This window comes from Variovorax sp., from assembly GCF_035634955.1.
In the GTDB taxonomy this organism is placed as follows: domain Bacteria; phylum Pseudomonadota; class Gammaproteobacteria; order Burkholderiales; family Burkholderiaceae_C; genus Variovorax.
This window is the reverse complement of the sequence record NZ_DASQBZ010000032.1, coordinates 225975-339036: the sequence shown is the minus strand read 5'-3', so window position 1 is coordinate 339036 and position 113062 is coordinate 225975. Positions and strand designations below refer to the sequence as shown.

Below are 113062 nucleotides of genomic sequence, written 5' to 3'. Positions count from 1 at the left end.
CACCATGTGGCGGAACGGCGCCTGCGCCTCGATGCCGGCAATCGCTGCCAGCAGCACGTCTGCGCAGGGCAGGGCGAAGCCGCGCAGAAGGAATGCGCCGGGCCCCAGGCGCTCTGGCGCGTCCGGCGAGGCAGGCGCAAACAGGTCGAGCGTCGTCATGCGGAGCCATCCATGCGCAGCATCATGGCGATGTTGCCGGCGACAGCAATGCCCCCAGGTGATCGACGAACGCGCGCACGCCTTCGGGCAGCGTCCGGCCGGCGAGGGTCTGGACCTCCAGGGTGCGCCCGCTCACGGCGCGCTCGCGCAAGGTTGCCGCATGCAGTTCGCCGCGGCGGATGCGCTCGCGCACCGTGACTTCGCCGCCGATCGACAGGCCGCCGCCGTGGCGCACGAAGTTCAACAGCGCCTCGAACTGGCTGCTGACCATGACCGGCTCGAACACCAGCCGGCGATGGCTGCAGGCGATATCGAACAACTGCCGGGCCGTGTTGTCGGCCTCGGGCAGGGCAATCGGATGCGGGTGCATCTGCGCGAGCGTGACGCTGTGCAGGTGCGCCAGCGGGTGGTCCGGCCGCATCACGGCGATCACCGGTGACACCTGCCGGTGCTGCACCTCGATGTCGCGCTCAGCCGTGCGGCTGTAGGTCAGGCCGATGTCGGTATCGCCGTCGAGCACGGCCTGCGTCACCGCGGCCGGCGCGGCGGCGCGCAGATGGATCTGCATGCCCGGATGCTGCGCGGTGAACAAGGCGATCGCGCGGGGCAGGAATTCGACGGCGAAGCCGCCGGAACTGCACACCCGCACGCGTCCCCGGCGCAGTCCCTGCAGCGCCTGGATGTCGGCTACCACGCGATCGGCTTCCAGGGCTCCGCGCCGGGCGTGCGCGGCGAGCAACTCGCCCGCCGGGCTCGGCACCATGCCGCGGGGGCGCCGCTCGAACAGCGGCAGGCCCAGCATGTCCTCCAGCGCCGCCACCTGGCGGCTGACCGCCGAGGGCGAAACGTTCAGGCGCGTCGCGGCCTCGGTGACCGAGCCGCCTCGCACGACTTCGAGGAAGTAGCGCAGCGCAGTGTCCTGCAGGCGGTAGGAGAGCATGGCGTGTCGCGGCGAGGTTTGCGAAAAACGCAACGATAGATCAACAACTCGGCGATAGTCAAAACGCATTCACTTTCCTATCCTTGCCTTTCTGTCACACATCTCAAGGAAAGTCATGGACCTGCGCGTCGTCGCCGTCGCGCCCGCCGCAGTCGCACGCCCACAGGCGGAAACTGCCGACGACATCGTCGAGTTGACCGCGACGCGCCTGTCGCAGGCGATCCAGGCGCGGGAGCTGTCGTGCGTGGAAGTGCTCGAAGCCTTCCAGGCGCAGATCGACCGGCTCAACCCGATCGTCAACGCCCTGGTCGCACCGGCCGACCCCGACGCCCTGCGCGCTCGGGCGCGGGCGCTCGACAAGCAGATGCAACGCGGGGAACGGCTCGGCCCGTTGCACGGATTTCCTCAGGCCCCCAAGGACATCATGCCGGCGGCAGGCATGGTGACCACCCGCGGTTCGCCGATCTTCGCCGGCCAGGTCACGCGCACCGACGCGGTGATCTTCGAGCGCATGCGCGCGGCCGGCGCATTGTTCGTCGCGCGCAGCAACTCGCCCGAGTTCGGGCTCGGCGGCCATACCTACAACCCCGTCTACGGTCCGACCCGCAATGCCTTCGACCCGACGCGCTCTGCCGGGGGCAGCAGCGGTGGCGCGGGCGTGGCCGTGGCCTTGCGCATGCTGCCCGTGGCCGACGGCACGGACATGATGGGTTCGCTGCGCACACCGGCCGCCTTCAACAACGTCTATGGCTTTCGCACCTCGCCGGGTTGCGTGCCGCACGGCCCGGCCGACGAGGTGTTCTTCCAGCAGTTCAGCGTGGCTGGCCCGATGGCGCGCAACATTCCAGATCTGGCACTGCTGCTGTCGGTGCAGGCAGGCTTCGATGCCCGATTGCCGCTCACGCGCCGCAGCGAAGGTGCGCAGGACTGGGCCGGGGCGCTGTCACGCGACCCGCGCGGCCTGCGCATCGGCTGGCTCGGCGACCTGGGCGGACACCTGCCGGTGGAGCCGGGCCTGCTCGACACGTGTCGCGCGGCACTGGGCGCGTTCCGGGACATCGGCTGCACGGTGGACGAGGTTGTTCCTTCCTTCGACCTCGAGCGCCTGTGGCGCGCCTGGATCGACCTGCGCAGCTACGGCGTGGCCGGCGCCAACGGCGCCCTTTGCGATGACCCCAGCACGCGCGCGCAGCTCAAGCCCGAGGCGGTCTGGGAGATCGAGCGCGGCCGCGCGCTGACCGCGATGCAGGTGTATGACGCAACCCGCGTGCGCTCGGCCTGGTACCAATGTCTGCGCGAACTGTTCGAGCGCTTCGACTTCCTCGTGCTGCCCGCTGCCCAGGTGTTCCCGTTCGATGCCCGGCTGGCCTGGCCCCGGTCGGTGGGCGGAACGGCCATGGACACCTATCACCGCTGGATGCAGGCCGTCGTGCCCGCGACGATGGCGGGGCTGCCGGCGCTGGCCGTGCCGGCCGGCTTCGGGCCGCAGGGATTGCCCGCAGGCTTGCAGATCCTGGGGCCGGCGCAAGGCGATCTTGCCGTGCTGCAACTCGGCCACGCCTATGACCTGGCCAGCGGACACGCACGCGCGCGCAGTCCGCTCCTGGACCGCCCTGCGGGCCAGACGCCCACCTGACTTCCCACCACCGAGCTTTCGAGGAGATTTCCGTTCATGGCCTTGTCCCGTTCCCGCTTCCTGTCGAGCCTGCTGGCCGGCGTCCTGGCAATTGCCGCGCCCGGCGCCTTCGCGCAGCACTATCCGGATCGCCCGATCAAGCTGATCGTGCCGTACGCGCCGGGCGGCGCCACGGACATTCTGGGGCGCCACCTTGCCGTCGCCTTCAGTGAAAAGCTGGGCCAGCCGATGATCGTCGAGAACCGCCCCGGCGCCAGCACCGTGGTGGGCGCCGCGCTGGTGGCCAAGGCGCCGGCCGACGGTTACACGCTCCTGCTCGCCAGCAGTACCACGCTCGCGCTGAACCCGGTCATTCGCGAAGCGCTGCCATACGATCCGATGGCGTTCACGCCGCTGGGCCTCGTGGCCGACATGGGGTTGCTGCTGGTGGCCAACAACCAGGTGCCCAGCCGTACGCTCGCGGAACTGGTGGCACAGGTCAAGTCGGCGCCGGACAGGTATTCCTACGGTTCGGTCGGGGTCGGGTCGTCGGTGCACTTCGGGGGCGAGATGCTCAAGAACACCACGGGCATGCGGCTGCTGCATGTTCCGTTCAACGGCAGCTCGCCCAGTCTGAATGCGCTCATGGGCGGACAGGTGCAGGTTGCCGTGGACACGGTGGTCGCCGCCACGCCGTTGATCAGATCCGGCAAGATCAAGCCGATCGCGGCGCTGGGCGCACACCGGCTCAAGCTGCTGCCGCAGGTGCCCACCGTGGCCGAGAGCGGCTATCCGGGCTTTGACATGAGCACCTGGTTCGCCCTCGTCGGCCCCGCCGGAATGCCCGCGCCCGTGCGGCAAAGGCTCGAAAAGGCCCTGGCGCAGGTGATGGCCGACCCGGCCATGCGCCGCAAGCTCGTCGACGTCGGGCTCACGCCGAACTGGGGCGACGGCGCGGCGCTGCAGGCGCGTGTCGAGCGCGAGTTGCCGCAGATGCGCGTCGTGGCGGCGCGTGCCGACATCCGCGCAGAGTAGCGGGTCGACCGCAAGGCGGGCGCGGGTCCGGGCCTATCGCGCCGAGCGTCGCCGTTGCCAGGCAATGAGCAGGCCGAACACCAGCCCGGCGCTCGCGCTGGTGTGGCCGCTGTAGCTGACCAGGCCCAGGCCCCAGCCCTGCGTCTCGACCGCCACCGCAAGGGCGGCCAGCAGCGCGGCCCAGCCGAGGTTGCGCAGGACGCGCGTCAGGGAAGCGGGCAGGGCGCGATCGAACACGCTCTCCTGGTGCCGCTCCATGGCCAGCGCCAGGGCCGAGAAGCCCAGCAGCGACGGCAGGAAGATCGCGAGGTGACTCATCGCAAGGCGTCCTGCGAAGGCGTGGCGCCATGCGTGGCGTCGAACGTCGTCCGGGGCACGGACGGCACAGTCCGCTCACCTGCGGGGGCCGGCGCCTTCGTGCGTGGCGACTGGGCGCCGCGCGGCACCGGGGCCTTGTGGCGCGCCGTGCGCAGCGCCAGCTTCACGTGCAGCGCGGCCAGCGCCCAGAGCACCAGGTCCATGCCGGCGAACACCCAGTCGCCTTCGGCGATGCTGCGCCACAGCGGCCGGTCGGTGGTCAGCATGTTCAGCACCGGCAGCAGCGCCAGCATGGCGGCGCCGACCCACAGCAACTCGATCCAGGCGCGGCGCGGCGGCCGCAGCACGGCGTGCGCCAGTGCCAGCGCCCAGGCGATGAAGAATGCGTGGATCTCCCATTCGCCGCGCTGCGCCAGCGTGCCCGGCAGCAGGCGGTTGCTCCACAGGAACGTCGCCATGGCGATCGACAGCCCCGCAATGGTCGCGATGTTCAGGCGCTCGACCAGGCGAAAGCCCAGGTGCGGTCGCGCCGGGTCGGGCAGCTTCCTGCGGCGCTTGACCGTCCACATCACCAGTCCGGTGCCCACCATCGCGGTACCGGCCAGGCTGACCAGGAAGTAGAGCCAGCGCGTGACCGTGTCGCCGAAGCGGCCCAGGTGCAGCGCATACATCACGCCGCGGGTCTCGGCCGCGGGGCCGACGCTGTCATGCGTCTCGAGGAGCCTGCCGCTGCTGCCCTCGAACAGGAGGTACTGCGGACTCATCGAGGCGCGGCCTTCTTCGCCGCGGGCCACCGCCACCCGCGAGGCGGCGTCGCCCGGCAGCGTGATGGTCACGCGCGCGATGTTGTCGCGGCCCCAGAGCGCCTGTGCTTGGCGGACCATGTCGGCCACCGGCGCCAATTCGGCCGCGCGGCCGCTTGGCTTGCCCGGCTGGATGAACGCATTGAGCTCTCGCGTGAGTTGCTGGCGTTCCTGCGGCGTCTTGAAGGCCAGCCGCTCGCCGTACGGCATGTACAGCGCCATCAGCGTCACCAGGCCGGTGTAGGTGATCATCAGATGGAACGGCAGCCCGAAGACCGACAGCGCGTTGTGCGCGTCCAGCCACGAGCGCTGGCCCTTGGCCCAGCGGAAGGTGAAGAAGTCCGTGAAGATCTTCTTGTGCGTGATCACCCCGCTGACGATGGCCACCAGCATGAACATGGCTGCCAGTCCTGCAAGCCAGCGCCCCCACAGCACGGGCATGTAGTGGAACTGGAAGTGGAAGCGATAGAAGAACTCGCCGCCCGTGGTGTCGCGCGCCGTCACCTTGTGGCCGGTGGCCGGGTCGAAGGTGGCCTGCCCGAAGCGGCGCTGTCCCGGTTGCGCGGAGGCCAGCCGCCAGAAGGCCTCTGCCGTGTTCTCGCGCGCGCTGGGCAATCCGATGCTCCACTGGCTGCTGCCCGCGGCGAGCCGCCCGAGCTCGCCGGCCACGCGCTGCGCGACATCGGCCGGATCGGGCACCGACGCCTGATGCGCCAGCTCGGGCCGTGCCCATTGCGAGATCTCGTTCTTGAAGTAGCTCACCGTGCCGGTGAGGAACATGGCGTAGAGCATCCAGCCGAGCAGCAGCCCGGCCCAGATGTGCAGGTCGGACATGGTCTGGCGGATGCCGCGCGGCTTCGGCGCTGCGCTCTCCGCGCGCTTTTCGCTCATGCCGAGCCTCCGGCGTGCCACGCCACCCAGGCGGCCGGCATCAGCACGGCGGCGGCCATCAGCAAGCCGACCCAGGCACGGGTCGCGCTGCGAACGGCGAACACCCAGATCACGGCGCCCGCGTAGAGGGCGAAGCTCGCCAGCATGCCGGTCAGCACGGCCTGCGGCCGGGCGATCGGCAAGGCCAGCGCCGCCACGCTGGCGAGAGCCGCCAGCGCGTAACCACCAAGGATTGCGGCGACGATGCGGGAAACGAGGGGCACCACGCGCCGGGCCCGGACCGGCAGCGCGATCACCGGCCTGACGAGGCGGTGGGGTCGGGCGGGAGGTGGATTGTCATGGCGAGAGTCCTATTCAGAAGTCCATGGTGGCGCTCAGCACGAACGTGCGCGGCGCGCTCACCGTCAGGTAGTTGTTGCCGCTCACGAGCCAGACGTTCTCGTCGGTCAGGTTCTCGATGCCGGCGCGCAGCACCAGGCCCTTGCCGCCGACGTTCGTGCGGTAGCGCGCGCCGATGTCGTAGCGCGTCCAGCTGGGCAGGGAAATGGTATTGGCGTTGCTCGCATAGGACGAGCCGGTATAGATGATGCGGCCGTTGAGCGCCAGGCCCTGCACGCCCGGCACGTCCCAGTCGGCGCCAAGGCTGACATTGGCGTCCGGTACGCCATAGGCGTCGTTGCCTTGGTACTGGGCTGCGCGGGTGACCTTGGCGTCGTTGAATGTGAGGCCGCCCATCAGGCGCAGGCCACGGACCGGCTCCCCGTAGCCCGCAAGTTCCAGACCGCGGTTTCGCTGCTCGCCGTCGAAGCTGTAGAGGTTTGTCGCCGGGTCGGTCATGCTGTTGGGGCGCGAGATCTGGAACAGGCTCGCGGTGGTCATGAACGAACCCCAGTCGAACTTGACGCCGGCTTCGTACTGCTGCGACTTGAACGGCGCGAACACTTCGCCGGCATTGGCGGCGGTCGCTGGCGCGGTGGCGCCACGGGTCAGGCCTTCGGTGTAGTTGCCGTACACGGAGATGTTGCCCGTGGCCTTGAACACCACGCCGGCCAGAGGCGAGACGGCGCTTTCCTTGTACGTGGAGGTCTGCGCGCCGGTGGTGGTGCTGAAGTTGTTCAGCTCGACGGTCTGGTCGCGCAGGCCCACGGTGAGCAGCAGGCGGTCTTGCGCGAACGACAGCGTATCGGCCACGGCAATGCTGTAGTTCTGCGCTTCCGACGCCTTGCGCGGGTCATTGCGGGCGGCTGTCACCAATGGCAGTGCCGCGGGGTTGTAGATGCTCGAGCGCGCAACCCCGGACGAGGTGACGTAGGCGTTGCCCTGTTCCTGGTCCAGGTTGGATGCACTCAACGACAGGTTGTGCCCGACGCTGCCGGTGGCGAATCTCGCGCGCAGCCCGATATCCGCGCTGGTCGACTTGCTGTAGGAGTCGTAGAAGCTGTTGCGCACCGTGAAGTTGCCAAGCGCATCCATCGAGACGCTGGTGGTGGGGAACATCTGGTCGGCGGAGCCGTCCCGATAGCCGATGCCAGCCCACGCGGTCAGGTGGTCGCTGATGTCGACTTCCAGGCGCGAGGCCACTACGTTGTCTTCCATCTTCAGCGTCGTGTCCGGGAACCAACTCATGCGCGAGTCGGGCGGCTCGGGCAGCGCCGTCAGGGTCGGCTGGAATCCGATCTGCGGACGGAAGTTGTCGGTGTCCTCCCGTTGCGTGAACGCGTCGAGCGACCAGCGCACGCGACTGCCGCGGTAGTCCAGCGCGACCGCGCCGAGCCCGACCTGCTGGTTGCCGTTGTCGATGCTGGCTTCGCCGTCCCGAAAGGCGCCATTGACGCGGATGCCCCAGGCGTTGTCCTGGCCGAAGCGGCGGCCGATGTCCACGGTGGTGCCGAACTGCGAATCGCTCAGGTAGCCCAGCCCGACGCGTGTGAGCGGTTCGTCGCCGGCGCGCTTTGTGAGCACGTTGATGCTGCCGCCGATGCTGCCGCCGGGCGGAATGCCGTTGATCAGCGTGCCGGGTCCCTTGAGCACGTCGACGCGTTCCACGATCTCGGCGGGCACGCGGTTGGACGTGGAGGACGTGAGGCCGTACAGGCCGTTCAGGCCGATGTCGCCGTTGGCAAGTGTGAAACCGCGGACCTGAATGTCCTCGCTGAATCCGCCAGCCGCCGTCGTCGAGCGCACCGACGCGTCGTTGATCAGCACGTCGCCGATGGTGCGGGCCTGCTCGTCCTGGATCAACTGCTCGGTGAAGCTCGTGCTGCTGAACGGCGAACTCATCGTGTCGGTCGTGCCCAGTATGCCCAGGCTGCTGCCACGCGCCATCTGGCCGCCGGCATACGGCGCCGGGAGGCCTTCGGCCTCGCCGGAGACCACCACCTCGCGCAATGTTCCGGCGGTCTCGATGCCTTGCGCGGCGGCGCCGGCCGCGCCCAGCACGAGGCCGGCGTGCACCAGGTGGCGCGCAAGCGCAGCGATCGGGGTGAGGACGGAACGGGACGCGTCAGGGCGACGAAGGAAGGTCTGCGGCATTGGGAGGTTGTCTGGGGAATGTAAATGCAACTGCGAACGACTCGCATTGGCAAAGTGTAAACGAGCCGATACATAAGTCGGCGCTTTGACACACTGTTTTCAGGCCCATAGTCCTTGCCGCGCGCCGATCGCGTCGCCGGGCAACTCTCGCACCGCGGCGTGACGGGGCATCCACCGACGCGCTCGCTGTTATCTTCAGCGCCGGTAACAAGGGCAACCGTCCTGCAACGACAGGCCCGCCCTCCCACCACGATCACGAAACCACACAGGCCGTTGACCGCATGCCCAGAGGATTTCACCGCCGCCCCGAGCAGGAACGCGAATCGCTCGGTTTCGAAGCCCGCGTCACGGAGGAGGCGCACCAGTCGCTGCGCCTGTGGCTGCGGATGATGTCCTGCAACATGGAGATCCAGTCGGTGCTGCGGCGCCGGCTGCGCGCGGAGTTCGGCATGTCGCTGGCGCGCTTCGACTACATGGCGCAGGCCTATCGCCATCCCGAAGGGGTCAGCATGCGTGCGCTGTCGAACTACCTGATGGTGACCGGCGGCAACGTGACCGGGCTGACGCGCGAGTTGCAGAAGGAAGGCTGGGTCTCGCGCGCACTCGACCCGCAGGACCGCCGGTCCTACCTGGTGCGCCTGACGCCCGAAGGCCGGGCCATGTTCGAAAGCGTCGCCACGGTTCACGAATCCTGGGTGGTCTCATTGTTCGCCGACATGCTGCCGGCCGACAGGGCCCGCCTGACCGACCTGCTGGGGCAGGTCCGTACGTTGCTTGCGCAAGCCGATCTGGCACAGGACCGCTCCGCCGAACCCGTTGCCGACTGATCGCCGGCCATAGCGCAAACGATGTAGGCGCATCGAAAGCACCGACCTCCTGTCATTCGACGCGGGTAAGCTCGCGCGTTCCGGTGGCCTTGCAGTTCCTTGCATGTGCCGCCTGGTTCGAAGAACGGAAAAGGAGAAGATCAATGAGGATCCGTTGGAGAGGATTGCTGACTGCGTCGGCATTTTTGGCGGCCACGCTCAGCGCGGTGGCCCAGGTTCAAGGCCAGGTCAAACCGGCGACACCTGCCCCGGCACCCGCGCCGGCGGCATCGCCCGCGCAGCCTGCGCCGGCCGGTGGCAAGAAGCCGAACATCCTGGTCATCTGGGGTGACGACATCGGCACCTGGAACATCAGCCACAACAACCGCGGGATGATGGGCTACACCACGCCCAACATCGACCGCATCGCCGACGAGGGCCTGTCCTTCACCGACTACTACGGCCAGCAGTCCTGCACGGCGGGCCGTGCCGCCTTCATCGGCGGCAACGTGCCGGTGCGTACGGGCATGACCAAGGTGGGCCTGCCCGGCGCCAAGGAAGGCTGGCAGAAGACCGACGTGACCATGGCCACCGTGCTCAAGAGCCTGGGCTATGCCACCGGGCAGTTCGGCAAGAACCACCAGGGCGACCGCGACGAGCATCTGCCCACGCAGCATGGCTTCGACGAGTTCGTGGGCAACCTGTACCACCTCAATGCAGAGGAGGAGCCCGAGAACGAGGACTATCCGGCCGGCAAGGTCATGGCCAACGGCAAGAAGTTCGAGGACGTCTTCGGTCCGCGCGGCGTGCTCAAGTGCAAGGCCGATGGCAAGTGCGAGGACACCGGCCCGCTGACCAAGAAGCGCATGGAGACGATCGACGAGGAGACGCTCGCGGCCGCCAAGGACTTCATCGACCGGCAGGTCAAGGCCGGCAAGCCGTTCTTCACGTGGTGGAACGCCACGCGCATGCACTTCCGCACGCACGTCAAGCAGGCCAACCGGCACAAGGGCAATGACGAATACACCGACGGCATGATCGAGCACGACGCCATGGTCGGGCAGCTGCTCAAGCTGCTGGACGACCTGGGCGTCGCCAAGGACACCGTCGTGATGTACTCGACCGACAACGGCCCGCACTACAACACCTGGCCTGACGCCGGCACCACGCCGTTCCGCAGCGAGAAGAACTCCAACTGGGAAGGCGCCTACCGCGTGCCCGCGTTCGTGCGCTGGCCCGACCACTTCCCGGCCGGCAAGACGCTCAACGGCATCGTGGCGCACGAGGACTGGCTGCCGACCTTCGCCGCCATCGGCGGCGATCCGCAGATCAAGGACAAGTTGGCCAAGGGCGTGGACCTGAACGGACGCAGCTACAAGAACTACATTGACGGCTACAACCAGCTCGACTACCTGACGGGCAAGGCCACGGAGTCGCCGCGCCACGAGTTCATGTACGTCAATGACGACGGGCAGGTGGTTGCCATCCGCTACGACGACTGGAAGACCGTGTTCCTGGAGAACCGGGGCGAGGGCTTCGGCGTGTGGCGCGAGCCGTTCGTCGAACTGCGGGTGCCTTTGCTGTTCAATCTCCGGCGCGACCCGTTCGAGAAATCGCAGCATAGCTCCAACACCTACAACGACTGGTTCCTGTCGCGCGTCTACCTGATCGCCCCGATGCAGGCGTATGCCGCGCGCTTCCTGCAGACCATGAAGGACTACCCGCCAAGCCAGACGCCGGGTTCGTTCAACCTGGAGAAGGTGCAGAAGACGATCGAAGCCTCGATGGGCGGCAGGTAGGCCGGCGAGGCATCGGTTTGGGGGAGGCTGCGCATGAGCATCCTGGTCGGCACGGCCTCCTGGACCGACAAGACGCTGATCGACTGCGGCCGGTTCTACCCGAAGCAGGCGCGCACCCCCGAGGCGCGCCTGCGCTACTACGCGTCGATCTTTCCCATGGTGGAGGTCGATGCCAGCTACTACGCCATCCCGGCGCCGGCCACGGCGCAGGCCTGGGTCGAGCGCACGCCGGACACTTTCGTCTTCAACGTCAAGGCGTTCCGGCTTTTCACCGGTCACCAGACACAGCCGCAGGTCCTGCACAAGGACCTGCAACAGGCGCTGGGCGCGCGCTTGGGCGCGCCGCCGCGGCAGCTCTACTACCGCGACATGCCCGGGGACATCGTCGATGCGTTGTGGCAGCGATTCCATGAAGCGCTCGCGCCGCTCGTTGCCGGCGGCAAGCTCGGGTTGGTGCACTTCCAGTTCCCGCCGTGGCTGCAGCGCAACCGCGAAGGCATGGCGCACGTGGCGCACTGCATGGAGCGCATGGCGGGCCGCACCTGCAGCATCGAATTCCGGCACGCATCGTGGTTCGACGGCGCCGGTGCGGCCGACACGCTGGCTTTCGTGCGCAGCCTGAACGCGGTGCACACGGTCGTCGACGGACCGCAGGGCTTCGCCAACAGTGTGCCGATGCTGGCCGAGGCGACGCACCCGGACTTCGCGCTGGTGCGCCTGCACGGGCGCAACGCGGGCACCTACAACGTGCGCGGGGCCAGTTCGGCGGCCGAGCGCTTCGACTACGACTACGGCGACGCCGAGCTCCACGACCTGGCGGCCGAGGTGGTGCGGCTCGCCTACAAGGTGCGCAACACGCACGTGGTCTTCAACAATTGCGACGAAGACAAGGGCCAGCGCAACGGCATTTCGATGATGCGCCTGCTGGCGCCGCCTCAGTCCGTGCCGCTCGAGCAACGTTGATGTAATCCATACGGATTACTCGCGTGGCATAGACGGCCGGTTCGCGAAAAAAAGCACGAACGCCTGGTATCGGCTGCGTTACATTTGGTCGCAGTTGTCAATGGTCCGCCCAGGCAACGCCGTTGATCGCACGCCGCTGGCCTGAAGCCCGTCCCGGGCGCGGGCTGCGTGGTGTCCCTCTCACACTGCTCGATTGAAGACGGAAGACCGAACGCCATGTCAGCACGCGCCTCGAACCCACCACGTCAGCCTGTCAGCAGCCGCCGCCAGGTGCTGACCCAGATCGGTGGCGCTGCCCTGGCAAGCATGCTGGGCGCGCCCGTGTTCGCGCAGAGCAAGCCGATCCGCATCGGCGCCAGCTTCGACAACAGCGGCGTGGAGAAGGCCAATGGCCAGGGGCTGTTCGCCGGCTCCAGCGCGTGCATCAACGCCATCAACAAGGCGGGCGGCATCAACGGCCAGAAGATCGAGCTCGTCATGGCCGACGACAAGTTCAAGCCGGAGACGGCCAAGGCCAACGCGCTGGAGTTCGCCGCCGACGCTTCCGTGCTGGCCATGCTCCATCCGCTGGGCACGCGCCAGACGGCCGAGATCATGGACGCCGTGCCCGGCATGGCCGTGGTCGGTCCCAACACCGGCACCGTGGCCCTGCGCAAGAAGAACGCGCCCAACACCTTCTGGGTGCGGGCCAACTACGACCAGGAAGTCGAGAAGCTGATCGCCACCGCGGCGGTGCTGGGCATCAACCGCATCGGCATCGTCCATTCCAAGGACCCGCTGGGCAATTCGGTGCTCGAGGCCTGCAAGGCATCGCTGTCGGCGCACAAGCTCGAGCCGGTGGTGATCGCCACCACGCCGAGCACGATCAGCATGGAAGTCGGTCCCGCCGCCGCCGCCATCGCCAAGGCCGAGCCGCAGGTGGTCATCACCGGCCTGGCCGGTACCGCGCCTGCCTTCATCCAGGCGCTGCGCAAGGCCGGTGGCAACAGCACGGTCTATGGCCTGTCGATCATGGCCAGTTCGCTGACGCCGCTGGGCGATGCGGCGCGCGGTATCGGCTTTGCCATCGTGGTGCCGTCGCCCAACGCGACGCGCTTCGAGGTGGTCCGCCGCTACCAGGCCGACATGCAGGCCAGCGGCAGCAAGGACTACTCGCTGCCCAGCCTCGAAGGCTACATGAACGCGCAGGTGCTGGTCGAGGGCCTGCGCCGGGCCGGTCCGGGGGCCTCGCGCGCCGCGTTGATCGCTGCGCTGGCCGGCATCGAAGGCTATGACCTGGGCGGCGTCAAGATCGGCTTCGGCCGCGTCAACCGCGAAGGCAATCAGTTCGTTGATGTGGCGGTGATCGGCTCGAGCGGCCGTATCCTCAGCTAGTCCCCAGCCGGCGCTGGCCCGCGGCGCGTTGCGCCGCAGCTTCATCCCAAGTCCCATGTCGCTGTCTCTTCTGCAGAAGCTCTCGACGGTGGAGTTGCCCGTGGCGCTGACCGAGGGGTCGGATGTCGACGGGCTTCGCATTCTCAAGATGGCCGGCCACGTGCGGGCCGAGATCCCGCCGCCCGTGCGCACGCTCACGGGCTACCAGCAGCCGCCGGCGCTGGTGATGGCGATCACGTCGCTGGGTCGGCAGATGCTCGAGCGGTTCCCGCAGATGCTGTCGATGCGGCGCGGCGCCTGACGCGCCGCCCGCCTCGCACCGGCTTCAGCGGCCGCCGATGGCCGCGTCCACCACCGCGCCGAGTTGGCGGCAGGCCGCCTCCGGGTCTTGCGCCGCGACGATCGCCCGCACCACGGCCACCGAGCCGACGCCCGTGGCCAGTACGGCCGGCAGGCGCTCGGCATCGATGCCGCCGATGGCGACCTGCGGATAGGCCCGCGTGAGCCGGGCATAGGCATCCAGGCGCGCAAGTCCCTGCGGGGCGGTCGGCATTCGCTTGAGCGTGGTCGGAAAGACGGCGCCCATCGCCAGGTAGCTCGGGCCGACGGCATCGGCACGCACCATCTCGGCATAGCCGTGCGTGCTGATGCCCAGGCGCAGGCCGGCGGCGCGAAGCTGCGACAGTTCCGCCGGCGTGAGGGCGTCGAGGTCTTCCTGGCCCAGGTGCACGCCATAGGCGCCGGCATCGATGGCTGCGCGCCAGTGGTCGTTGATGAAGAGCAGGGCGCCGGTGCCGCGAACCGCGTCCACCGCCGCGCGCACCTCGCGCGCGATGGCCGCCGCGTCGTCGGACTTGAAGCGCAACTGCACGGTCGGCACGCCGGCGCGGGCGCATCGCCCGGTCCATTGCGCGTCGGGCAGCACGGCGTACAGGCGCAACTGGCGCGGGCACGGCGGGAACGCGTCCGGCCGTTCGGCCGGCGCCATCGCCTGCATGCCGAAATCCGCCGGCACGGACGGCCACAGGGTGGCGTCGAAGCGGCCGAGCCGGTCGCTCTGCGCCTGCCAGGCGTCGGCCAGGCATTGCGCATCGATCTCGATGAAGCCCAGTTGCAGGCAGGCCGCCCGGGCCGCGCGGCACACTGCGCCGCCGTCGGCCGAGACCGGCGCCGCGGTCGTGTCGGCCAGGCCGAAGCGCGCGCCGTGCGCGGCGACGATGGTCTGCGCCATGCGTTCGATGTCGTGTAGGGGTTCAGTCATTGCCGTGATGCCAGAAAGGGGTGCCCAGCACCGGTGTGCTGGGCTGTGCGGATTCCTGCGGGGCCATGGCGCCGGCACGCCACGCGGCACGGCCGGCAGCCACCGCGTCGGCGAAAGCGCCGGCCATGGCGACCGGGTCCTGCGCCAGGGCCACGGCAGTGTTGAGCAGCACGCCGTCGTAGCCCCATTCCATCACCTGGCAGGCGTGCGATGGCAGGCCCAGCCCGGCATCGACCAGCAGCGGCACGCTCAGGCGCTCGCGCAGCAGCCGCATGGCGTAGGGGTTGACGGGGCCGCGGCCGGTGCCGATGGGCGCCGCCCACGGCATGACGGCCTGGCAGCCGACGTCGACCAGGCGCTGGCACAGGACCAGGTCCTCGGTGCAATAGGGCAGCACCTGGAAGCCGTCGCGAATCAGGCGCTCGGCGGCCTGCACCAGTTGCAGCGTGTCCGGCTGCAGGGTGTAGTCGTCGCCGATCAGCTCGAGCTTGATCCACGGCGTGTCGAACAGCTCGCGCGCCATCTGCGCGGTGGCGACCACTTCGTCGATGCTGTGGCAGCCGGCGGTGTTGGGCAACACCGGCACCTTGAGCTGGCCCAGCATGTCCCAGAAGCCGTTGTCGGTGCCCGGCGTACCGGGGCCGGCCGTCTGGCGGCGCAGCGACGCGGTCAGCATCGCCGGCCGTGCGCGCCGCACGGCGGCTTCCATGACGTCCGGCGACGGATAGCGGGCGGTGCCCAGCAGCAGCCGGCTGTCGAAATGCTGGCCGTACAGGACGAGGGCGTCGTCCTGCGGGTTGGAGGCTGTGGAGTTCATGGGATTCCTAGCCGCCCGTCACCGGACGGATCACTTCGATGCGGTCGTCGGCCTGCAGCATGCGCCCGGCGTACTGCGAACGTGGCACGAACTCGCGGTTGATCGCCACCGCGAACGGTGGGGTGGCCTCGACTGCGGCCAGCGCATCGGTCAGGCATGCCGGCTCGGCCAGGTCGTGTTCGATGTCGTTGATCAGGACTTTCATGGGGTGATGCCGTGTTCTGCGGCCTCCGGGGCGGTGCCCTTGCTCAGCCGTGCCAGCGCGGGCAGGCCGAAGCGTTCGGCCAGCGGGGAATGTCCGTCCTGCAGCAGTTGCAGCGCGACGTCGAGCATGGCCGGCGCGATCATGAAGCCGTGCCGGTACAGGCCATTGACCTGCAGCACGCCGGGCCGTGGCTGGCGTATGCCGGGCAGGTTGTCGGCCAGCGTCGGCCGGCACTGCGTGGCGATCTCCAGGATGCGCGCCTCGGCGAAGCCGCTGTGCACCGCGTAGGCGGCACTGAGCAGCTCCAGCGTGGAGCGCACGCTGGCCGGCGAGCGGTCTTCCGACTCGATCTCGGTCGCGCCGATGACGAACACGTTGTCCGGCTTCGGGGCGATGTACAGCGGGTAGCGCGGATGCACCAGGCGTGTCGGCCGGCGCAGTCCGACTTCCGGGGCGTGCACGCGGATCACCTCGCCGCGCACGCCGCGCAAGGACCGCCACTGCGGCTTGGCGCCGAGTCCGCGGCAGTCCAGCACCCGGTCGGGCTGGCCGGCGCTTCCGGGCGAGAAGTCGTCCGGGTCGCGCGGCGACTGCCAGTGCAGCCGCACGCGCGGGTGGGCCCGCAAGGTTGCATGGAGCGCGGCCAGCAGGGCGCGGTTGTCGAGCTGGCCTTCGCCCGGCAGGAAAAGGCCGCGCGCGAAACGCTGGCCGAGCGAGGGCTCCAGCGCGGCGATGCCGGCGCTGTCCACCGCCCGCATGGCCGGCAGTTCGGGCACGGCGCGCACGGTCGATTCCAACACGCGGGCCAGGCGCTGTGCTTCGGCGGCGTCCTGCCGGTGCCACAGGACCAGCGTGCCTTCGCGCTGGAAGAAGACCGGCTCGGCCAGCTCCGCCAGCAACTGCGGCCAGCGGTCCAGCGCATGCTGGCCCATGCGCACCAACGGCGCCGGTGCCACCGCGGATTCGGCCAGCGGCGCCAGCATGGCGGCGGCCACGCGCGCGGCGGCGCCCTCGGCATCGGCGCTGCCGGCTTCGTACAGGTCGACCCGGCAGCCGGACTGCGCCAGCGCCAGCGCCAGCAGGCGGCCCATGAGGCCGCCGCCGAGGATGGCGGCCGAGTCGAAGGGCAAGGAGAGGGAAGTCATGGATTCAACGATGGCGGCCATCGACGCGGGGCCTGTCCGGCCGTGACCGATAATTTTGCGCATGAGCAGCACACACACCGACGCGCCGCAGAGCGCTCGCTACGCCCGGGTCCTGACCATTGCAGGGTCCGACAGCGGCGGCGGCGCCGGCATCCAGGCCGACCTGAAGACCTTTGCCGCGCTGGGCTGCTACGGCATGAGCGCGATCACCGCCCTGACGGCGCAGAACACGCTGGGCGTGACCGACATCCACGGCGTGCCGCCGCAGTTCCTCAAGGCGCAGATCCAGGCGGTGGTGGAAGACATCGGCGTCGACGCCGTCAAGCTGGGCATGCTGCACGCGCCCGAAGTGGTCGAAGTGGTGGCCTGGGCCATCGACCACTACCGGCTGCCCAACGTCGTGCTCGACCCGGTGATGGTTGCCACCAGCGGCGACCGCCTGATTGCCGAGCAGACCGTCGGCGTGCTGGTGCGCGAACTGTTCGGCCGGGCAGTCGTGATCACGCCCAACCTGGACGAGGCGGCCTTGCTGATCGGGCACCCGATCGAGAACGCCGAGGCCCTGGAAGGCGCGGCCCAGCAGCTGCTCGCCATGGGCGCGGGCGGCGTGCTGCTCAAAGGGGGGCATCTCCCCGGCCAGGAGGTGGTGGACCTGCTGGCCACCCGCGACGGTACGCGGCTGCGCCTGGCATCGGCGCGTATCCGCAGCCGCAACCTGCACGGCACGGGTTGCACGCTGTCGTCCGCCATCGCCGCGCACCTGGCGCTGGGCGCGCCGCTGGCCGAGGCCGTGACCCGGGCCCGCGCCTACGTCGTCGCGGCCATGGAGGCCGGTGCGCAGGTGAAGGTCGGACAGGGCCATGGCCCGCTCAACCACGGGTTTGCGCCAGTGCCGATGCACCGCCTTGCGCTGGCGACCGGCGGCTGAGCCAGGCGAGCACGAAGGTCAGCGCCAGGGCCGGCAGTGCCGAGCCCCATTGCGGCGCCCACGCCCCGCAGGCGTGGTAGGCGGCAATGCCGGCGATCCAGATGAGGGCGGCGCTCCAGTCGACGCGCCGCTGCGCACCGCGCAGCCCGTCCGGGCCGGTGCCCAGGCGCCCAAGGATGACGCCGTACAGGGGCACGAATACCGAGCTGAGCATCAGCAGGAACGGCTCGAGGCTGTGCATCGGCAGCACCAGCGCCAGCGCGATGCAGATCGCCGCGATGACGAAGCCCCAGCGCCGCACGCTCCAGCGCGGGCGCAGGCTGTGCGCGCTGACCGAGCCGGAGTAGACGTCGCCGTAGGCGTTGTCCAGTTCATCGATGAGGATAAGGCCCAGGGCCACCAGCCCGCCCTGGGCCAGCAGAAGCGCGGTGACCAGCGAGGTGCCCGGTTCGGCCACGCTCACCACCAGCACGCCCAGGCCGTAGCACCAGATGTTGGCGATGGCATAGCCCAACCACGTGCCGCCGAAGGCACCGCCGCCGGGGCCGCGCTTGCCGTGGCGTGCATAGTCCGCCACAAGGGGCAGCCAGGACACCGGCATGGCGATGACCAGGTCGAGTGCGCCGAACAGGCCCATCGAGCCGTCGCCCGGGCGCGACCAGAAGGCGTCCAGGCCCTTGGCATGCGCCTGCGCCGCGAATTGCCAGGTGAGCCACAGCAGCGACACCACCACCAGCGGCAGGCCGAAGCGGCTCACGAAGCGACGCACCAGCCCGACCATCGTGCCGGACAGCAGGGCCAGCAGCACCGCGCCCCAGATGGCGGTGGTCAGCAGCAGGCCCAGCGGACCGTCTGCGGCGATGCCGAAGGCCTGCTGGCCGATCGCCTGCGTGCCTTCGCGCATCACCACGAGTTCGAAGGTGGTCCAGCCGACCAATTGAACGATGTTGAGAATGACCGGCAGGCGCGCGAATGCGCTGCCGTACGTGCGGTGCATCAGCCCCGCGCTCGACAAGCCGCTCCGGCAGCCGATGTGCGCGGTCCAGGCGAGCAGGCCGGCGCCGACGCATGAGCCCAGCACGATGGCGATGGCCGCATCCCGCGTGCCCACGGCCGGCACCAGGTAGGCGCCGATCTGCATCACCAGCAGGCCGACGCCCAGGCTGAACCACAGCGAAAGATGGTCGTTCCAGCGGAACACGCGGGCGTCGTCGGCCAGCGGCGTGAGCGCCTCGTTGGCGGGGGAGGGATTCGTCAGTGCCATTCAGTTGCCTCGATGCAATTGTTTGGCAGGTGGGCAAGGCGCCCACGCGAATTGGCGGGATGCCGGCTTCCCTGCGCGAGGATGACCTCAATCAGGTTCAAAGGGTTTTTTCTCAGCCAGCCCGGCAAGACCGGACCGGCACCCCTAGCGAAGGGCCGATTTTACGCCCGCCGGCCGAGCGGCTGCGCGATGCGTGTTCCGGTTCACCCGGTGCCGGCGGGGGCTCGGCCCGCGGCGCCCGGCGCGTTTCAGGCAGCGCGCCCGAACCACAGGACCGACAGCGCGGCCGCGGCGAGCGCAACGACGAAGGCGCCCAGGGCCAGCAGGGCGGACAACTCGGTCTCGCGCGTCACGACTTCCATGCGTGAGCCGAGGTTGCTGTACACGCTGCGCAGCTTGTCGGCCGTGCCCGCGTGGTGGTATTGGCCGCCGGTCATGCGCGCGACTTCGCGCAAGGTGGGTTCGTCGAGCTGCAGGTAGATGGCCATGCCTTCGGGCGCCGATGACACGCCGTCCACCGTGCCGAGCCCCACGACGTGGATGCGCACGCCGCGGTCGGCCGCCAACTTGGCGGCGGCGAGGGTATCGACCCCCGTGGTGCGCCTGCCGTCGCTGAGCAGGATGATGGCGGCGCTGTTGTTCGACCCCGGCGCCACGGGCTTGAATTCCCTCGGCGGCGTCTTTCCCTTGTTCTCGAGGCCGCCGCCCGACGGCGGCTTGCCGCCGGCCAGGCCCATGTCGCCAAGGTCGATCGCCTGGTCCGGGAAAAGCGTCGCGAGGCTCAGCACGATGGCATCGCCCACCGCCGTGCCCATCTGCATGCGGAATCCGTCGATGGTCTGCTGCAGTTGATCGCGGTCGAGCGTGGGCTGCCGCGCCACGTGGCTGCTGCCGGCGAAGGTGACGAGGCCGACCTCGATGTCGCGCGGCAGCTCGCGCAGGAACTGCCTGGCGGCATCCTGCGAAGCGATCATGCGCGTGGGCTGGATGTCGTTCACGGCCATGCTCAACGACACGTCCATGGCCAGGATGATGGACGTGCGCGCCCAGGGCAGCGACACCCGCGCGACCGGACCGGCGGCCGCCACCAGCAGGCCCGCGAGCGCGACCAGGAGGAGCGCGGGCGGCAGGTGCCGGCGCCATTGGCGGCCCGACTGCGCGGCGCGCGCCGTCGCCAGGTTGCTGTAGGCCAGGGCGCGCCTGTTCCTGCGCCGCAGCAGCCACGCGTACAGCAGCGGCAGCAGCACCAGGATGGGCAACAGCCAGAGATACTGAGTCCGGAGGAAGTGCATCGCGAGCCTTTTCGTGGAGTCGCGCGCTTGTGCCTGGGCTGCGGCTTCAGGTGTGGGTCACGCCCAGCAGCTCGTGAAGGCGCGTGCTGGTCGTCGTGTACTGCAGCGCAATCGCCTTGTCCGGGAACACGACGGCGGTGGCCGCCCAGGCGGCCAGCGTGGCCTCGTGGAAGCCGCAGACGATCAGTTTCTTCTTGCCCGGATAGGTGTTGATGTCGCCGACGGCGAACACGCCCGGCTCCGAGGTCTGGAATTTCTCGGTGTCCACCGGCACCTGTTTCTTCGCCAGCTGCAGGCCCCAGTCGGCAATGAATCCCAGGCGCGGGGAAATGCCGGGGTAGGCAAGCCAGGCCTGCGTGTCGATCGTGCGTGGCGAGCCGTCGGGCGTCGTCACGGTGACCTGGCGGCCGTCGAACGCCTGCGGCTGGCCGACGACGAGTCGGATCTGTCCCTGCGCGATGCATTCGCGCACCCGCGCCTGCACTTCTTCATCGGCCTGGAATACGTCGCGCCGGTGCAGCAGCGTGACGTCGCCTGCCTGGCCGACCAGGGCCAGCGCGGCCTGCAGCGCATCGTCGTCGCCGCCTTGCACCACGACCGACTGGCCGGCGAACCGGTCCAGCGATTCCGGGTGGTAGAAAAGCCGGCTGCCCTCGAAAGCCTCCAGCCCCGGCACGGCGAGGCGCTTGGGTACGAAGGCACCCACGCCAGCGGCGATGAAGACGGTCCGGGCGAGGAATTGCGCGCCGCGCGAAGTGCCGAGCAGAAACCGGCCATCGGAATGGCGGGCCAAGGTTGCCACCTGCTGGTCGAAATGGAATCGGGGCGAGAAAGGCTCGACCTGCCGCAGCAGCGACTCCACCAGGCCGATGCCGGTGGTCACCGGCGTGCCGGGAATGTCGTAGATGGGCTTGCTGCCGTACAGCTGGACGCATTGGCCGCCTGCGAAAGGCAGTGCGTCGACGACGTGGCAGCCGATTTCCAGCAGGCCGAGCTGGAACACCTGGAACAGGCCGACCGGGCCCGCGCCGATCACCAGCGCGTCGCACTCGATCGGCGGGGTGTTCATGGGGCTCAGCGGATCAGTTCGGAGACCTTGCCGGTCTTGTCTTTCCACTCTTCTGCGTCGGGCAGGGCGGGCTTGCGCTTGGTGATGCTCTTCCAGCCGTCGGCCTGGGCCAGCTCGGCATTGAGCTTGATGAAGGCGAGCTGGTCGGCCGGCAGGTCTTCTTCCGCGTAGATCGCGTTGACGGGGCACTCGGGGATGCAGACCGCGCAGTCGATGCACTCGTCGGGGTCGATGACGAGCATGTTCGGGCCTTCACGGAAGCAGTCCACCGGGCAGACGTCGACGCAGTCGGTGTACTTGCAGCGGATGCACGATTCGGAGACGACGTGTGTCATTGGACTTCGACAGTGGGGTTCGTTCGGGAAACCCTCAATTGTACGTTCATGGGGATCAGCCTGCCCGCGCCAGGACGGCGCCGGCGGTGCGGTGGGTTGCGGTATCGACCAGTACCAGGGCGCCGAGGCTGCGCGATTGCGCGAACGGCAGCACGGCCAGGGGCTGCTGCAGCGCCAGCACGACCTCGCCGATGGCGTTGGCCTCGAGGCGCTCAGCCGGCTCTGCCGCCAGGGTGCCGATGTCCAGCCGGCTCGTCACGCGCTGGACCTTGGCCTTGACCCAGCGGTGGCCCTGCAGCGCCCAGTAGACGCGGCCGGCGACCAGCGGCTCGTCGTCCAGCCAGGCAATGGTGGCGTGCAACTCGCTGGCCGGCTGCACGGCGCCGGGCGCCAGCAGCCAGTCGCCGCGCGAGACGTCCACCTCGCGGTCGAGCACGATGCCGGCGCTGCGGCCGGCACCGACGTTGCGCGGGGTGCGGGCATGGTCGAGCACCTGCGCCACGGTGGCGGTCTGGCCGCCCGGCAGGATCTCGACGGCCTGGCCGGGCAAGACCTGGCCGCTGGCCACGCGGCCCCAGAACACGCGGCGGCCGCGCGAGGTGTCGGCGGACGACGAGAACTTCTCGACCCACTGCACCGGGAAAGCGAAGGGCACGGCGTCGTCGGGGGCGGTGACCGGCAGCGACTCGAGCAGCTCCAGCAGCGTCGGGCCCTGGTAGCCGCACCAGCCGTCGCGGCGCTCGGCCACGTTCCAGCCTTCGAGCGCCGAAACCGGCACGATGGCGGCAACCTGCACGCCGGCGGCACCGGCAAAGGCTTGCAGCGCCGCGCCGATGCGTTCGAACGCGCCGGCAGGGTCCTGCACGGCATCGAGCTTGTTGACCGCGAAGACGATCGATTGAACGCGCAGCAGATGCGCCAGCAGGGCGTGGCGGCGGGTCTGAGGCAGCAGCGCGCCCGGCCGTGCGTCGGCGGGCGGCTCGCTGGCCCAGGGCAGCTTGGTGGCGTCGACCAGCACCACGGCGGCGTCGGCGCTCGAGGCGGCGGTCACCATGTTGCGGGTGTACTGCTCGTGGCCGGGTGCGTCGCCGATGATGAACTTGCGCCTGGCGGTCGAGAAGTAGCGGTAGGCGACATCGATGGTGATGCCTTGTTCGCGCTCGGCCGACAGGCCGTCGGTCAGTAGCGCCAGGTCGGCCGAGCCGCCACGCTGCACGCCGGCCAATTGGTCTTGCAGCACCGCCTTGCTGTCCACCAGCAGGCGGCCGATCAGCGTGCTCTTGCCATCGTCGACGCTGCCGCAGGTGATGAAGCGCAGGGCAGTGCCGGTGTCGCCGTCGGTGGCTTGTTGCGCGGGGGCAGCGAGGGTGTTCATGGTCTGTTCGTTCAAGTAAGTCTGCGTCGTCGTGGTCGAGGAGTCCGGCTGGGGAGCGAAGCCCCGTCGGGAACACCCACGGAACCGGCTTCGCCGGGCCGTCGGGTGTGCCCCCTTGACTGGGGGTGGGCTAGAAGTACCCGTCCTTCTTGCGCTTTTCCATCGAGGCCTCGGACGTCTTGTCGTCCATGCGTGTGGCGCCGCGCTCGCTGACCTCGGCCGCCAGGGTCTCGATCACCACCTCGCCGGCATTGCCGGCCAGGCTCTCGACCGGGCAGGTGCAGGTGATGTCGCCGACGGTGCGGAATCGCACGTCGCGCTGTTCGATCTGCTCGCCGTCACGCGGCGGCGTCAGGTCGGTCACGGGGACCAGCAGCCCGCGCCGCTCGACCACGGCGCGCTTGTGGCTGTAGTAGAGCGAAGGCAGCGCGACATGTTCGCGCGCGATGTATTGCCACACGTCGAGCTCGGTCCAGTTGGAGATGGGGAACACACGGAAATGCTCGCCCGGCGCATGGCGCGTGTTGAACAGGGTCCACAACTCGGGCCGCTGGTCCTTGGGCTGCCATTGGCCGAAGCTGTCGCGGTGCGAGAAGATGCGCTCCTTGGCGCGTGCCTTCTCCTCGTCGCGTCGGGCCCCGCCGATCAGCGCGTCGAAGCGGAATTCCTCGATCGCCTCGAGCAGCGTCACCGACTGGTGCGTATTGCGCGACTCGCCCGGATGCGCCAGGCGCACGGTGCCGCGCTTCATGGAGTCTTCGACGCTGCGCACGATCAGCTCCGCGCCCAGCTCGCGCGCACGCTGGTCGCGGAACGCGGTCACCTCCGGGAAGTTGTGGCCGGTGTCGATCATCAGCAGCGGGTAGGGCAGGCGGCCGGCGCCGAAGGCTTTCTCGGCGCACTTGAGCAGCACCAGCGAATCCTTGCCGCCGGAGAAGAGCAGTGCCGGGCGCTCGAAGGCGGCGGCGACTTCGCGCAGCACGAAGATGGCTTCTTCCTCCAGCGCGTCCAGGTGGGCATTGGACAGGCGGGTCAGGCCGGCGTGGGCGGCGGGCTCGCGAAGATACAGGTCGTCGGTGCGGGCGTTCATGGGCGCTTGGTTGAGGGTGTCGTTCGGGTTGGCTTCGGCAAAGGATGCGAGCATGGGTCGGCCTTGCAATTGAGAGTTCGGCAAGCGGATCAGGCCGCGGCGATGGGAACGACGCGCCGCTGCGGCAGGACGGACACCGCCGCACCGTCGCCGTGGTCGACGTGCAGGCCGCATTCCTTGGCGCTCTCCTGCTCCCACCACCAGCGGCCGGAGCGGAAGTCCTCGCCCAGCGTCACGGCGCGCGTGCAGGGCTCGCAGCCGATGCTGGGATAGAACTGGTCGTGCAGCGGGTTGTAGGGCACGTCGCGCGTGGCGATGTAGTGCCACACGTCGCCCCAGGTCCAGCGGGCCAGCGGATTGATCTTGGCGCGCTCGCCAGGCTCGATGAAGGGCACGTCGGCGCGCGCGCCGGATTGCTCGCGGCGCAAGCCGGTGATCCAGGCACGTTTGCCGGCAAGCGCCTTTTCCAGCGGCACCATCTTGCGGATGTGGCAGCAGGCCTTGCGAAGCGCCAGGCTCCGGTACATGGCATCTTCGCCGTTGGTGGCGACGAATTCGTCAGCGGCGTCCGCATCGGGCTTGTAGACCTCGACCTGGCGGCCATAGTGCAGGCGGATGCGCTCGAGCAATGCCAGCGTCTGCGCATGCAGCTTGCCGGTGTCGAGCACGAAGATGGCCGACGGAACGGCGTGCTGCTGGATCAGGTCGGTGACCACCATGTCTTCGGCGCCCAGGCTCGACGCCTGGGTCATCGGCTGGAACTCGCGCGCGGCCTGCTGGAGCAGGGCGACGCTTTCGGCGAGCTTGTCCGCGAAGTCGGGGGATGCATGGGCATGCAGCGTGATGGCGTTCATGAGCAGTCGTGGGTGCGGTGAGTGCGAGGCGCCGTACGTTGCGGCGCCCCTTGCAAGCCATGCACTTTAGGGGGCGTGCTTATGAATCCAAACTATCTTTTTCTTCGCGACATATGCGCATATGCACATGCGGTCCGCGCATATGCGCATGCTGGAACACGGGCGCGAAAAAAAGCCGGCGACGCCCGATGAAGGCGACGCCGGCGTGTGTGCGCGACGAGGGGTTGCGGTGGGTCGCGATGCGCGCTCAGGCGGCGCGCGCGAACAGTGGCGCGGTGGTGACCGCGTCGCCCTGGTAGTAGCTGCCGAAGCGGTCGAACTGGCGCTGCGCGTCGCTCACGTCGACGCCTTCGCGGAGCACCGCGCTGGAAAAGCCGGTGCGCTGCATCTGCACCAGCTGGTCGATCAGTACGTCGCCCGTGGCACGGATGTCGCCGGCAAAACCCAGTCGGCGCCGCAACAGGAAGGCCTGGCTGTAGGCACGGCCGTCGCTGAACTTCGGAAAGACAAGGTCGATGCGATCGACGTCCGCCAGGCATACCTCGATGGCCAGCGGATCGGCGTCGTTGGCCAGCTGCAGGACGTTCGGTTCGCCATCGTCCACATGCTCTTCGGTCGACAGGATGCGCAGGGTTCGGTTCATGCCAGGGCCTCCTCTTCCTCGGCCTTGATGCGCGCTGCATTGGCGGCCGTCTTGAACGGCTCGTGGCCGACGCGGCGCAGGGTGTCGATGAAATTCTCGCGCCGGCCCTCGGCCGAGGTGCGCGTGTCGCGGTAGGTGGCCAGCAGCGCCTCGATGACGCCCGGCACCTCGACCGCCGAGAAGGACGGGCCGACGACCTTGCCGGCACCCGCAGGGCCCGACAGGTCGGAACCGTCCGAGCCGCCGAGCGTGACCTGGTACCACTCCTTGCCGTCCTTGTCGACGCCGAGGATGCCGATGTGGCCGCTGTGGTGGTGACCGCACGAGTTGATGCAGCCGCTGATGTGCAGGTCGATCTCGCCGATGTCGTCGAGCTCGTCGAGGTCCTGGTAGCGCTCGGTGATCGCCTCGGCAATCGGGATCGAGCGCGCGTTGGCCAGCGAGCAGAAGTCGCCGCCCGGGCAGGCGATCATGTCGGTCAGCAGCTGGACGTTGCTGCTGGCGAAGCCGGCTTCGCGCGCTGCCAGCCACAAGGCGTGCAGGTCTTCGGCATGCACCCACGGCAGCAGCAGGTTCTGGTCGTGCGTCACGCGGGCCTCGCCGGCCGAGAAGCGGTCGGCCAGTTGTGCCGCGATGTCGAGCTGGTCGGCGGTGGCATCGCCCGGCGCCTGCAGGCGGCGCTTGAACGACAGCGTCACGGCGCGCAGCAGCGGGTTCTTGTGGCCTGCCACGTTGCGCTGCAGCCAGCGGGCGAAGAAGCGGTCTTCCTCGGCCTGGGCGCGCAGTTCGGCCTCGGTCCGCTGCGCGTCCTGGTAGACGCGTTCGGCAAGGGCCGGTGGCACGAAGGACGCGCACACGCGGTCGAACTCGGCCTGGGTGATGGTGTGCGGGCCGGCGTCGTGTTCCAGGATCTGCTTGTATTCGGCCTCGACGTCGTCGATATAGACCTGGCCTTCGGCCTTCACCAATATCTTGATGCGGGCCTTGTAGATGTTGTCGCGCCGGCCGTAGCGGTTGTATACGCGAACGACTGCCTCGAGGTAGTTGAGGATCTGGTTCCACGGCAGGAACTCGCGCAGCACGGTGCCGATGATCGGGGTGCGGCCCATGCCGCCGCCCACGCGCACCTGGAAGCCCAGCTCGCCGGCGTCGTTCTTGCGCAGCCGCAGGCCGACGTCGTGCCAGCCGGTGGCGGCGCGGTCCTCGGCGGCACCGGTGATGGCGATCTTGAACTTGCGCGGCAGGAAGGCGAACTCGGGGTGCAGCGTGCTCCACTGGCGCATGATCTCGGCGAACGGGCGCGGGTCGGCCACCTCGTCCTCGGCCACCCCGGCGCGCTCGTCGCTGGTGATGTTGCGGATGCAGTTGCCGCTGGTCTGGATGCCGTGCATGTCGACCGAGGCGAGCAGGTCCATCACGTCCGCGGACCGCGCCAGCGGAATCCAGTTGTACTGGACGTTCTGGCGCGTGGTGAAGTGGGCGTAGTGCGTGGGCAGCTTGGCCGACCCCAGGGCGCCCTGCGTTTCCAGGGCTTGCCGGTAGACGGCGGCCTCGGGCTCGTCGTACTCGCGCGCGATCCTGGCCAGCACGCGCAACTGGGCGCTGGAGATCTCGCCGTAGGGCACCGCCACCCGCAGCATGGGCGCATAGCGCTGCACGTACCAGCCGTTCTGCAGGCGCAGCGGCTTGAACTCGTCCTCGGAGATCTTGCCCTGCTGCCAGCGGCCGAGCTGGTCGCGATACTGCGCGGCGCGCTGCCGCACGAACTGGCGATCGAAGTCTGTGTACTGATACATCGTGTGTGTTTCGGCGTGGCAATGCATGCCGCCGCCTCTTGAGCGACCTGCGACTTTAGTCGCCAGCCTCATGCTGCCCAACTACATTTTGGTTCGCGCCTTATGCGCATTAGCTAATTCGGCTCCGGCATAAGAGGCCTGCAAGGCGTACCGCCGCGAACTTGACCGCGGGCAAGGCGCCCCATCCTGGTGCGCTGCGACAATGGCGCCCCTTTGCCCTTGCCGCAGTTGCCATGGCCTCATCGATCTCCGCTTCCTCGACCGGTTCACGCTGGCTGACCTGGCTGCGCGCGTTTCGCCCCGCCCAGCTGGCCGTGGACGGAAAGGAGCGTCTGCGCGCAGCGCTCGGCGCGCTGCTCGGCATCGGCATCACGGCGGCGGTCTGCCACAACGCCGGCCTGGGCACGCTGACCACATGGATCGTCGCGCCGATGGGCGCGAGCGCCGTGCTGGTGTTCGGGGTACCCGCCAGTCCGCTGGCGCAACCCTGGTCGGTCATCGGCGGCAACACCCTGTCGGCGCTGGTCGGTGTCGCGTGCGCCAACTGGATCGCGCCGGTCGACCTGGCGGCCGGCGTCGCCGTGGGCCTTGCCATCGCCGTCATGTTCTCCCTGCGGTGCCTGCACCCGCCCGGCGGCGCCAGCGCGCTGATGATGGTGCTCGGCGGTGTCACCGATCCACATGTGGCGCTGTCGCCGGTGCTGCTCAACACTGCGTTGCTGGTGGCCGTCGGCATTGCCTGGAACAGCGCCACCGGCCGCCGCTACCCACATGCGCAGGGAGCGGCGCCGTCGGCCGCCCGCACGGCCACCGAAGCCGACCTGGACGCCGTGCTGGCGCACTACAACCAGGTGCTGGACGTGCCGCGCGACGACCTGCTGGCGCTGCTGGGCGAGACGCGTCTGGCGGGCTATCACCGCATGCTGGCCGAAACGCGCTGCCAGGACGTGATGTCTCGCAACCTGGTGACGGTGGGCTTCGGCACGTCGCTGCAGGATGCCTGGTCGCTGCTCAGGCGCCATCGCGTCAAGGCCCTGCCGGTCATCGACCGCGCCGGGCGGATCGTCGGCATCGTGACGCTGGCCGACTTCCTCAAGGCCGCCGACCTGGATGTGCATGACGGCTTCGAATCGCGCCTGAAGGAACTGATCCGCTGGAGCCGCACGGTGCACTCGAACAAGCCGGACGTGGTCGGCCAGATCATGACGCGCCGCGTGCGCGTGGCGCGGGCCGACCGGCCGCTGTTCGAACTGGTTCCGCTGTTCGGCAGCACCGGTCACCATCACCTTCCGATCGTCGATGAGGATCAGCGCCTTGTCGGCGTGCTGACGCAATCGGACCTGGTGGCGGCGGTGTTCAAGGCCGAACGCGACGCCATGGCCGCGCAGGGCTCATCCGCCTGATCGCCCGCCGGGCGCGGCGCCGTTGCCGCCCGTGTCGCAGGCGCGCAGCACGGTCGCTCCCGCGCGAATGGGTATCCAGCGGTCCAGGCTCTCGCAGCGGCCGGCAAGGCACAACTGGTAGTCGGGCACGAATTCCGAGCGGGCGAGCACCACCTCGCGGCGCCACGGGTCGGGCAGGGTGTAGTGCCAGACGCCGTGGTCGAGCCGCGCGTCGGGTGGCGGCTCCATGCCGGCGCCCGAGCCGCGGATGCGTGCGCCGCTGATCATCAGCCAGCGGCCTGCCACGACATAGTCCTCGTCCCATTCGATCTTTTCGATCGAGTGCGTCCAGCGCAGCGTGAAGTGCTGCACCGGGATGCGTGCGCTGAATGCCCCTGCGGCCAGGCACAGGGCGGCGACGGTGGCCATCGCCATGGGCCCGCGATCAGGCGGCGGCGGCCGAATGCCGCCGCTGGCGCAACAGGTGCCACACGGCCAGCAGGGCGGCGGCGGCGAGGCCGATCTCGTCCGTGGCCGGCAGCGCGGCGACCAGGAAGCAGGCGGCCGCAAGCGCCCAGATGCGCTCCCACCAGCGCAGCGGCCCGATCCAGTGGCCGATCGCCGCGCCGCCCCACAGCAGGATCGCGATGACGGCCTTGATCACCACATAGACGGTAGCCGTCCAGCCGCCGTCGCCCTGCAGCATGAGCGACGGTGCGTAGACGGCCATGTACGGCACGATGAAGCCGGCGATCGCCACGCGCATGGCCTGCAGCCCGATCTTCAGGCCCGACTCGCGCGCGATCGGCGCGGCGGCGAACGCTGCCAGCGCCACCGGTGGCGTCAGGTCGGCCATGATGCCGAAGTAGAAGACGAACATGTGCGAGACGATCAGCGGAACGCCCAGTTCGAGCAGGGCGGGCGCCGCGAGCGAGCTGGTGATGATGTAGTTGGGGATGGTCGGGATGCCCATTCCCAGCACCAGGCACACCAGCATCGTCAGCACCAGGCTCAGCAGCAGGCTGTTCTTGCCGATGTCGATGATGTAGCCTGCGAACAGCGTGGCGGCGCCGGTCAATGTGAGGATGCCGATGATCACCCCCACCAGCGCGCAAGCGATGCCCACCGGCAGCGCGTGGCGGGCGCCGTCGGCCAGCGAATCGAGCGCGGTGCGCAGCGTGGCGCGCCCGCCCTTGACGAGTGCCAGCGCCACAGCCATGGCCAGCGCCAGGGCGATGATCGCGCCGATGCCCCACTTGAAGAATGCCGAGGCGGCCAGCCCGATCAGCACCCAGAACAGCACCCGCAACGGGTAGTTGCCAAAGCGCGCCGACAGCGCGGCGCCGAAGATCAGCACCACCGTCAGCGCCAGCCCGACCATGCCCGAGAAAAGGGGTGTATAGCCCGAGAACAGCAGCCATACGAGCACTGCGAGCGGCAGGATGAGGTACCAGCGCAGGCGCAGCGCCTGCCACGGGTTGGGACATTCCTCCTTGGGCATACCCAGCAGGCCCCGACGTCCGGCCTCCAGGTGCACCATCATGAAGGCGGTGAAGAAGTACAACAGCGCGGGAATGGCAGCGGCCTTGCAGATCTCCACGTAGGGCACGTCGATGGTCTCGGCCATGATGAAGGCCACCGCGCCCATCACCGGCGGCATGATCTGCCCGCCCATGCTCGACGTGGCTTCCACGCCGCCGGCGAAGTCGGCGCGGTAGCCGAAGCGTTTCATCAGGGGAATCGTGAATTGCCCGGTGGTCACCACGTTGGCCACGCCCGAGCCGCTGATGGTGCCCATCAGGCCCGACGACACCACTGCCACCTTGGCCGGTCCGCCCTTGGCATGCCCGAACAGGCCGAGCGCGAAATCGGTGAACAGCGCGATCATCCCGGCCTGTTCGAGGAAGGCGCCGAACAGGATGAACAGGTAGATGTAGGAGGACGAGACGTATGTCGGGGTGCCGTAGATGCCCTCGGTCCCGAAGCCCAGCTGTCCGACCACCTGGTCGATGCCGTAGCCGCGGTGCGCCAGATCGCCGGGCAGGTACTGGCCGAACAGGCCATAGGCCAGAAACACGGCGCAGATCAGCGGCAGCGCGAAGCCCATGATGCGGCGCGCACCCTCGAACACGAGCGCGATCACCCACACGCCGATCGCCATGTCCCAGGTCGTCAGGTCGCCGGCGCGCTGGATGAGGTCGGCCTCGAACACCCAGTGATAGAGGCCCGCGGCGAAGGCCAGAATGCCGACCGTCCACCCGAGCCAGGCCTGCCGCAGCGGCGGATAGAGCACGAACGTCAGCAGCAGCAGGAACCCGACGTGCACGGCGCGCACCACCGTGCTCGACAGCGGACTGAAGGCAGCGGTGACCACCTGGAAGACCGAGAAGGCCACCGCGATCCAGAACAGCGCCCCGGTAAAGGGGCCGTGGCCGCCTTCGCCCGGCGCCTGCAGCGCCGCGTCGGGCGCCGGGGCAGATGCGGTCATTTGATCAGGCCGACTTCGCGGTAGTACTTCTGCGCGCCGGGATGGAAGGGCACCGTGGTGCCCGTCGTGGCAGCTTCTCTCTTGATACCCTTGGCGGCGTTGTGCGCGGCCACGAGCTGATCGAGGTGCTCGAACATGCTCTTGGTCATCGCGTAGACCACTTCGTCGGCCACGCCCTGGTGCGTGACCAGGAAGTTCTTGATGGCGCAGGTGGGCATGTCGGCGTCCTGGCCTTCGTAGGTCTTGGCCGGGATCGTGGCAGGCTGGTAGGCTGCATCGCCAACCTTGGCAATGACGTCCGGCGAGATCGGCACCACCACGATCTTGACGCTGGTGGCGAGGTCCCGGATGGACGAGACGCCCAGGCCTGCGGACTGGAGCGTCACGTCGAGCTGGCGGTTCTTCATCAGCTCGACCGATTCGCCGAACGGCAGGTACTCGACCTTGCTGAAGTCGGCATACGCCAGGCCCGCGGCCTTGAGGATGGCGCGCGCATTGAGCTCGGTGCCCGACTTGGGCGCGCCCACCGAAATGCGCTTGCCCTTGAGGTCGGCCAGGGTCTTGATGCCCGAGTCGGCGCTGGCCACGATCTGGATGTAGTTCGAGTAGATGCCGGCGACCGCGCGCAGTTTGCTCAGGGGTGCGTTGAAGCCGGCCTCCTTGTTGCCTTTCCAGGCGTCCGACAGCGCATCGGCCAGGGTGAAGGCCAGTTCACCACGGCCGGCCTGCAGCAGGTTGAGGTTCTCTGCCGACGCCTTGGTCGCCTGGACCGTCACCTTGGACCCCGGAATGGCCTTGTCGAACACCTGCGACAGCGCCACGCCCATCGGGTAGTACACGCCGCTCTGGCCGCCAGTGAGGATGTTGATGAACTTCTGCTGGGCCAGGGCCGGCGTCGTGACGCCAACGGTAGCGAGGCCGCCGAGAGCGCCCAGGAGGACTTGTCGGCGCGAAAAGGGAATCGGTGCGGAATGCATGCGGTCTCCGTCGTCGTTGTGTGGTGGCTGGAAACGGGCCGCATCGAGATGGCGGCCAGCGAGCCTTTGACTCTAGTCGCTGCGGCTTTGTCTCGAATCCGTGACAACCCCGGCAAAGCCAACTGCTGTTGCAGCCGGCGCCGCACGTCCGATCAGTCGCAGCGCCGCACGTCCACCGTGACGTCCATACCCAGGTACACATCGCCCTCGCCGTACCAGCTGCCCGTGAGCGGCGCCGCCGAGGCCGGGTCGCGCGCGACGCCCACGCGGATCAGCTGCGCGCCGCCCATGAGGTTGTTGGTGGGGTCGAAGGCCACCCAGCCCGCGCCTGGCAGATACGCGTGCAGCCATGCATGGGTGGAGCCAGCGCCGCTGACTGGCGCGGCGCCCTCGGGCGCGTTGCCGGGATCGAGCGCCGCGTCGTACAGGTAGCCCGAGACGAAACGGGTCGCAATGCCCAGGCGGCGCGCGGCCTCCATCATGAGCAGCGCGAAGTCGCGGCAACTGCCGCCGCCGCGCTCGAGTGTCTGCAGCGGCGGCTGCGTGCCTTCCTCGTTGCGCACCTCGTACTTGAAGTTCTCGCGCACGAACGCATTCATGCGGGCGAGCACGTCGCGCGTGCGAAAGGCGCTGTCGCCGTCGCCGGTCATGAACTGGCGTGCCCAGGCCATCAGCTTGCCGTCGGGGTCGTCATGATGCGGCCGCAGGTAGGGCTCGAGATCGAGATGCTCGTGAACCGAATAGGAGAACGGCAGGAACTCGGCGACCGGGTCCAGCGCAAGGTCATCCGGCGCGTTGGGCACCTGCTCGATACGAAACGAACAGACGATGCGCAGCTCGGCCGCTTCCTGCAGCGGCTGGACCAGCGCGACCGAATTGGAGTGCGGGTCCTGGATCAGCCGGATGCTGGCCTCCGGGCTGACCTGCAGGTCGGTGGCCAGCACGCGCAAGTCGTGGCTATCGCGCGGCCTGAACATGACCCGGTGCAGTCCGAAGCGCACCGGTTCACGATAGCGGTAGGTGGTGGTGTGCGTGATGTCGTAGGAGGGCATGGCGGTGGCGTCGGTTGGGCGCTGGCTCATGCCAGTCGGCGCGTGTCGAGCGCCTGCGCCAGCGCCGACTGTAAGGGCAGCGGCTCGCCGCTCCAGCGCGCCGCCAGCAATTCGGCACACAACGCGGCAAAACTCAGGCCACGCGAGCCGAGTGCGCTGCAGATCCAGGGGCCTTGCGCATCCGAAGGGTCCACCGGGCCGACCAGCGGTCGGCGGTCGCGGCTCGTGCAGCGCACCCCGGCCCAGCTGCTCAGGTCGCCGCGCGCGAAGGCCGCGGCAGCGACGGCGCCGGCACCGGCATGCAAGCCCGCGATGCGCGCGAGGTTGGCCTGCGTGTCGGTGTCCCGGATGTCGCGCGCGTCCTCGCCGCGGCCGTAGGTCGAGCCGGCCAGCCAGAAGCGGCCTTCGCCTTCGGGCACGCCGGTGATGAGGTGGCCGTCGCCGTTCACCGGATGCGGCGGCAACGGGTCGGCGGTCGGCGCGCCGATCGGATGCGGGCCCATCAGCACCTGGCCGCGCACCGCGTTCAGCGGCAGCGCGGGCGCCAGCATCCGGCTGTCGATGCCTGCGGCGATGACGACGCGATCGGCGCGCACGAGCACATTGCCAGTCGGGTCGAGTGCCTGCCAATGGGTGCCATCGCGCACCAGGCGGGCGACACGAGCGCCGGTGCGCAGCTGCACGCCCGGCTGCGCCAGCCAGGCATCGATCAATCGGGCCGGCCGCGCCCATGCGGCACGCGCGTGCCACAGGGCCGGCGTGTCCTCCGGCAGGCCGGCGGCACGCAGCCGCGGACCCGTGGCGGCCCAGGATTCGTTCGGGCCGGCGGCCTGCCAGCCCGTGGGCATGCGCGTCGGCGTATCGCGGCGTTCCAGCGCCCCGGTGGGGGCCCAGTCGCGCCCGGCCTGCAGCCAGGTCTCGAGTTGCCGCCAGGTGGCACGGATGCCCGCGCGGGTCAGGCGCGACATGAGCGCGTCGTCCGGCGACAGGTGCGGTGCCATCAGGCCTACGGGCAGGCCCGAGGCGCCGGCGGCGACATGCGGCGCCGCTTCCAGCACGCTGACCTGCCAGCCGCGCCGCGCCAGGCTGGCCGCCACTGCGGCGCCGGCCAGGCCGGCGCCGACGACGGCGCAGTGGCCCGGCCCGGCCGCCTGTTCAGGCAGCGGAGGGGCGCGCCGGGGCGTCCACGGCGGGTCGAACCGCGCTTGCAGGCAGTCACGCTTGGGCGGCAGGCCCGGCACCTTGCGCGCGGCGAATCCGAGCGGCAGCAGCGCGTCGCGCAACGGGCGGGCGACGGACCAGGTGGCCAGCGCCGTGCCTCGCCGCGCGAACCGCGCCACTGCCTTGAGCAGTGCGGGCGACCACATGTCCGGATTGACGGCCGGGTTGAAGCCGTCCAGGAAGATGCTGTCGGCCTCGAAATGGTCCAGGCCGCGCAGCACGGCATGCGCATCGCCGATGCCCAGGGTGAGCAGCACGCGTCCTTGCTCGAAGACGAGGCGATGCACACCGGGCAGCAGGCCATGCCATTGCGCGGCCAACGCCTCGCCCAGCGGCGCCAGTTCCGGGTAGCGGCTGGCCGCGCGCCGCAGGTCGGCGGCCGCCACCGGGTGTGCCTCGGCGGAGACGAAATGGAGCACGCGTGGGCGCCCCGGCGCGTCCTGCCAGGCGCGCCACGCGGCCAGGAAGTTCAGGCCCAGCCCGAAGCCGGTTTCCAGGATGCACCAGCGTGCCTGGCCGGCCCAGGCGCCGGGCAGGCCGCAGCCGTCCAGGAACACATGGCGTGCCTGTGCGAGCGCGCCGCTGGCGCTGTGATAGATGTCGCCGAAGCGTGCGCTGCGGGGCGCGCCGTCGGCGTCCCACTCGACCGGTTCGGCCACCGGCACCGCGTCCAATCTCGCTGGCGCCGGCGATGCTCAGGCGCTGGGCGGCACGTAGCCCTGGGCCACGTCGGCGCCTTCGCCGAAGAAGTGCCGTTCCATCTGCCGCGCCAGGTATTGGCGGGCGCGCTGGTCGGCCAGGTTGAGGCGGTTCTCGTTGACCAGCATGGTCTGCTGCTTGAGCCAGGCGGCCCAGGCCTCCTTGCTCACGTTTTCCCAGATGCGCTTGCCCAGCTCGCCGGGATAGGGCGGAAAGTCCAGACCTTCGGCCTCGCGGCCGAGCTTGATGCATTGAACCATGCGTGCCATGGAATGCCTGCCTTCTTGAAACTGATTGGGGTGGGTGTTCTGGCCGGCGCTGGCTTAGTCGATCCGGCCATGAACTTGTGCGAACTTCGTCGTTCCGTTTTTCATCTGCCGAATCAAGAATGTGCGGCGTCAACCATGCACAGGCACGCCATGCGCCATCCACGCGACTTTATCAAGCTTTTCCCTGCCGCCGAGCCGCGCGGCCCCATGGCCCTGCAATGGGCGCGTGTGCTGGCGGTGACGTCGCGCGACTGGGGGCTGGCCGGCGAGCAGCGACAGGCGTCTGCAGGCCGATGGCGGAACTTGCCTGCAGCCTGGCCCCGCATGGGCTGACGCGCGCGCCTTTTCAAACCGGCCTACCATCCCCCTTCAGGCGCCATCCGGCGCCAGGAGGTATGGATGTCGCAATTCGAAGTGGGCGAAATCGTGGCTGCGCTGCGTGCCGTGCGCAACGACTGGCGCGATTCGCAGGGCCGCCCGCGCGAGCCGGTCGGCCGAGAGCTGCCGTCGCGCGAGGCCATGGCCGCGGTCGTGGAGCAACTCAAGGGCGCCTTGTTCCCGATGCGCCTGGGGCCGCCTGAGCTGCGCCATGAAAGCGAGGATTTCTACGTGGGCTACACGCTGCACGCGGCGCTGCGGGCACTTTCCGCGCAGGTCGCGCTGGAGCTCGCGCATGACGCACGGCACGCGCCGGAAGCCGGCGCCGGGCGTGTCGACCTGGAAGCCCGGGCTCTGGCGCTGACCCGTGAATTCGCCGCCGAGCTGCCGGCCATGCGCCGCATTCTCGACGTCGACGTGCTGGCCGCGTTCCAGGGCGACCCGGCCGCGCGCAGCGTCGACGAGGTGCTGCTGTGCTATCCGGGCGTGGTGGCGCTCATTCATCACCGCATCGCGCACAAGCTCTACCGCCAGGGCCTGTCGCTGCTGGCACGCATGGTGGCCGAGCAGGCGCACGCGCAGACCGGCATCGACCTGCACCCCGGCGCCCGGATCGACGAAGGATTCTTCATGGATCACGGCACCGGCGTCGTCGTCGGCGAGACGGCCGTGATCGGCAAGCGCGTGCGGCTGTACCAGGCCGTTACGCTGGGCGCCAAGCGCTTTCCCACGGACGAACATGGCAACCTGCAGAAAGGCCTGCCGCGCCACCCGGTGGTCGAGGACGACGTGGTGATCTATGCCGGCGCCACCATCCTCGGGCGCGTGACGATCGGCCGCGGCGCCACCATCGGCGGCAATGTGTGGATCACTGCCGACGTGCCGCCCGGTGCCAGCGTGACCCAGGCCAGCCTGCAGAGCGGCCGCCCCGTGACCTGAGCGCCGCCTGTTCCTTTTCGTTTTTTCCTTCAACCCGTTCCGGAGCCATTACTCATGAGCCAGATCAAGATCGCCGTCGTCGTCGGCAGCCTGCGCAAGGATTCGTTCAATCGCAAGCTGGCGCTGGCGCTGGCCCACCTCGCGCCGTCGGGCGTCACCTTCGAGCACGTGCGCATCGACGACCTGCCGCTGTACAACCAGGACGACGATGGAAACCAGGCGCAGCCGGTGCGCCGCCTGAAGGCCGAGATCGCCGCCGCGCAAGGGGTGCTGTTCGTCACGCCGGAATACAACCGCTCGTTCCCGGGCGTGCTCAAGAACGCTATCGACAACGCGTCGCGGCCGTATGGGCAGAGTGCGTGGGCCGGCAAGCCGGCCGGCGTGATCGGGGTGTCGGTCGGCGCCATCGGCACCGCGCTGGCGCAGCAGCACCTGCGCAACGTGCTGGCCTACCTTGACATGCCGGTCATGGGCCAGCCGGAGGCGTTCATCCAGAACAAGGAGGGCCTGTTCGACGACAAGGGCCACGTGGCCGAGGCCAGCCGCGAGTTCCTCAAGGGGTGGGTCGAGAAATACGTCGCCTGGGTCCGGCAGCACAGCGCCTGACGTCCCGGCGGCCGGCCCGCCCGCCGAGGGCGTGGCCGGCAGTCGGCAGGGTCAGGCCACGGCCTTGGCCGAACCCTGGTTGGCCGCTTCGGCGCTGGCGAGGTTGATGTCCTGCGTCGCCGCTTCCAGGGCCTTGGCTTTCTGCTGCTCGCCCATGGCCAGGCCTTCCGCGCGCACGAAGCGCACGTCGGTGATGCCGAAGAAGCCGAACACCACTTTCAGGTAGCTCTCCTGGTGCTCAGCCGCCTGGCCCGCGTCGGTGGTCGAATAGATGCCGCCGCGCGTGGAAACGACGATCACCGTCTTGCCGGTGGCCAGGCCTTGCGGGCCCTTCTCGGTGTACTTGAACGTGCGTCCGGGCTGCGCGAGGCGATCGATCCATGCCTTCAGCTGGCTGGGAATCGAGAAGTTGTAGAGCGGCGCGCCCACCACGATCACGTCCGCGGCCAGGAACTGGCTCACCAGTTTTTCGGAGACCGCGTTCTCACGCTGCTGGGCCTCGGTCGGCTGTGCGCCGGCCGGAAGGCGAAAACCCATGGCGTCGGCGGCGAAGTGCGCCGGCGCTTGCGCGGCCAGGTCCAGGTATTCCACCTGCGTGCCCGGGTGCTTGGCGCTCCATTCGGCCACGGCGGCGGCGGTCAGCTGGCGCGAGGTGGATTGGCTGCCCAGGATGCTGGAATCGACATGCAGAAGCTTCATGGAGTGCTCTCTTTCGGTTGAGGCGCCGGCGCAACGAGCCGGCATGTGAGAATTCTATTTTTGTTGTGATTCTTTGATAAGTCGGCCAATCTGACTTAGATTGTCCTGAATTCAGGACGACGGAGCGGCAATGCAAGACCTCAACGACATGGTTTACTTCGCAGAGGTTGCCGAGCGCGGCGGCTTTGCAGCGGCCGGGCGCGCCTTGGGCATCCCGAAGTCGCGCCTGTCGCGCCGCGTGGCCGAGCTGGAAGCCCAACTGGGGGTGCAGCTGCTCCAGCGCAGTACGCGCAGCCTGTCATTGACGCCGGCCGGCGAGCTCTACCTGCGCCACTGCATCGCCATGCGTGACGCGGCGCAGGCCGCGGCCGATGCGGTGGCGCAGGTGCAGACCGCGCCGCGCGGAACCATCCGCATCAGTTGCCCGGTGACCATGGCGCAAGGCAGCGTCGGGCCGTTGATGCCGCTGTTTCTCGAGCGCTACCCGGCGGTGCGGGTGGAGATGATGGTCGTCAACCGGCCGGTGGACGTGATCGAGGAGGGCATCGACGTCGCACTGCGCGTGCGCCAGCAGATCGAGGACAGTGCGACGCTTGCCGCGCGCAGCTTCGGCAACAGCGGCGGCATCCTGGTGGCCAGCCCCGACCTGCTGGCGCGGCAAGGCCCGGTGCGCATGCCGCAGGACCTCGACCGGCTCGATACGGTGGCCATGTCGGCGACCGGCGACGGCCGGGCGCAGGTTCGGCTGGTCGGCCCGCAGGGCGAGGAGCACGTGCTGCACCACACGCCGCGCTACGTGGCCGACGACTTGCTGACGTTGAAGTTCGCGGTGGTGCAGGGCACGGGCGCGGCGGTGCTGCCGGACTACATGTGCCGGTCGGAATTGCGTGAAGGATGCCTGGTGAAGCTGCTGCCCCAGTGGGCGCCGGTGGCCGGCATCGTCCATGCGGTCTTCCAGCCGCGCCGGGCCATGGTGCCCGCGGTGCGAAAATTCATCGACTTCCTGGCCGAGAACCTGGACGCCGACGAGCCGCACGATCCTGGCCCGAAGCCCCGATGACGGCATCCCATATGCGTCCAAAGCGATATTCAAACAAATAGATATTCGTTTGAGTTTGTTGGCGCCGGCAGCACAATCGCCGGCTTTCCCCAAGAAATAGCGGCTTTCCATGACCACCAGAACCCGAAAAATCCTGGCCGTGCTGGCCCTGGCTTCCTCTGCCATCGCGCTTCCGGCAATGGCGCAGAACACCTTGCTCAATGTCTCGTACGACGTCGCGCGGGAGTTCTACAAGGACTACAACGCCGCCTTCGTGGCGCACTACAAGCAGGCCACCGGCAAGGACGTCAAGATCGACCAGTCGCATGCCGGCTCGAGCGCCCAGGCGCGCGCCGTGGCCGACGGCCTGGACGCGGACGTGGTGACCATGAACACCACGACCGACATCGAGTTCCTGGCCGACAAGGGCGTCGTGGCCAAGGACTGGGCCAAGCGCTTCCCCGACAACGCCGCGCCCACCACGTCGACCATGCTGTTCATGGTGCGAAAGGGCAACCCCAAGGCAATCAAGGACTGGGACGACCTGACCAAGCCGGGCGTGCAGGTCGTGGTGGTCAATCCCAAGACCGGCGGCAACGGCCGCTATGCCTACCTGGCCGCATGGGGCTACGTCAAGAAGAAGGGCGGCACCGACGCCCAGGCCGCCGAATTCGTCGGCAAGCTGTTCAAGAACGTGCCTGTGCTCGCTCGCGGTGGCCGCGACGCCACCACCGCCTTCCTGCAGCGCAACATCGGCGACGTGCTGGTGACTTTCGAGTCCGAGGTGCTGTCGATCAACCGTGAATACGGCGAAGGCAAGGTGGACGTGGTCTACCCGTCGATCAGCGTGCTGGCCGAGAACCCCGTGGCGGTGGTCGAGCGCACGGTGAACAAGAAGGGCACCGCCGAACTGGCCAAGGCCTACCTGGACTACCTGTACTCGGACGAGGCGCAGGAAATCGCCGCCAAGCATGCGCTGCGCCCCCGCTCGGCTGCCGTGCTCAAGAAGCACGCCGACCTGTTCAAGCCGGTGCAGCTGTTCACCGTGCAGGAACTGTTCGGCAGCCTGAGCGAGGCGCAGAAGGTGCACTTCAACGACGGTGGGCAGTTCGACAAGCTCTACACGCCCGGCGGTAAATAATCCCCCCATGCCGCCTTCGACTTCATCGGCGCTGCCTGCGGCAGCGCCGATTTCTCGCGTGTCCAGCGCACGCCGGCCCAGCCGCGCCACCCGGGTGCTGCCCGGCTTCGGCCTGACGCTGGGCTACACCGTCTTCTGGCTCAGCCTGATCGTGCTGCTGCCGCTGTCGGCCCTGTTCATCAAGACCTTCTCGCTGAGCTGGGAGCAGTTCTGGACAGCGGTGAGTGCGCCGCGCGTGCTGGCGTCGTACCGCCTTACGTTCGGGGCTTCGTTCCTGGCGGCGCTGGTCAACCTGTTCGCCGGCCTGCTGGTGGCCTGGGTGCTGGTGCGCTACGACTTCCCCGGCAAGCGCATCGTCGATGCGCTGGTCGACTTGCCGTTCGCGCTGCCCACCGCCGTGGCGGGTATCTCGCTGACCGCGATCCTGGCCGGCAACGGCTGGATCGGCCAGTACCTGGAGCCGCACGGCATCAAGCTGGCCTTTACCCCGGCCGGCGTGGTGATCGCGCTGATCTTCATCGGCCTGCCGTTCGTCGTGCGCACGGTGCAGCCGGTGCTCGAGGACAGCGAGAAGGAACTCGAAGAAGCCGCTACCTCTCTCGGTGCGACCCGCTGGCAGACGTTCTGGCGGGTCATCCTGCCGTCGATCCTGCCGGCGTTGACGACCGGGTTCGCCATGGCTTTCGCCCGCGCCATCGGCGAATACGGCTCGGTGATCTTCATTGCGGGCAACATGCCCATGGTCTCCGAGATCACGCCCCTGGTGATCATCGGCAAGCTCGAGCAATACGACTATGCCGGCGCCACCGCGGTGGCCACGGTGATGCTGATGTTCTCGTTCGTGATGCTGCTCGTCATCAACGGCCTGCAGGGTTGGCAGCGCCGTCGGTCCGGAGGTTCGTCATGAGCGGCGGCACCACGTTGCGCGCCGGCCAGCGCCGCGCGCGCGCCGGCACCACCGAATCGCCGCTCGTGCGCTGGGTGCTGATCGGCCTGGCGCTGGCGTTCATGGCGCTGTTCCTGGTGCTGCCGCTGGCGGCAGTGGCGACCGAGGCCCTGCGCAAGGGGCTGAACGCCTACCTGGACTCGCTGCGCGAACCCGATGCCTGGGCGGCGATCCGCCTGACCCTGCTGACCGCCGCCATCTCGGTGCCGTTGAACCTGGTGTTCGGCGTCGCGGCCGCCTGGGCGATCGCCAAGTTCGAATTCCGTGGCAAGGCCATCCTGACGACGCTGGTCGACCTGCCGTTTGCCGTCTCGCCGGTCGTGGCAGGCCTGGTCTACGTGCTGGTGCTGGGCGCACAGGGCTGGTTCGGCCCGTGGCTGGCGGCGCACGACATCAAGATCATCTTCGCCGTGCCGGGCATCGTGCTGGCGACCGTGTTCGTCACGTTCCCGTTCATTGCGCGCGAACTGATCCCGCTGATGCAGGCGCAGGGCAGCGACGAGGAGCAGGCCGCCATCGTGCTCGGCGCCACCGGGTGGCAGACCTTCTGGCGCGTGACGCTGCCCAACATCAAGTGGGGCCTGTTGTACGGCGTCATCCTGTGCAACGCGCGGGCGATGGGCGAATTCGGCGCGGTGTCGGTGGTCTCGGGGCACATCCGCGGCCAGACCAACACCATGCCGCTGCACGTGGAAGTGCTCTACAACGAATACCAGGCGGTCGGCGCCTTCGCGGTGGCCTCGCTGCTGGCCCTGCTGGCGCTGGTCACGCTGGTGATCAAGACCGTCATCGAATGGCGCCACGAGCGCGAGATGAAGGCGCTGGCGGCGCTGCCGCCGGAGCGGCCGCAGGCGTCGGCCGCGGTCGCCGCGGGAAAAGGAAAGACATCATGAGCATCGAGATCCGCAACGTCAGCAAGCAGTTCGGCAACTTCCAGGCGCTGCGCGACGTCAGCCTGGACATCGATTCGGGCGAACTGGTCGCGCTGCTCGGTCCGTCCGGCTGCGGCAAGACGACGCTGCTTCGCATCATCGCCGGGCTGGAGTCGGCCGACGTCGGCAGCATCCTCTTTGCCGGCGAAGACACCACCGACGTGCACGTGCGCGAGCGCCAGGTCGGCTTCGTGTTCCAGCACTACGCGCTGTTCCGTCACATGACGGTGTTCGAGAACGTGGCCTTCGGCCTGCGCGTGCGCCCGCGCCGTACGCGTCCGAGCGATGCACAGATCAAGTCCAAGGTGATGGAGCTGCTGGGCCTGGTGCAGCTGGACTGGCTGGCCGACCGCTATCCGTCGCAGCTGTCCGGCGGCCAGCGCCAGCGCATCGCCCTGGCGCGCGCATTGGCGGTGGAGCCGAAGGTGCTGCTGCTCGACGAGCCGTTCGGCGCGCTCGATGCGAAGGTGCGCAAGGAGCTGCGTCGCTGGCTGCGCCGGCTGCATGACGAACTGCACGTCACTTCCATCTTCGTCACGCACGACCAGGAGGAGGCGCTGGAAGTGGCCGACCGCGTGGTGCTGATGAACAGCGGCCACATCGAGCAGGTGGGATCGCCGCAGGAGGTCTGGGACCACCCGGCCAGCCCGTTCGTCTACGGCTTCCTGGGCGACGTCAACCTGTTCCAGGGGCGCGCGCATGAAGGTTCAGTGGAGGTGCAGGGCGGGCTGCGCCTGGAGTCGCCGGAGCACGGCGCCGCGCGCGACGCGCACGCGCTGGCCTATGTCCGTCCGCACGACCTGGATGTGCGCCGCTGGGTGGCCGGCGGCACCGGCATCCCGGCCACGCTGGACCGTGCCATCGTCGTGGGTCCGATCGCGCGGCTGGAACTCGAACCGCTGGAATCGAATCCAGACAATCCAGGCGGCGGAACGATCATCGAGGCGCAGATCCCTGCGCAGCAGTTCCGCGACCTGGGCTTGAAGGAGGGCGACAAGGTGCTCGCCACGCCGCGCAAGGCCCGGGTATTCGTCGAAGAGGACTGGGTATCGCCTTGATTAGCAATGTCATGAACTGGTATTTCGGTGCGCCGCGCCGTGCTTTCGGCCTGATCAGCCTGGCCTGTCTGGCCATGCTGGCCTTTGGCCTTTATCTGCAGCACGTGGTGGGGCTCGAGCCGTGCCCGATGTGCGTGGTGCAGCGCTACGCGCTGGTGGCGGTGGCGCTTTTCGCCGGGCTGGCCGCCGCGACCGGCGGACGCGGGCTGCGCGCGCTGTGGGGTGTCCTGGCGCTGGTGTCGAGCGTGGGCGGTGCCTTCACGGCTGCGCGCCAGAGCTGGCTGCAGTGGTACCCGCCCGAATTCGCCAGCTGCGGACGCGACATCTACGGAATGATCGAGTCCTTCCCGCTGCAGCGCGTGGTGCCGATGATCTTCCGCGGTAGCGGCGATTGCACCAAGGTCGACTGGAACTTCCTGGGCCTGTCGATCGCCAACTGGTCCTTCCTGGCGTTCGCGCTGTTCGCGGTGTTGTCGCTGGTGCTGCTGTTCAGCGGCCGCAGCGCGCCCGCCGGCTACAGCGGCAGCGTGTCGAAGGCGGCGTAGACCGTCGCCAGCCAGCTCTTGACGCGCTGGCGCTCGAGCAGCCCCAGCGCCTGGGCGCCCTGTCGGTCGTTGACCGCTTTCCAGAAGCTGGCGTTGTGCGCGTCGATCTTGCGCATGCTGGCTTCGTTGAGGCGGGGCAGGGCGATCACGTGCGCGCGCATGAGCGCCGCCTTGGCCATCGCCTGCGACCCGAGCAGCATGCCGAAGTCGCTGCCGCGGCCGTAGTTCTGCACCAGGATGTAGTTCGGCTTGTCGCCGAAGGTGTCGACCAGCGTGCCGAGGAGGTCGGTCGAATCACGGCCGTCATCCATCACGTGCCAGAAGTTGACCTGGACGCCGAGCTCGTTGAAAACGCTGAACAGGTCCGATTCCTTGATCCAGCGCGCCAGTGGCGCCAGCGTCTGGGCCGCGAGGTCGACGATGACGTTCTGGGCCGGGTTGTCCTCGAAGCCGTTGACCACGGCGTCCAGCCCTTCGAAAGTGTCCACCACGACCGGCGAGGCAAAGCCTTCGTAGAAGCGGGTGAAGGAGCTGTGCGAGCGGTCGGTGTCGAAGCCGACGAAGGGCTTGTTGCGGTCGATGAAGTATTGCGCCAGCAGCCGTGCGGTGACCGACTTGCCGACGCCGCCTTTCTCACCGCCGATGAAGTTGAGGGACCCCATGTGGATGTTCGCCTTCGAGGATGCGCCCGGGGGTGGGCCTGGCCATTCTATGGGCGATGTGCGGGCGTCGGCGTGGGGCTTCGGTTTGGCTTGGGTGTCGAGGCGACGACGCGCCCTGCTGCGGCGGCGGGCGGCGCGTGCCGGGGGCCTTCACTGTGTCGGCCCCTTCGGGGCTGCCCTGCGGTGCTCGCGTGGCCGGCCTGCACCGTGTAACTCGCTGCGTTCACTGCGTTCACTGCGCTCAGACAGACACGGTGAGTCAGAAGTTGAAGCGCGCACACCTGTGCGCGCAGGCCGGCCACGCTGCGCTCCTCGGCGACACAGAGGCGGCCCCCGACACACGCCGCCCACCGCCGCAAGACACGTCGCGTCGCGCAACGGCTCTCCTTGCCCCAGGCTCGGTCGCCGCGGGGCACCCGCCCGCCGTCCGGCAAGACCGGTCACGTCGCCCAAACCCGATCACGCCCCAATCGCTGCAGCCCTCCCGAGCAACCGAGGGCCACACGGCTTGCACGCCACGCCGCCCGGCCTGCGCTGTCCGTTGGCGGCCGCCTCTGTGCCGCCGAGGAGCGCAGTGAAGCCGGCCTGCGCGCACAGGTGTGCGCGCTTCAACTTCTGACTCGCCGTCTGAGCGCAGTGAACGCAGTGAACGAAGCGAGTTACACGGCGCGGGCCGGCTTCGCGAGCACCGCAGGGAAGCCCCGAAGGGGCCGGCGCAGTGAAGGCCGCCGGCGGGCAGCGCAGGCCGGGCGGCCCTCACCAAAGCAAACCAGCCCCGAAGGCAAACCCGGCCCAAAGCGAACCAGCAACCAAACGAAGCCGGCCCAGAAGACTCAGTGCGGCACCAACTGGAGAAACGGCGCCACGCTCCCCATCAGGAAGTTCTGGCTGAAGTCGAGCGCCGCCCGCCGATACTTCTCGTCCGCCTGCGCCGCCATCAGATCGAGCCGGGCCACCATCTTCGACAGCTCCCGGTCCACGACCAGGTTCCTCCCTTGATCGCTGACCTCGGTCGACAAGAGCATGGGCTGCGCCTTCTCGTCGCGCCGGGCATACAGAAGCCACGCCGAGATCTCCACGTTGCGGGCCGCGCGGAATGCATTCTCGGCATCGACGCCGTCGATCATGGTCTGCGACCACGTGTCGCCATTGGCCTGCTTGAGCATCGTCGCCCAGCCGACGACGAGGGCCGCCACCCGGTCGCCCGCGAAGGCCGGATCGAAGGCTGCGCGGATCGCCCCGATGCCGACGGCGCCGCCGATCTGCGCCATCGGCACGCCTTGCATGACGTCGCTCCATACGCGGGAGATGGCTTCGTCGCGACTGGCGGCCCACTTGCGCCATTCGCGCGGGTTGCGCTTGTACAGCGACAACTGGACCCGCCGCACCGACTCGAGGTTGTCGCGCAGCGCCAGGTTGGCGATGCGGTTGGCGCCGGACTGCAGCCATTCGCCGTTGCCATAGGGCTCGGCACGCTGCGTCGAACGGGTGGCGCCGCACCCGGCCAGCCCGAGCGCGAGCATCAGGACGAGTGGCAGGTTCCAGGCAGCGGACATGGGGTCTCCCTCGGCGATTTTTATGTTGGACGCAGGTATCATCTTCGCTTCCGAGCGCAGATTCTCCTGCGACAAATTTCCTTACAAATCAATATCTTGGCCGGGATTCCTACCGCAAGGGCGGTCCCGGCCGGGCAAGGTTAAGCGCGTGCGGCTCACCTCCATCAAGCTCTCCGGCTTCAAGTCCTTCGCGGAACCGACCAATTTTCTGCTGCCCGGCCAGCTCGTCGGGGTGGTGGGGCCCAACGGCTGCGGCAAGTCCAACATCATGGATGCGGTGCGCTGGGTGCTGGGCGAATCGCGCGCCTCGGAACTGCGCGGCGAGTCCATGCAGGACGTCATCTTCAACGGCACCACCACCCGCAAGCAGGCCAGCCGCTCCAGCGTGGAACTGGTGTTCGACAACGCCGACCACCGCGCCGGCGGCCAATGGAGCCAGTTCGCCGAGATCGCGGTCAAGCGCGTGCTCACCCGCGACGGCAACAGCAGCTACTACATCAACAACCAGCCGGTGCGCCGGCGCGACGTGCAGGACGTGTTCCTGGGCACGGGCCTCGGCCCGCGCGCCTACGCCATCATCGGCCAAGGCACCATCAGCCGGATCATCGAGTCCAAGCCCGAGGAGCTGCGCCTGTTCCTGGAGGAAGCCGCCGGCGTCTCCAAGTACAAGGAGCGCCGCCGCGAGACCGAGAACCGCCTGTCCGACACGCGCGAGAACCTCACGCGGGTCGAGGACATCCTGCGCGAGCTCAACGCCAATCTCGAGAAGCTCGAGAAACAGGCCGAGGTTGCCGCCCGCTACAACACGCTGCAGGCCGATGCCACGCGCAAGCAGCACCAGCTCTGGTACCTCAAGCGCGCCGAAGCCGAGAGCGACCAGCAGCGCATCAGGAACGACTCGTCCAAGGCCGTCAACGAACTCGAGGAGCGCACCGCCGAACTGCGGCACGTCGAGGCCGAGCTCGAGACCGTGCGCCAGGCGCACTATGCCGCCGGCGACGAGGTCAACCAGGCACAGGGCAAGCTGTACGAAGCCAGCGCAGAGGTCGGGCGGCTCGAAGGCGAGATCCGCTACGTGGTGGAAAGCCGCCAGCGGGTGGAGCAGCGCCTGGTCCAGCTGCGCGAGCAGATCGCCCAATGGGGAACGCGCCAGGAAGAGGCCCAGGCCGAGATCGAGACCCTGGCCGGCCAGGGCGTCGACGCGGAAGAACAGGCCACTTTGCTCGCCGCCCAGCTCGAAGAACACGACGCGCGCATGCCCGAGCTGGAAGAGTCGCTGCAGCGCGCGCAGGACGAGGCCAATGCGCAGCGCGGCGCCGTCGCGCAGGTGCAGCAGCAGATCCAGGTGCTGGCGGCCGACCAGCGCAATATCGAGGAACAGACGCGGCAGCTGCAGACCCGCGCCGAGAAGCTGCAGGCCGACCAGCGCGCGCTGGCCGCGCCGGACGAGGCGCGCCTGAGCGACATGCAGGCGCAACTGGCGCGCGCCCAGGAGGCCGCCAACGAGACCGACGCCCGCCTGCACGAGTTGCAGGAATCCGTCCCGCAGCTGGACGAGGACCGGCGCGCGCGGCAGAACGAAGTCAACACCGAAGGCGCGCGCCATGCCGAACTGGCCGCGCGGCTGGACGCCCTGCGCGCGTTGCAGGAGAAGGTCAGGACGGACGGCAAGCTGGCACCGTGGCTGGCCAGGCACGGGCTGGACGGGCTGCAGGGCTTGTGGAGCCGCATCCACATCGAGCAGGGCTGGGAGAACGCGCTGGAAGCGGCATTGCGCGAGCGCATGGGTGCACTTGAAGTCAGCCGCCTCGACATGGTCCGGGGCTTCCTCGGCACCGATGGCAAGGACGCGCCGCCGGCCAAGCTGGCCTTCTACAGCCCGCCCAGCGCGGGCGTGTCCGGCGGCGATGCCGGGCTGCCGCGCCTGGCCAGCCTGCTGCGCCTGAACGACGCCGGCCTGCAGGCATTGCTGGGCGACTGGCTGCATGGCTGCTTCACCGCCGGCACCTTCGAAGAGGCGCTGGCCCAGCGCGGGCAGTTGCCGCCCGGTGGCGTGATCTACGTCAGGAACGGCCATGCGGTGTCCGCCCACGGCGTCAACTTCTATGCGCAGGATTCCGAACAGGCCGGCCTGCTGGCGCGCCAGCAGGAAATCGAGAACCTGGAACGCCAGCTGCGCGCCCAGGCCCTGATCAGCGACGAGGCCCGTAGCGCGTTGGTGCGCGCCGAAGCTGCCTACCAGGACGCCGCGCAGCGGCTGGTGACGGTGCGGCGCGAAGCCCAGGAAGCCCAGTCGCGTGCCCACGAACTGCAGGTCGAGACATTGCGCCTGACCCAGCTGGCCGAGCAGACGCGTGCGCGCAGCGAACAGCTCAGCGGGGACCTGGCCGAGGTCGAATCGCAGCTCGAAGACTTGCAGGAGCGCCGCATCACCGCCGAGGCTCGCTTCGAGGAACTCGACCTTCAATTGGCCGACACCCAGGAGCGCCATGCGCAGCTGGACGAGCGCGTGATCAACGCGCAGCGCCAGCTGGGCGCCAGCCGCGAGCAGCACCGCAGCCTGGAGCGCCAGGCCCAGGAGGCCACCTTTGCCCAGCGCACGCTGGAGGCGCGCCGCGCCGAGTTGCAGCGGGCGATCCAGACCGCCGATCAGCAGGCCACGGCGCTGGCCGACGAGAACGAGCGCGCGGGCGCCGAGCTCCAGCGCCTGTCCGACGCCGCCGCCCAGGCCGGCCTGCAGAACGCCCTGTCGCTCAAGCTGGAGCGCGAGACCGCGTTGGGCGCGGTGCGCAGCCAGTACGACGACCTGACCATGAAGCTGCGCGCCAGCGACGAGCGCCGCCTCAAGCTCGAGCGTGACCTCGAACCGATGCGCCAGCGCCTGACCGAGTTTCAGCTCAAGGAGCAGGCCGCCCGGCTGGGCCTGGAGCAGTACGACCAGTTGCTGGCCGACGCCCAGGCCGACCTGGAGGCGGTGGCCGCCACCATCGAGGTCGACAAGGTGCGCCTGCAAGGCCTGCAGTCGGAAATCGATCGTCTGCACCGCGAGGTCGCGGCGCTCGGCGCCGTCAACCTGGCGGCGCTCGACGAGCTGGCCAGTGCGAGCGAACGCAAGACGTTCCTCGACGCGCAGTCGGCCGACCTGAACGAGGCGATCACGACGCTCGAGGACGCAATCCGCAAGATCGACGGCGAGACCCGCGAGTTGCTCGCCGGCACCTTCAAGACGGTCAACGAGCACTTCAGCCGCATGTTCCCCGAGTTGTTCGGCGGCGGCACGGCCAAGCTCATGATGACCGGCGACGAGATCCTCGACTCCGGCGTGCAGGTCATGGCCCAGCCGCCGGGCAAGAAGAACCAGACCATCCACCTGCTGTCGGGCGGCGAGAAGGCACTCACGGCCATCGCCCTGGTGTTCGCCATCTTCCAGCTCAATCCCGCGCCGTTCTGCCTGCTCGACGAGGTCGATGCCCCGCTGGACGACGCGAACACCGAACGCTATGCCAAACTCGTGACTGCCATGAGCCGCGAGACCCAGTTCCTGTTCATCAGCCACAACAAGATCGCCATGGAGATGGCCGAGCAACTGATTGGCGTGACCATGCAGGAGCAGGGCGTATCACGCATCGTGGCGGTCGACATGGAAGCAGCCGCTTCCATGACGGAAGCCGCCTGACCAAAAGAAGAAACACAGCGCACGCAACATGAGCAGTCTCACCGTCGCCCTGGCCATTCTCGGCGGGCTCGTGCTGGCCGCGATCATCGCCTTCAACACGTGGAATTCGCGCCGCAACGCGCCGCGCCAGCCCGACCTGGGCGACGAGGGCGGCTCGGCGTCACCACCCGGAAACGAAGCGGCCGACGAGGATGGGCCGGCCTTGCGCATCGATCCGGGCCTGGACCACGAGCCGCCTCGCGCGCTCGAGCGGCACGAGCCGCAGTTCGATGCCGAGCTTCCGGCAAGAACCGGCGCATCGGTCGGCGGCGTCGAACGCCGCGGTGCGCTCGATCCGCTGATCGACGTCATGGCGCCGATCGCGCTCGACGGCCTCGTCAGCGGAGACGCGGCGATCGCGGCCATGCCGGCCACGCGCCGTGCCGGCAGCAAGCCGGTGGCCATCGAGGGCCTCAACGAGAAGTCAGGCCAATGGGAGCCGCCCACGGCAGGGCAGCGCTATCGCGCCTTCCAGGCAGGCGTGCAACTGGCCAACCGCACCGGCGCCCTCAACGAGATCGAGTATTCGGAGTTCGTCGTCAAGGCCTCGGCTTTCGCCGACGCGCTCGGCGGCACGCCAGACTTTCCAGAAATGCTGGACGAGGTCGGCCGTGCGCGCGAGCTGGACCAGTTCGCCAGCTCGCATGACGCACAGCTGAGCTTCGTGCTGCGCGCCCGTCACGCAGCCTGGAGCCCCGGCTACGTGCAGCAGGTGGGGGCGCGGCTGGGCTTCGTGCCGGGCCTGCTGCCCGGGCGCATGGTGCTGCCCACGGCCGAGCCCGGCCTGCCACCGATTCTCGGACTGGCCTTCGACACCCAGGCCGCGCTGGCCGATGACCCCACGCAGTCGGCGATCCGCGAACTGGTGCTGAGCCTGGACGTGCCCCAGGTCGCGCGCAGCGAGCAGCCCTTCGGACGGATGCGCGAGATCGCCGCCGACCTGGCGCGCGACATGGATGGCGTGGTCACCGACGGCGACGGGCAACTGTTGCGCGAAGAGACCATGGACATCATCGGCGCCGACCTGGAACTGCTCTACGACACGCTCGATTCACGCGACCTGGCGGCCGGATCGGCCCTGGCGCGGCGCCTGTTCAGCTGAGCCCATGACGACGAAACACGAGAAGCCTTCGGCGGCGATCAGCGCCGAGGCCGAGAAGCTGCGCGCGGACCTGCGCCGGCACGCGCACCTTTATTACGTGCTCGACGCGCCCGAACTGCCGGATGCCGAGTACGACCGCATGTTCCAGCGCCTGCAGGCGATCGAGGCCGAGTATCCCGCGCTGCGCACGCCGGACTCGCCCACCTTGCGAGTCGGCGGCGCGGTGCTGCCTTACCTCACGCCGGTGCGGCACGTGGTGCCGATGCTGTCGATCCATACCGAGACCGACACCACCGCTGCCGGCGCCGAGGCATTCGACGCGCGCGTGCGGCGCGAACTGGGCCTTGCGGCCGACGATCCGCCGGTCGAATATTCGACCGAGCTCAAGTTCGACGGCCTGGCCATCAGCCTGCGCTACGAGGATGGCGTGCTGGTGCTGGGTGCCACGCGCGGCGACGGCGAGAAGGGCGAGGACGTCACGCAGAATCTGCGCACGATCGGACAGATTCCGCTGCGGTTGACCGGCGAGGCACCGCCCGTGCTGGAAGTGCGTGGCGAGGTGTACATGCGCCGCGACGCATTCGAGCGGCTCAACGAGCGCCAGCGCGAAAAGGGAGAGAAGACCTTCATCAACCCGCGCAACACGGCGGCGGGCGCCATCCGCCAGCTCGACCCCGCCTTGGTTGCGCAGCGCTCCCTGAGCTTCTATGCCTACGGCCTGGGCGACGTGCAGGGCTGGACGGCGCAGCCCGCCACGCACAGCGGCACGCTTGACGCGCTGGCGGCCTTCGGGCTGCCGGTGGCAAATATTCGGGCGGTCGGGCCCGGGCCTGCGGTCCTGGTCGAATTCCATGCCAGGGTCGCGGGCGAGCGCGACGCGCTGCCGTTCGACATCGACGGCGTGGTCTACAAGGTCAACAGCCTGGCGCTGCAGCGGCAGTTGGGCTTCAAGACGCGCGAGCCGCGCTGGGCGGTGGCGCACAAGTACCCGGCGCAGGAACAGGTCACGCGGCTCAACGGCATCGACATCCAGGTCGGCCGCACCGGAAAGCTCACGCCCGTGGCCAAGCTCGAGCCGGTGTTCGTCGGTGGCACCACGGTCAGCAATGCCACGCTTCACAACGTGTTCGAACTGCGGCGCAAGGGCGTTCGGGTGGGCGACACCGTGATCGTGCGCCGCGCCGGCGACGTCATTCCCGAGATCGTCGGCCGGGTGCCGCAGCCGCGACCCGCCTACGTTCCGAATTTCCGCATGCCGCGTACCTGCCCCAAGTGCGGCAGCGCGGTGGCGCGCGAGAAGGGCGGTATCGACCATCGCTGCACCGGCGGCCTGTTCTGCCCGGCACAGCGAAAAGAGGCCATGCTGCATTTCGCCGGGCGCCGTGCGATGGACATCGAGGGCCTGGGCGACAAGCTGGTGGATCAACTGGTCGACGGCGGCATCGTGCTGAGCCTGCCGGGTCTGTACGCGCTGGGCGTGGCCAAGCTCGCGGCGCTGGACCGCATGGCCGACAAGAGCGCGGCCAATCTGGTCGCGGCGCTGGAGCAGAGCAAGCAAACGACGCTGCCCCGGTTCCTGTTCGCGCTGGGCATCCGGCAGGTGGGCGAGAGCACCGCCAAGGACCTGGCACGCCACTTCGGCAGCCTGGACGCGATCATGGGCGCCACGCCGGAACAGGCCGCCACGGTCGAGCAGTTGCTCGAAGTGCCGGACGTCGGCCCGGTGGTGGCGGCGAGCGTGCACACCTTCTTCCAGCAACCGCACAACCGGGAGGTGGTTGAGCAGTTGCGCGCCGCCGGCGTGCATTGGGAAGAAGGCGAGCCGACGGCACGCGCGCCCAAGCCACTGGCGGGCAAGACCTTCGTCATTACCGGCACCCTGCCGAACCTGGGGCGCGACGAGGCCAAGGACAGGCTCGAGGCCGCGGGGGCCAAGGTGGCCGGATCGGTCAGCAAGAAGACGCACTATCTCGTCGCGGGCGCCGAAGCCGGCAGCAAGCTCGACAAGGCGCGCGAACTGGGCGTGACCGTCATCGACGAGGCGGCCATGCTGTCGCTGCTGGCGGGCTGAGCCCTTCGGCGCGGGCAACGCGCTGCTACGCGTCTTTACGCTGCTTTACCCTGGCCCTGAATACGCGCAACGTGGCGCGGGTCGAATACCTTGAGTCGGCCGCATGTGGCCGGATGCAAGGAGCACGCATGAAGACGCACATTCCCCGCTGGGCCGCCGTCGGTGGCCTGGTTGCCTCGGCCGCCTTGCTGGGCGGCTGCGTGGCGGTGCCGGCCGGCTACTACGCGCCGGGCGCCGTCGTCGAAGGTGGGCCGCCGGTGGTGGTGGCGCCGCCGGTCAGCATCGGCATCGGCGTTGGTGGCAACTACGGCAGACCGGGCTACTACGGCGGCCGCGGCTACTACGGCGGCGGCTACTACGGCGGCCGTGGCTATTGGGGCCGCCCCCGCTACTGACGCTCGACAGCGGGCGGTGCGATCGCGGCATGCACCCGATAATCGCGCCATGGCCATTCGCGAGATTCTCAAGATGGGCGACCCCCGGCTGCTGCGACTCGCGCAGCCGGTCACCGCCTTCGACACCGACGCGCTGCACCTCCTGGTGCGCGACATGTTCGAGACCATGGCCGCCGTCAATGGCGCGGGCCTGGCGGCGCCGCAGATCGGAGTGGACCAGCAACTCGTGATCTTCGGCACCGATGCGCCCAACCCGCGCTACCCCGATGCGCCGGTGGTGCCGCGCACGGTGCTGCTCAATCCGGTGATCACGCCGCTGGGCGACGAAGAAGAGGAGGGCTGGGAAGGCTGCCTGTCCGTGCCGGGCCTGCGCGGGGTGGTGCCCCGCTTCGCGCACATCCGCTACACCGGTTTCGATCCGTACGGCGACCCGATCGAGCGCACGGCCACCGGCTTCCACGCGCGCGTGGTGCAGCACGAGGTCGACCACTTGCTTGGCAAGCTGTACCCGATGCGGGTGCGCGACTTCTCCCGCTTCGGTTTCACGGACGTGCTGTTTCCCGGGCTGGATGTCGGCGACGACGATTGACCGGGCGGCGCGCGACGCGCGTCGCGCCGCCGCCACAGACTGGCCTCAGTTGTAGCGGCCGCCGGTGCCGCCAACGCTGAAGCGGCCGGCGCCGAGGAAGGCCACCGCCACGGCGGCGAACAGGAACATACCCTGTAGTTCCAGCGCCCAACCGCCGTTCTTGCCGAGAGCGAACAGGTCCTTGGTGTGGACCAGCCAGAGCGCCACCAGCATGTTGATGACGACGATCCATGCGGCCGGGCGCGTATAGATGCCGGCAATCAGCAGCACCGGTGCCAGCACTTCCCCGATGTAGACCAGGTAGGCCAGCGCGCCGGGCAGGCCGTGCGATGACAGCATGCCGGCGATGCCGCCGACGCCGGAGCTGATCTTGGAGATGCCGTGCAGCAGGATGAGCACGCCCAGTACGACTCGCAGTACGAGTTTGCCGGTATCGTCGGAACGGACCATTTGCAGTTGCCTTTGCTTTCTGTCTTATTGGTTGAAGTGCGCGAAAAGCGCCATTGTGTTCAAAGCGCGGCGCGTGGCAAGGGCCTGCCGGGGAACGCCTGGGGTCATGCAGCTTCGGCCTTGCACACGCGACGCCACTACACTGCCCGCTGCACCGCGACTCCCGAGAAGACTCATGACACATTTCCGCATCGCATTCGGCGCCATCTCGCTGGCGCTTTCCTTCGTGGCCGCGCCAGCCTTCGCCGGCAAGACGCTCGATACCGTCAAGCAGCGCGGCAGCCTCAAGTGCGGCGTGACCAATGGCGTCGCGGGGTTCTCGGCGCCCGACACGCAAGGCCGCTGGGCCGGCCTTGACGTCGACAGCTGCCGCGCCATTGCGGCGGCGGTGCTGGGCGACGGCAACAAGGTGGAGTTCGTGCCGCTGAACTCGCAACAACGCTTTGCCGCACTGCAATCGGGCGAGATCGACATCCTGGCGCGCAACACCACCTGGACGCTTTCGCGCGACGCCTCGCTCGGGTTCAACTTCACCGCCATCACCTATTACGACGGCCAGGGCTTCCTGGTGCCCAAGAAGCTCAACGTGTCGAGCGCCAAGCAACTCAAGGGCGCCACCATCTGCACCCAGTCGGGCACCACCAACGAAAAGAACGCCTCCGACTGGTTCCGGGCCCAGAACATCCAGGTCAAGACGCTGGTGTTCGAGAACTTCGAGGCTTCCTACAAGGCTTTCTTCGCCGGCCGGTGCCAGGCCTTCACCACGGATGCCTCGGCTCTGGCCGGGCTGCGCAACAAGGAGGCGTCCAACCCGGAGGACTACGTGATCCTGCCGGAGCTGATCTCCAAGGAGCCGCTGGCGCCCCTGGTGCGACGCGGGGACGACGAATGGTTCGCCATTGCCAAGTGGACCTTGTTCGCGCTGATGGAGGCCGAAGAGGTGGGCATCACGCAGGCCAATGCCGACGAACTCAAGGCCAACAGCAAGGACCCGGCCGTGCAGCGCCTGGTCGGTACGGGTGACGACATGGGCAAGCTGCTCGGGCTGGACAAGGACTGGTCGCTGCGCGCCATCAAGGCGGTCGGCAACTACGGCGAGATCTTCGAGCGCAACGTCGGCCCGAAATCGGTGCTGGGCCTGCCGCGTGGCGCCAACAACCTGTGGAGCAAAGGCGGCCTGATGTACGCACCGCCGGTGCGATGAGCCGCGGCCACGGCGGCGGCGCCCGCCCGGCCGGCCGCTGGCTGGCCTGGGCGCTGCAGCTGGCGCTGATTGCGGCCATTGGCCTGGCGGTCTTGTGGATGGTGCGGCATGCGCTGGGTGTGCTGCAGGCGCGCGGCGTGCGCTCGGGCTTCGACTTTCTGCTGGCGCCGGCCGGCTTCGAGATCAGCGAGGGCTGGATCGCCTTCGATGCGGGCCAGCCGTTCTGGCGCGCCTTTCTCGCCGGCGTGGTCAATACCGTCCGCGCATCGGTGCCGGCGGCCGTGCTGGCCGTCGTGCTGGGCACATTGCTGGGCATCGGACGGCTGGCATCGCACATGCTGGTGCGTGGGGTGTGCACCGCCTATGTCGAGGCGCTGCGCAACGTGCCGCTGCTCGTGCAGCTGCTGATGCTCTATTTCGCGCTGACCCACCTGCTGCCCGACACACAGGAGGCGCGCGAATGGCTCCCGGGCGTGTGGCTGAGCAAGGGGGGACTGGCACTGCCGTGGCCTGTTCACGAGGCGGCGCAGCGTTGGCACCTGGAATGGCCGGAAATGGGCAACTTCGGTGTCATCGGCGGCGCATCGCTGAGCCCGGAGTACCTGACGATCGTGCTCGGACTGGGGTTGTACAGCGCCGCTTTCGTGGCCGAGATCGTGCGCGCCGGCATCGGCTCGGTGGCGCGTGGTCAGGCGCTGGCGGCGCAGGCACTGGGCCTGACGCCCGGGCAGCAGTTGCGCCTGGTGGTGTTGCCGCAGGCGCTGCGGGTCATCGTGCCGGCGCTGACCAACCAGCTGTTGAGCCTGACCAAGAATTCATCGCTGGCGGTGGCGGTCGGCTATCCGGAACTGGTGTCGGTGGCCAACACGTCGCTCAGCTCGACCGGCCGTGCCTTCGAATGCATCGCGGTGGTGATGGCGGTGTATCTGCTGCTGTCGCTCGTCATCGCCGTGGTGATGAACCGGTTCAATGCCCGCGTGGCCCTGCGAGGCTGGGAATGAGCGGCGGCGGCGCGTCCGCGGCATGGCGGCGGGAGCTGTGGGGCAGTCCCTTGCGGGCGGCAGCCAGCGCGCTGCTGCTTTGCCTTGTCGGCTGGGTGCTCTGGCATGCCATCGACTGGGCGCTGGTGCATGCCGTCTTCCGGGCCGATGCACAGGCATGCCGCGCCAACGCGTACGGCGCATGCTGGGGCGTGATCGCCGAGAAGTGGCGGCCCATACTTTTCGGCCGATACCCGTTCGAGGAGCAATGGCGGCCGGCACTGGCGGTGACGGTGTTGTCCGCGCTGACGCTGCTGAGCGGCTGGCCACGGAGCTGGCGGCCCTGGTTGCCGGTCGCGTGGGTGCTGGGGTTCGCCGCATTCCTGGTCCTGATGCGCGGCGGCGTCCTGGGCCTCGCCCCGGTTCCGAGCAATCGCTGGGGCGGCCTGCCATTGACCATCTCGCTGGCCGTGGTGAGCCTGGCGTTGGCCTTTCCCCTTTCCATCCTGCTGGCGCTGGGCCGGCGCTCGTCCTGGCCGGCCGTGCGCACGCTGTGCAGCACGTACATCGAGCTGGTGCGGGGCGTGCCCCTGATCTCGGTGCTGTTCATGGCCTCGTTCCTGCTGCCGCTGCTGTGGCCGGCCGGCTGGCATCCCGACGTGCTCTTGCGCGTGCTCATGGGACTGGTCGTCTTCGTGGCCGCCTATCTGGCCGAGATCGTTCGCGGCGGCCTCCAGTCGGTGCCGCGCGGACAGGTGGACGCCGCGGTGGCGCTGGGCATGCGGCGCTGGCAGGTGCAGCGCAGCGTCGTGCTGCCGCAGGCATTGCGCCACGTGGTGCCGGCGCTGATGAACATCGTGATCGGCACGCTCAAGGACACGTCGCTCGTGACCATCGTCGGCCTGTTCGAGCTGACCGGCGCGTTGGGGTTGGCACTCGGGGGTGACCCGGTGTGGCGGCCTTTCTATCTGGAGGGCTACCTGTTCCTCGCGCTGGTGTACTGGGTGCTGTGCTTCGGACTGTCGCGCTATAGCGCCTGGCTGGAACGGCGCCTTGCCCGAGGGCATGTCCGATGATGCTCGCCGCTATAGCGCCTTCCAGTTTCTTTTCAAGCCCTCGGCACGATTCTCAAGTTTGAACACCTGCACAAGTGTGCAGTTCTTGCCGAAACGCATGCGATGCGGTTACGCTCGCGGCGCCCGGATCAAATTGCGAAGCGTTTGATCCTGCTCGGGAGCTTCGTCATAAGAAAGGACGCGCAATGCGTATCGGCGGAAGGTGGGGGTTGGAGGGTCTGCGCGCGTCGCTGCGCACGACCCGGGCGCGTCTTGGCAGCTGGCTGGGTGCCGGCATGCTGGCCGTTGCGCTGTCCGGTTGCGCCGCCGGTGGCATGGCTGGTGGCGGTGATCCGCTGCCTTCGTGGAACGAGGGCCCGGCCAAGCAGGCGATCGTGGATTTCGTGCGCGACGTGACGCGCGATGGTTCCGCCAATTTCGTGCCGCCGGGTCAGCGCATCGCGACCTTCGACAACGACGGGACGCTGTGGGTCGAGCAGCCGATCTACACGCAGTTCGCGTTCATGATCGACCAGCTCAAGGCGGCGAAGCCGCGGCCCGAATGGGCGAGCAACCCGGTTTACAAGGCGCTCATGGCCAACGACCTGAAGGGCGCGATGGCCCAGGGCGAGAAGCCACTGCTCGGCCTTCTGCTGCAGGCCAACAGCGGAATGTCCGTGGACGACTACGACAAGGCCGTGCGCCAGTGGTTCGCGACGCAGCGCCACCCCACGCTCAACCGGCCGTATACCCAGGCCGTCTACCAACCGCAGATCGAATTGCTGAAGTACCTGCGCGCCAACGGCTTCAAGACCTTCATCGTCTCGGGCGGCACCATGGAAGCCATGCGTCCGTGGGCCGAGGAGGTCTATGGCATTCCGCCCGAACAGGTGGTCGGCTCGACCCAGACCATCAAGTACGACGTTGCCACGGGCAAGCTCATGCGCGAGCCCAGCCTGTTCTTCCTGGACGACGGCCCCGGCAAGCCAGTGGGCATCAACCTGCACATCGGCCAGCGGCCGATCCTCGCCTTCGGCAATTCCGACGGCGACATGCAGATGCTCGAGTACACCACGGCCGGCGCTGGGCGCCGGCTCGGCCTGATCGTGCATCACGACGATGCGCAGCGCGAATTTGCCTACGACCGCCAGTCGGCCATGGGCAAGCTCGACAAGGCGCTTGACGCCGCGCCGCGCAACCAGTGGATCGTGGTCAGCATGAAGAAGGACTGGAAGCAGATTTTTCCCGAGGCCAGGTAGACCTCCAACTGTGAAGGAGTAAGAAGCTATGGAATTCGCATTTTCAGGGTGGCGCAGGCTTGGCCGGGTCATGCTGGCTGCCAGCGTAATGGCTGGCGGTGCGCTCGCGGCGACGCAGGTGTCGGCGCAGACCACCACACCGGCACCGGCGGCCGCACCGGCATCGGGCCAGCCGCAGACCGCCAAGCCGAACATCCTCGTGATCTTCGGTGACGACGTCGGCCAGACCAACATCAGCGCGTATTCGCACGGCGTGGTGGGCTACACGACGCCCAACATCGACCGCATCGCCAAGGAAGGCATGATGTTCACCGACTACTACGCGGAGAACAGCTGCACGGCCGGGCGCTCGACTTTCATCACCGGGCAGGCGACGCTTCGCACCGGCATGTCGAAGGTGGGCGTGCCGGGTGCGCCGGTGGGCCTGCAGGCGCGCGACATCACCATCGCCCAAGCCATCAAGTCGCAGGGCTACGCGACGGGCCAGTTCGGCAAGAACCACCTGGGCGATCGTGACGAGTACCTGCCGACCAACCACGGCTTCGACGAGTTCTTCGGCAACCTCTACCACCTGAATGCCGAGGAAGAGCCCGAACGTCCGTACTGGCCGAAGAACGACGAAGCCTTCCTCAAGGGCTACGCGCCGCGCGGGGTGATGCACTCGTTCGCCGACGGCAAGATCGAGGACACCGGCCCGCTCAGCCGCAAGCGGATGGAGACCATCGACGACGAGACCACCGCCGCCGCAATCGATTTCATGAAGAAGCAGGTGGCCGCCGGCAAGCCGTTCTTCACCTGGATGAACACCACCCGCATGCACTTGTTCACGCACGTGCGCGACGCCTACAAGGGCAAGAGCGGCATGCCGGGCAACGAGTACGCGGACGGCATGTGGGAGCATGACCAGGACGTCGGCAAGCTGCTGCAGGCGGTTGACGACCTGAAGATCGCCGACAACACCATCGTCATCTACGCCACCGACAACGGACCGAACCAGTTCAGCTGGCCGGATGCCGCCACCACCCCGTTCCGTTCCGAGAAGGACACCAACTGGGAAGGCGCCTTCCGCGTGCCGGCCATGATCCGCTGGCCGGGCCACATCAAGGCCGGTACGGTGTCCAACGAGATCGTCTCGGGCCTGGACTGGTTCCCGACGCTGCTGGCCGCGGCCGGTGACGCCGACGTCAAGGACAAGCTCCTCAAGGGCTGGGCGCCGACCACCGGCGGCAAGAGCTTCAAGGTGCACCTGGACGGCTTCAACCAGCTGCCGTACCTGACGGGCCAGGCCCCGAAGGGCGCGCGCAACGAGTTCTACTACTTCGACGACGACGGCGATCTGGTGGCAATGCGGTCCGGCGACTGGAAGATCGTGTTCTGCGAGCAGCGCGTGCCCGGCGGCATGGGCGTGTGGTCCAACCCGCTGACCTGCCTGCGCCTGCCCAAGGTATTCAACCTGCGCATGGACCCGTATGAGCGCGCCGACATCGTCTCCGACCAGTACTACGACTGGATGACCAAGAACGTCTACCTGAACTTCATCGGCACGCAGAAGGCGGCGGCGTTCCTGGAGACCTTCGTGGCCTATCCGCCGAGCCAGAAGCCGGCGAGCTTCAGCATCGACCAGATCCGCGCGGACGTCGATCGCCGCATCGAGGCACTGGAGAAGGAGCGTCCGAAGCAGGCGCCGGCCGCGGCAGCGTCGCCGACCAGCAAGTGAAGCTGGTGATCTGAGTGCAGGGCAAGACGCTGCAATCCAAGGCAGCGGCCCTGGCCACGCAATCGACACGAAGCGCCGGCCAGCCGGCGCTTCGTGCCTGTGGGCCGGCGCTTTTGCTGCTGGCCTCCGGCACGGCCGGGCTCATCTTCCAGGTGCTGTGGATCAAGCAGCTGGCACTGGTGGTGGGGATCGACGTGCAGGCCGTGGCGGTCGGCGTGTCGGCCTTCTTCGGCGGCCTGGCCCTGGGTGGCTGGGCATTCGGCCGCATGGCCGATCGCAGCGGCCGTCCGCTGGCGCTCTACGCGGCAATCGAGGCGGGCGTTGCCGTTCTCGGCCTGGCCGCGACGCTCGGCCTGGGCTTGGCGCCGGGTCCATTCGCCCGCGCGCAAGAGGCCGTCGGGCCGCTGGCCTGGTTCATTCCGGTTGCCCTGGTGGGCATTCCGGCGACATTGATGGGCGGCACGCTGCCCGTGCTCATGCAGGCACTCCGGCCGGCGCTTTCGCGCACCGGCTCGGCCGGTGGCGGACTCTACGCCGCCAATACTGTGGGTGCCATCGTCGGCTGCCTGCTGGCCGCCTTCGTTCTGATTCCGGCCTTCGGCCTGCGCGGCAGCGCGCTGTCGGCGGCCTTGCTCAACCTGCTGGCCGCCGGCGGCGCACTGGTGCTGGCCCGACGGATGGCTGCGACCGGCGGGGGCGATGTCGATGCCGCAGCGCGCGTCGAGGCACCGGCAGCCGGGCCATCCGCCGAGCCTTCGGGCAAAGCCGGGCTGGCGCTGCTGCTGTATGCGGTGGCGGGCGGCATCGCGCTGGGCTACGAGGTGGTCTGGTCGCAGTCGATCGTGCAATTTCTCAGTACCCGCAGCTTTGCCTTCGCCGTGGTGCTGGCCACCTACCTGCTGGGGCTGGCGCTGGGCAGCGCCTGGTCGGCCCGGCGTGTCGACACCTTGCGCGATCCATGGGGCACGCTGGCCTGGCTGATCGCAGCTGCCGGCGTTCTGGCACTGATCGAGATGGTGCTGCTGGGCGACTGGCTCATGCGCGGCCAGTCGCTGGTCGAGCGCTGGGTGCTCGATGCCACCGGCCGGCAGTTGCTGGCCATGTGTGCGCGATTCGCGCTGGCGGCCGGCTGCATCGTGTTCGGGCCCACGCTGCTGCTGGGCGCGGCCTTTCCGGTCGCGCTGCGCCTGGCCAGCGGCGGCGGCCACGTCGGCCGCGAGGTCGGCCGGGTCGTGGCGCTCAATACCGTCGGCGGCATCGTCGGCACGTTGCTGGCGGGCTTCGTGCTCGTTCCCTGGCTCGGCCTGGTGCGCACGCTGGCGCTGCTGGCCGTGGCTGCCTGCGGCGTGGGCCTGGTGGCGGTGCTCGCCGGCCCGGCGGTGCGCCCCGTGGTGCGCTGGGGCGTGGCCATCCTGACGGGGTTCATGCTTGCCGGCTCGGCGCTGGCGCCGCCCGACCGGCTCGCCCAGCTGCTGACGCGGGCGCGCGGCGGCGAGCTGCGCTTCTACGAGGAAAGCCGTGGCGGCACGGTGGCCGTGGTGCAGCAGAGCCAGGGCAGCAACCGCTTCAATCGCCTGTACATCCAGGGCGTATCCAACTCCGGCGACGCGATGACTTCGCAGCGCTACATGCGCCTGCAGGCGCTGCTGCCGCTGATCGTGCATGCCGGCGAACCGCGCTCGGCGCTGGTGATCGGCCTGGGCACCGGCATCACGGCCGGCTCGCTGCTGGCCTGGCCCGGGCTGCAGGAGCGCGTGGTGGCCGAGTTGCTGCCGGCCGTGGTGCGCGCGGCGCCGCAGTTCAAGGGCAACTACGGCCTGACGCAAGACCCGCGCATGCAGATCCGCGTGCGTGACGGCCGGCGCGAACTGCTCGCCAGTTCGCAGCGTTACGACCTGATCACGCTCGAGCCGCCGCCGCCGTCGGCTGCCGGGGTGGTCAACCTCTATTCGAGCGACTTCTACCGGCTGGCGGCCAGCCGCCTCCAGCAGGGCGGACTGGTGGCGCAATGGTTGCCGCTGCCCACACAGAACGACGAGGACACGCGCTCGCTGGTCCAGAGCTTCCTGGCGGTCTTTCCGCATGCCACCCTGTGGACCACCGAGTTCCACGAGATGATGCTGGTGGGGTCGATGCAGCCGATCGAGCTCGATGCCGCGCGCATCCAGGCGCGCTACGCCCAGCCGGAGGTGGCGCAGGCATTGCGCGAGGTCGGCGTGGATTCGGCCGCCGCCCTGATGGCGACCTGGGTCGGCGATCGCCCCGCGCTGCAACGCTACGCCGGCGATGCGCCCGCCGTCACGGACGACCGTCCGCGCATCGAGTACGCCGCCTGGGTGCGACGCGGCGACTTCGGCGTTTCGCTCAGTTCGCTGCTGGCGTTGCGCAGCGATGCGCCGGTGCGGGGCGCGAGCGAGGCATTCATGCAGCAGGTCACGCAGGAGCGGCGGATCCTGTACCGCTTCTACAGCGCCGGTCTGTATGCCTACGAAGGCGACCGCAAGGCCTGGCTGGAGGACATCCGCGAGGTCATGCGCGCCGATCCGGAAAATCCTTACTATCGATGGTTCACCGGCGGCTCGGCGCGCTGAGCCCCCAAGGAAAAGGACGCCATGACCGCACGTGACGACGTACTTCGCCTGAAGGCCCAGATGGGGCAATCCATCGTCGGGCAGGAGCGCATGATCGAGCGCCTGCTGCTGGGCCTTCTGGCCGACGGCCACCTGCTGGTCGAAGGGCTGCCCGGACTGGCCAAGACGCGTGCCATCAAGAGCCTGGCGAAGAACCTGGACGCGAAACTCTCCCGCATCCAGTTCACGCCGGACCTGCTGCCGGCCGACATCACTGGCTCCGAGGTGTATTTCAGCGAAGGCGGCAAGGGCGAGTTCCGCTTCCAGCAGGGCCCGCTCTTTGCCAACCTCATCCTGGCCGACGAGGTGAATCGTTCGCCGGCGAAGGTGCAGGCCGCGCTGCTCGAGGCCATGGAAGAGCGGCAGATCACGGTGGGCGGCACCACGCATCCGCTGCCGCCGCTGTTCCTCGTGATGGCCACGCAGAACCCGATCGAGCAGGAAGGCACCTATCCGCTGCCCGAGGCGCAGATGGACCGCTTCCTGATGCACCTGAACGTCGGCTACCCGGAAACCAGCGCCGAGGCGCAGATCGTCCAGCTGGCGCGCAGCGAAGAAGCCGCGGCCAGCAGTGCTGGCGTCCCGGCCGCGGCGCAGGAACCGCGCCTGGCGCAGGACAGCGTGTTCGCCGCCCGCGCCGAAGTGCATGCGGTGCAGGTGAGCGAGGCGGTCGAGCGCTACATCGTGGCGCTGGTCCAGGCCACCCGGACGCCGGCGGCCGTCGATGCCGACCTGGCGCAGTGGATCCAGGTCGGCGTCAGCCCGCGCGGATCGATCGGCCTGGACAAGGTGGCGCGCGCCTACGCCTGGCTGCAGGGGCGCGACTACGTCACGCCCGACGACGTTCAGGCGATCGTGCACGAGGTGTTCCGGCATCGCCTGATCCTGTCCTACGAGGCGCACGCGGCGCACATCAGCGCCGACGCCGTGATCGACCGCCTGGTGGAGAAGGTGGCCGTGGCCTGAGGCCGCGCCCGCCGCTTCGTCCGGACAAGGCACGATCGAGATGGACTGGCGCAAGCGCCTCCACCTGGCCGGGCGGGCACGGGCCGTGCCGCCGCCGCCGTCTGCCGGCGCCACCCGGGCCGGCGCGGTGAGCGACGCGCCGGGCGTGCACGTCACCACCGCGCAGCTCGTCAGCCTGGAGATGGCGGCCCGCGAGTTCAGCTTCCTGCCGCGCCAGCCGGTGCACAGCGTGCTGGCCGGGAGGCACGCGTCCAAGGTGCGCGGCCGCGGCCTCGATTTCGAGGAACTGCGCCTGTACCTGCCGGGGGACGACATCCGCAGCATGGACTGGCGCGTCACCGCGCGCACCGGCACGCCGCACGTGCGGGTCTTTTCCGAGGAGAAGGACCGCCCGGCGCTGCTGCTGGTGGACCAGCGCATGAACATGTTCTTCGGCACCCGCCGCGCGATGAAGTCGGTGGCCGCGGCCGAGGCAGCCGCGCTCGTCGCCTGGCGTGTCCTGATGGACGGCGACCGCGTCGGCGGCCTCGTGTTCGGCGACGAGGACGTGACCGACCTGCGCCCGCACCGCAGCCGCGACGCCGTGCTGCAACTGCTCGGCGAGATCGAGCGGCGCAACCGGCAACTGCGCGCCGACGCACCGGCCGGCCGGGGCGGCGCACAGCTCAACGAGGCCCTGCAACAGGCCGCGCGGCTCGCGCACCATGATCATCTGGTGGTGGTGATCAGTGACTTCGACGGGCATGACGCCGTGACGCGCGACCTGCTCAGCCGCATCGCGGCGCGCAACGACCTGCTGGCCGTGATCGTGCACGACCCGTTCCTGACCGAGCTTCCGGCATCCGGCGACCTGGTGGTCAGCGACGGCGAGCTGCAGGTGGAACTGGGCCTTGGCCGTGACGCGGTCCGTAGGGGCATTGCCGGGTTCGTCGATGCCCGCAGCCGCGAACTGTTCGAGTGGCGGCACACCATCGGCGTGCCGGTGTTGCCGTTATCGGCCGCCGAGGAGACCGCGCCGCAGATGCGACGCCTGCTCGGCCAGGACACGCCGCAGGCGCGGCGCGGACGGATGGCATGACGCGCGCCGCCGGCACCGTCGCTGTCGTGGTTGCACTGGCCATCGCGGCTGCACCCGTCGCCGCGCAGCCCGCGTCCAGCGTGCCGGCAGGGGCAGCCGCAGCCGTGCCCGCCGAACTGGTTTCGATCGCCCGCCTGGCCGACCCCGTCCTGCCCGAGCCCGTGGCATGGCTGCCGCAGACCCTCGGCTGGCAGATCCTTGCCGGCCTGCTGGTTCTGGGCGTGCTGTGGCTGGTGTGGCGTGCCGCGCGCCGCTGGTGGCGCAATCGATACCGGCGCGACGCTCTGGCCGAATGGCGACAACTGGAGGCCCGTTGGCAGCTCGAACCCGACAACGCTGCGGCGGTGTTGACCGCGCTGCCGGTGCTCGTCAAGCGCTGCGCCCTGTCGGCCTGGCCGCGCGAACAGGTTGCCTCCCTCAGCGGCGCCGCGTGGGCGCAATTCCTCGAAGTGCATGCCGGGCATGCCACGCACGGCGCGCAGGCGCTGGCGCCGCTGGTGCGCGAGATGCAATACCAGGACCAGCAGCAGCTGGCCCGGGTGCCGGCCCACGACGTGCGCGTGCTGCTCGATGCGTCGCGCCAATGGATCGAGGGCCATGTATCAGCTTGAGTACCCCTGGCTCCTGGCCTTGCTGCCGTTGCCGCTGCTCGTCTGGTGGCTCATGCCGGCGTACCGCGAGGAAAGCGCGTCGATCCGGCTGCCTTTCTTCGGCGAGGTGGCGCGGGCGGCAGGCCTGAAGCCGGCCGCCGGCGCCGTCGTGCCGCGCAGCAACTGGCTGCAGAAGATCGTGGCGCCGCTGGCATGGGCGCTGTGCGTGCTGGCGCTCACGCGGCCCCAGTTCGTCGAGCCGCCGCTGGAGAAGATCCAGCCCGCGCGCGACCTGTTGCTGGCGATCGACCTGTCGCAGTCGATGAGCACGCCCGACTTCACCCGGCCCGACGGTGCCGTGGTCACCCGCGCCGAGGCAGTGCGGCAGGTAGTCGGCGAGTTCATCGAGCGCCGCAAGGGCGACCGCATCGGACTGGTGGTGTTCGGTGACGCGCCGTATCCGCAGGCGCCATTCACCATGGATCATGTGCTGGTGCAGGCGCTGATCGACCAGTCGCTGCCCGGCATGGCAGGCCCGCGCACCGCCATGGGCGACGCCATTGGGCTGGGCATCAAGATGTTCGACAACAGCCAGGCGCAGCAGAAGGTGATGATCCTGCTGACCGACGGCAACGACACCGCCAGCAAGATGCCGCCGGACCGCGCCGCACAGATCGCCAAGGAGCGTCACGTCACCGTGCACACGATCGGCATCGGCGACCCGAACGCCAGCGGCGAGGAAAAGGTCGACCTGGACCTGCTGCGCAAGGTGGCCGCCGACACCGGCGGGCGCTTCTTCTTCGCCGGCAACCAGGGTGAGCTCGAGCAGGTCTATGCGACGCTCGACAGCATCACGCCGCAGAACCACAAGACGCTGTCCTGGCGCCCGCGGCGCGAGCTGTACATGTGGCCGCTCGGTGCCGCGGTGCTGATGGTCATCGGCTACCAGCTCGTGATGGTGCTGGTGGTGCTGGGCCGGCGCCTGATCGCGCCGCGCAACCTCGACGAGGCGATCGAGGCGGCCACGCTCGAGGCGGACCCGGCACCGGCGCAGGCCGGTGGCAGGAGCGGGTGATGGAGACGCTGGCCCAGTTCCACTTCCTGCGTCCCTGGTGGCTGCTGGCGCTGCTGCCGGCAGCGTTGCTGCTGTGGGCGATCGGCCGGCGCGAGGACGTGCGTCGGCGCTGGCGCCAGGTGATCTCGCCGCATCTGCTCGAGGCCCTGGTCGTCGACCCTGGCCGGCGCCGCCGCCTGCGGCCGGTCCATCTCACCGCAGCGCTGATCGCGGTCGGCGCCATCGCCGCCGCCGGGCCTACCTGGGAGCGCGAGCGGCCTCCCTTTCTCGAGGAGAAGGCACCGCTGGCCATCGCCATCGACCTGTCTCCCTCCATGAACGCGGTCGACGTCAGCCCGACGCGGCTCGAGCGCGCCAAGCTCAAGGTCAAGGCGTTGCTGGCACAGCGCGGCGGTGCGCGCACCGCCATCTACGCCTATGCCGGCACGGCGCACATGGTCCTGCCGCTGACCGACGACGCGCAACTGATCCAGACCTTCGTCGATGCGCTGCAGACCCGCATCATGCCGGTGCCCGGCAAGAACACCGCCCTGGCGCTGCGTACGATCGACACGGCACTGTCCAAGGAGGACACACCCGGCACCATCGTCTTCTTCACCGACGGTGTCGAGGCCGGGGCATTCCAGGCGCTGCAGGCGCAGGCCGACAGCGGCCGCAGCCAGCCGGTGGTGCTGGCCTTCGGCACCGAGCGCGGCGGCCCGATACGCAGCGCGGACGGAGATGGCGACGGCGGCGGGTTCGCGCGACTGGACCTGCAGGCCCTCAAGCGGCTCAAGAGCCAGACGGACGTGCCGGTGGCCACGGTGACGCTCGACGGGGACGAGGACGTGCAATGGGTGCAGCACCGTGTCCAGTCGCATCTGGCGCAGAAGATCGCGGAATCGGGCGGCCGCTGGAAGGAGGCCGGCTGGTGGCTGACGCTGCCCACCGTGCTGCTGGCCGCGCTGTGGTTCCGCAAGGGCTGGACGGTACGCTGGATCAGCGCCTGGATGCTGGCCGTCGCGCTGGGGCTGGCCGGGGCCGGCATGCCCCGTGACGCAGCGGCGCAGGGATTGGTCAGCTCGAAGGCCCCGGAGGCGTCCGGCGGCGCCGAGGCCGGCGCCGACCTGACGCCCCCGCCGTGGCGTTTCATCGACCTGTGGCTCACGCGCGACCAGCAAGGCCGCCGCGCATTCGAGCAAGGCCGCTATGCGCAGGCCGCGGCGCTGTTCGAGGACCCGATGTGGCGCGGCCTGGCGCTGTACCGCGCCGGCCGCTTTGCCGACGCCGCGCAGGTCTTCGCGCAGGTCGATTCGGCGCAGGGCGACTTCAACGAAGGCGACGCCGTGGCCATGCAGGGACGCTACGAGGAAGCCGCGCTGCGCTTCCAGGCGGCGCTGCAGGACCGGCCCGACTGGAAGGCCGCGCGCGACAACCTGGCCCTGGTGCAGCAGTTGGCTGAGCAGAAGAAGAAGGACGAAGACGGCGAGGAAGAGCAGCCGGACCTCAAGCCCGACGAGATCAAGTTCGACCAGCGCGGCAAGAAGGGAAAGAAGGCCACGCAGACCGAAGGCGGGCAGGGCGACGACGAGATGTGGATGCGCAACATCCAGACGTCGCCGACGCTGCTGCTGGCGCGCAAGTTCGCGTTGCAGGCGGCGCAGCCGTCCGCCGCGCCGCGCCCGGCGCCCGGGCGCAATCCCGCGTCCCAGCCGCCTGCCGGAGGTCGGCCATGACGCTCGACCTTCGGCGCATGGTTTTCGTCGTACTCGCCGTGCTGGTGTACATGGCATGCGCGCCGGCGCGGGCCGCGGCGCCCGAGGTCAGGGTGAACGTGCTGGGACCGCAGCCCGTGCTGGTCGGGCAGCAGGTGGAGATCCAGGTCACCGTGGCGGCGCCGAATTTCTTCACCAGCGCGCCGCCATTTCCCCAGTTGTCCGTTGACGGCGCCATCGTCACCATGCCGGACGATCGCAGCACGCATGGGGTCGATCAGGCGGGTGGACAGACCGTGGCGACCATCCGCAAGAGCTACGTGTTCGTGGCGCGCCGCGCCGGCGAGTTCGTCCTGCCGCAGGTCCCGATCGATTTCACCTACAGCGGTGAAGGCGGCGCATCGCAACACGCGCACCTGCAACTGCCGGCCACGCGCATCACGGCCCGCCTGCCGGAAGGCGCGCGCGAGGGCGACGCCGTGCTGCCGGTGGCCGCGCTACAGGTCACCCAGCGTTTCGACCGCGACACCAGCGGACTGGCGGCAGGCGACGCGCTGGTGCGCACGGTGCAGGTCGAGGCACGGAACACGCAGGCCATGCTGATCCCGCCGCCGCAGTTCGATGCGCCCGCGGGCGTGCGGGTGTTCGCCGCCGACCCTGCACTGAGCGACCACACGGGTCGCGACGGCGGCTTTACCGGTGGGCGCCGCATCGACAAGGTCACCTATGTTTTCGAGCGGGAGGGAACCTACACCTTGCCGGCTGTCGAGCTGCGCTGGTTCGATCCGGGCTCCCACAAGCCCGCCAGCGCCCAGGCGCCCGCAGTCACGGTGCACGTCAAGGCCGCGGCAAGCGCGGGCGAGGGCATCGCGCCCGACCTGCCGGCCACCGCAGCGCAAGTCAGGCGGCGGATTCCGTGGGCGACCGTTGCCGCATGGGCGGCGGGGCTCGCGCTGCTGGCGGCGCTGTCGGGCTGGGCCTGGCGGCGCAGGAGACGCTGGCAAGCGGCTCGCGCGGCAAGGCAGCAGGCACGCTTGCGGTCCGACGCGCACATGTTCGACCTGGTATTGCAAGCCTGCCACCGCAACGACGCGGCGGCCGCCCATGCCGCCTTGCTGGCCTGGAGCAGGGCGCATGCGCGTGCCACGCCGCGCGAGTGGGCGCTGCAGGTGGGCGACGAGGCCCTCGGCGTGCAGATCGATGCGCTGGAGCGGCACCTGTTTTCGCGCGGCGTCGACGCCCAATGGTCCGCCGGCGCGCTATCGTCCGCCCTGGGCGCCGCGCACCGCCGGTGGCGACAGCAGCGAGCCGTGCGCACGGCGACCGGGTGGCGGCGCCTGAACGCGCATGAATTGCAACAACTCAACCCGATGGCAAGCAGTCAGCAATGAAGAAGAGATCGCTTTGGTGGAGCCTGGGCGCCGTGGCCGGCGTCGCCGTCCTGGTGGCCGGCGCCTATTTCGGCAGCCCGTACTGGACCGTGCATCAGATCAGGAAAGCCGCGCAGGCACGCGACGTCGACGCACTGATGGCGCGAGTCGACCAACCCGCGCTGCAGCGCAGCGTGCGCCTGGCGATGGGGTTCCGGCTGGCAGAAGTCCTCAGCGGCGGCGCCCGGGCCGACAGCCGTCCGCGGCTGGCCGAGGGCGCCACCGCCATCGCAAGCGCGCAGGCCGAACCGCTGGTGTCGCTGCTCAGCTCGCCCACGTTGCTGTTCTCGATGCTGATCGAGGGGTACCCCAGCCAGGCGCTCACAGGGCAGGTTTCGTTGCCCGCGGCTTGGCAGACGGCGGCGCAAGGCGGCAAGGCGGCCGGCGACTGGGATGCGCGGCTCAACCGTGTCGACGCCTCGACCATCGTGCTGGAGTCGCGGCAGTCACCCGGACGCGGCGGGTTCATCCTGCGCCGGTCGGGTTGGCTGAAGTGGAAGCTCAGCGGCCTGCAGTTGCCGCAGAACTGAGTCGCGCGCGGGCGCGGCCCCGCGCTGCATCCTGCGATCGTTCCTTTCGTCGCTGAAGAGCCGAGTAGTACGTCACGCATTGCGCGGCCGCGTTTGAACGCCCCGCCAATCGGATGTTAGCTTCACGGAAAAAGCGAACACGGAAGTGACCCATGGCGCCAAGGCATCCGCATGTCTGTCCTCCGCTGTGCGCGCTCAGCGGAGGAATGAAAAGTGACAAGGATGCAAAGCGAACGTCTGGGCGAGGACGCGCGCAATGAACAAGACGGCAACGCGCACGAGAACGACTTCGCGCCGGCCGACCCCGCCCTGGACGCGATTGCGCGCTGGAAGCAGGCCATGCGCGAACGGGTGGCGGAATATTTCAGTGGGCTGCGAAGACAGGGCGCGGCCACCGTGCGCCGGCACAGCATCAAGGGGCGCAGCTTCGTCGACCTGAGCATCGAGGGTGTGCGCTTCAAGGGCCAGGTGCGCAATGGGCCCGTCGTCGTCGTCCGTGACGATGACTGCCCCTTGAGTAGCGCCTCGATCACGTTCGGTGCCGACTACCTCCAGCCGGGCAGGCCGCCCCAGTGGGCGATTTGCAATTACCGCACCCAGCGCCGCATTTCGCTGGGCGCGCTGTCGCTCGACGGTGTTCGCGCCGTGGCATGCGAATTCGGGCTGGTGGTCCACGGTATGGGCGAGACGCACATGCTGTCGGAATCGGAGTGCTTCGTCAGTTCGCGTGCGTACGCCGAATTGCAGGCCTGGGTGCAGCGCTATTCGACTCTGGCGCGCAAGCTGCTGCGCGACCACCCGGAATTTCTCGGCCCCTTGCGTCTGCAAGCCGCACCGCCACGACGATCGCGCTATCGCAGCTTGCGCGAATTCGAATATTTCACCGGGCCCGTCGACCCGCTGCCGCACCCGGCGTTGGAAAGCGCAGTTGCTGACGACAAGGGTAAACCCTATAATCTGTGACATTCGTAATTCAACAGGAAATCACGTCATGAGAACCGCTCCCAGCTTTGTCGCCATGAGCCAGACCAGCCCGGTGGCCGGTGGATTCGGTCGCGTCCTGCGCGAACTGGTCGCCGTGATGCCCATCGTCGTGCTCTTCAAGGCGGTGCGTCAGGCGCGCGCAGCGCGCTGAAGGCTCGAAGACCACCGCGTGGCGACCGCCACGCACGAAGCAAAGGCCGCGATTGAATCGCGGCCTTTTTTATGGGCTTTCTGAAACTGAAAGCAAATTGAAAGGCAAATGAAAGTTAATTGAAAGGTGATCGAAAGCCCGGTTGTTGCCGGGCTTTTTTGTTTTCCTTTGACTGCTTTGGGACGCAATGGCGAAAGCCAATCGAACGATGCCGCGAAATTGAAGGCGTGATTTCCGCAATTCTTGATCGCCGTCAAGAAGACTGTTGCCGCAAGGTTTCCACAATGACTTCCGTCGCAAATAGACCAATGGAGACCAACACATGACAAGAGACAACACGTTGGCAACGACGGCGGATCGACCCGCCTCGTACCGATGGATGCAACTGCTGATGGGCATCGTGTGCATGGCGATGATCGCCAACCTGCAGTACGGCTGGACCCTTTTCGTGAACCCGATTGCAGAGAAGCATGGCTGGTCGCGAGCCGCCATCCAGGTGGCGTTCACCATCTTCGTCCTGACGGAGACCTGGCTGGTGCCGATCGAGGGCTATCTCGTCGACCGGTTCGGCCCGCGTCCGGTGGTGTTGGTCGGCGGTCTGTTCTGCGGCCTGGGCTGGGTGCTCAACTCCATGGCCGGCTCGCTCGCGTTGTTGTATGTCGCGGCGGCGATCAGCGGCATCGGGGCCGGTGCGGTGTACGGCACCTGCGTCGGCAACGCGCTCAAGTGGTTTCCTGACCGCCGTGGCCTTGCGGCTGGCCTGACGGCTGCGGGCTTCGGCGCCGGCTCGGCGCTGACCATCCTGCCGATCTCGGCCATGATCAGGACGAGCGGCTACGAATCGGCCTTCCTGTACTTCGGCATCGGGCAGGGCGTCATCGTGGTTCTTCTGGCGCTGATGCTGACGGATCCGCGCCAGGCGGTCTCGGCCGTCGTGGCCAAGGCGAGGGCCCAAGCGAGCGCGGCGCACGGTTCGGTGCTGCAGTCCAGGCGCGACTTCAAGCCCGTCGAGGTGGCGCGCTCGCCGGTGTTCTGGGTGATGTACTTCATGTTCGTCATCGTCGCCGCCGGCGGCCTGATGGCGACCGCGCAGCTGGGCCCGATCGCCAAGGACTTCCACATCGGCGACGTGCCGGTCTCGATCATGGGCCTGACCCTGCCGGCTCTCACCTTCGCACTGGCGATCGACCGCGTGCTCAACGGGATCACGCGGCCCTTCTTCGGTTGGGTATCGGACCGCGTCGGGCGCGAGCTGACCATGTTCATCGCCTTCGGCCTGGAAGCGTTCGGCATCCTGGCGCTGTACCACTACGGGCACAACCCGGTGGCCTTCGTGATCCTGACCGGCATGGTCTTCTTTGCGTGGGGCGAGATCTACAGCCTGTTCCCCTCGACCTGTGCCGACACCTTCGGCAGCAAGTACGCGGCGTCCAATGCGGGCATGCTCTACACCGCCAAGGGCACGGCTTCGCTGGTGGTGCCGCTGTCGAGCGTCCTGGTCAGCATGACCGGCAGCTGGCATGCGGTCTTCATCGTGGCCAGTTCGCTCAACGCGCTTGCCGCGTTGATGGCATGGTTCATCCTGCGCCCCATGCGCCGCGCCCACATCGAGGCGGCCAACCATACCGTCCGCACCGAAGAGCCTCGGCCGGAGACTCCTGTACTGGCGCACTAGGCGGAGGGCCCGCGGGAGGGGCGGGCAGCACGCCCCGGCTGTAGGTTCACGCCGATTGCAGCCGGGGCGGTTCGAGGCCAAGATGAATATTCCGTGGCTTGACCCAATCCATCGCCGAGGAACTGCCAAATGAGCCTGCTGACCGTCGATCTCTATCAAAGCGCCACCGACCCGGACAAGTTCCTGGCGGTGCCGACTGGTGTCGATCCTGCCGAGATCATGGGGCCGATGACGTTCGACAAGGACTACCTCGAGGTCGTCCAGTACCGCAAGGGATTCGAGTTCGACCCGGGCGGCTCCTACGCCGGGGCCAATGCCGCCAAGATCGCTGCGGACATCCTGACCATCAGGTGGGCCATGTACCAAAGAGGCGGCGCGCCAGCCTGACGATGCGCGGTGCGCCTAGGCTTCGAGAGCTTCGATCAGTTCGGTCTCGATGTCCATCTGCGAGCGGTGCGCCTGCAGCGCCGGCCCGCTGATCAGGAAGGTGTCTTCCACCCGCTCGCCCAGCGTCGTCACCTTGGCCAGTTGCAGGTTGATGTGGTGGCGCGCCAGCACGCGGGCGACCGAGTAGAGCAGCCCCGCGCGGTCGCTGGCCGAGATGTTGAGCACCCAGCGCTGCGCCTTTTCGTCGGGCGCCAGGGTAACCCGCGGCTTGATCGGAAAGCTCTTGACCCTGCGGGACACCCGGCCCCTGCCGGGCGCCGGCAGTTCGCCCGGCTGGGCCAGCGCGATCGCCAGGTCGGTCTCGACCATGCTGATCAGCTCGCGGTAGTGGTCGGGCAGGAACGTCGTCACCACCTGGAAGGTGTCCAGCGCATAGCCGTTGGTGGCCGTGTGCACCTTCGCGTCCAGGATGCTGAAAGAGGCCTGCTCGAAATAGCCGCAGATGCGGGCGAACAGGTCCGGTTGGTCGGGCGTGTAGACCAGCACCTGCAGGCCTTCGCCCACGGGCGAGAGGCGGGCGCGCACGATCGGCGGCGTCTTCGGGGCCACGGGCGTGCCGGCCATCGGCACGTGCCGCGAGAGCTGGCGCGCGTGCCAGGCGATCTCGGAGGCGTCATGGCGCATGAAGTAGCCGACGTCGAGCGTGTTCCACAGCGTCTTGTGCGCATCGAACGGCAGGGCGTGCGGCGCCAGTTGCGCGAGCGCGTCGCGCTTGCGCGCTTCCACCTGCGCGTCGGGATCGGGCATGTGCCCGCCGAGGGTGCGTGAGGTGGCCCGGTACAGGTCCTCGAGCAGCTTGCCCTTCCAGGCGTTCCACACGCGCGGCGAGGTGCCGCGGATGTCGGCCACGGTCAGCAGGTACAGGGCGGTCAGGTAGCGCTCGCTGCCCACCAGCCTGGCGAAATCGCCGATCACCTCCGGGTCGCTCAGGTCCTTTTTCTGGGCAATCTGGCTCATCACCAGGTGCGAGGCCACGAGAAACTCGATGAGCCTGGCGTCCTCGCGCTCGATCCCGTGCTGCTTGCAGAACCGCCGCACGTCGCGCGCGCCGAGCACGGAGTGGTCGCCGCCGCGGCCCTTGGCGATGTCGTGGAAGAGCGTCGCCACGTACAGCACCCAGGGCTTGTCCCAGCCACCGGCGAGCTGCGAGCAGAAGGGGTACTCGTGCGCATGCTCGACGATGAAGAACCGGCGCACGTTGCGCAGCACCATCAGCACGTGCTGGTCGACCGTGTAGACGTGGAACAGGTCGTGCTGCATCTGCCCGACGATGTCGCGGAACACGCGCAGGTAGCGTCCCAGCACCGAAGTCTGGTTCATCAGCCGGAAGGCATGCGTGATGCCGCGCGGCTCCTTCAGGATGCGCATGAACATCCCGTGATTGGCCAGGTCGTTGCGGAACTTGCTGTCCATCACGTGGCGCGCGTTGTAGAGCGCGCGAAGCGTGCGCGCCGACAGGCCCTTGATGCCCACGGTCTTCTCGAAGAGCCAGAAGGTCTCGAGGATGGCGTGCGGCTGGCGCAGGTACAGGTCGTCGCTGGCCACCTCGAGGGTGCCGCCCTTGTCGTAGAAGCGCTCGTTGATCGGCGTCGGCGCTTCCGTCTGTGGCGACAGCCGCTCGCCGATGTTGAGCAGCAGGATCTCGTTGAGCTGCGTCACGGCCTTGGCGGCCCAGTAGTAGCGGCGCATCAGCGCCTCGCTGGCCTTGCGCTGGGAATCGCCGTCATAGCCGAAGCTGGCCGCCACCGCCGTCTGCATGTCGAACACCAGGCGGTCTTCGCGCCGATTGGCGATCACGTGCAGCCGCGCGCGGATGAGCGAGAGAAGCGCCTCGTTGCGCTTGATCTGCTGCACCTCGAAGGCGGTGGCCAGGCCGTTCTTGGCGAGGTCGTCCCAGCTGTTGCCGAAGCCGGCTGCCTTGGCCACCCAGAGGATCACCTGCAGGTCGCGCAGGCCGCCGGGCGATTCCTTGCAGTTGGGCTCCAGCGCGTACGGCGTGTTGTCGAACTTCTGGTGCCGGTGGCGCATCTCCTGCGTCTTGGCGGCGAAGAACTCCTGCCCATCGATGGACGCATGGAAACGCTCGCGGAAGGTCGCGTAGAGCTTCTTGTCGCCGGCGACCAGGCGCGACTCGAGCAGCGAGGTCTGGACCGTGACGTCGTTGGCGGCTTCGGCCAGGCATTGCTCGAGGTTGCGCACCGACGAGCCGATCTCCAGGCCGGCGTCCCAGCAGTGGCCGATGAATGTCTCGATGCGCGCGACCTCGTCGGGTGCGACCGGTTCGCCGTCGGGCGTGAGCAACAGCACGTCGACGTCGGAGTGGGGGAAGAGTTCGCCGCGGCCGAAGCCGCCGACCGCGATCAGGCAGAAGCGGCTGCCGAACCCGGCGTCGGCCCACAGGGCGCGCAGCGCCTCGTCGGCCAGGCCGGCCAGCTGGCGCAGCACGGCGCGCACGCTGCGGGTCGGGGCATGGGCACTGCGCAGCGCGTCGAACACCGCCGTCTTGTGGCTGCGGTAGGCGTCGCGCAACATGGAGACGTCGACCATGCCCGCCGTCCAGTCTTGCGGAATCAGCCGGTGACGTCCGCTGCCGGTCAAGCGGCGACGCTTTGCCGGACGAATTCGGGTGTCGGCGGGCTGCCCGCGGACAGTGTCAGCACCTCGTAGCCGGTCTCGGTGACCAGGACGGTGTGCTCCCACTGCGCCGACAGCGAGTGGTCGCGCGTGACGATGGTCCAGCCGTCGTTGCCGAACTCCTTGATGTCGCGCCGGCCGGCGTTGATCATCGGCTCGATGGTGAAGGTCATGCCGGGCTTGAGTTCTTCCAGCGTGCCGGGCTTGCCGTAGTGCAGCACCTGCGGTTCTTCGTGGAATCCGCGACCGATGCCATGGCCGCAGAACTCGCGCACCACCGAGAACCCGTTGTTCTCGGCAAAGCGCTGGATGGCCCAGCCGATGTCGCCCAGCCTGGCGCCGGGCTTGACCTTGACGATGCCGTGCCACATGGCCTCGTAGGTCAGGGCGGACAGGCGCTTGGCGGCGATGGAGCCGTCGCCCACCACGAACATGCGGCTGGTGTCGCCGTGCCAGCCGTCCTTGATGACGGTGACATCGATGTTGAGGATGTCGCCCTTCTTGAGCGGCTTGTCGTTCGGGATGCCGTGGCACACCACGTGGTTGACCGACGTGCAGATCGACTTGGGGTAGGGGATGGAGCCGGCGCCCATGTAGTTGAGCGGGGCCGGGATGGCGCCCTGCACCTGCGTGATGTAGGCGTGGGCCAGCCGGTCCAGCTCGTTCGTGGTGACGCCCGGCTTCACGTGGGGGGTGAGGTAATCCAGCACTTCGGACGCGAGCCGGCACGCCACGCGCATGCCCGCCACGCCCTCGGCGTCTTTGTAGGTGATGCTCATGGCCGGGATTATCCCATCGGGCCCGCTAAAATTCAGGGTTTGCGCGGATGGCCCCAGTCAGCGGCCGACCCCGTTGCAAGCCCGCTACCGGAATCCGCCCCTTCCATCCGCGGCCGAAAGGCCCAATCCACACGACGCAGCCCGTGACCTCCGACCGGCCCCATCCCCCCTTGCATGTGACGCAATTCCCGGGCGCGCGCGCCCTCAGCGACTTTCGGGTGCGCCAGCTGCTGCCGCGCCTGGCGGCACTGGACGAGCGCATCGAAGGGCTCGAAGCCCGGTTCGTCCACCTGGTGGCCACCGACCAGCCGCTGGATGACGATGCGCAGGCGCGTTTTGCGGCCCTGCTGAGCTACGGGGAGCCGGCGCAGATGCCGTCGGGCCCGCACGCCGGCCTGGTCGTGTCGCCCCGGCTGGGCACCGTCTCGCCCTGGGCGTCGAAGGCCACCGACATCGCCCACAACTGCGGCCTGGCCGTGCGCCGGGTCGAGCGCGTGGTCGAATACCGCCTCGCGCTCAGGACTTCGCTGCTCAACCGTGCGCCGGCACTGTCGCCCGACGCGCTGGCGGCGGTCGGTGCCCTGTTGCACGACCGCATGACCGAGTCCGTGCTGCCGTCCCTGGGCGAGGCGCAGGCCCTGTTCGCGGAACTGCCGGCCACGCCGATGGCCCACGTGGACGTCGCCGGCGGCGGGCGCGCCGCGCTGGAGGCGGCCAACCGCAGCTTCGGCCTGGCCCTGGCGGACGACGAGATCGACTACCTGGTGGAGGCATTCACCCGGCTCGGCCGCAACCCGACCGACGTCGAGCTGATGATGTTCGCGCAGGCCAACAGCGAGCACTGCCGCCACAAGATCTTCAATGCCGACTTCACCATCGATGGCGAGCGCCAACCGCTGAGCCTGTTCGGGATGATCCGCCACACCGAGCGCGAGCATCCGCAGCACACGGTGGTGGCCTATTCGGACAACGCGGCCATCATGCAGGGGCACGTGGTCGAGCGCTTCGCCGCGCCCATGGGAGAGGGCGAAGGCGCTCCCCGCTACCGGGCGCAAGGCGCACAGCACCACGTGCTGATGAAGGTCGAGACCCACAACCACCCGACGGCCATCTCGCCCTTCCCGGGCGCCTCGACCGGGGCCGGCGGCGAGATCCGTGACGAGGGCGCCACCGGCCGCGGCTCCAAGCCCAAGGCCGGCCTGACGGGTTTTTCGGTCTCGCGCCTGTGGCCCGGCGACAGCGGCTACGGCAAGCCCGACCACATCGCGAGCCCGCTGCAGATCATGACCGAGGGCCCGCTGGGCGGGGCCGCCTTCAACAACGAGTTCGGCCGGCCCAACCTGCTGGGCTACTTCCGCGAATACGAGCAGACGGTCGAGAGCGACGTCGACGCCATCCGGCGCGGCTACCACAAGCCGATCATGATCGCCGGCGGACTCGGGCAGATCGATGCGTCGCAGACCCACAAGGTGCGGTTCCCGGCCGGCACGCTCCTGATCCAGCTGGGCGGGCCGGGCATGCGCATCGGCATGGGCGGAAGCGCCGCCAGTTCCATGGCCACCGGCGTCAATGCCGCCGAGCTCGACTTCGACTCGGTCCAGCGCGGCAATCCGGAGATCGAACGGCGCGCGCAGGAGGTCATCGACCATTGCTGGCGCCAGGGAGACGCGAACCCAATCCTGGCCATCCACGACGTCGGCGCCGGGGGGCTGTCGAATGCCTTTCCCGAGATCACGAACGACGCCGGCCGCGGCGCGCGCTTCGACCTGTCGGCCGTGCCGTTGGAGGAATCCGGCCTGGCCCCCAAGGAGATCTGGTGCAACGAGAGCCAGGAGCGCTACGTGCTGGCCATCGCACCCGAGTCGCTGGCGCAGTTCACCGCCTTCTGCGAGCGCGAGCGCTGTCCGTTCGCCGTGGTCGGCGTCGCGACCGAGGAGCGCCAGCTGCGGCTGACCGACGAAGGCGCGGCAGACCCGGACGCGGTCGACATGCCCATGGACGTGCTGCTGGGCAAGCCGCCCAAGATGCACCGCGACGTGACGACCGTCGCGCGCCAGTGCCGGCCGCTGGACCTGACCGGCGTCAGCCTGCAGCAGGCGGCGATCGACGTGCTGTCGCACCCCACCGTGGCGTCCAAGCGGTTCCTGGTCACCATCGGCGACCGGACCGTCGGCGGCTACACCCACCGCGACCAGATGGTCGGGCCGTGGCAGGTTCCGGTGGCGGACTGTGCCGTCACCCTGGCCGACTACCGCGGCTTTGCCGGCGAGGCGATGAGCATGGGCGAGCGCACGCCGCTGGCCGCGCACGACGCCCCGGCCTCCGGGCGCATGGCGGTGGCCGAGGCGATCACCAACCTGCTGGCCGCGCCGATCGAGCTGCCGCGCGTCAAGCTGTCCGCCAACTGGATGGCCGCATGCGGCGAGCCCGGCGAGGACGCCGCGCTGTACGCCACCGTCAAGGCGGTCGGCCTCGAGCTGTGCCCGGCCCTGGGCGTCTCCATTCCCGTGGGCAAGGACTCCCTGTCCATGCGCACCCAGTGGAAGGAGGGCGGGCAGGACAAGCAGGTGACCTCTCCGGTGAGCCTGATCGTGACCGCCTTCGCGTCGATCGACGACGTGCGCGGCACGCTCACCCCGCAACTCGACAGCACCACCGCGGACACCACACTGGTGCTGGTCGACCTGGGCCGCGGGCGCCATCGCATGGCCGGCAGCATCCTGGCGCAGATCCTCGGCCAGGCAGGCGACACGGTGCCTGACCTGGACGATCCGCAGGACCTGGTGCGCCTGGTCGCGGCCGTGAACGAACTGCGCGGCCAGGGCCGCATCCTGGCGATGCACGACCGCAGCGACGGCGGCCTGTTCGCCGCTGCCTGCGAGATGGCCTTTGCCGGCCAGGTCGGCGTGGCATTGAACGTGGACATGCTGGTGACCGAGGGCGACGGCATCAGCGACAGCCGTGCCGAGTTCGGCGATGCGAAGAACTGGGCCAGCCAGGTCAGCGCGCGGCGCGAGGAACTGACCCTCAAGGCGCTGTTCACCGAGGAGCTCGGCATGCTGCTGCAAGTGCGTACCGCCGAGCGCAACGAGGTCATGCAGACCTTGCGCGCGCATGGCCTGTCGGCCTGCAGCCACTTCGTCGGCAAGACCCGCCCGGCCGTCTCGCCGATCGACGCCGGCAAGGGCCGGATCGAAGTGTGGCGCGACGCCAAGTCGGTCTTCGGCGCCAGCCTGCAGGACCTGCATCAGGTCTGGGATTCGGTCAGCTGGAAGATCGCCCGCGAACGCGACAACCCGGACTGCGCCGACCAGGAACATGCCGCCGCCGGCGACCCGCAGGACGACGGCCTGCACTTGCACCTTCCCACCCCGCTGCCGCAGGCGCCGGCGGTGCTGGCCAACCGCCCGCGCGTGGCCATCCTGCGCGAGCAGGGCGTCAATTCGCACGTGGAGATGGCCTATGCCTTCACCGAGGCCGGCTTCGACGCGTTCGACGTGCACATGAGCGACCTGCATGCCGGCCGCGCCGACCTGGCGGGGTTCCGGGGCGTGGTGGCCTGCGGCGGCTTCAGCTACGGCGACACGCTCGGCGCCGGCATCGGCTGGGCCCGCTCGATCACTTTCAACCCGCGCCTGTCGGCGCAGTTCCAGTCGTTCTTCGCGCGCGGCGACACCTTCGGGCTCGGCGTGTGCAACGGCTGCCAGATGTTCGCCGAACTGGCCGACATCATTCCCGGCGCCCAGGACTGGCCGCGCTTCACCACCAACCGGAGCGAGCGCTTCGAGGCACGGCTGTCGCAGGTAGAAGTGCTGGACTCGCCCAGCATCTTCCTTGCCGGCATGGCTGGCGCCCGGCTGCCGATCGCAGTGGCGCATGGCGAGGGCTACGCCAACTTCGGCCACCGTGGGGACGCCGCCCGTGCCATCGCCGCCATGCGCTATGTCGACAGCCAGGGCGTGGCGACCGAGCGCTACCCGTTCAACCCCAACGGCAGCCCCGGCGGCCTGACGGCGGTGACCACGGCCGATGGCCGCTTTACCGCGCTGATGCCGCATCCCGAGCGCGTCTTCCGCAACGTGCAGATGAGCTGGACGCCCGGCGACAAGAGCGCGTTCAGCCCCTGGATGCAGATCTGGCACAACGCCCGCAGGTGGGTCGGGTAGCGTCATGGATGCCACGGCCCCCGAACTGAAGGCGTCGCCGCGCATGCCGGTGCTATTCATCGGCCACGGCAGCCCCATGAACGCGATCGACGACAACGCCTGGCGGCGCCGATGGCAGGCCGTTGGACAGGAATTCGGCGCGCGCTACCCGCAGCCGCAGCTGATCCTGTGCATCTCGGCGCACTGGCTCACGCGCGGCGGCTGGTGGCTCACCGGCATGGACCGCCCCAGGACCATCCACGACTTCGGTGGGTTTCCGCAGGCGCTGTTCGCCCAGCAGTACCCCGCGCCCGGCGCGCCGCAGGCGGCCGCGGAGATCGCGCAGGCGCTGCGCCAGCCCGACCATGGCGCCGCGCTGGGTCTCGACCTGGAGCACTGGGGCCTGGATCACGGGGCCTGGTCGGTGCTGATGCCCATGTTTCCCGAGGCGCGCATCCCGGTCGTGCAGCTGAGCATGGATTACGCGCGGTCGCCGGCCGAGCATTTCGCGCTGGCGCGCCAGCTGCAGGGGCTGCGAGAGCGCGGGGTGCTGATCGTCGGCAGCGGCAACATCGTCCACAACCTGCGCGCCATCCGCTTCGACGTTCCGGACGACCAGGCCTACGACTGGGCGGTGGAGTTCGACAGCGTGGTCGGCGACTGGATCCGGCAGGGAAAACTCGACCAGCTGGACGGATTCCAGCAACTGGGCGCGGTGGCGCGCGAGGCGCATCCCACGCACGAACATTACCTGCCGCTGCTCCATGCGGCCGGGGCCGTGGACCCCGACAAGGACGCCCCGCGCTTCTTCAACCAGGGGTTCCAGGCCGCCTCCATCTCGATGCGGTCGGTGCTCTGGGACGCAGCCTGACAAGCTCGGAGCAGAATGAGACTCTGAGCCGGCATACCGCGCGGTTCCGTGCGCGCCAGCCGATGGGCGCGGCCGTTTTGGAGCTAGACATGAAATTCCTGTGTTTGGCGTATGGCGACGAGGCCGGGTGGAATCGCCTGAGTGCCTCCGACAAGGACGACGTTCTGGCTGCCGACGCGGCCATTCGGGCCCGCGGCAACCTGATGTCCGCCGTTCGAACGGAGGTCAGCACGGTGACCAGCTGGGACGGCAACACCCGGGTGGCCGACGGGTCATTCGCGAAGCCTGACCTTCCGCTTGCCGGCTTCTCCGTCATAGAGGCGCAGGACCTGGAAGAGGTGGTTCGCCTTGTCGCCAAGACGCCATGCGCCCGTGCCGAAGGCTATATCGAGATCAGGGCGCTGCGCGAACCCGGTGGCGGCTGATCCCTTGGGCTCCGGGTGCGAAGTGCGCAACAATGCCGGCATGCAAAAGTCCGGATCGCCCTTGCGAAGCAGTGTCGTTCGCGTTTGGCGCGCGGCGGCGTTTTCGCTGTCAGTCGCATTGATGGTGGGCGGCTGTGCCGCTCCTGCGCCGCCGGCGCCTGCGGTGCCGGGAAGCGGCATCGATGCCAACGGCTGCGACCTGTCGGCCGGCTACCAGTGGTGCCCGCGCGCCGGCAGCTGCCAGAGACCGTCGGAACTGTCCAACAGGGTGGGCTTTGCCGAGGAAAGCTTTGCCGGCTACTGCCGGATCAAGCGCCAGTAGCCGCCCACAAAAAGCAAGACCCCCGGCCACGAGTGACGCGGGGGTCGACCAGGCCCGGTGCAACGCCTGGTTTGGGCGTCGCGCGGTTGCCGGACGATGCGATTACTCGACCTTGGCCTTGGCGCGCAGGTCTTCCTGGAACTTCTGCAGCTGTTGCTGCTGCAGCTGCTGCGAGATCTGGGGCTTGAGTTCGGCCAGCGAGGGCAGCTTGGCCTGGCGCACGTCGTCGACGCGGATGATGTGCCAGCCGAACTGCGACTTCACCGGCGTCTGCGTCATCTGGCCCTTGTCCAGCTTGGTCATGGCCTCGGAAAACTCGGGCACGAAGCTGGCGGGCGAAGCCCAGTCCAAGTCGCCGCCGTTGGCTGCCGAGCCCGGGTCCTTGCTCTGCTTCTTGGCGATGTCCTCGAACTTGCCGCCCTTCTTCAGGTCGGCAATGATCTTCTTGGCCTGGTCCTCGTTCTCGACCAGGATATGGCGGACCTTGTATTCCTTGCCGCTGTTGGCGGCGGCGAACTTGTCGTACTCGGCCTGGATCTGGGCGTCCGTGATCGGATGCGTCTTGGTGTAGTCCTCGAACAGCTGGCGGATCAGGATCGCCTGGCGCATCAGGTCGACCTGCGACTTGTACAGGTCCGTCTTGTCCAGGCCCTTTTCGCGGGCGGCCTGCATGAAGACTTCGCGCATGACGATCTCTTCCTTGAGCGCCGGCTCCATTTCCGGGGTGACCGGGCGGCCGGCAGCCTTGAGCTGCTCTGCCAATGCGTCCATGCGGGACTTGGGCACCGGCTGGCCATTGACGATGGCGATGTTTTGCGCCTGCGCGGCCACGGACAAGGCGCCCAGGAGCGCCGCGGTCGCAGCGACCTTCAAGAACTGTTTCTTCATGGGAAGCAAGAAAGGGAGGTTTTGTTACGCCGCGTGGCGGCGGGGTGCGATGGGTGCCCGGCCTCGCGACCTAGAGCACTTCGATGGCCAGGGCATGCAGCCCCCGCGCCATCAGATCGTGAGTTGCATCATACACAAGGCGATGCCGCGCCACACGGGGCTTTCCGGCGAACAGCGGGGAGTCGATGCGCACCCTGAAGTGCGTCCCCCAGCCGAGTCCGTTGGCCCCCGAATGGCCGGCGTGGAGTGCGCTCTCGTCGATGACTTCCAGCCGGGTCGGAGCGAGCGCGGCGCGCAGCAACGCCTCGATCTCGGCGGCGGTGGGCGGCGGTGCGTCCGTGGGCGAATGGTCAGGCATTGGGTTCGTCGGACTTGAGGTGCGGCGCAACGTAGATGCCCTGCGCGATCAGGAAGGCGATCGGGAAGACATAGCCCCACAGCTTGAAATTGACCCAGGCCTCGGTGCTGTAGAAGGCCGCGACCCAGCCATTGACGGCCGACATGAACAGGCAGTAGCCGATCCAGGCCACGTTGAGCCGGGCCCACACCCGGTCGGGCAGCGCCATCTGGCTGCCCAGCAGCATCTTGAGGAAGTTCTTCTTCAGGGCCCAGTAGGCCACGGCCAGGGCAATGCCCATGGCGGCATAGAGCACGGTCGGCTTCCACTTGATGAAGCGGTCGTCGTGCAGCGCCAGCGTCAGGCTGCCGAACAGCAGGATCAGCACCAGGGTGACCTTGTGCATCGGCTGCAGCTTGCGGTCGATGAACCAGATGATGGTCATCTGCACCACGGTGGCGGCCATCAGGACGCCGGTGGCGACGTAGATGTCGTAGAACTTGAAAGCGCCGAAGAACAGCAGGATCGGCAGGAAGTCGAGCAGGAGTTTCATGAGTCGGGGCAGGGCGGGCCGGGGGCTGCCTGGGTGTCAGTCCTTGGGCTTGAAATCCAGCGACGCCGAATTCATGCAGTAGCGCAGGCCGGTATCGGTGGGCCCGTCGGGGAACACGTGGCCGAGGTGGGCGCCGCAATTGGCACACACGTTTTCGGTGCGCTCCATGCCGTGAGAACGGTCGACCACGTTCTTGATGGCGCCGGGAACGGCCTCGCGGTCGAAGCTCGGCCAGCCGCAGCCGGCGTCGAACTTGGCGCCCGCCTCGAACAGCTTGGCGCCGCAGCAGATGCAGTGATAGGTGCCGTCGGCCCACTCTGCCTCGTACTTGCCGGTAAAGGGGCGTTCGGTGGCAGCGTGGCGGGTGACTTCGAAGGCGCCGGGCTCGGCGCCCTTGCGGGCCAGTTCCGCCTTCCACTCGGCCTCGGTCTTGTTCACGGGATAGGTCATGGCGCACATTGTCGCGCGAGTCGCGCGCCGGGCCGCGGCGCCGGGCGCAATTGGCCCGGCCGGCGGGCATTGAAAGGCACACGGGCGGAAGGGCTTTGGGCAGCCGGCAGGCACGGCGCTAGGGCATTCCCGCACTGGGCGGCTTTGTGCGCTGCGCAATACTTCCGCATTGTTTTTCATGTGCAATCCGAGGAGACATTTCGATGCTGAGCCTGATGCAGGACCACCCCCTGCTGATCTCGTCCCTGCTGACCTTCGCCGAGCGCCACCACGGCGATGGCGAGATCGTGTCGCGCCGGGTCGAGGGTGACATCCACCGCTACACCTGGGCGGACGTGGCCCGCCGCGCGCGCCAGGTGGCCAATGCGCTGGACGCTGCGAAGCTTGGCTTTTCCGACCGCGTCGCCACGCTGGCCTGGAATGGCTACCGCCACCTCGAGCTGTACTACGGCGTGTCCGGTTCCGGGCGCGTGCTGCACACCATCAACCCGCGGCTGCACCCGGACCAGATCGCCTGGATCGTCAATCACGCCGAGGACCAGGTGCTGGCGTTCGACATGACCTTCCTGCCGCTCGTGCAGGCCGTGCACGCGCGCTGCCCGACGGTACGCCAATGGGTCGCGCTGTGCGACGCCGACAAGCTGCCGGCGGACACCGGCGTGCCCAACCTGGTGAGCTACGAGGCCTGGATCGGCGCGCAGCCCGACGACTACGTCTGGCCGATCTTCGACGAGAACTCGGCCTCCAGCCTGTGCTACACGAGCGGCACCACGGGCAATCCCAAGGGTGCCCTGTACGGCCATCGCTCGACCGTGCTGCATGCCTATGCGGCGGCGCTGCCCGACGTCATGCGCTTGTCGGCCCGCGACTCGGTCCTGCCGGTGGTGCCGATGTTCCACGTCAACGCCTGGGGCATTCCGTACTCGGCCGCCCTGACGGGCTGCAAGCTGGTCTTTCCCGGCGCGGGACTCGACGGCAAGTCGGTGTACGAGCTGATCGAGCAGGAAAAGGTGACCTTCGCCGCGGGCGTGCCGACCGTCTGGCAGATGCTGCTGATGCACATGAAGCCGCAGGGCCTGCGTTTTTCCACCCTCAACCGCACCGTCATCGGCGGCTCTGCCTGCCCGCCGGCGATGATCCGGGCCTTCCAGGACGAGTACGGAGTGGAGGTGCTGCACGCCTGGGGCATGACCGAGATGTCGCCCCTGGGCACGCTGTGCACGCTCAAGAACAAGCACACCGAAATGCCGCCGCAGGAGCAGCTGCAGATCCGCCTGAAGCAGGGCCGCGCGATCTGCGGCGTCGACATGAAAGTGGTGGACGGCAACGGCCAGGACCTGCCGTGGGACGGCCAGACACCGGGCGACCTGCTGGTGCAGGGCCCCTGGGTGGTCAAGTCGTATTTCAAGGGCGAGGGCGGCGATCCGCTGGTCAAGGACGCCAACGGCAGCGGCTGGTTCCCCACGGGGGACGTGGCCACCATCGACCCCGATGGCTTCCTGCAGATCACCGACCGCAGCAAGGACGTGATCAAGTCCGGCGGCGAATGGATCAGCTCGATCGACGTGGAGAACATTGCCGTGGCGCATCCGTCGGTGGCGATGGCCGCCTGCGTCGGGGTATTCCACCCCAAGTGGGACGAGCGGCCGATCGTCGTCGTGGTCAAGAAGCCCGGCGCCGAGGTCACGCGCGAGGAACTGCTCGGGTTCTACGAAGGCAAGACGGCCAAGTGGCAAATTCCGGATGACGTCGTCTTTGTGGAAGCCATCCCGCTGGGCGCGACCGGGAAGATCCTCAAGACCCGCCTGCGCGAGACGCTCAAGGACTACAAATTGCCCGGCCTTTGAGCGTGCCGCGGACCGGCGGAGCACCGCATTCGTGCATGACTCCTACCGGCCGGTAGCATCCGGGTTCTGCGAGCTGTCACTTGCGTGATAGCTTAGGGGCAATCCCTGGGCAGGCCCCCGGTTGAAAGCGCTTGTAATTCTCTCGTCCCTTCGGGCATCGATGCCCTGCAAACCCTGGAGACCTGTATGAAGTTCGCTTTGAAGATCGTGACGGCCGGCGTTCTGGCTGCCAGCGCCACCGGTGCCTTCGCCCAGAAGGGCGAAACCGTGAAGCTCGCCTGGCTCGACCCGCTGTCGGGCCTCATGGCCGCGGTGGGCACGAACCAGCTCAAGACGCTGCAATTCTTTGCCGAGAAGCTCAACGAGAAGAACGCCGCCGGCGTCAAGTTCGAGGTCATCGCCATCGACAACAAGCTGAGCCCGCAGGAAACCACCGTGGCCCTGCGCTCGGCCATGGACCAGGGGGCCCGCTACATCCTGCAGGGCAACGGATCCGGCCCGGCCCTGGCCATCATCGACGCGCTGGAGAAGAACAACGCGCGCAACCCCGGCAAGGAAGCGCTCTACCTCAACTACGCCGCGGTCGACCCCGACCTGACCAACAGCAAGTGCAGCTACTGGCAGTTCCGCTACGACGCCGACACGTCGATGAAGATGGAGGCGCTGACGACCTTCATCAAGGAGCAGCCGGACGTCAAGAAGGTCTACCTGCTCAACCAGAACTATTCGCACGGCCAGCAGGTCTCGAAGTTCGCCAAGGAAAACCTCAAGGTCAAGCGGCCGGACATCGAGATCGTCGGCGACGACCTGCATCCGCTGGCGCAGGTGCGGGACTTCTCGCCGTACATCGCCAAGATCAAGCAGTCAGGCGCCGATTCGGTCATCACCGGCAACTGGGGCTCCGACCTGGCGCTGCTGATCAAGGCGGCCAACGACGCCGGCCTGAACGTCAAGTTCTTCACCTACTACGCCGTGACCACCGGCACCCCCACCGCCATGGGCGCGGCGTCCGCCGGCAAGGTCTACCAGGTCGGCTACGCCCACTACAACATGGGCGGGCAGATGCAGAAGTGGGCCGACGAGTACAAGAAGCGCTTCAACGACGACATCTACACGACCGACCTCTACACGGTGCTGCTGTCGCTGTCCGAAGCCATGGCCAAGGCCAAGTCGACCGACGTGCTCAAGGTTGCCGCCACGCTCGAAGGCATGAAGTTCACGAGCTACAACGGCGACGTGGAGCTGCGCAAGGCCGATCACCAGATGCAGCAGGGCCTCTACATCACGCGCTGGGAGAAGACCAGCGCCAAGTATCCGTACAGCCCGGAAAACACCGGCTACACGCTGGCACCGGTGAAGTTCTACGACGCCTACGTGGCCAGCACGCCCACGTCCTGCCAGATGAAGCGTCCGGCGAGCTGATCGCGAGAACGGCGCCAACGGGCCGCTGCCAGCGCGCGGCCCAGGCACCCAGGGCCCGACCCCGCGATCGGGCCCTTTTTTTTCTCTTTCGAGGGGAGTGGAGGAAAGATGGAATTCTTCGTCATCTCGCTGCTGAACGGCGTCAGCTACGGGCTGCTCCTGTTCATGCTGAGTTCCGGGCTGACCCTGATCTTCAGCATGATGGGCGTGCTCAACTTCGCCCACACCAGCTTCTACATGCTGGGCGCCTATTTCGCATACACGCTCTCGGGCGTGGTGGGGTTCTGGCCGGCGCTGTTCATCGCGCCGCTGCTGGTCGGGGCGCTCGGTGCGGCGTTCGAGCGCTTCAGCCTGCGCCGGGTGCACAAGTTCGGGCATGTGCCCGAGCTGCTGGTCACCTTCGGCCTGTCCTACCTGATCCTCGAAGTGGTGCAGCTGGTGTGGGGCCGCTCGACCGTGCCTTACGGCCTGCCGGAAGCCTTGCAGGGCCCGCTGTTCACGCTCTACGGCACGCAATTCCCCAAGTCGCGCTCCTTCATCATGCTGGTGGCCATGCTGATGCTGCTGGCGGTCTGGCTGCTGCTCACCCGCACCCGCATCGGCCTGGTGATCCAGGCGGCGCTCAAGCATCCGGACATGGTCGAGGCGCTTGGCCACAACGTGCCGCGCGTGTTCATGCTCGTGTTCGGCGGCGGCGCGGCGCTGGCCGGGCTGGCCGGCGTGATCGGCGGCAACACCTACATCACCGAGCCGGCCATGGCGGCCTCGGTCGGCTCCATCATCTTCGTGGTGGTGGTGGTCGGCGGCATGGGGTCGCTGGCCGGCGCCTTCCTCGCGTCGCTGCTCATCGGGCTGGTGCAGACCTTCGCGGTGGCGCTCGACCATTCGGGCGTCTCGACCCTGCAGGCCATGGGCATCACCGTCGGCCCGGACAACTTCGCCTATCCGCTGCTGTCGCTGACCATCTCGCAGGTCGCGCCGATCCTGCCTTACCTGTTCCTGGTGCTGATCCTGATCTTCCGCCCCAGGGGCCTGCTCGGAACGCGGGAGGACTGACATGAACGCCACCACTACCACCACGACTTCGACGCCCGCGCTGGGCGGCCGCCGCCCCGTCAACAAGGGGCGTCTACTGGTCTGGTCGCTGTTCGCCATTGCGCTGATCGTCGCGCCGCTGCTGTTCCGCAGCAGCCTGGCGCTGACGATGCTCTCGCAGATGGGCTACCTGATCATCATCTGCCTGAGCTACAACATGCTGCTGGGCCAAGGCGGCATGCTCAGCTTCGGGCATGCCGTCTACGTCGGCCTGGGCTCGTTCATCGCCGTGCACGGCATGAACCTGGCGAGCGACGGGAAGATCCCGCTGCCCCTGGTGCTGGTGCCGATCGTCGGCGGCCTGGGCGGGGCCTTCTTCGCCATGCTGTTCGGCTACGTCACGACCAAGAAGTCGGGCACGACCTTCGCCATGATCACACTGGGCATCGGCGAGCTCGTGGCGGCGATGTCGCTGATGTTCCCCGGCTTCTTCGGCGGCGAGGGCGGCGTGACCACCAACCGGGTGTACGGCCAGCCATTGCTGGGCATCACCTTCGGCCCGCAGATCCAGGTGTACTACCTGATCGCCGCGTACTGCTTCATCTGCACGGCGGCCATGTTCGCCTTCACCGGCACGCCGCTCGGGCGCATCCTCAACGCGGTGCGCGACAACCCGGAGCGCGTGGAGTTCATCGGCTACAACACGCAGCGGGTGCGCTATTTCGCGTTCATCATCGCCGGCTTCTTCGGTGGCATCGGCGGCGGGCTGGCGGCGATCAACTTCGAGATCGTCAATGCGGCCGACAGCCTCAACGCGATCCGCTCCGGCGGCTACCTGCTGTTCACCTTCCTCGGTGGCGCCACCTTCTTCTTCGGGCCGATGATCGGCGCGGTGCTGCTGGTGTTCGCCTCGGTGCTGCTGTCCGAGCTGACCAAGGCCTGGCTGCTGTACCTGGGCCTGGTGTTCCTGCTGATGGTGATGTATGCGCCCGGCGGCGTGGCCAGCCTGATCATGATCAACGTGCGGGTGGCCGCGGCGGGCAAGTTCAAGCGGCTCGTCGTGCCTTACCTGGGCCTGCTGGCGACTGCGGCGATCGCCGTGGCCGGTGCCGCGGTGCTGATCGAGATGATCTACCACATGCAGCTCAACGCGGCGCTGGGGCCGCTGGTGCCCCTGGCGGGCTTCGAGCTGGATACCTCGCATTCGGGCGCCTGGATCGGGGCCACGGCCGCGCTGCTGGTCGGGCTGGGCCTGTTCGACCTGGTGCGGCGGCGCTTCGTGCGCATCTGGGGCGGAGCGCAGGAAGAGATCGAGGCGGAGCAGAAGCGCCGCGACGGACAGTGAGACAGGGAGCCACAGGAATCACATGACCTACGCACTCGAACTCAAGAACCTGCGCAAGAGCTTCGGCCGCACCGAGATCATCCGCGGCGTCGACCTCGCGGTCGGCGCTGGCGAGCGCATTGCGATCATCGGACCGAACGGCGCCGGCAAGTCCACGCTTTTCAACCTCATCAGCGGGCGCCTGGCACCCAGCAGCGGCGAGGTGTTCCTCAACGGCAAGCGGATCGACGGCCTGCGGCCGTTCGAGGTGAACCGGCTGGGGTTGTCGCGCAGCTTCCAGATCACCAACATCTTCCCCAAGCTGAGCGTGTTCGAGAACCTGCGCTGCGGCGTGCTGTGGAAGCTCGGCTATCGCTACACCTTCCTGCGCTTTCTCTCGCGCCTGGACGATGCCAACGAGCGCGCCGAACAGTTGCTGCAGCAGATCGGCCTGGCGCGCAAGCGCAACGTGCTGGCAATGAACCTGACCTACGCCGAGCAACGCGCGCTGGAGATCGGCATCACCATTGCCGGCGGCGCCGAGGTGGTGCTGCTGGACGAACCGACCGCCGGCATGAGCAAGACCGAGACCGAGCACTTCACGGCGCTCATCAAGGAGGTGACTGTCGGACGGACGCTGCTGACCGTCGAGCACGACATGGGCGTGGTTTTCGGGCTGGCGGACAAGATCGCGGTGGTGGTCTACGGCGAAGTGCTGGCCTTCGACACGCCCGAGGCGGTGCGCGCCAACCCGCGGGTCCAGGAGGCCTACCTCGGCTCGCCCGTGGCCATCGCCCAGGGAGGACACTGACATGCTGAATCTGCAAGACCTGCACGCCTACTACGGCAAGAGCCATGTTCTGCACGGCGTCTCGTTCGAGGTCGGCAAGGGCGAGATCGTCGCCCTGCTGGGACGCAACGGCTCCGGCCGCTCGACCGTCGCCAAGGCCATCATGGGCCTGGTGCACGCCGAGGGCGGCCTGACGTGGCGCGGCAAGAGCATCCTGGGGCGCAAGGCGTACGAGGTGGCCCACCTGGGCATCGGCTACGTTCCCGAGAACCGCGACATCTTTCCCAGGTTGACGGTGCACCAGAACCTGATCCTCGGCATGAAAGGTTCGGGGAAGGGCAGCCGCTGGGGCTTCGACGACATGTACGCGATGTTCCCGCGCCTGAAGGAGCGCCAGCACACCGAGGCCGGCGTGCTCTCGGGCGGCGAGCAGCAGATGCTGACCCTGTGCCGCACGCTCATGGGCGACCCCGACCTGATCATCATCGACGAGCCGACCGAAGGCCTGGCGCCGAAGATCGTCGAGCTGGTCGGCCAGTACCTGCAGCAACTCAAGGCTCGCGGCATCTCGGTGCTGCTCATCGAGCAGAAGCTCACCATCGCGATGCACATCTCCGATCGCGCGCTGGTGATGGGCCACGGCGCGATCGTGTTCGACGGTACGCCCGACGGCCTGCGCGCGGACGAAGCCACCCGCAAGGAATGGCTGGAAGTCTGAGCGGCCGGCTTTTGTCCCGGCCGCGACTCCAGGGCCCCGCGCGAAGGTCCTAGAATGCGCAAAAAAGAACACTCGTGCTTTTTGTGACAAGTGGCAGCCCCGGCCCGTTGCCGGCGGGCTGCCTCGCTCCCTCCGGGGCCCGGATTCCCTTTCCTCCCAATCAAAGGAACGCAGCATGACGGCTGAATACAAAGTGCACGGCGACGTCGCCGTGATCACGCTGAACAACCCGCCGGTCAACGGCCTGGGCTATGCCACGCGCCGCGGCATCGCCGACGGTCTGGCCAACGCACTGGGCGACGCGGCCGTCAAGGCGATCGTCGTGACCGGCGCCGGCAAGGCCTTCTCGGGCGGCGCCGACATCAAGGAATTCGGCTCGCCCAAGGCGCTGGCCGAACCGAACCTGCTGTCGGTGATCGCGCTGCTGGAGGCGAGCACCAAGCCCGTGGTGGCGGCCATCCATTCTGTATGCATGGGCGGCGGCCTCGAGCTGGCCCTGGGCTGCCACTACCGCGTGGCCGCGCCGGGCACCAGCGTGGCGCTGCCGGAAGTCAAGCTCGGCCTGATCCCGGGCGCCGGCGGTACGCAGCGCCTGCCGCGCGTGCTCGGCGTCGAGACGGCGCTGAACATGATCGTCAGCGGCGAGCCGGTCAAGAGCGAGTTGCTGGCCGGCCTGCCGGGCCAGAAGCTGTTCGACAAGATGGCCGCATCGGTCGACTCGGTGGTGCAGGAGGCGATCGACTTCGCCAAGGACGTGGCCGCCAAGGGCGGCGCGCTGCCCCGCGTGCGCGACCTGCCGTGCAAGCACCCCCAGGGCGATGCCTACTTCCAGTTCGCCAAGAACATGGTGGCCGGCATGGCCAAGAACTTCCCGGCGCCGGTCAAGTGCGTGGAAACCGTGCAGGCGGCCACCAAGCTCAAGTTCGACGACGGCATGGCCGAGGAGCGCCGCGTGTTCACCGCGCTGATGTTCACGCCGGAGTCGTCGGCGTTGCGGCACATCTTCGTGGCCGAGCGCGCCGCCAGCAAGATCCCCGACGTGGCGGACGACACGCCCAAGCGCGAGATCAAGACCGTCGGCGTGATCGGCGCCGGCACCATGGGCGGCGGCATCTCGATGAACTTCCTCAACGCCGGCATCCCGGTGAAGATCCTCGAGATGAAGCAGGAGGCGCTCGACCGCGGCGTCGCCACCATCCGCAAGAACTACGAATCCCAGGTCAAGCGCGGCAAGCTGGCGCAGGACAAGTACGACCAGCGCATGGCGCTGCTGTCGACCACGCTGAGCTACGACGATCTGGGCGACTGCGACCTCATCATCGAGGCCGTGTTCGAGGAGATGGGCGTCAAGGAGCAGGTGTTCAAGAAGCTGGACGAAGTGGCCAAGCCGGGCGCCATCCTGGCATCCAACACCTCCACCCTGGACGTGAACAAGATCGCCGCCTTCACCAGGCGCCCGCAGGACGTGGTCGGCATGCACTTCTTCAGCCCGGCCAACGTCATGAAGCTGCTGGAAGTCGTGCGTGGCGAGAAGACCGCCAAGGACGTGCTGGCCACCGTGATGGCGATTGCCAGGAAGATCCGCAAGACGGCCGTCGTCTCGGGCGTGTGCGACGGCTTCATCGGCAACCGCATGATCGAGCAGTACAGCCGCCAGGCCGGCTTCCTGCTGGACGAGGGCGCGACGCCGCAGCAGGTCGACAAGGCGATCGAGAAGTTCGGCTTCGCCATGGGCCCGTTCCGCATGGGCGACCTGGCCGGCAACGACATCGGCTGGGCGATCCGCAAGCGACGCGCCGTGGAAACGCCCGACATGAAGTACAGCCGCACGGCCGACAAGCTGTGCGAACTGGGCCGGTTCGGCCAGAAGACCGGCGCCGGCTGGTACGACTACAAGCCCGGCAAGCGCGACGCCATTCCGTCCGAGCTCGTCAACAAGATGGTGGAAGAGCACCGCAAGGAACTCGGCATCACGCCGCGCAAGATCAGCGACGAGGAAATCGTGCAGCGCCTGGTGTTCGCGCTGGTCAACGAAGGGGCGCACATCCTCGAGGACGGCATCGCCTCCAAGGCGGGCGACATCGACATGGTCTACCTCACCGGCTACGGCTTCCCGGTCTGGCGCGGCGGCCCGATGCACTACGCCAGCCAGGTCGGGCTGTACAACGTCGCCGCCACCATGAAGCGCTTTGCCGCCAACCCGAACGACGACGGCGCCTTCTGGGAGCCCGCCGGGCTGATCCAGAAGCTGGCGGCCGAAGGCAAGACGTTCTGAGGCGCCGCCCCGCCCGCCACTGCCGATGAGCCGTCTCTTCAAGCGCGCATTCCTGTTCCTGCTGCTGGCACTGGTGGTGCTGGCGGCGGTGCTGGGCATCAGGACGTGGCGCACGCCGTCGCGACAGGTCGCCGCGCCGCCGCTGCAGAAGGTGCCGGTCGACGCGCAGGCGGCGGCCGCACGGCTGGCCGGCGCGGTGCGCTTTCGCACCATCAGCAGCCTGGACGATCCGCACGCCAATGACGACCAGTTCGCCGGCCTGCACGCCTACCTGGCGCAGCAGTTTCCGGCGTTGCACGCGACGCTGCGGCTGGAACAGCCCGGTGCCAACGCGCTGGTCTATGTCTGGGCCGGCACCGACCCGAAGGCGCAGCCGATCGCGCTGATGGCGCACCAGGACGTGGTGCCGATCGCCTCGGGCACCGAGGACAAGTGGCAGGCCGAACCGTTTGCCGGCACCATTCGCGACGGATTCGTCTGGGGCCGCGGCGCCTGGGACGACAAGGGCAACCTGCTGGCGCAGATGGAAGCCATCGAGCAGTTGGCCAAGAGCGGTTTCAAGCCGCGCCGCACCATCTACCTGATCTCCGGCGCGGACGAGGAAGTCGGCGGCCACCGCGGCGCCGAGCGCATTGCCGAGCGCCTCAAGGCACAGGGCGTGCGCTTCGCGTGGGTGCTGGACGAGGGCCTGCTGGTTACCGAGGGCGTGCTGCCCGGGTTGACGCGCCCGGCCGCGCTGGTCGGCGTGGCGGAAAAGGGCTATGCCAGCTTCCGGCTGAGCCTGGAGGCAACGCCCGGCCATTCGTCCATGCCGCCGCTGCACGGCAGCGCCATCGGCGTCATGGGCGGCGCCCTGGCCCGGCTGGAGGCCAGGCAGATGCCGGCATCCATCAGCGGCGTGGCCGCCAGCATGTTCGACACGCTGGCGCCGGAAATGACCGGGTTCGGGCGGGTCGCCTTGTCCAACCTCTGGCTGTTCGGGCCGCTGGTGCAAAAGCAGCTGGAGGCCAGTCCGAGCAGCAACGCGATGCTGCGCACGACCACCGCGCTGACCATTGTCAGCGGCGGCAACAAGGACAACGTGCTGCCGGGCCACGTCGAGGCGACGGCGAACTTCCGGGTGCTGCCGGGCGACACGCTGGCGTCGGTCGAGGCGCACGTGCACGACGCGCTGGGCAACCGGGCGATCAAGGTCGAGCCGTATCCGGGCAACGCCGAGCCGTCGCCGGTCTCGCCGACCGACGCCGCCGGCTACGCCGACATCCAGAAGACCATTCGCCAGGTGTTCCCCGAAGGCGTGGTGGCACCGGGCCTGATGCTCGGCGCCACCGACGGCCGCCACCTCGACGCGGTGTCCGAAGCCGTCTACCGCTTTTCCCCGGTGCGCGCGCGCCCGGAGGACCTGCCGCGCTTTCACGGCACCAACGAACGCATCTCGATCGACAACTACGTCGAGATGATCCAGTTCTACCATCAGCTCCTGCGCAACTCCGGCGACGCCGCGCCGCAGGGCTGAGTCCGTTTCCGTTCGAATCTCAAGCCTTCCACAAGCAAAGGAACCCATCATGACCAGTGCCGTCATCGTTTCCACCGCCCGCACCCCGCTCGCCAAGAGCTGGAAGGGTGCCTTCAACATGACGCACGGCGCCACCCTGGGCGGCCACGCGGTACAGCAGGCCGTGGCCCGCGCCGGCATCGACGGCGCGCTGGTGGACGACGTCATCATGGGCTGCGCCACGCCCGAGGGCGCCACCGGCTCGAACATCGCGCGCCAGATCGCGCTCAAGGCCGGCCTGCCCATCACGACCTCGGGCATGACCATCAACCGGTTTTGCTCGTCCGGCCTGCAGACCATCGCCACCGCCGCGCAGCGCATCATCGCCGGCGAGGGCGAGGTCTACGTGGCCGGCGGCGTCGAGAGCATCTCGTGCGTGCAGAACGAAGCCAACAAGCACATGCTCGTCGACCCGGCGCTCATGAAGCAGAAGCCCGAGATCTACTGGAACATGCTGCAGACGGCCGAGCAGGTCGCCAAGCGCTACAACATCGGCCGCGAGGCGATGGACGAATACGGCGCGCGCAGCCAGCAGCGCGCCACTGCCGCGCTGGAGGCGGGCAAGTTCAAGGACGAGATCGCCCCGATCACCGTGCTGGCCGGGGTGGCCGACCCGGTCATGGGCCTGCGCACCAAGGAAGTGACGGTCGAGAACGACGAAGGCATCCGCCCCGGCACGACGGTCGAAGGCATCAGCGGCATCCGCACGGCCATCCCCGGCGGGGTGATCGCGGCGGGCAACGCCAGCCAGTTCTCCGACGGCGCCGGCGCCTGCGTGGTGGTCGACGAGACCTTCGCCGAAAAGAACGGGCTCAAGCCGCTGGGCCGCTTCCTGGGCTTTGCCGTGGCCGGCTGCGAGCCCGACGAAATGGGCATTGGCCCGGTCTTCGCGATTCCGAAGGTGCTCAACAAGCTCGGCCTGAAGGTCGGAGACATCGACCTGTGGGAACTCAACGAAGCCTTCGCGGTGCAGGTGATCTATTGCCGCGACAAGCTGGGCCTGCCCGACGACCGCCTCAACGTCAACGGCGGCGCCATTGCGGTGGGCCATCCCTACGGCGTGAGCGGCCAGCGCCTGACCGGCCATGCGCTGATCGAAGGCAAGCGCCGCGGCGCGAAGAAGGTCGTCGTGACGATGTGCATCGGCGGCGGCATGGGCGCGGCCGGCGTTTTCGAAGTCCTGTGAACGAACGGCGGGCCTTCGCGGCCCGCTGATGCATTCAAGCCCCCGGGCGGCCGCGTGCCGCGCCGGGGGCTTTGTCTTCAGTGCCGCGCGCCGCCAGCCGCCGGGGCTTGCGCGAGGCCGTCGAGCCGGGCCATGACCTCGGCCGGCAGCGTCAGCGACGCAGCGGCGAGGTTCTGCCGCAGGTGGGCTGCGGACGACGTGCCCGGGATCAGCAGCAGGTTCGGCGACCGGTGCAGCAGCCACGCCAGCGCCGTCTGCATCGGCGTCACCTGCAACTGCCTCGCGATGGCGGTCAGTGCGTCCGACTGCAGCGGCGAGAAGCCGCCCAGCGGAAAGAACGGCACGTACGCGATGCCTTCGCCCGCGAGCCGGTCCACCAGGGCGTCGTCGCCGCGGTGGGCCAGGTTGTACTGGTTCTGGACACAGACGATCTCGCAGATCCGGCGGGCTTCGTCGACCTGCCGCGCCGTCACGTTGCTCAGGCCGATGTGCCGGATCAGGCCCTTGCGCTGCAGCTCGGCCAGCGCCGTCAACTGGGGCTCAAGCGAGCCCTCCGCCGGGCCATGGACGTCCAGCATGCTGCGCATGTTGACCACGTCGAGCACATCGAGGCCCAGGTGGCGAAGGTTGTCGTGGACCTGCTGCGTCAGCGCCTCGGCCGATTGCGCGGGCAGCCAGGAAGCGTCGTCGCCACGCCGCGCGCCCACCTTGGTGACGATCGTCAGGCCTTCGGGATAAGGATGCAGCGCCTGCCTGATGAGCTTGTTGGTGACATGCGGGCCGTAGAAATCGCTGGTGTCGATGTGGTCGACGCCGGCCTCCACCGCTTCGCGCAGGAGTGCGACCGCTGCTGGCGGATCCTTCGGTGGCCCGAACACGCCGGGGCCCGCCAGCTGCATGGCGCCGTAGCCGACGCGCTTGACGGTGCGCGAGCCGAGCCGGTAGCTGCCGGCGTTGCCCGCCTTCTGGAGATTGGTGTGCGTACTGTTCATCTGAAGACCTTGTGTCGGCTGCGGGGTGCAGCGCTTGGTTCACTGTAGGCGCCGGAGCGGCGTACGATAAGCCCATTCAATGTGCACGACCTGTACGAAATGGCGAACACTCCAATCCATGGGCCGGACGGCGCGCAGGCCACCGCTGGGCAGGTGGATCTGGCCGATCTGGCGGCCCTGCTGGCCGTCGCGCGTGCGGGCGGGTTTCGCGAAGCCTCCCGGCAGGCCGGACTCAGTGCGTCCGGCCTGAGCGAGGCCGTCCGGCGCCTCGAGGCGCGCCTGGGCGTTCGGCTGCTCCATCGAAGCACGCGCAGTGTTGCGCCGACCGAAGCTGGCGCGCGGATGCTGGACCGTCTCGGGCCGGCGCTGGCCGAGGTGCAGGCGGCGCTGGACGTGGTCAACAGCTTCCGCGACCGGCCCACGGGGACGCTGCGGCTCAACGTGCCGGCCAGCGTGGCGAGACTGGTGCTACCGGCCATCGTTCCGCCGTTCCTGAAGGCGTATCCGGACATCCGGCTCGACGTCGTCGTCGAGGAGAGCTTCGTGGACGTGCTGGCCGCCGGCTGCGACGCCGGCATCCGGTACGAGGAGCGCCTGGAGCAGGACATGATCGCCATGCCGATCGGCCCGCGCGTGCAGCGCACGGCCACCGCCGCGGCCCCGGCCTACCTGGCTGCGCACGGTCGGCCCGCGCATCCGCGCGACTTGCTGGGCCACGCCTGCATGCTGGGCCGCTTCCCGAGCGGGGTCATGCCCCTATGGCAGTTCGAGCGCGACGGTGAGCAGGTCGCCGTGGAGCCGAACGGACCGCTGGTCGTGCGCCTGGGCGGTGGCGTCGACCTGGCCATCGAGGCGGCGGTAGCCGGATGCGGCATCGTTCACATCTTCGAGGACTGGCTCAGGCCGTACCTGGACAGTGGGGCGCTCGTACCGGTTCTGGAAGACTGGTGGCCGTCGTTCAACGGGCCGTTCCTGTACTACCCGGGCCGTCGCTACCTGCCGGCGCCGCTGCGGGCCTTCGTCGAATTCGTCAAGTCAGGGCGATAGGCTGCGAGCCGGGGCGACGGCGCATGGCCGTTGCCTTCAGCCTACACGAAAGACACGATGTGTTTGTACTGCAGGAACAAACGCATATCATTCGCATTCGCGTGCCAGGTCGTGCCTTTGCATGTCCCTTGGCGGCGTCGGCCGCTGTGCCAGCCGTTCGCCGTATTCGAATCCGTCACCAAGAACCGATATGAACAGCCTTTCCGGAGGAGCGAGCGCGCCTGTGCGCTGGCGGCTCAAGCGCCTCAACTTCTGCCTCGCCATGGCGATCCCGTTGCTCGCGCATGCACAGGACGCCACCTTGCCGCCCGTGACCATCCAGGCGCCGGCCGAAACCGGCGCAACCGAGGGCACCGGCTCCTATGTTTCACGGCAGAGCGCCACCGCCACGCCCCTGAGCCTGAGCCCGCGCGAGACGCCGCAGTCGGTGTCGGTGATCACGCAGCAACGCATCGAGGACCAGGGCCTGCGCACCATCACCGACATCGTCAACAACACGACCGGCGTGTCGGTCAACCAGTACGAAACCAACCGCGCCCAGTTCGTCTCGCGCGGCTTCGAGATCAACACGCTGATGATCGACGGGGTGCCCACCACCTGGGACCAACCCTGGAGCTCCGGCGAGGTATTCACCAGCCTGGCGATGTACGACCACATCGAACTGGTGCGCGGCGCCACCGGCCTGACCAGCGGCGCGGGCGAGCCGTCCGGCGCCATCAACCTGGTGCGCAAGCGTGCCGATGCAACCCAGTTCCAGGGCAACCTCGAGCTGGAGGCCGGCTCCTGGAACCACAAGCGCGCCCTGATCGACCTGAACACGCCGGTCAACCAGGCCGGCACGGTGCGCGCACGCGTCGTTGGCGAGTTCGGCGACCAGGACAGCTGGGTCGACAACCTGTCGAACAAGAACCAGACGCTGTTCGCCACCGTCGAGGCCGACCTGACGCGCGACACGCTGCTGACCCTCGGCACGAGCTACCAGAAGAACAAGGCCAAGGGCCCGATGTGGGGCGGCTTGCCGGTGTGGTACGCCGACGGCTCCTTCACCGATTGGGACGTCTCCAAGACCAGCGCCGCCGACTGGACACACTGGAACACGACCTACCAGACCTATTTCGCGTCGCTGGAGCAGCGCTTTTCCAACGACTGGCGCATGCGCCTGAACTACACGCACGGCGAGCGCCACGCCGATTCCTACCTGCTGTATGCGTCCGGCGCGCCGGATGCATTCACCGGCGCCGGCATGGGCACGTTCGCCGGCTCGTACGACGTGAAGACGAAGCAGGACGACTTCGCCATCCGGCTCGATGGTGGCTTCGACGCGCTGGGCCGCAGGCATGACCTGGCGTTCGGCTACGTCGCCTCGCGGCAGGATTTCCACGCCGACAACCGCAATGCCACGCCGGCGGGCGGCATCATTGCGGACTTCAATGCCTGGGACGGGTTCGGCTACCCCGAGCCGCTGTGGTCGGCTCCCACGTTCTACGAGAAGAACAAGACAAGCCAGGACGCGGTGTATGGCGCGACCCGGCTGCATCTGGCCGATCCGTTCCGCCTGATCGTCGGCGCCCGGGTCACCAACTACGAGAAGTCGGGCAGCACCGCCTACGACAACCCTTACACGGTCAAGGCCAACGGCGAGGTGACGCCTTTCGTGGGCGCGACCTTCGACATCACGCCGCAGGTGTCGGCCTATGCCAACTACACCAGCATCTTCCTGCCGCAGAACGCGCGCGACATCAACGGCGACTACCTCGACCCGGTCGAGGGGGACAGCGCCGAGGCGGGCCTGAAGGCCGAATTCCTCGATCGCAAGGTCAATGCCTCGGCGGCCATCTTCCAGGTCAAGCAGAAGAACCTGGCGATCGCCACCACCGACACCATCGTCGGCATCGGGGGCCTGCCCGAGACCGTCTACCGCGCCGCCGACGGCGCCACCAGCAAGGGCTTCGAACTGGAGCTGAGCGGCCAGCTGGCGCCCGGCTGGAACCTCAGTGCCGGCTACAGCCAGTACACGCTGCGCGACGAGGACGGCACCGACGTCAACACCATCTACCCGCGCAAGCTGCTGCGGCTGTTCACCACCTACCGCCTGCCGGGCGCCATGAGCGGCCTGACGGTCGGCGGTGGTGTCAACTGGCAAAGCAGGACGTACACCACCGCCGTGAATCCGCTCGGCGTGGAACAGGACGTGGAGCAGGGCGCCTACTCGCTGGTCAGCCTGATGGCGCGCTACGAGTTCAACCCGAAACTGTCGCTCCAGCTGAACGTCGACAACGTGACCGACAAGAAGTACTACGGGATGTTCAACGCGTATAGCCAGATCAACTATGCGGAGCCACGCAGCGCCACGTTGACGATGAACTACCGCTTCTGAGCGGGAATATCATGGCCGGATGGACCGCCTCGCCGAACGGATGCGGACGCGAATCGCGCGGACCTTCGTGGGCCGCGAGACCGAGTTGGCGCTGTTCGCCGATTCCTTGGCGGCAGACCCGCCGGCATTTCCCATCATCCTCGTGCATGGTCCCGGCGGCATCGGCAAGACCACCTTCCTGGAGCGTGCTCGCGCCATGGCGGCAGGGCAGGGGATCGATTCCGTGCGCATCGACGCGCGCGACGTCGAGGCCTCCGTCCGCGGGCTGTCGCGGGCGTTGGCCGAGGCCTTCGGCGTCCCGGGGCACGGCACGGACCTGCGCCGGGTGCTCGCGCAGTGCGCCGCGGCCCCGCGCCGGCTGCTGGTAATCGATTCGTTCGAACATATCGAACATCTGGACGGCTGGCTGCGCGAGAGCTTCCTGGCCGACCTGCCCCCGTCGACACGCGTGCTGATCGCCGGCCGGAGCGTGCCCGACCCCGCCTGGCGCAGCCATCCGCTGTGGCGCGAGGCAGCACGCATCTTCGGCCTGCGCAATCTGGGAGCCGCCGAGTGCGCAAGCTACCTCGCGTCGCGGGGCATCGCACCCGACAGGCACGAGGCCATCACCCGCCTGACCCACGGACATCCGCTGGCGCTGGCGCTGGTGGCGGACGTGGTGTGCTCGTGCGCAGAGGTTCCCGAACACCTTGGGCGCGACGTGGTGCGCCAGCTGGCGCAGCTTTTCACCGCGCAGGCGCCGAGCGAACTGCATCGCCGCGCGCTCGAGGTATGCGCCCATGCCCGCGTGACGACCGGCCCGCTGCTCGCCGACACGGTCGATCGCGGCAGGGCGCGCGAGCTGTTCGACTGGCTGGCGTCACTGAGCGTCATCGAGTCGGGGCCGGCGGGGCTGTTCCCGCACGACCTGGTGCGCGAGGCCATCGACGACGAGCTCCGGTGGCGCGACCAGGAACGCCATCGTGCCATCCATGTCGCCGTCAAGACGCACCTGATCGAGCGAGCGCGCGAGGAGGCGCAGGCCGCAGAGCGCAGTTTCGACATTCTCTTCCTGCACCGGCATGCCGCCGCAATGCGACCCTTCGTCGATTTCAGGTCGCTCGGCAGCGTCTATTTCGAGCGCGGCGCGGCGAGCGACCTTCCGCTGCTGCTGGCGACGCTCGGGGCCGAGGTGCCCGCGACCCAGCACGCCGCGATCGCGCACTGGTGGACGCACCCTGCCTGCACCGGATGGGTGGTGCGGCCTGGCGCGGGCCAGATCGCGGCGGCGACGCTGTCGATCGACCTGGCGATGCTGGGCGCCGACGAGCGCGACGCCGATCCTGTCATGGCGGACGTCTGGCACCTGTTGCAGGACCTTGCGCCGCCGCGGTCCGGCGAGCGGCAGTTGCTGGCCCGATGGAACCTCGTGGCGGGCGGGCAGCTTCGCCCTTCGGCCGCGATGAACGGCCTGCAGATGTCGCAGTTCCACCAATGGCTGACGGTCAGCGGCCTGGCTGCGTACGTCATCTGTGCCGAGCATCCCGACCACTGGCAGCCGATGATGCGGCACATCGGCTTCGAGCGGATGGCGTCATGCGACCGGGTCGTCGACGGCGTGCCGACGGGATGCTATTGGCATGACTGGCGCGCAGTGCCGCTCGCGCGCTGGCTGGACGTGATGGTCGACCGCGAACTCGGACGCGAGCGGCCGATGGAGGACCCGGCCGCGATCGCACCTGCGGCTGCGCGTCTGGCCCGCCCCGACTTCGCACGCGCCGTGCGGGATGCGCTTCGGGCGCTCAACGACAGGGGCGCGCTGGCGGCCAGCCCCTTGACCGCATCCGCGCTCGTCCATGCCGGCAGGCAACCGGCCGAAGCCGCCGGCGACGCACTGCGGCGGCTGCTGGTCGAGGCAGTCGAGGCGCTGAAGACCCGGCCACGGGACGCCAAGTTCGGCCGTGCGCTCGAACTGACATACGTCCGGCCGGCCGGATCGCAGGAGCTCGTCGCCGAGCGGCTGGGCTTGCCGTTCGGTACCTACCGGTATCAATTGGCCACGGGCATCGACCGCGTCGCGCAAACCCTCTGGGCGCAAGAGACGGCCTGAGCCGCACAAGTGCTGCCCGGCACCGATTTTTCGACAGTTCTTCGGCTGGCGTTTCGGCATCCCCTGCGCCCATCCTCGGGCACCGCTTCACGAAAGGATGTCCGATGTCTCACCTCAATCTCACTGCGAGCGCGGCACCGGCAGGCCGGGCGATCGTCCTGGGCGCCAGCGTGGCCGGGCTGCTGGCGGCTCGCGTGCTGCAGGACCGGTTCCGGGAGGTCCTGGTGCTCGAGCGCGACACGCTCCCCGGCGATGCGCAGCAGCGCAAGGGCACGCCGCAGGCGCTGCATGCCCATGGCTTGCTGGCGCGCGGCAGGGAAGTGATCGAAATGCTGCTGCCGGGGTTCACCGCGTCGCTGGCCGCGCAGGGCGCCGTGGTTCGCGACCTGCTGGCCAACGGCCCGTTCGTCGCCTCGGGGCAGCGGTTCGCGCGCCGGGAATGTGGCCGAGCCGCAGTCGCGTGCAGCCGGTTGGCGATCGAGGCGGACGTCCGGCGCCGCGTGCGCGCACTGCCGGGCGTGCGGTTCGTCGAAGGTGTCGACGTCGCGCAGCCGTTGCTCGAAGGCTCGAGGGTGGCTGCGGTTCGCTGTCGCCACCGGGCGACCCAGGGCGACGAGGTCCTGGCCGCGGACCTCGTCGTCGACTGCACCGGGCGTGGATCGCGTGCGCCCGCCTGGCTGCAGGCATGGGGATTCGAGGCGCCGCAGGAGGAGCGCGTGCAGGTGGACATCGGATATGCCACGGCCTGCCTGCGGCGCGATCCGCACCAGGCGCCCGACATCGCGGCCCTGATCTTCGCCGCCACACGCGCCCAGCCGCGCCCCGGCGTGCTGCTGGCGCAGGAGCCGGTTGGCGACGGTCCGGCGCGCTGGATCGTGACGCTCGCCGGTTATGGCGGGGACGCGCCGGAGGCGAACATCGAAGCCATGCGCCGGCGTGCCGCGAGCATGGGCGACGCGGCGCTGGTCGATATCCTCGAAAACAGCGAACTGCTCGGGCCCGTCATTGCCTTCGGCTTCCCGCACAGCCAGCGGCGCCGCTTCGAACGGCTTCGTCGGTTTCCGGAAGGGTTCCTGGTGATGGGCGACGCGCTCGCCAGCTTCAATCCGGTCTACGGCCAGGGCATGACCGTCGCCGCATGCGAGGCGCTGGCGCTGCGCGCGGCCATCGAGCCGGGCATCGAAGGGGCGCATCGGCGGTACTTTCGCGCCGCGGCCAGCATCGTCGACGTGCCGTGGAACACGGCAGTAGCGAGCGACCTGGCGCTGCCGACAGTTCCGGGCAAGCGCACCCGCGCCGTCAGGTTCATCAACGGCTACCTCGCGCGGGTCCTGCGCGCCGCTCCGCACGACTGCGCGGTGGCGCTCGCCTTCACCGAGGTTGCGCACCTCGTCGCGGCGCCGCAGACCCTGTTTTCGCCGAACATCGTGGCGCGCGTCCTGTGGCATTCGCGCGCAAGGCAAATGGCCGGCGGAAGGCCGATTCCCCGCGTGTCATGAAGGAGTCAGTGACAGTTCGCCGATTGCATTACATTGATCCGGTTTCGCCCGAGCCTGCCCCCGGCGGGCCCGCGGCGCTCGAAATCCCGAACGAACCGCTCGCGACCGGACATGACGCTTCGCAACACCCTCGATTTCCTCCTGTACGACTGGCTCGACGCCCCCACGCTTGCAGGGCGGGCGCGTTTTGCCGATCACTCCCGCGAGACCTTCGACGCCGTGCTCGACACCTGCGAGCGCATCGCCCGCGAGAAGTACGCGCCGCACAACCGCACGGTGGACACCGAGGAGCCGCGGTTCGACGGCGAGAAAGTCATATTGCCCAAGGCCACGCACGAGGCACACAAGGCCTTCGTCGAGTCCGGGATGATGAGCGCCGCGCAGGACTACGACATCGGCGGCATGCAGTTGCCCTACACGGTGCAGGCGGCGGCCAACAGCTTCTTCGCCATGGCCTCGGTCAGCATCGGCTCGAACATGCTCACCAGCGGCAATGCCAACCTGCTGATGGTGCATGGTACCGAGATGCAGAAGCAGGTCTTCGCACGCAACGAATTCGCCGGCCGCTGGGCCGGCACCATGTGTCTTTCGGAGCCGCAGGCCGGCTCGTCGCTGAGCGACGTGGCCACGCGCGCCGTGCCCGATGGCGAGGGCTTCGAGGCCGATCCGCTGGGGCCGCGCTACCGCCTCACCGGCAACAAGATGTGGATTTCCGCGGGCGACCATGAGCTGACCGAGAACATCGTGCACATCGTGCTGGCCAAGATTCCCGACGAGAACGGCAGGCTGGTCCCGGGAACGCGCGGCATTTCGCTGTTCATCGTGCCCAAGCGCATGGTCGACACGCAGGGCAACCTGACCGGCGAGCGCAACGACGTGGCGCTGGCGGGCCTGAACCACAAGCTGGGCTGGCGCGGCACCACCAACACGCTGCTGAACTTCGGCGAGGGCAAGTACCCGGTCGGCGGCAAGGCGGGCGCGGTCGGCTACCTGGTCGGCCAGCCGGGCAGGGGGCTGGCCTGCATGTTCCACATGATGAACGAGGCGCGCATCGGCGTCGGCACCGCGGCGACCATGCTGGGCATGGCAGGCTACTACGCCTCGCTCGAATACGCGAAGACCCGGCCGCAGGGCCGGCCGGTGGGCCCGGAAGGCAAGGACGCGTCCAGGCCGCAGGTGCGGATCATCGAGCATGCCGACGTGCGCCGCATGCTGCTGGCGCAGAAGGCGTACGCCGAGGGCGCGCTCGCGCTCGAGCTGTACTGCGCGCGGCTGGTCGACGAGCAGAGGACCGGCGAGGCCCGGGCTGCCGACGACGCCCGCCTGCTGCTGGAGGTGCTCACGCCGATCGCCAAGAGCTGGCCCAGCGAGTGGTGCCTGGAGGCCAACTCGCTGGCGATCCAGGTGCACGGCGGCTACGGCTACACGCGCGACTTTCCGGTGGAGCAATACTGGCGCGACAACCGCCTGAACATGATCCACGAGGGCACGCACGGCATCCAGGCGGCCGACCTGCTGGGCCGCAAGGTGCTCATGGAAGACGGCCGCGGCCTCACGCTGCTGGCCGACCGCATGCGCGAGACGATCGGGCGCTGCGGCGCAGAGCCACGCCTGGCCGGACATGCCGCCGCGCTCGGCCAGTGGCTCGAACGTGTCGCGGACGCCACGCGCAAGGCGTGGGCCACCGGCAACCCGCGCGATGCGCTCACCAACGCGGTGCCCTACATGCAGGCCTTCGGGCACCTGGTGCTGGCGTGGATCTGGCTCGACGTGGCTCAGCGTGCGCTGCAGCTCGACCCCGGCGGCGCCGCGCCCGCCACCGCCGGCCGGCTGGGCGCGGCCACCTATTTCTTCCACTACGAGCTGCCCAGGATCGACGCCTGGCTGCAGGTGGTCGAATCCCGCGACGCCACCTGTGTCGAGCTGCCCGAGGAGGCCTTCTGATGGCGCAGGGCAAGCGGCCGCACGCCGCGCTCGAGACGTGGATCTGGGTGCTGATCTACGGCGGCCTGTTCGCCCTGATACTGGGCCTGGCGACCGGCCGCGCCAGTCCGGCGCTGGGATGGGCCCTGGCGATCCCGGGTGTCCTGCTCGCGACCGTCGGCGTCGTGCTGATCTATGTACGCTCGCGCCTGAAGGATTCGCCCTGACGGGTGCGCGCCGGGTTTCTTCCGCGCCCGTTCCGCTCCCTCTTTTTTCCGATTCGTCCGATTTCCGTCCGGAGACATCCCTTATGACCACTCCCCGCAAAGTCCAGCAGCTGTTCGACCTGTCCGGCAAGACCGCGCTCATCACCGGCGGCTCGCGCGGACTGGGCCTGCAGATGGCCCATGCCCTGGGCGAGGCAGGCGCGCGCGTCATGCTCAGCTCGCGCAAGGCCGAAGACCTGGAGCAGGCCGTGGCCGAGCTGCAGGCGGCGAACATCGACGCGCGCTGGATCGCCGCCGACTGCGCCAAGGAGGAAGACACCCGCCGCCTGGCCGACGAGACGCTCGAGCGCATGGGCGCCGTGGATATCCTGGTCAACAATGCCGGCGCCAGCTGGGGCGCCCCGGCGGAAGACCACCCGGTGGCCGCCTGGGACAAGGTGCTCAACCTCAACGTGCGCGGCTACTTCATCCTGTCGCAGCAGATCGCGCGCGCCAGCATGATCCCGCGCAAGTCGGGCCGCATCATCAACATCGCGTCCATCGCCGGCCTGGGCGGCAACCCGGTCGAGATGAAGACCATCGCCTACAACACGTCCAAGGCCGCAGTGATCGGCTTCACCCAGACGCTGGCAGGCGAGTGGGGCCGCTACGGCATCAATGTCAACGCCATCTGCCCGGGCTTCTTCATGACCAAGATGGCCGCCGGCCTGATCAAGCAGATGGGCGAGGACAAGATGGCTGCGCATGCGCCGCTCGGCCGCCTGGGCGACGACGAAGACCTCAAGGGCATCACGCTGCTCTACGCCAGCGACGCCGGCAAGCACATCACCGGCCAGTGGATGGCGGTCGACGGCGGCGTCAGCGCCATCGTGGCCGGCTGAGCCGATGAGCGAACAGGACAACCCGGGCGCGCCGGCGCCGGTCGCGGACGCCGAGGCCCGTGCATTCACCCGCCGGATTCCCTTCGCGCGGCACCTGGGCATCGAACTGGTCGCCTTCGGCGGCGGCCAGTCGGAGCTTCACTACACCGCCAGGCCGGAGCATCTCAACACCTTCTCGGTCACGCACGGCGGCGCGTGCATGACGCTGCTCGACGTCACCCTGGCATCGGCGGCGCGCAGCGTCGCGCCCGAGATGGGGGTCGTCACCATCGAAATGAAGACCAGCTTCATGCAACCGTCGGTCGGCCCGCTGGTGGCGAAGGGGCGGCTGATGCACCGCACCGCCACCCTGGCCTTTACCGAAGGCACCATCTACGACGAACAGGGGCGCGCCTGCGCCCATGCCACCGGCACCTTCAAGTACGTCAAGCGCCGCCTGCCCACCGGGCCGGCCAGTGCCAACGAGGCGTTGCCGCCATCGACCGACTGAACCGCGCCCGTCATCGACTTCCAAAGGAGATTCCCATGCCCACCAACAAGCAACAACTGCTCGACAACCGCCCGACCGGCGAGGCCCAGGCCAGCAACTTCAAGCTGGTGACCGGCGAGACGCCGGCCCTGCAGGACAACCAGGTACTGGTGCGCCACCACTTCCTGAGCCTCGACCCGTACATGCGCGGGCGCATGAACGACTCCAAGAGCTACGCCCAGCCGCAGCCGCTCGGGCAGGTGATGCAGGGCGGCACGGCCGGCGAGGTGGTCGAGAGCCGGCATCCGAAATTCGCCGTGGGCGACAAGGTGGTGGGCTTCGGCGGCTGGCAGGAATACAGCGTCGTCGACGCGTCCCAGCCCGGCATGCTGCGCAAGGTGGACACCACGCACGTGCCGCTGTCGTACTACCTCGGCGCGGTCGGCATGCCGGGCGTGACCGCCTGGTACGGCCTGGTCAAGATCATTGCGCCCAAGGCCGGCGACACGCTGGTGGTCACCGCCGCCAGCGGCGCCGTGGGCAGCGCCTTCGGCGCGTTGGCCAAGGCGCGCGGCTGCCGTGTCGTGGGCATCGCCGGAGGCCCCGACAAGTGCAGGTACGTGACGGACGAGCTGGGCTTCGACGCATGCATCGACTATCGCCAGCATCCAGACGCCAAGGCCATGTCGCAGGCCTTGAAGGCAGCCTGCCCGAACGGCATCGACGGCTATTTCGAGAACGTCGGCGGCTACATCCTCGACGCCGTGCTCAGCCGCATGAATGCCTTCGGCCGGATCGCGCTGTGCGGAATGATCGCCGGCTACGACGGCCAGCCGCTGCCGCTGAGCAATCCCTCGCTCATCCTCATCAGCCGCCTGAAGATCGAAGGCTTCATCGTCAGCGAGCACATGGAGGTCTGGCCCGAGGCGCTGCAGGAGCTGGGCGGCCTGGCCGCTGCCGGCAAGCTGCGGCCGCGCGAGAGCATCGCGCAGGGCATCGAGGCGGCGCCGGAGGCGTTCCTGGGCCTGCTCAAGGGCAAGAACTTCGGCAAGCAGCTGGTCAAGCTCGTCTGAGCCGAGAGAAGATGCCCGTTCGCGCCGGCGCCTGGCCGCCGGACCGATCCCCCGACCGAGGAGCAACCCCGTGGCCGACCTGATCCTGCATCACTATCCGACCTCGCCGTTTGCCGAGAAGATCCGCACCGTGCTGGGCTTCAAGCAGCTGGCCTGGAAATCGGTGCTGATTCCGCCCGTGCTGCCCAAGCCCGACGTGGTGGCCCTGACCGGCGGCTACCGGCGCACGCCCGTGCTGCAGATCGGCGCGGACATCTACTGCGACACCGCGCTCATCTGCGACGTGCTCGAGCACATCGCGCCGGTGCCGGCGCTGTACCCGCCACTGCACAAGGGCATGGCGCGCACGCTCGCGCAGTGGGGTGACACCACGCTGTTCTGGACGTCCATGGCGTACAACTTCCAGCCCAAGGGACTGGCCGACCTGTTCGGCGCGGCCCCGGAACTGGGCAAGGCGTTCGCCGACGACCGGCGCGCCATGAGCACCAACATGACGCGCCTGCGGCCGCAGGACGCCACCGGCGCCTACAAGTCCTACCTGCGGCGCGTCTCCGAGACGCTGGGCAGCCAGGACTTCGTCATGGGCGAGGTGCCCACGCTGGCCGACTTCTCGCTCTATCACCCCCTGTGGTTCACACGGGTGCGCACGCCGTCGCTGGCCGGCATCCTCGAGCTGACCCCCGCGGTGCTGCAGTGGATGGACCGCATGGCGGCCCTCGGGCACGGCACGCCCGAGAAGTTCGACGCCGAGTCGGCGATCCAGCGGGCCGCGTCGTCCGTGCCGGCGTCCCTGCTCACCGACAGCACCTTCCAGGACGATCACGGCATCGCGCTCGGCGCCCGCGTGACCATCGCCGCCGAGAGCTTCGGGGCCGAGACCACCGAGGGCGAACTGGTGGCGGCGACCCGCACGCACTTCACGCTGCGCCGCGAGGATGCGCGCGCCGGGACGGTGCAGGTGCATTTCCCGCGCATCGGCTACGTATTGAAGAAAGTGGAGACACCCGCATGATTTCGGATTTCATGGGCAAGACCGCGGTGCTGACCGGCGCCGGCTCCGGCTTCGGCCTGGAATGCGCGCGCATCGGCGCCGCGCGCGGCATGAACCTGGTGCTGGTCGACGTGCAGCAGGACGCGCTGGACGCGGCCCGCGCGGAGATGGAAGCGGCCGGCGTCCAGGTGCTGGCGCGCAAGGTCGACGTGTCCGATGCCGGCCAGATGGAAAGCCTGGCCGCGGCGGTGAAGGAGCGCTTCGGCGCGCCGAACTTCGTGTTCAACAATGCCGGCGTCGGCTCCGGCGGCCTGGTGTGGGAAAACACCGTGGCCGACTGGAACTGGGTCCTCGGCGTGGACCTGTGGGGCGTTATCCACGGCGTGCGGCTGTTCGTGCCGATGATGCTCGAGGCCGCCGCCAGCGACCCGCAGTGGCGCGGCCACGTGACCAACACGGCCAGCATGGCGGGGCTGCTGACGCCGCCCAACATGGGCATCTACAACACCGCCAAGGCCGCCGTGGTCAGCCTGACCGAGACCATGTACCAGGACCTGCGCCTGGTCACCGACCAGATCGGTGCCAGCCTGCTGTGCCCGTACTTCGTGCCCACCGGCATCGCCGCCAGCGATCGCAACCGCCCCGGCGCGCTGGCTGACGAGAAGCCTACGCGCAGCCAGCTGATCGGCAAGGCGATGAGCGAGAAGGCCGTCGGCAGCGGCAAGGTGACGGCCGTCGAAGTGGCGCAGAACGTGTTCCGCGCCATCGAGTCCGACCAGTTCTACGTCTACAGCCACCCGAAGGCGCTGGGCAACGTGCGCAGCCGCATGGAAGGCATCGTCGCCGGCACCAACCCGGCCGACCCGTTCCTGGAGCGCCCCGAGATCGGGCAAAAACTGCGCACCGCGCTGCGCGCCGGCTGAGTCCGGCGGGCGGGCCGCCGGCGTCCGGCGGCGGCGCGTTCTGCGCCTACGCGCGCGCGGCGCGGAATCGGTTAGGGTTACGGGCCATGGAGGAAGTCCCGGACCTCATTGCATGCGAAGGATGCGACGCGATCTACCCGCGGGCGCAGCTGCGCCCGCACGAGGCGGCCTCGTGCCGGCGCTGCGGCACCCCGCTGGCGCGCTATTGGGGGCGCATGCACGAGCGCATGCTGCCGCTGACGGTCGCCTGCCTCATCCTCTTCTTCATCGCCAACGCCTTCCCCATCGTCCGGATCGAGCTGCGCGGCCTGCACAGCGAGACCACCCTCGTCGGGGCGGTGCTCACGCTCGCCCGCGAAGGCATGTCGGAGGTGGGCCTGCTGGTGCTGCTCACCACGCTGCTGTTCCCGCTGGTGCAACTGTGCGTGCTGCTCTACCTCCTGCTGCCGATCACGCTGCGCAACCAGCCGCCGCTGGGCTTTGCCATCCTGGTGCGCGCGATGCAGGCCATGCGGCCGTGGGGAATGATCGAGGTCTTCCTGCTCGGCGTGCTGGTGGCGATCGTCAAGCTCTCGGGCATGGCGCACGTCATTCCCGGCGCCGCGCTGTGGTCCTTCGTCGGCCTGACCGTGCTGCTCACGGCCGTGCTGTCGTTCGAGCCGCAGGCCTTCTGGCGGCTGACATTCGGGCGCAAGGGAGAGGCCCGGCCGTGAGTGCGCAGCCGCGCGAGCCACGCTATCGCACCGCAGCCCAGAGCGGCCTGCTGTCCTGCCACCACTGCGGCACCGTCTGGCGCGGCGCGTCCTCGGGCCAGGCCTGCGCGCGCTGCGGAACCCGGCTGCACCAGCGCAAGCCCGACAGCCTGCGCCGGACCTGGGCGCTTCTCGTGGCCGCAGCGATCCTCTACGTGCCGGCGAACCTGCTGCCGGTGATGATCACGCATTCCTTCTTCGGCACGCAGTACGACACGATCATGAGCGGGATCGTCTATTTCTGGGTGACCGGCGCCTGGGGCCTGGCGGCCATCATCTTCGTGGCCAGCTTCCTGGTGCCTCTGTTCAAGCTGGCGGTGCTCGCCTTGCTCGCGGGCACCGCCGGACGCCACAGCCGCTGGCGGCGCGAAGACCGCGCCAAGCTGCATCGCATCATCGAATTCATCGGCCGCTGGTCCATGCTGGACGTGTTCGTCGTCTCGCTCCTGACCGGGTTGGTCCAGATCCACGGGTTTGCCGAGATCACCGCGGGCGTGGGCATCGCCGCCTTCGCCGGCGTGGTGGTGCTGACCATGCTGGCCTCGCTCAGCTTCGACCCCCGCCTGACCTGGGACGAT

General features: G+C 68.6%; 103 protein-coding genes and 1 riboswitch (2 of these 104 only partly in view). Of the genes, 66 read left to right on the top strand and 37 right to left on the bottom strand.

Annotation, left to right across the window (positions count from 1 at the left end):
* Together alkB and VES41_RS22435 are read right to left on the bottom strand one after the other, a co-directional pair.
* Positions 1-159 carry the 5' portion of a DNA oxidative demethylase AlkB gene (alkB, locus tag VES41_RS22440; protein WP_324821662.1) on the bottom strand. It extends 492 nt beyond the left edge of the window, so the window shows 159 of its 651 coding nt (coding positions 1-159); the start codon lies at positions 157-159; its stop codon lies off the left edge, out of view.
* Positions 160-181: 22 nt separating this feature from the next.
* On the bottom strand, positions 182-1099 hold the full coding sequence (locus VES41_RS22435; protein WP_324821660.1) for a LysR family transcriptional regulator: 918 nt from the start codon (positions 1097-1099) through the stop codon (positions 182-184).
* 115 nt (positions 1100-1214) lie between these two features.
* On the opposite strand from VES41_RS22435, the gene VES41_RS22430 reads away from it, so the two are divergent.
* Together VES41_RS22430 and VES41_RS22425 are read left to right on the top strand one after the other, a co-directional pair.
* The gene (locus VES41_RS22430) at positions 1215-2735 is read left to right on the top strand and encodes an amidase (RefSeq protein WP_324821657.1); all 1521 of its coding nucleotides are present in this window, start codon (positions 1215-1217) and stop codon (positions 2733-2735) included.
* A 36-nt stretch (positions 2736-2771) separates the two neighbouring features.
* Entirely contained in the window at positions 2772-3749 is a 978-nt protein-coding gene (locus VES41_RS22425) for a tripartite tricarboxylate transporter substrate binding protein (RefSeq protein WP_324821656.1), read from the top strand.
* A 33-nt stretch (positions 3750-3782) separates the two neighbouring features.
* On the opposite strand, the gene VES41_RS22420 is transcribed toward VES41_RS22425, so the two are convergent.
* The 4 genes from VES41_RS22420 to VES41_RS22405 all read right to left on the bottom strand — a co-directional run bounded on the left by VES41_RS22420 (position 3783) and on the right by VES41_RS22405 (position 8293).
* A complete protein-coding gene (locus VES41_RS22420; protein ID WP_324821654.1) occupies positions 3783-4067 on the bottom strand; it encodes a DUF3325 domain-containing protein in 285 nt (94 codons plus the stop codon).
* Positions 4064-5761: a PepSY-associated TM helix domain-containing protein gene (locus tag VES41_RS22415; RefSeq protein WP_324821652.1), complete on the bottom strand. Its 1698-nt coding sequence runs from the start codon at positions 5759-5761 to the stop codon at positions 4064-4066. Before VES41_RS22415 ends, VES41_RS22420 begins: the two co-directional genes overlap by 4 nt.
* Entirely contained in the window at positions 5758-6024 is a 267-nt protein-coding gene (locus VES41_RS22410; protein WP_324821650.1) for a DUF3649 domain-containing protein, read from the bottom strand. Before VES41_RS22410 ends, VES41_RS22415 begins: the two co-directional genes overlap by 4 nt.
* Before the next feature lie 91 nt (positions 6025-6115).
* Positions 6116-8293, bottom strand: a complete 2178-nt coding sequence (locus tag VES41_RS22405) for a TonB-dependent siderophore receptor (RefSeq protein ID WP_324821648.1) — start codon at positions 8291-8293, stop codon at positions 6116-6118.
* Positions 8294-8574: 281 nt separating this feature from the next.
* On the opposite strand from VES41_RS22405, the gene VES41_RS22400 reads away from it, so the two are divergent.
* The 5 genes from VES41_RS22400 to VES41_RS22380 all read left to right on the top strand — a co-directional run bounded on the left by VES41_RS22400 (position 8575) and on the right by VES41_RS22380 (position 13536).
* The gene (locus VES41_RS22400; protein WP_324821646.1) at positions 8575-9120 is read left to right on the top strand and encodes a MarR family winged helix-turn-helix transcriptional regulator; all 546 of its coding nucleotides are present in this window, start codon (positions 8575-8577) and stop codon (positions 9118-9120) included.
* Between the two features lie 143 nt (positions 9121-9263).
* Positions 9264-10898: an arylsulfatase gene (locus VES41_RS22395; RefSeq protein WP_324821644.1), complete on the top strand. Its 1635-nt coding sequence runs from the start codon at positions 9264-9266 to the stop codon at positions 10896-10898.
* Positions 10899-10931: 33 nt separating this feature from the next.
* On the top strand, positions 10932-11861 hold the full coding sequence (locus tag VES41_RS22390) for a DUF72 domain-containing protein (protein WP_324821642.1): 930 nt from the start codon (positions 10932-10934) through the stop codon (positions 11859-11861).
* 216 nt (positions 11862-12077) lie between these two features.
* On the top strand, positions 12078-13235 hold the full coding sequence (locus VES41_RS22385) for an ABC transporter substrate-binding protein (protein ID WP_324821640.1): 1158 nt from the start codon (positions 12078-12080) through the stop codon (positions 13233-13235).
* A 55-nt stretch (positions 13236-13290) separates the two neighbouring features.
* Entirely contained in the window at positions 13291-13536 is a 246-nt protein-coding gene (locus tag VES41_RS22380) for a hypothetical protein (RefSeq protein ID WP_324821638.1), read from the top strand.
* Between the two features lie 24 nt (positions 13537-13560).
* Here VES41_RS22380 and thiE read toward each other — a convergent pair whose 3' ends face one another.
* From thiE to VES41_RS22360, 4 genes are read right to left on the bottom strand one after another with little or no spacing between them, the layout of a single operon-like run.
* Entirely contained in the window at positions 13561-14496 is a 936-nt protein-coding gene (thiE, locus tag VES41_RS22375; RefSeq protein ID WP_324821636.1) for a thiamine phosphate synthase, read from the bottom strand.
* Complete coding sequence (locus VES41_RS22370; RefSeq protein WP_324821634.1) at positions 14489-15313, bottom strand: thiazole synthase; 825 nt, start codon at positions 15311-15313, stop codon at positions 14489-14491. Before VES41_RS22370 ends, thiE begins: the two co-directional genes overlap by 8 nt.
* Positions 15314-15320: 7 nt before the next feature.
* A complete protein-coding gene (thiS, locus tag VES41_RS22365; RefSeq protein WP_324821632.1) occupies positions 15321-15518 on the bottom strand; it encodes a sulfur carrier protein ThiS in 198 nt (65 codons plus the stop codon).
* Complete coding sequence (locus VES41_RS22360; RefSeq protein ID WP_324821630.1) at positions 15515-16663, bottom strand: FAD-dependent oxidoreductase; 1149 nt, start codon at positions 16661-16663, stop codon at positions 15515-15517. The genes thiS and VES41_RS22360 overlap by 4 nt, the downstream gene beginning before the upstream one ends.
* Positions 16664-16724: 61 nt before the next feature.
* On the opposite strand from VES41_RS22360, the gene thiD reads away from it, so the two are divergent.
* Entirely contained in the window at positions 16725-17591 is an 867-nt protein-coding gene (gene thiD, locus VES41_RS22355; protein ID WP_324821628.1) for a bifunctional hydroxymethylpyrimidine kinase/phosphomethylpyrimidine kinase, read from the top strand.
* On the opposite strand, the gene VES41_RS22350 is transcribed toward thiD, so the two are convergent.
* The 9 genes from VES41_RS22350 to VES41_RS22310 all read right to left on the bottom strand — a co-directional run bounded on the left by VES41_RS22350 (position 17533) and on the right by VES41_RS22310 (position 27309).
* Positions 17533-18855: a purine-cytosine permease family protein gene (locus tag VES41_RS22350; protein ID WP_324821626.1), complete on the bottom strand. Its 1323-nt coding sequence runs from the start codon at positions 18853-18855 to the stop codon at positions 17533-17535. The two genes, thiD and VES41_RS22350, sit on opposite strands and share 59 nt — an antisense overlap.
* Positions 18856-18906: 51 nt before the next feature.
* A riboswitch (TPP riboswitch) is annotated at positions 18907-19011 on the bottom strand.
* A 92-nt stretch (positions 19012-19103) separates the two neighbouring features.
* Complete coding sequence (locus VES41_RS22345) at positions 19104-20147, bottom strand: VWA domain-containing protein (protein WP_324821624.1); 1044 nt, start codon at positions 20145-20147, stop codon at positions 19104-19106.
* A 46-nt stretch (positions 20148-20193) separates the two neighbouring features.
* Positions 20194-21216, bottom strand: a complete 1023-nt coding sequence (locus VES41_RS22340) for an NAD(P)/FAD-dependent oxidoreductase (protein WP_324821622.1) — start codon at positions 21214-21216, stop codon at positions 20194-20196.
* Positions 21217-21221: 5 nt separating this feature from the next.
* Entirely contained in the window at positions 21222-21551 is a 330-nt protein-coding gene (gene fdxA, locus VES41_RS22335; protein WP_324821620.1) for a ferredoxin FdxA, read from the bottom strand.
* Between the two features lie 55 nt (positions 21552-21606).
* Positions 21607-22926: a sulfate adenylyltransferase subunit 1 gene (locus VES41_RS22330; RefSeq protein ID WP_324821618.1), complete on the bottom strand. Its 1320-nt coding sequence runs from the start codon at positions 22924-22926 to the stop codon at positions 21607-21609.
* A 130-nt stretch (positions 22927-23056) separates the two neighbouring features.
* Positions 23057-24016, bottom strand: coding sequence for a sulfate adenylyltransferase subunit CysD (gene cysD / locus VES41_RS22325; protein ID WP_324821787.1), 960 nt, complete (start codon positions 24014-24016; stop codon positions 23057-23059).
* Between the two features lie 89 nt (positions 24017-24105).
* The gene (locus VES41_RS22320) at positions 24106-24870 is read right to left on the bottom strand and encodes a phosphoadenylyl-sulfate reductase (protein ID WP_324821616.1); all 765 of its coding nucleotides are present in this window, start codon (positions 24868-24870) and stop codon (positions 24106-24108) included.
* Between the two features lie 247 nt (positions 24871-25117).
* The gene (locus VES41_RS22315; protein WP_324821614.1) at positions 25118-25513 is read right to left on the bottom strand and encodes a DUF934 domain-containing protein; all 396 of its coding nucleotides are present in this window, start codon (positions 25511-25513) and stop codon (positions 25118-25120) included.
* Complete coding sequence (locus VES41_RS22310) at positions 25510-27309, bottom strand: nitrite/sulfite reductase (RefSeq protein ID WP_324821612.1); 1800 nt, start codon at positions 27307-27309, stop codon at positions 25510-25512. Before VES41_RS22310 ends, VES41_RS22315 begins: the two co-directional genes overlap by 4 nt.
* A 233-nt stretch (positions 27310-27542) precedes the next feature.
* On the opposite strand from VES41_RS22310, the gene VES41_RS22305 reads away from it, so the two are divergent.
* Positions 27543-28712, top strand: a complete 1170-nt coding sequence (locus VES41_RS22305) for an HPP family protein (protein ID WP_324821610.1) — start codon at positions 27543-27545, stop codon at positions 28710-28712.
* Here VES41_RS22305 and VES41_RS22300 read toward each other — a convergent pair.
* The 6 genes from VES41_RS22300 to VES41_RS22275 all read right to left on the bottom strand — a co-directional run bounded on the left by VES41_RS22300 (position 28701) and on the right by VES41_RS22275 (position 35397).
* Entirely contained in the window at positions 28701-29126 is a 426-nt protein-coding gene (locus tag VES41_RS22300; RefSeq protein ID WP_324821608.1) for a DUF1850 domain-containing protein, read from the bottom strand. The genes VES41_RS22305 and VES41_RS22300 overlap by 12 nt on opposite strands.
* Before the next feature lie 10 nt (positions 29127-29136).
* Positions 29137-31179 (bottom strand): TRAP transporter permease, encoded by a 2043-nt coding sequence (locus VES41_RS22295; RefSeq protein WP_324821606.1) that lies wholly within the window; start codon positions 31177-31179, stop codon positions 29137-29139.
* Positions 31176-32156 carry a TAXI family TRAP transporter solute-binding subunit gene (locus tag VES41_RS22290; protein ID WP_324821603.1) on the bottom strand — a complete coding sequence of 327 codons (981 nt, stop codon included), beginning with the start codon at positions 32154-32156 and terminating at the stop codon, positions 31176-31178. The genes VES41_RS22295 and VES41_RS22290 overlap by 4 nt, the downstream gene beginning before the upstream one ends.
* Positions 32157-32308: 152 nt before the next feature.
* Positions 32309-33238, bottom strand: a complete 930-nt coding sequence (locus tag VES41_RS22285) for a transglutaminase family protein (protein WP_324821601.1) — start codon at positions 33236-33238, stop codon at positions 32309-32311.
* Positions 33235-35088 carry an FAD-dependent 5-carboxymethylaminomethyl-2-thiouridine(34) oxidoreductase MnmC gene (gene mnmC / locus VES41_RS22280; protein ID WP_324821599.1) on the bottom strand — a complete coding sequence of 618 codons (1854 nt, stop codon included), beginning with the start codon at positions 35086-35088 and terminating at the stop codon, positions 33235-33237. Before mnmC ends, VES41_RS22285 begins: the two co-directional genes overlap by 4 nt.
* 36 nt (positions 35089-35124) lie before the next feature.
* Positions 35125-35397, bottom strand: coding sequence for an oxidative damage protection protein (locus VES41_RS22275; protein ID WP_324821597.1), 273 nt, complete (start codon positions 35395-35397; stop codon positions 35125-35127).
* Between the two features lie 15 nt (positions 35398-35412).
* Between VES41_RS22275 and VES41_RS22270 the strand changes: the two genes are divergently transcribed.
* The 3 genes from VES41_RS22270 (at position 35413) to VES41_RS22260 (ending at position 37320) form a co-directional block, all read left to right on the top strand.
* The gene (locus VES41_RS22270) at positions 35413-35730 is read left to right on the top strand and encodes a hypothetical protein (RefSeq protein ID WP_324821595.1); all 318 of its coding nucleotides are present in this window, start codon (positions 35413-35415) and stop codon (positions 35728-35730) included.
* A 66-nt stretch (positions 35731-35796) separates the two neighbouring features.
* Positions 35797-36714, top strand: coding sequence for a serine O-acetyltransferase EpsC (epsC, locus tag VES41_RS22265; RefSeq protein WP_324821593.1), 918 nt, complete (start codon positions 35797-35799; stop codon positions 36712-36714).
* Between the two features lie 54 nt (positions 36715-36768).
* Positions 36769-37320 (top strand): NAD(P)H-dependent oxidoreductase, encoded by a 552-nt coding sequence (locus VES41_RS22260; protein ID WP_324821591.1) that lies wholly within the window; start codon positions 36769-36771, stop codon positions 37318-37320.
* A gap of 51 nt (positions 37321-37371) precedes the next feature.
* On the opposite strand, the gene VES41_RS22255 is transcribed toward VES41_RS22260, so the two are convergent.
* Complete coding sequence (locus VES41_RS22255; protein WP_324821589.1) at positions 37372-38019, bottom strand: FMN-dependent NADH-azoreductase; 648 nt, start codon at positions 38017-38019, stop codon at positions 37372-37374.
* Positions 38020-38149: 130 nt separating this feature from the next.
* Between VES41_RS22255 and VES41_RS22250 the strand changes: the two genes are divergently transcribed.
* From VES41_RS22250 to VES41_RS22225, 6 genes are all read left to right on the top strand, one after another.
* Positions 38150-39079 (top strand): LysR family transcriptional regulator, encoded by a 930-nt coding sequence (locus VES41_RS22250; RefSeq protein ID WP_324821587.1) that lies wholly within the window; start codon positions 38150-38152, stop codon positions 39077-39079.
* 109 nt (positions 39080-39188) lie between these two features.
* On the top strand, positions 39189-40199 hold the full coding sequence (locus VES41_RS22245; protein ID WP_324821585.1) for a sulfate ABC transporter substrate-binding protein: 1011 nt from the start codon (positions 39189-39191) through the stop codon (positions 40197-40199).
* 7 nt (positions 40200-40206) lie between these two features.
* Complete coding sequence (cysT, locus tag VES41_RS22240) at positions 40207-41106, top strand: sulfate ABC transporter permease subunit CysT (RefSeq protein ID WP_324821583.1); 900 nt, start codon at positions 40207-40209, stop codon at positions 41104-41106.
* Positions 41103-42038, top strand: coding sequence for a sulfate ABC transporter permease subunit CysW (cysW, locus tag VES41_RS22235; RefSeq protein WP_324821581.1), 936 nt, complete (start codon positions 41103-41105; stop codon positions 42036-42038). Before cysT ends, cysW begins: the two co-directional genes overlap by 4 nt.
* Positions 42035-43135, top strand: coding sequence for a sulfate ABC transporter ATP-binding protein (locus VES41_RS22230; RefSeq protein WP_324821579.1), 1101 nt, complete (start codon positions 42035-42037; stop codon positions 43133-43135). Before cysW ends, VES41_RS22230 begins: the two co-directional genes overlap by 4 nt.
* 11 nt (positions 43136-43146) lie before the next feature.
* The gene (locus VES41_RS22225) at positions 43147-43680 is read left to right on the top strand and encodes a disulfide bond formation protein B (protein ID WP_324821577.1); all 534 of its coding nucleotides are present in this window, start codon (positions 43147-43149) and stop codon (positions 43678-43680) included.
* On the opposite strand, the gene VES41_RS22220 is transcribed toward VES41_RS22225, so the two are convergent.
* Together VES41_RS22220 and VES41_RS22215 are read right to left on the bottom strand one after the other, a co-directional pair.
* Positions 43650-44342, bottom strand: coding sequence for a mobilization protein (locus tag VES41_RS22220; RefSeq protein WP_324821574.1), 693 nt, complete (start codon positions 44340-44342; stop codon positions 43650-43652). The genes VES41_RS22225 and VES41_RS22220 overlap by 31 nt on opposite strands.
* 833 nt (positions 44343-45175) lie before the next feature.
* Positions 45176-45898 carry a hypothetical protein gene (locus VES41_RS22215; protein WP_324821572.1) on the bottom strand — a complete coding sequence of 241 codons (723 nt, stop codon included), beginning with the start codon at positions 45896-45898 and terminating at the stop codon, positions 45176-45178.
* Positions 45899-46046: 148 nt separating this feature from the next.
* Here VES41_RS22215 and smc point away from each other — a divergent pair, with 148 nt between their 5' ends.
* The 5 genes from smc (at position 46047) to def (ending at position 53770) form a co-directional block, all read left to right on the top strand.
* A complete protein-coding gene (smc, locus tag VES41_RS22210; protein WP_324821570.1) occupies positions 46047-49574 on the top strand; it encodes a chromosome segregation protein SMC in 3528 nt (1175 codons plus the stop codon).
* Positions 49575-49602: 28 nt separating this feature from the next.
* Positions 49603-50715: a cell division protein ZipA C-terminal FtsZ-binding domain-containing protein gene (locus tag VES41_RS22205; RefSeq protein WP_324821568.1), complete on the top strand. Its 1113-nt coding sequence runs from the start codon at positions 49603-49605 to the stop codon at positions 50713-50715.
* 4 nt (positions 50716-50719) lie between these two features.
* Positions 50720-52786 (top strand): NAD-dependent DNA ligase LigA, encoded by a 2067-nt coding sequence (gene ligA, locus VES41_RS22200; protein ID WP_324821566.1) that lies wholly within the window; start codon positions 50720-50722, stop codon positions 52784-52786.
* A 128-nt stretch (positions 52787-52914) separates the two neighbouring features.
* Positions 52915-53181 carry a hypothetical protein gene (locus tag VES41_RS22195; protein WP_324821563.1) on the top strand — a complete coding sequence of 89 codons (267 nt, stop codon included), beginning with the start codon at positions 52915-52917 and terminating at the stop codon, positions 53179-53181.
* Positions 53182-53230: 49 nt separating this feature from the next.
* Positions 53231-53770, top strand: a complete 540-nt coding sequence (gene def / locus VES41_RS22190) for a peptide deformylase (protein ID WP_324821561.1) — start codon at positions 53231-53233, stop codon at positions 53768-53770.
* A gap of 45 nt (positions 53771-53815) precedes the next feature.
* Here the strand turns inward: def and VES41_RS22185 are convergent, their stop codons facing one another.
* On the bottom strand, positions 53816-54220 hold the full coding sequence (locus VES41_RS22185; protein WP_324821559.1) for a DoxX family protein: 405 nt from the start codon (positions 54218-54220) through the stop codon (positions 53816-53818).
* Between the two features lie 175 nt (positions 54221-54395).
* Here VES41_RS22185 and VES41_RS22180 point away from each other — a divergent pair, with 175 nt between their 5' ends.
* The 15 genes from VES41_RS22180 (at position 54396) to VES41_RS22110 (ending at position 71563) form a co-directional block, all read left to right on the top strand.
* Entirely contained in the window at positions 54396-55424 is a 1029-nt protein-coding gene (locus tag VES41_RS22180) for an amino acid ABC transporter substrate-binding protein (protein WP_324821557.1), read from the top strand.
* Positions 55421-56425 (top strand): ABC transporter permease subunit, encoded by a 1005-nt coding sequence (locus tag VES41_RS22175; protein ID WP_324821555.1) that lies wholly within the window; start codon positions 55421-55423, stop codon positions 56423-56425. The genes VES41_RS22180 and VES41_RS22175 overlap by 4 nt, the downstream gene beginning before the upstream one ends.
* Entirely contained in the window at positions 56422-57480 is a 1059-nt protein-coding gene (locus VES41_RS22170) for an amino acid ABC transporter permease (RefSeq protein WP_324821553.1), read from the top strand. The genes VES41_RS22175 and VES41_RS22170 overlap by 4 nt, the downstream gene beginning before the upstream one ends.
* Positions 57481-57755: 275 nt before the next feature.
* Positions 57756-58718 carry an HAD family hydrolase gene (locus tag VES41_RS22165; protein ID WP_324821785.1) on the top strand — a complete coding sequence of 321 codons (963 nt, stop codon included), beginning with the start codon at positions 57756-57758 and terminating at the stop codon, positions 58716-58718.
* A gap of 70 nt (positions 58719-58788) precedes the next feature.
* Positions 58789-60435 (top strand): arylsulfatase, encoded by a 1647-nt coding sequence (locus VES41_RS22160; RefSeq protein WP_324821783.1) that lies wholly within the window; start codon positions 58789-58791, stop codon positions 60433-60435.
* Between the two features lie 14 nt (positions 60436-60449).
* Positions 60450-63026: a fused MFS/spermidine synthase gene (locus tag VES41_RS22155; protein WP_414719211.1), complete on the top strand. Its 2577-nt coding sequence runs from the start codon at positions 60450-60452 to the stop codon at positions 63024-63026.
* A gap of 21 nt (positions 63027-63047) precedes the next feature.
* Positions 63048-64031, top strand: a complete 984-nt coding sequence (locus VES41_RS22150) for a MoxR family ATPase (RefSeq protein WP_324821551.1) — start codon at positions 63048-63050, stop codon at positions 64029-64031.
* 40 nt (positions 64032-64071) lie between these two features.
* On the top strand, positions 64072-65109 hold the full coding sequence (locus tag VES41_RS22145) for a DUF58 domain-containing protein (protein ID WP_414719210.1): 1038 nt from the start codon (positions 64072-64074) through the stop codon (positions 65107-65109).
* Positions 65106-65720, top strand: coding sequence for a DUF4381 domain-containing protein (locus VES41_RS22140; protein WP_324821549.1), 615 nt, complete (start codon positions 65106-65108; stop codon positions 65718-65720). Before VES41_RS22145 ends, VES41_RS22140 begins: the two co-directional genes overlap by 4 nt.
* Positions 65707-66774, top strand: a complete 1068-nt coding sequence (locus tag VES41_RS22135) for a VWA domain-containing protein (RefSeq protein ID WP_324821547.1) — start codon at positions 65707-65709, stop codon at positions 66772-66774. Before VES41_RS22140 ends, VES41_RS22135 begins: the two co-directional genes overlap by 14 nt.
* Positions 66774-68489: a VWA domain-containing protein gene (locus VES41_RS22130; RefSeq protein WP_324821545.1), complete on the top strand. Its 1716-nt coding sequence runs from the start codon at positions 66774-66776 to the stop codon at positions 68487-68489. Before VES41_RS22135 ends, VES41_RS22130 begins: the two co-directional genes overlap by 1 nt.
* Positions 68486-69859, top strand: a complete 1374-nt coding sequence (locus VES41_RS22125) for a hypothetical protein (RefSeq protein ID WP_324821543.1) — start codon at positions 68486-68488, stop codon at positions 69857-69859. The genes VES41_RS22130 and VES41_RS22125 overlap by 4 nt, the downstream gene beginning before the upstream one ends.
* Entirely contained in the window at positions 69856-70428 is a 573-nt protein-coding gene (locus VES41_RS22120; protein ID WP_324821541.1) for a DUF2939 domain-containing protein, read from the top strand. Before VES41_RS22125 ends, VES41_RS22120 begins: the two co-directional genes overlap by 4 nt.
* Positions 70429-70650: 222 nt before the next feature.
* Positions 70651-71391 (top strand): hypothetical protein, encoded by a 741-nt coding sequence (locus VES41_RS22115; RefSeq protein WP_324821539.1) that lies wholly within the window; start codon positions 70651-70653, stop codon positions 71389-71391.
* Positions 71392-71419: 28 nt separating this feature from the next.
* Positions 71420-71563, top strand: a complete 144-nt coding sequence (locus tag VES41_RS22110) for a hypothetical protein (protein ID WP_324821537.1) — start codon at positions 71420-71422, stop codon at positions 71561-71563.
* On the opposite strand, the gene VES41_RS22105 is transcribed toward VES41_RS22110, so the two are convergent.
* On the bottom strand, positions 71542-71820 hold the full coding sequence (locus VES41_RS22105; protein ID WP_324821535.1) for a hypothetical protein: 279 nt from the start codon (positions 71818-71820) through the stop codon (positions 71542-71544). The two genes, VES41_RS22110 and VES41_RS22105, sit on opposite strands and share 22 nt — an antisense overlap.
* 65 nt (positions 71821-71885) lie before the next feature.
* On the opposite strand from VES41_RS22105, the gene oxlT reads away from it, so the two are divergent.
* Both oxlT and VES41_RS22095 read left to right on the top strand, forming a co-directional pair.
* Positions 71886-73238 (top strand): oxalate/formate MFS antiporter, encoded by a 1353-nt coding sequence (gene oxlT, locus VES41_RS22100; protein ID WP_324821533.1) that lies wholly within the window; start codon positions 71886-71888, stop codon positions 73236-73238.
* 129 nt (positions 73239-73367) lie between these two features.
* A complete protein-coding gene (locus tag VES41_RS22095; protein ID WP_324821531.1) occupies positions 73368-73625 on the top strand; it encodes a hypothetical protein in 258 nt (85 codons plus the stop codon).
* 15 nt (positions 73626-73640) lie between these two features.
* On the opposite strand, the gene VES41_RS22090 is transcribed toward VES41_RS22095, so the two are convergent.
* Positions 73641-76232: a [protein-PII] uridylyltransferase gene (locus VES41_RS22090; RefSeq protein ID WP_324821529.1), complete on the bottom strand. Its 2592-nt coding sequence runs from the start codon at positions 76230-76232 to the stop codon at positions 73641-73643.
* Positions 76233-76279: 47 nt separating this feature from the next.
* A complete protein-coding gene (map, locus tag VES41_RS22085; protein WP_324821528.1) occupies positions 76280-77098 on the bottom strand; it encodes a type I methionyl aminopeptidase in 819 nt (272 codons plus the stop codon).
* Positions 77099-77145: 47 nt separating this feature from the next.
* On the opposite strand from map, the gene purL reads away from it, so the two are divergent.
* The 4 genes from purL to VES41_RS22065 all read left to right on the top strand — a co-directional run bounded on the left by purL (position 77146) and on the right by VES41_RS22065 (position 82861).
* Positions 77146-81264, top strand: coding sequence for a phosphoribosylformylglycinamidine synthase (gene purL / locus VES41_RS22080; RefSeq protein ID WP_324821525.1), 4119 nt, complete (start codon positions 77146-77148; stop codon positions 81262-81264).
* A 4-nt stretch (positions 81265-81268) separates the two neighbouring features.
* Positions 81269-82114: a 4,5-DOPA dioxygenase extradiol gene (gene ygiD, locus VES41_RS22075; RefSeq protein WP_324821523.1), complete on the top strand. Its 846-nt coding sequence runs from the start codon at positions 81269-81271 to the stop codon at positions 82112-82114.
* A gap of 89 nt (positions 82115-82203) precedes the next feature.
* Positions 82204-82539, top strand: a complete 336-nt coding sequence (locus VES41_RS22070) for a YciI family protein (RefSeq protein ID WP_324821521.1) — start codon at positions 82204-82206, stop codon at positions 82537-82539.
* A 40-nt stretch (positions 82540-82579) separates the two neighbouring features.
* Entirely contained in the window at positions 82580-82861 is a 282-nt protein-coding gene (locus VES41_RS22065; protein WP_324821519.1) for a hypothetical protein, read from the top strand.
* A gap of 102 nt (positions 82862-82963) precedes the next feature.
* Here VES41_RS22065 and VES41_RS22060 read toward each other — a convergent pair whose 3' ends face one another.
* The 4 genes from VES41_RS22060 to msrB all read right to left on the bottom strand — a co-directional run bounded on the left by VES41_RS22060 (position 82964) and on the right by msrB (position 85089).
* A complete protein-coding gene (locus VES41_RS22060; protein ID WP_324821516.1) occupies positions 82964-83749 on the bottom strand; it encodes a peptidylprolyl isomerase in 786 nt (261 codons plus the stop codon).
* 70 nt (positions 83750-83819) lie between these two features.
* Positions 83820-84107 (bottom strand): BolA family protein, encoded by a 288-nt coding sequence (locus VES41_RS22055; protein ID WP_324821515.1) that lies wholly within the window; start codon positions 84105-84107, stop codon positions 83820-83822.
* A complete protein-coding gene (locus VES41_RS22050; protein WP_324821513.1) occupies positions 84100-84639 on the bottom strand; it encodes a septation protein A in 540 nt (179 codons plus the stop codon). Before VES41_RS22050 ends, VES41_RS22055 begins: the two co-directional genes overlap by 8 nt.
* Before the next feature lie 36 nt (positions 84640-84675).
* The gene (gene msrB, locus VES41_RS22045) at positions 84676-85089 is read right to left on the bottom strand and encodes a peptide-methionine (R)-S-oxide reductase MsrB (RefSeq protein ID WP_324821511.1); all 414 of its coding nucleotides are present in this window, start codon (positions 85087-85089) and stop codon (positions 84676-84678) included.
* A gap of 203 nt (positions 85090-85292) precedes the next feature.
* Here msrB and VES41_RS22040 point away from each other — a divergent pair, with 203 nt between their 5' ends.
* From VES41_RS22040 to VES41_RS22000, 9 genes are all read left to right on the top strand, one after another.
* Entirely contained in the window at positions 85293-86936 is a 1644-nt protein-coding gene (locus VES41_RS22040) for a 3-(methylthio)propionyl-CoA ligase (protein ID WP_324821509.1), read from the top strand.
* Positions 86937-87122: 186 nt separating this feature from the next.
* Positions 87123-88358 carry a branched-chain amino acid ABC transporter substrate-binding protein gene (locus VES41_RS22035; protein ID WP_324821507.1) on the top strand — a complete coding sequence of 412 codons (1236 nt, stop codon included), beginning with the start codon at positions 87123-87125 and terminating at the stop codon, positions 88356-88358.
* A gap of 108 nt (positions 88359-88466) precedes the next feature.
* Positions 88467-89414, top strand: a complete 948-nt coding sequence (locus VES41_RS22030) for a branched-chain amino acid ABC transporter permease (protein ID WP_324821505.1) — start codon at positions 88467-88469, stop codon at positions 89412-89414.
* 1 nt (position 89415) lies between these two features.
* A complete protein-coding gene (locus VES41_RS22025; RefSeq protein ID WP_324821503.1) occupies positions 89416-90738 on the top strand; it encodes a branched-chain amino acid ABC transporter permease in 1323 nt (440 codons plus the stop codon).
* A 22-nt stretch (positions 90739-90760) separates the two neighbouring features.
* The gene (locus VES41_RS22020; RefSeq protein ID WP_324821500.1) at positions 90761-91528 is read left to right on the top strand and encodes an ABC transporter ATP-binding protein; all 768 of its coding nucleotides are present in this window, start codon (positions 90761-90763) and stop codon (positions 91526-91528) included.
* 1 nt (position 91529) lies between these two features.
* Positions 91530-92225, top strand: coding sequence for an ABC transporter ATP-binding protein (locus tag VES41_RS22015; RefSeq protein ID WP_324821499.1), 696 nt, complete (start codon positions 91530-91532; stop codon positions 92223-92225).
* A gap of 175 nt (positions 92226-92400) precedes the next feature.
* A complete protein-coding gene (locus tag VES41_RS22010; RefSeq protein ID WP_324821497.1) occupies positions 92401-94500 on the top strand; it encodes a 3-hydroxyacyl-CoA dehydrogenase NAD-binding domain-containing protein in 2100 nt (699 codons plus the stop codon).
* Between the two features lie 25 nt (positions 94501-94525).
* Complete coding sequence (locus tag VES41_RS22005) at positions 94526-96016, top strand: M20 family peptidase (RefSeq protein WP_324821495.1); 1491 nt, start codon at positions 94526-94528, stop codon at positions 96014-96016.
* 49 nt (positions 96017-96065) lie between these two features.
* Positions 96066-97241 carry an acetyl-CoA C-acyltransferase gene (locus VES41_RS22000; protein ID WP_324821492.1) on the top strand — a complete coding sequence of 392 codons (1176 nt, stop codon included), beginning with the start codon at positions 96066-96068 and terminating at the stop codon, positions 97239-97241.
* Between the two features lie 77 nt (positions 97242-97318).
* Here the strand turns inward: VES41_RS22000 and VES41_RS21995 are convergent, their stop codons facing one another.
* Positions 97319-98233, bottom strand: coding sequence for an aldo/keto reductase family oxidoreductase (locus VES41_RS21995; protein WP_324821490.1), 915 nt, complete (start codon positions 98231-98233; stop codon positions 97319-97321).
* Between the two features lie 99 nt (positions 98234-98332).
* On the opposite strand from VES41_RS21995, the gene VES41_RS21990 reads away from it, so the two are divergent.
* The 13 genes from VES41_RS21990 to VES41_RS21930 form a co-directional block, all read left to right on the top strand.
* Entirely contained in the window at positions 98333-99280 is a 948-nt protein-coding gene (locus VES41_RS21990) for a LysR substrate-binding domain-containing protein (protein WP_324821488.1), read from the top strand.
* 190 nt (positions 99281-99470) lie between these two features.
* Positions 99471-101657: a TonB-dependent siderophore receptor gene (locus tag VES41_RS21985; protein WP_324821486.1), complete on the top strand. Its 2187-nt coding sequence runs from the start codon at positions 99471-99473 to the stop codon at positions 101655-101657.
* A 40-nt stretch (positions 101658-101697) separates the two neighbouring features.
* Positions 101698-103746, top strand: a complete 2049-nt coding sequence (locus VES41_RS21980; protein ID WP_324821484.1) for an ATP-binding protein — start codon at positions 101698-101700, stop codon at positions 103744-103746.
* A 104-nt stretch (positions 103747-103850) separates the two neighbouring features.
* Positions 103851-105245: an NAD(P)/FAD-dependent oxidoreductase gene (locus tag VES41_RS21975; RefSeq protein WP_324821482.1), complete on the top strand. Its 1395-nt coding sequence runs from the start codon at positions 103851-103853 to the stop codon at positions 105243-105245.
* 111 nt (positions 105246-105356) lie between these two features.
* On the top strand, positions 105357-107189 hold the full coding sequence (locus tag VES41_RS21970; protein ID WP_324821480.1) for an acyl-CoA dehydrogenase: 1833 nt from the start codon (positions 105357-105359) through the stop codon (positions 107187-107189).
* Positions 107189-107395, top strand: a complete 207-nt coding sequence (locus tag VES41_RS21965) for a hypothetical protein (RefSeq protein WP_324821478.1) — start codon at positions 107189-107191, stop codon at positions 107393-107395. Before VES41_RS21970 ends, VES41_RS21965 begins: the two co-directional genes overlap by 1 nt.
* Positions 107396-107478: 83 nt before the next feature.
* The gene (locus tag VES41_RS21960; RefSeq protein WP_324821476.1) at positions 107479-108276 is read left to right on the top strand and encodes an SDR family oxidoreductase; all 798 of its coding nucleotides are present in this window, start codon (positions 107479-107481) and stop codon (positions 108274-108276) included.
* Positions 108277-108280: 4 nt separating this feature from the next.
* Positions 108281-108766 carry a PaaI family thioesterase gene (locus tag VES41_RS21955; RefSeq protein ID WP_324821474.1) on the top strand — a complete coding sequence of 162 codons (486 nt, stop codon included), beginning with the start codon at positions 108281-108283 and terminating at the stop codon, positions 108764-108766.
* 35 nt (positions 108767-108801) lie between these two features.
* Positions 108802-109818, top strand: a complete 1017-nt coding sequence (locus VES41_RS21950) for an NADP-dependent oxidoreductase (RefSeq protein WP_324821472.1) — start codon at positions 108802-108804, stop codon at positions 109816-109818.
* 70 nt (positions 109819-109888) lie between these two features.
* Positions 109889-110830: a glutathione S-transferase family protein gene (locus VES41_RS21945; RefSeq protein WP_324821470.1), complete on the top strand. Its 942-nt coding sequence runs from the start codon at positions 109889-109891 to the stop codon at positions 110828-110830.
* Positions 110827-111732 (top strand): SDR family oxidoreductase, encoded by a 906-nt coding sequence (locus VES41_RS21940; protein ID WP_324821468.1) that lies wholly within the window; start codon positions 110827-110829, stop codon positions 111730-111732. The genes VES41_RS21945 and VES41_RS21940 overlap by 4 nt, the downstream gene beginning before the upstream one ends.
* 86 nt (positions 111733-111818) lie before the next feature.
* Positions 111819-112445: a paraquat-inducible protein A gene (locus VES41_RS21935; RefSeq protein WP_324821466.1), complete on the top strand. Its 627-nt coding sequence runs from the start codon at positions 111819-111821 to the stop codon at positions 112443-112445.
* Positions 112442-113062 carry the 5' portion of a paraquat-inducible protein A gene (locus VES41_RS21930; RefSeq protein ID WP_324821464.1) on the top strand. It continues 72 nt past the right edge of the window, so 621 of the gene's 693 nt are visible here — the first part of the coding sequence; the start codon lies at positions 112442-112444; the stop codon falls past the right edge of the window. Before VES41_RS21935 ends, VES41_RS21930 begins: the two co-directional genes overlap by 4 nt.

Excerpts from the sequence above, each read along its gene's own strand:
- VES41_RS22275 (WP_324821597.1), bottom strand. The coding sequence starts at position 35,397 with ATGGCACGCATGGTTCAATGCATCAAGCTCGGCCGCGAGGCCGAAGGT.
- VES41_RS22165 (WP_324821785.1), top strand. The coding sequence starts at position 57,756 with ATGCTGGCCGTTGCGCTGTCCGGTTGCGCCGCCGGTGGCATGGCTGGT.
- epsC (WP_324821593.1), top strand. The coding sequence starts at position 35,797 with ATGTCGCAATTCGAAGTGGGCGAAATCGTGGCTGCGCTGCGTGCCGTG.
- VES41_RS22430 (WP_324821657.1), top strand. The coding sequence starts at position 1,215 with ATGGACCTGCGCGTCGTCGCCGTCGCGCCCGCCGCAGTCGCACGCCCA.
- VES41_RS22150 (WP_324821551.1), top strand. The coding sequence starts at position 63,048 with ATGACCGCACGTGACGACGTACTTCGCCTGAAGGCCCAGATGGGGCAA.
- VES41_RS22025 (WP_324821503.1), top strand. The coding sequence starts at position 89,416 with ATGAACGCCACCACTACCACCACGACTTCGACGCCCGCGCTGGGCGGC.
- VES41_RS22010 (WP_324821497.1), top strand. The coding sequence starts at position 92,401 with ATGACGGCTGAATACAAAGTGCACGGCGACGTCGCCGTGATCACGCTG.
- VES41_RS22110 (WP_324821537.1), top strand. The coding sequence starts at position 71,420 with ATGAGAACCGCTCCCAGCTTTGTCGCCATGAGCCAGACCAGCCCGGTG.
- cysT (WP_324821583.1), top strand. The coding sequence starts at position 40,207 with ATGCCGCCTTCGACTTCATCGGCGCTGCCTGCGGCAGCGCCGATTTCT.
- VES41_RS22350 (WP_324821626.1), bottom strand. The coding sequence starts at position 18,855 with ATGGCACTGACGAATCCCTCCCCCGCCAACGAGGCGCTCACGCCGCTG.
- VES41_RS22220 (WP_324821574.1), bottom strand. The coding sequence starts at position 44,342 with ATGGGGTCCCTCAACTTCATCGGCGGTGAGAAAGGCGGCGTCGGCAAG.
- VES41_RS22095 (WP_324821531.1), top strand. The coding sequence starts at position 73,368 with ATGAGCCTGCTGACCGTCGATCTCTATCAAAGCGCCACCGACCCGGAC.
- VES41_RS22305 (WP_324821610.1), top strand. The coding sequence starts at position 27,543 with ATGGCCTCATCGATCTCCGCTTCCTCGACCGGTTCACGCTGGCTGACC.
- VES41_RS22315 (WP_324821614.1), bottom strand. The coding sequence starts at position 25,513 with ATGAACCGAACCCTGCGCATCCTGTCGACCGAAGAGCATGTGGACGAT.
- thiE (WP_324821636.1), bottom strand. The coding sequence starts at position 14,496 with ATGACTGAACCCCTACACGACATCGAACGCATGGCGCAGACCATCGTC.
- VES41_RS21950 (WP_324821472.1), top strand. The coding sequence starts at position 108,802 with ATGCCCACCAACAAGCAACAACTGCTCGACAACCGCCCGACCGGCGAG.
- VES41_RS22435 (WP_324821660.1), bottom strand. The coding sequence starts at position 1,099 with ATGCTCTCCTACCGCCTGCAGGACACTGCGCTGCGCTACTTCCTCGAA.
- VES41_RS22050 (WP_324821513.1), bottom strand. The coding sequence starts at position 84,639 with ATGAAACTCCTGCTCGACTTCCTGCCGATCCTGCTGTTCTTCGGCGCT.
- VES41_RS22120 (WP_324821541.1), top strand. The coding sequence starts at position 69,856 with ATGAAGAAGAGATCGCTTTGGTGGAGCCTGGGCGCCGTGGCCGGCGTC.
- VES41_RS22420 (WP_324821654.1), bottom strand. The coding sequence starts at position 4,067 with ATGAGTCACCTCGCGATCTTCCTGCCGTCGCTGCTGGGCTTCTCGGCC.
- VES41_RS22115 (WP_324821539.1), top strand. The coding sequence starts at position 70,651 with ATGCAAAGCGAACGTCTGGGCGAGGACGCGCGCAATGAACAAGACGGC.
- msrB (WP_324821511.1), bottom strand. The coding sequence starts at position 85,089 with ATGACCTATCCCGTGAACAAGACCGAGGCCGAGTGGAAGGCGGAACTG.
- VES41_RS22130 (WP_324821545.1), top strand. The coding sequence starts at position 66,774 with ATGGAGACGCTGGCCCAGTTCCACTTCCTGCGTCCCTGGTGGCTGCTG.
- VES41_RS22160 (WP_324821783.1), top strand. The coding sequence starts at position 58,789 with ATGCTGGCTGCCAGCGTAATGGCTGGCGGTGCGCTCGCGGCGACGCAG.
- VES41_RS21990 (WP_324821488.1), top strand. The coding sequence starts at position 98,333 with ATGGCGAACACTCCAATCCATGGGCCGGACGGCGCGCAGGCCACCGCT.
- VES41_RS22005 (WP_324821495.1), top strand. The coding sequence starts at position 94,526 with ATGAGCCGTCTCTTCAAGCGCGCATTCCTGTTCCTGCTGCTGGCACTG.
- VES41_RS22245 (WP_324821585.1), top strand. The coding sequence starts at position 39,189 with ATGACCACCAGAACCCGAAAAATCCTGGCCGTGCTGGCCCTGGCTTCC.
- VES41_RS22425 (WP_324821656.1), top strand. The coding sequence starts at position 2,772 with ATGGCCTTGTCCCGTTCCCGCTTCCTGTCGAGCCTGCTGGCCGGCGTC.
- VES41_RS22030 (WP_324821505.1), top strand. The coding sequence starts at position 88,467 with ATGGAATTCTTCGTCATCTCGCTGCTGAACGGCGTCAGCTACGGGCTG.
- VES41_RS22015 (WP_324821499.1), top strand. The coding sequence starts at position 91,530 with ATGCTGAATCTGCAAGACCTGCACGCCTACTACGGCAAGAGCCATGTT.
- VES41_RS22175 (WP_324821555.1), top strand. The coding sequence starts at position 55,421 with ATGAGCCGCGGCCACGGCGGCGGCGCCCGCCCGGCCGGCCGCTGGCTG.
- def (WP_324821561.1), top strand. The coding sequence starts at position 53,231 with ATGGCCATTCGCGAGATTCTCAAGATGGGCGACCCCCGGCTGCTGCGA.
- VES41_RS21955 (WP_324821474.1), top strand. The coding sequence starts at position 108,281 with ATGAGCGAACAGGACAACCCGGGCGCGCCGGCGCCGGTCGCGGACGCC.
- fdxA (WP_324821620.1), bottom strand. The coding sequence starts at position 21,551 with ATGACACACGTCGTCTCCGAATCGTGCATCCGCTGCAAGTACACCGAC.
- VES41_RS22255 (WP_324821589.1), bottom strand. The coding sequence starts at position 38,019 with ATGAAGCTTCTGCATGTCGATTCCAGCATCCTGGGCAGCCAATCCACC.
- VES41_RS22370 (WP_324821634.1), bottom strand. The coding sequence starts at position 15,313 with ATGAACTCCACAGCCTCCAACCCGCAGGACGACGCCCTCGTCCTGTAC.
- oxlT (WP_324821533.1), top strand. The coding sequence starts at position 71,886 with ATGACAAGAGACAACACGTTGGCAACGACGGCGGATCGACCCGCCTCG.
- VES41_RS22020 (WP_324821500.1), top strand. The coding sequence starts at position 90,761 with ATGACCTACGCACTCGAACTCAAGAACCTGCGCAAGAGCTTCGGCCGC.
- VES41_RS22180 (WP_324821557.1), top strand. The coding sequence starts at position 54,396 with ATGACACATTTCCGCATCGCATTCGGCGCCATCTCGCTGGCGCTTTCC.
- VES41_RS22195 (WP_324821563.1), top strand. The coding sequence starts at position 52,915 with ATGAAGACGCACATTCCCCGCTGGGCCGCCGTCGGTGGCCTGGTTGCC.
- VES41_RS22310 (WP_324821612.1), bottom strand. The coding sequence starts at position 27,309 with ATGTATCAGTACACAGACTTCGATCGCCAGTTCGTGCGGCAGCGCGCC.
- VES41_RS22135 (WP_324821547.1), top strand. The coding sequence starts at position 65,707 with ATGTATCAGCTTGAGTACCCCTGGCTCCTGGCCTTGCTGCCGTTGCCG.
- VES41_RS22385 (WP_324821640.1), top strand. The coding sequence starts at position 12,078 with ATGTCAGCACGCGCCTCGAACCCACCACGTCAGCCTGTCAGCAGCCGC.
- VES41_RS22090 (WP_324821529.1), bottom strand. The coding sequence starts at position 76,232 with ATGGTCGACGTCTCCATGTTGCGCGACGCCTACCGCAGCCACAAGACG.
- VES41_RS21980 (WP_324821484.1), top strand. The coding sequence starts at position 101,698 with ATGCGGACGCGAATCGCGCGGACCTTCGTGGGCCGCGAGACCGAGTTG.
- thiD (WP_324821628.1), top strand. The coding sequence starts at position 16,725 with ATGAGCAGCACACACACCGACGCGCCGCAGAGCGCTCGCTACGCCCGG.
- VES41_RS21960 (WP_324821476.1), top strand. The coding sequence starts at position 107,479 with ATGACCACTCCCCGCAAAGTCCAGCAGCTGTTCGACCTGTCCGGCAAG.
- VES41_RS22290 (WP_324821603.1), bottom strand. The coding sequence starts at position 32,156 with ATGCATTCCGCACCGATTCCCTTTTCGCGCCGACAAGTCCTCCTGGGC.
- VES41_RS22330 (WP_324821618.1), bottom strand. The coding sequence starts at position 22,926 with ATGAACACCCTCGCTGCCCCCGCGCAACAAGCCACCGACGGCGACACC.
- VES41_RS22040 (WP_324821509.1), top strand. The coding sequence starts at position 85,293 with ATGCTGAGCCTGATGCAGGACCACCCCCTGCTGATCTCGTCCCTGCTG.
- VES41_RS22320 (WP_324821616.1), bottom strand. The coding sequence starts at position 24,870 with ATGAACGCCATCACGCTGCATGCCCATGCATCCCCCGACTTCGCGGAC.
- VES41_RS22340 (WP_324821622.1), bottom strand. The coding sequence starts at position 21,216 with ATGAACACCCCGCCGATCGAGTGCGACGCGCTGGTGATCGGCGCGGGC.
- VES41_RS22285 (WP_324821601.1), bottom strand. The coding sequence starts at position 33,238 with ATGAGCCAGCGCCCAACCGACGCCACCGCCATGCCCTCCTACGACATC.
- VES41_RS22205 (WP_324821568.1), top strand. The coding sequence starts at position 49,603 with ATGAGCAGTCTCACCGTCGCCCTGGCCATTCTCGGCGGGCTCGTGCTG.
- VES41_RS22170 (WP_324821553.1), top strand. The coding sequence starts at position 56,422 with ATGAGCGGCGGCGGCGCGTCCGCGGCATGGCGGCGGGAGCTGTGGGGC.
- VES41_RS22145 (WP_414719210.1), top strand. The coding sequence starts at position 64,072 with ATGGACTGGCGCAAGCGCCTCCACCTGGCCGGGCGGGCACGGGCCGTG.
- cysW (WP_324821581.1), top strand. The coding sequence starts at position 41,103 with ATGAGCGGCGGCACCACGTTGCGCGCCGGCCAGCGCCGCGCGCGCGCC.
- VES41_RS22360 (WP_324821630.1), bottom strand. The coding sequence starts at position 16,663 with ATGACTTCCCTCTCCTTGCCCTTCGACTCGGCCGCCATCCTCGGCGGC.
- thiS (WP_324821632.1), bottom strand. The coding sequence starts at position 15,518 with ATGAAAGTCCTGATCAACGACATCGAACACGACCTGGCCGAGCCGGCA.
- VES41_RS22060 (WP_324821516.1), bottom strand. The coding sequence starts at position 83,749 with ATGAAGAAACAGTTCTTGAAGGTCGCTGCGACCGCGGCGCTCCTGGGC.
- VES41_RS22405 (WP_324821648.1), bottom strand. The coding sequence starts at position 8,293 with ATGCCGCAGACCTTCCTTCGTCGCCCTGACGCGTCCCGTTCCGTCCTC.
- VES41_RS22380 (WP_324821638.1), top strand. The coding sequence starts at position 13,291 with ATGTCGCTGTCTCTTCTGCAGAAGCTCTCGACGGTGGAGTTGCCCGTG.
- VES41_RS22395 (WP_324821644.1), top strand. The coding sequence starts at position 9,264 with ATGAGGATCCGTTGGAGAGGATTGCTGACTGCGTCGGCATTTTTGGCG.
- VES41_RS22055 (WP_324821515.1), bottom strand. The coding sequence starts at position 84,107 with ATGCCTGACCATTCGCCCACGGACGCACCGCCGCCCACCGCCGCCGAG.
- cysD (WP_324821787.1), bottom strand. The coding sequence starts at position 24,016 with ATGAACGCCCGCACCGACGACCTGTATCTTCGCGAGCCCGCCGCCCAC.
- VES41_RS22345 (WP_324821624.1), bottom strand. The coding sequence starts at position 20,147 with ATGCACTTCCTCCGGACTCAGTATCTCTGGCTGTTGCCCATCCTGGTG.
- VES41_RS21965 (WP_324821478.1), top strand. The coding sequence starts at position 107,189 with ATGGCGCAGGGCAAGCGGCCGCACGCCGCGCTCGAGACGTGGATCTGG.
- VES41_RS22000 (WP_324821492.1), top strand. The coding sequence starts at position 96,066 with ATGACCAGTGCCGTCATCGTTTCCACCGCCCGCACCCCGCTCGCCAAG.
- VES41_RS21970 (WP_324821480.1), top strand. The coding sequence starts at position 105,357 with ATGACGCTTCGCAACACCCTCGATTTCCTCCTGTACGACTGGCTCGAC.
- VES41_RS22035 (WP_324821507.1), top strand. The coding sequence starts at position 87,123 with ATGAAGTTCGCTTTGAAGATCGTGACGGCCGGCGTTCTGGCTGCCAGC.
- VES41_RS22140 (WP_324821549.1), top strand. The coding sequence starts at position 65,106 with ATGACGCGCGCCGCCGGCACCGTCGCTGTCGTGGTTGCACTGGCCATC.
- VES41_RS22070 (WP_324821521.1), top strand. The coding sequence starts at position 82,204 with ATGAAATTCCTGTGTTTGGCGTATGGCGACGAGGCCGGGTGGAATCGC.
- VES41_RS21940 (WP_324821468.1), top strand. The coding sequence starts at position 110,827 with ATGATTTCGGATTTCATGGGCAAGACCGCGGTGCTGACCGGCGCCGGC.
- VES41_RS22250 (WP_324821587.1), top strand. The coding sequence starts at position 38,150 with ATGCAAGACCTCAACGACATGGTTTACTTCGCAGAGGTTGCCGAGCGC.
- VES41_RS22300 (WP_324821608.1), bottom strand. The coding sequence starts at position 29,126 with ATGGCGATGGCCACCGTCGCCGCCCTGTGCCTGGCCGCAGGGGCATTC.
- map (WP_324821528.1), bottom strand. The coding sequence starts at position 77,098 with ATGAGCATCACCTACAAAGACGCCGAGGGCGTGGCGGGCATGCGCGTG.
- VES41_RS22260 (WP_324821591.1), top strand. The coding sequence starts at position 36,769 with ATGAGCCAGATCAAGATCGCCGTCGTCGTCGGCAGCCTGCGCAAGGAT.
- ligA (WP_324821566.1), top strand. The coding sequence starts at position 50,720 with ATGACGACGAAACACGAGAAGCCTTCGGCGGCGATCAGCGCCGAGGCC.
- VES41_RS22185 (WP_324821559.1), bottom strand. The coding sequence starts at position 54,220 with ATGGTCCGTTCCGACGATACCGGCAAACTCGTACTGCGAGTCGTACTG.
- ygiD (WP_324821523.1), top strand. The coding sequence starts at position 81,269 with ATGGATGCCACGGCCCCCGAACTGAAGGCGTCGCCGCGCATGCCGGTG.
- VES41_RS21935 (WP_324821466.1), top strand. The coding sequence starts at position 111,819 with ATGGAGGAAGTCCCGGACCTCATTGCATGCGAAGGATGCGACGCGATC.
- VES41_RS22215 (WP_324821572.1), bottom strand. The coding sequence starts at position 45,898 with ATGTCCGCTGCCTGGAACCTGCCACTCGTCCTGATGCTCGCGCTCGGG.
- VES41_RS22125 (WP_324821543.1), top strand. The coding sequence starts at position 68,486 with ATGACGCTCGACCTTCGGCGCATGGTTTTCGTCGTACTCGCCGTGCTG.
- VES41_RS22415 (WP_324821652.1), bottom strand. The coding sequence starts at position 5,761 with ATGAGCGAAAAGCGCGCGGAGAGCGCAGCGCCGAAGCCGCGCGGCATC.
- VES41_RS22400 (WP_324821646.1), top strand. The coding sequence starts at position 8,575 with ATGCCCAGAGGATTTCACCGCCGCCCCGAGCAGGAACGCGAATCGCTC.
- VES41_RS21985 (WP_324821486.1), top strand. The coding sequence starts at position 99,471 with ATGAACAGCCTTTCCGGAGGAGCGAGCGCGCCTGTGCGCTGGCGGCTC.
- VES41_RS22390 (WP_324821642.1), top strand. The coding sequence starts at position 10,932 with ATGAGCATCCTGGTCGGCACGGCCTCCTGGACCGACAAGACGCTGATC.
- VES41_RS22225 (WP_324821577.1), top strand. The coding sequence starts at position 43,147 with ATGAACTGGTATTTCGGTGCGCCGCGCCGTGCTTTCGGCCTGATCAGC.
- VES41_RS22065 (WP_324821519.1), top strand. The coding sequence starts at position 82,580 with ATGCAAAAGTCCGGATCGCCCTTGCGAAGCAGTGTCGTTCGCGTTTGG.
- VES41_RS21995 (WP_324821490.1), bottom strand. The coding sequence starts at position 98,233 with ATGAACAGTACGCACACCAATCTCCAGAAGGCGGGCAACGCCGGCAGC.
- purL (WP_324821525.1), top strand. The coding sequence starts at position 77,146 with ATGGCCCCAGTCAGCGGCCGACCCCGTTGCAAGCCCGCTACCGGAATC.
- VES41_RS22295 (WP_324821606.1), bottom strand. The coding sequence starts at position 31,179 with ATGACCGCATCTGCCCCGGCGCCCGACGCGGCGCTGCAGGCGCCGGGC.
- VES41_RS22230 (WP_324821579.1), top strand. The coding sequence starts at position 42,035 with ATGAGCATCGAGATCCGCAACGTCAGCAAGCAGTTCGGCAACTTCCAG.
- VES41_RS21975 (WP_324821482.1), top strand. The coding sequence starts at position 103,851 with ATGTCTCACCTCAATCTCACTGCGAGCGCGGCACCGGCAGGCCGGGCG.